The organism is Rhizobium sp. 21-4511-3d (assembly GCF_053522545.1).
Genome location: NZ_JBNWCF010000002.1, coordinates 1 through 110,222, shown reverse-complemented (window position 1 = coordinate 110,222; position 110,222 = coordinate 1). Strand labels below are relative to the sequence as shown.

Here is a 110,222-nt window from a genome sequence, read left to right as displayed (position 1 = left end):
GGCGGGATTGCATGCCGCAATGCAGCGCGACATATTCCCAAACGGCTTGCAAGTCAAGGAATACGGGCCTTGCAGCCCTTGCACAGGTAAAGCTGTGGTTACTGCGTTTGGTTATTTTATATAGGTCGCAAGCTTCAACCCTGCATTCATGAAATACATCGGATCAACGGCCCGGCCGTTCTGGCGTACTTCGTAGTGCAGATGCGTGCCCGTCGAGCGGCCCGTACTGCCGGCAAGACCGATGACATCGCCGCGATCAACGCTATCGCCAACCTTCACCAGAATTTGCGACATGTGGCCGTAGCGGGTGGAAATGCCGTTGCCGTGATCGACCTCGACCATGTTGCCGTAGCCGCCGGTCCAGCCGGCATTGATGACCTTGCCGGGCGCGGTCGGGCGAACCTTTTCGCCGGGGGCGAAGCGGAAATCGATGCCGGAATGCAGGGCAAGCCGGCCCAGGAACGGGTCACGGCGGTTGCCGAAGGGGCTGGTAATGTCCTTGCCGATGCCGGGATTGCGGAAGGGCAGGGATTCGGCGGTATTGCGCACGGCCTCGAGGCGCGTCAGCGCCGTATCGAGCTGTGCCAGCGAATTGTTGAAATCGTCGTCGCTCTCGGGCTCGACATAGGGGCCGCCGACGGCGCTGTCGTCATCGGCCTTTGCCGTCTGCTGCGGCACCTGAATGCTGAAGCGGTTCAGGACGGTGGAAATGGCATCGGCGGCGTCGCCCGCGTCTGCCGTCAGCTGATCGACCCGCGAGCGCTGGTCTTCTTCGACGCCTTTCAGCGACAGCGTCACCTTGGAAAACAGACGGTCGGCGCGATCGCCGACGGTTTCAGGGGCGGGAACGTAAGCGAGCGTGGTGTTGTCAGGCGTCGCATCGGCCGGTTCGCTATTGCCGGTCAGCAGCTTGTTGATGGCTTCCGCGCCGCCGGAGAGCGAGGCCCGCTTGTCCTTGGCATCGGGAGCGAAGGATTGCGCGGCAGGCGCCGGTTCTTCCTTGCCGGTCAGGCCGGAGCTTTCAGCGCGGTCGAGCAGCGAGCCGAGCTTGCCGTGGCGCGAGGTCAGCGCCATCTGCTGTTCCATCAGCTTGTCGACCTTGTCCTCGACGACCTGCTGATCGAGCAGCTGGCGGGAGGTGACGCGATCGACCTGGGCGCGGAGCGCGGCAATGCGATCCTCATAATCATGCTGCATGCGGGCCTGGCGGGCCATGGTGGCGCCGATCAGGTCGTCGCGGAGCACCAGATAGGAAGTGGCAAGGAGATAGCCGATGGCAAAGACGCCTACGAAGCAGAAGGCGAGGGCCGCCATCCAGGGCTTGACCGTCATGTGACGGACCTTGTCGCCACTGGCGAGAATGAGGATATGTTCCTGTGAACGCTTGCCGAATACGCGCTGGTGCTGTGCATGCGTCACGGAGAATCTCCCAATTGATGCGCCCGTGCCTCGATTGGGTTGATTACACACTGTTAAGGTTAATAAATTGCTTCTTTCGTTAATGTGAGTGCACGCAATGGTTACGCATTGCTTGTCGATGTCAATGACCGGTAGAAGGATGGCGTGAGGCCGGCTTCGGCGCGTGCGAGATCATTGAAGGGCGGTTTCAGCGGGCCGCGAAAGTTTGCGCGCACCAGTTCCCTGAAGGTCTGCGCGGGATCGCGGCGCTCGCGGGCGCAGAGAAAGCGGAACCATTTGGCGCCGATCGCCACATGGCCTTTCTCGTCATTGTAGATCACGTCGAGCACGGCAGCACTGTCGAGATCGCCGGTCTCGCGCATCTTCGCCTGCAGCGATGGCGTCACGTCAAGTCCGCGGGCCTCGAGGATGAGCGGGACGACGGCGAGCCGCGCCGTCAGATCGTTGCGGGTCGAGTGCGCCGCCTGCCAGAGACCGTCATGGGCGGGCATGTCGCCATAATCGGCGCCGAGATCGCGCAGGCGGTCGCGCACCATGCGGAAATGCTTGGCCTCCTCAAAAGCTACTTGCATCCAGCCGTCGAAGAAGGAGTTCGGTACTGGCTCTGTGGCGAAGCGGGCGACGATGTCGAGCGCGAGATCGACGGCATTGAGCTCGATATGGGCGATTGCATGCAGCAGCGCGATGCGGCCGTGGACGGTATGCAGCGAGCGCTTCTGAACTTGAGTAGGCGGCACGAGCGCCGGCTTTTCAGGGCGGCCGGGCCGCTCCGGAAGTGCGGCATCGAGCGGCGAGCGCAGCGATATCTTGCGGGCGAACCAGCGGGTGGCGGCTTCCTGGGCAAGCGCCGTCTTGCGATCGAGATCGGCTGAGCGGATGGCGTCGATCGCGCCACCTCTCAGCGATGTCATCTGCAAAGCGGTCATGCCGCGAGGTCCAGCACGGCCTTCAGAACGGCCTCGGCGTGGCCGGGAACCTTGACCTTCTGCCAGATGGTGGCGATCGTGCCGTCGGCGCGGATCAGGAAGGTCGTGCGCTCGACGCCCATATAGGTGCGGCCGTACATGCTCTTTTGCTTCCAAACGCCATAGGCTTGCAGCACGGTCTTTTCTTCATCCGATGCGAGCGCGACGGCAAGGTTATGTTTCTTGATGAAACGGTCGTGGCATTTGACCGAATCAGGCGACATGCCGACGAGCGCCGCACCTGCCTTTTCAAACTCGGCGGCGAGCTCGGTGAAGCCGATCGATTCGGCCGTGCAGCCTGCCGTGTCATCCTTGGGATAGAAGAACAGAACCAGAGGCTTGCCTTTGAATTCCGTCAGCGATACGCGGCCGCCGCCATCACGCGGGAGGTTGAAGTCCGGGGCTTCGGCGCCGATACCGATATCCGCCATGTGGAAACCTTTCTTTTGCCGGGTTTATGAGTGACACTGAACCTGGCCGATATATATTGGGCGAGTATCCGGCGAGCTAGACCGGAAAATAAGAATTCAAGGAGTTACCCAAGGCGTATGTCGGCCATCCGCGGCGAAAAGGTTACGTTTCGCAAGAAAGACATCGTCGCTTTGCATGAACTCCCCTCGGCGCAAGCCGAGGATCCTATGATCGTGCATTGCCCGCCGCCGCGCTCGCGGCTGCGGCGCACCGCCGGCTGGACCGGCGCCTGCTTCGCTCTCCTCTTCGTCATCATTGCCGCGATCGTCGGCGTGATCGAAAGCGGCATGATCGATACGGCGCTGTCGAAGCAGGCGCAGATGGCGCTGAACAACGCGATGGGGCCGCGCTACAAGGCCGAAGTCGGCTCGACGGTGGTGCGCTTCACCTCCGGCCTGCGGCTGGCGCTGGAGGGCCGCAACGTCAACCTGATCGATCAGCAGAGCGGCGAACATCTGTCGACCGTCGAAGCGATGCGCATGGCGCTCGATCCGCTGGCGCTGTTTCGCGGGCGGATCGCCATCACCGATGTCGAGGCGGAGGATATCGCGCTTGATACGGCGCTGCTGCCCGCCGGCAATCCCATCAAGCTCGACAATCTTCGCGTCGACGAAGTGCCCCAAGCGCTCGAATCGGCATTCTCGCATCTCGACCTGTTCGACAGTTTCGCCCAGCGCGGCGGCACGGACAGCGTTCGCATCTCGGGAATCAACGTCAAGCTGGCGGATACGGCGAACGGGCCGGTGTCGCTCGTCATCGACGATCTCGTCTTTGCCCGGCCGACCGATCATTCGCTGCAGCTGACCGGCGAAATCGCCATCAACGGCCAGCCGGCGACGCTCGACGTTCAGGCGGAAAGGCTGGGCGAGAAGACCCAGCGCTTCACCGCCAAGCTCAGCCATGCCGACCTGACGCCGTTTGCCATCAAGCGAAACGTGCTGGGTGAGATCCGCCAGGGAATCAACGCTTTCGCCGATATCAACATTTCGGCTGTCAGGGACGGCGAGGGCACCGATCCGTCGTTGACGACCGGCGTGACGCTGGCGCCGGGGCTGATCTATGTCGATGGTGACCAGCAGCAGTTGAGTGGCGGCCAGATCAATCTGAATTACGATTTCAAGAAGGAAACGATCGAGATCGCCCGGTCGCAGGGGCAATTCGGCGCGACAACCGTTCCCTTCAACGGCGGCCTGATCGACCTCGACCGGCTGGATCCGACAGCCGGCAAGGGCTTCGGCATCGATCTCCTCGTCAGCGGCGGCAGCGCCTCTCCCCTCGGATCCGGCGAGCAGCCGGTGCCGTTCGATATCCAGACGAGCGGCCGCTTCATGGTCGCGACCAAAGAGCTGCAGTTCCCCGGTATCACGGTATCGACACCGCTCGGACAGCTCTATGGGTCGCTGCATGCGAAATTCGGCGACGTTTCGCCGGAGATCAGCTTCGTCGGCCAGTCGCAGCAATTGCAGACGGCGGCGATCAAGCAGCTCTGGCCGTTCTGGATGGCGCCGAAGGCCCGCGACTGGGTGCTGAAGAACCTGTTCGGCGGCACGGTCGCTGACGCCTCGATTTCCGTCTTCATTCCCTTCGGACGCCTCGATGAGGCCGTCGGCAAGGGGCTGAAGCTCGACGAGAACCAGATCAAGATCGCCTTCGATATTGCCAATGCCCGGATGAATGTCGCCGGCGAAATCCCGCCGATCCGCGATACTTCGGCGCATTTCGACCTGAAGGGGCCGCGGGCGACGATCTCGATCAAGAGCGGCACGTCGTTCTTTGCCTCTGGGCGTTCGGTCAATCTTGGTGCTGGCAGCTTCGTGCTGCCGTCGACCTATGACAAGCCGCTGATGGCGGAGATGCAGCTCGGCATATCTGGCTCAGCTGACGCCGTGGGTGAGCTTCTCACCTACAAGCCGATCCAGGTGCTGCAGCGCGCCGGGTTGGCGCCACAGGACCTGAGCGGCAAGATCAATGCCACCGTGCAGGCTCGCTTCGGCCTGGTCAGCGCCCAGAATCCACCGCCGCCGGACTGGAAGGCTTCGATGCAGCTTTCCGGCGTCGATGTCGGCAAGCCGATCTCCGGGCGCAAGATCACCAATCTGGACGGGACGCTGAATGCCGATCCGAAGCAGGTGACGCTCGACGGCAAGGGGCAGATCGATGGTGTGCCGGCGGAGATTTCGCTGCTGGAACCGGTCGAGAAGAATTCGGGCATCACCCCGCAGCGCGTCATAACGGCGACGCTGACCAACGACCAGCGCGAGAAGCTGCTGCCGGGCCTGTCGGATATCATCGACGGCAGCATCAAGGTCGAGCTGACGCGGATCGACGAAGAGCGGCAGTCCGTCGATCTAGACCTGTCGCGCGCCGCCCTGCAGTTGCCGTGGGTCGGCTGGGCGAAGGGCAGCGGCATTCCAGCAGAGGCGACGTTCGAGGTCTCCGGTCCTGCAGACAACACGCAGGTCAAGAATTTCAAGCTCAAGGGCGACGGCTTTGGTGCCAGCGGATCGCTGAACGTCGCGAAGGGCGGGCTGACATCTGCCGATTTCGATAGCGTGAAACTCTCGTCGCTCGACGATTTCGCCATCTCGATCCGCCGCAGCAAGGGCGTTTTCGACGTTTCTGTCTCTGGCGATACGGCCGATGCACGGCCGATCCTGGCGCGGCTGAAAAACGGCCAGAACGGCAGCGGCGACGATGGCGGCGGCGACAGCAAGGGCGGTGATATCACCGTGCGCGCCAAGCTCGGCCAGATCGTCGGCTTCAACGACGAACGCGTGCGCGGCCTCGATGCGCTCTACATGATGCGCGACGGCGAATTGCAGGTGCTGAACCTCTCCGGTGTCACCGACAGCGGCGAGGCCGTCGTGACGCAGATGAAGGACGGGCGCGTGCTCAACATCACCACCGGTGACGCGGGATCGGTGTCGCGCTTTGCCGATTTCTACAAGCATATGCGCGGCGGTCTGCTCAACATGACCGTACGTTTCGGCCCGCGCGGTTGGGACGGCTCGGCGGATGTGCGCCGCTTCCAGATCGTCAACGAAGACAGGCTGCGGTCGATCGTGGCAACCCCCGTCGGCAAGGATCAGCGAAGCCTGAATGCTGCCGTGAAGCGCGAGATCGATACGTCGGCGCAGCGCTTCCAGCGCGGCTTTGCCCGTATCGTCTCGCAGGGCGGTACCGTCACCATCGAGAACGGCGTGGTGCGCGGCGAGCAGATCGGCGCGACCTTCCAGGGCGTGATCCGCGATGCCAAGGGCAACATGGACATGACCGGCACCTTCATGCCGGCTTACGGTCTGAACCGGCTATTCGCCGAACTGCCGGTCATTGGCATCATTCTGGGCAACGGTACCGACCGCGGCCTGATCGGCATCACCTTCAAGCTGACCGGCAAGTTCGACAAGCCGAACCTGCAGATCAACCCGCTGTCGATCATCGCCCCGGGCGTCTTCCGCAACATCTTCGAGTTCCAATAAAAAAGCCGGCGCGAGGCCGGCTTCTTGGATCAGGTCGTGCGGGCCGCTCAGGCTGCAGGGCGGATCAGGATGTGCTTCTTCTTGCCGAGCGACAGCTTGATCACGCCATCGGCGGTAATCTCGCTGCTGCCGATCACCGTGCGCTCGTCGCTGATCGCCTGATCGTTGATGCGCACGGCACCACCCTGAACGTGACGGCGTGCTTCGCCATTCGATGCGGCGAGGCCGGCGCGGACGATGAGCGACAGCAGGCCGAGACCGGCATCGAGTTCGGCGGCCGGAATTTCCACCGACGGAAGGTTGTCCGAGAGAGCGCCTTCCTCGAAGGTCTTGCGGGCGGTTTCAGCTGCCTGTTCTGCGGCGGCGCGGCCGTGCAGAATGGCGGTGACTTCGGTTGCGAGGATCTTCTTGACCTCGTTGAGTTCTGCGCCACCGATTGCCGAGAGGCGAGCGATCTCGTCCATCGGCAGAGTGGTGAAGAGCTTGAGGAAGCGCGGAACGTCGGCATCCTCGGTGTTGCGCCAATATTGCCAGAAGTCATAGACCGGCAGCAGTTCGGCGTTCAGCCAGACGGCGCCAGAGGCGGACTTGCCCATCTTGGCGCCCGACGAGGTGGTCAGCAGCGGCGAAGTCAGCGCGTAAAGCTGCTGCGTCCCCATGCGGTGACCGAGGTCGATACCGTTGACGATGTTGCCCCACTGGTCGGAGCCGCCCATCTGCAGGCGGCAGTCGTAGCGCTTCGCCAGTTCGACGAAGTCGTAGGCCTGCAGGATCATGTAGTTGAATTCGAGGAAGGAAAGCGACTGCTCGCGGTCGAGGCGCGTCTTGACGCTGTCGAAGGACAGCATGCGGTTGACCGAGAAATGACGGCCGACATCGCGCAGGAATTCGAGATAGTTCAGCGACCGCAGCCATTCGGCATTGTTGATCATCAGCGCAGCATTGGCCGGCTTGCCGTAGTCGAGGTAGTTGGAGAAGCAGCGCTTGATCGAGGCGATGTTGTCTTCGATCATGTCGATGGTCATCAGCTTGCGCGCTTCCTCCTTGAAGGAGGGGTCGCCGACCATGCCGGTGCCGCCGCCCATCAGCGAGATCGGGCGATGGCCGGTTGCCTGGAACCAGTGCAGCATCATGATCTGCGTAAGGTGACCGACATGGAGGCTCGAAGCCGTTGGGTCATAGCCGATATAGGCAGTCACGGTTTCCTTGGCGAGCAGATCGTCGAGGCCTGTTTCATCGGAGATCTGATGAATGAAGCCGCGCTCTTTCAGGGTGCGCAGGAAATCGGATTTGAACTCGGACATGACTTCGTCTCTTGAGGCTTCGGAGGGAATTGAGATCGGCACTTGTTGAAGCGCCGCGGCGCGTTTAGCACTGTTTTGCCGAAAGTGCACTATTCGGCGGCACAGTTTTTGGAGGAAGCATGCCCGGAGTGAGAACCGCGATCGGCCTGATGAGCGGCACGTCGATGGATGGGATCGATGTGGCGTTGCTGCGGACCGACGGCGAGGGCTTCGTCGAGCGCGGGCCGTTTCTCGGCGTTTCCTACGATCCGGCTTTTCGCGAACGGCTGAAAACGGCACTCGAGCAGGCGAAGACGATCAAGAATCGGCAGGAACGGCCGGGCGATCTCGCGGCCATCGAACGGGAGCTTACGCAGCGGCACGCAACTGCCGTTAGGGAGTTTTTGCAACAGAATGCAATGGAGGCCGGCGCTATCGACGTCCTCGGCTTTCACGGCCAGACCGTCCTGCACCGGCCGGACGAGGCATTGACCGTCCAGATTGGCGACGGCGCGCTTCTCGCCCGCGAGACCGGTATTGCGACGGTTTACGACATGCGGGCGAATGATATGGTGCATGGCGGCCAGGGCGCGCCGCTCGTGCCTGCCTATCACGCCGCACTGGCCGCCAATATAGGCGATGCGAAGACGCCGGTCTGTTTCGTCAATATCGGCGGTATCTCCAACCTGACCTATGTCGGTGCCGATGGTACGATGATTGCCTATGACAGCGGCCCGGGCAACACGCTGATCGATCAGTGGGTGGAGGCCCATGCCGGGATACCCTTCGATCAGGGCGGCATGATCGCTTCCGAGGGCCATGTCGTCAGCGAGCTGGCCGAACGCTATCTCGCGAGCCCGTTCTTTACCGCGGCAAAGCGGCGATCGCTCGACCGCAACGATTTCCTGCCGCCGCTGGGACGGGATGCCGAGCTTGCCGATGGCGCGCGCACGCTTGCCTATGTGGCGGCGGCATCGATCATCAAATCGGCCGGTCACCTGCCGGTGACGCCGGCGCTTTATGTGATTTGCGGTGGCGGGCGCCTGAACAAGGTGATCATGCGCGATCTTGCGCAGCTGGCTGAGGAGCATCGGGCGACGGTGATTTCGGCGGAAGAAGCCGGTTTCAACGGCGACGCGATGGAGGCGGAGGCTTGGGCTTATCTGGCCGTGCGCTCGCTCGAGGGGCTGCCGTTGACCTATCCGGGCACGACGGGTGTCCGGGAAGCGGTGAGCGGCGGTGTGCTGGAGGAGGCTATCGATGCAGACGATCCTTGAGACAGAGCGGCTGACGTTCCTTATGTGGCAGCCGGACGAAGCGCCGTTGGTTCATGCCCTGCATTCGACGCTGGCGACGAGCCGCTTCATGTCGGGTGGCTTGCCTTGGACGATGGAACGCTGCCAGTCGCGCATCGAGCAGTGGATCGACGAGCAGGACGATGACGGCACGACGAAATACAAGGTCGTGGCCAAGAGCGACGGGCGCTTTGTCGGCCGTGCCGGGATCTCCCTGCATGACGAGGAGGCGCGCGAGTTCGAGCTCGGCTACGCATTCCATGAGGACGAATGGGGAAAGGGCTATGCGACGGAGGCGGCGCGGGGACTGATCGCCTGGTTCCTCGGCAAGGGCTTCAGCGACCGCTTGATCGCCTTCACGCATCCGGAGAATTTTGCTTCCCAGCACGTGCTGCGCAAAGCCGGCATGCGGGAGATCGAGCCGAGGTTGATCGATGGCTTCGTGGCGCCGACCTTCGAGATCGGCGCCAGCGATATCAAGGCTTAGCGAATACGCTTGGCAGCCGGTTCCGGCACCAGTTCGCCGTTCAGGCGGCGGTCGAGGTAATCCTCGCACTCGGCCATCAGCGGCTCGACCTGGCCGTTGAAGAAGTGGTTGGCGCCCGGAACGGTGCGGTGGGTGATCAGGATGCCCTTCTGCGTCTTCAGCTTCTCGACGAGGCCGTTGACGTCTTTCTCCGGGGCGACCTTGTCCTGCTCGCCGTTGATGATCAGGCCGGAGGACGGGCAGGGCGCCAGGAACGAGAAGTCGTAGGTGTTCGGCTGCGGAGCGATCGACATGAAGCCTTCGATCTCCGGGCGGCGCATAAGAAGCTGCATGCCGATCCACGAACCGAAGGAGTAGCCGGCGACCCAGCAGGTCTTCGAATCGGGATGCAGGCTCTGCACCCAGTCGAGTGCCGAGGCGGCATCCGAGAGCTCGCCGGCGCCATGGTCGAATTCACCCTGGCTACGGCCGATTCCGCGGAAATTGAAGCGCAGTGTCGTGAACCCGCGCTTCTGGAACATGTAGAAGAGCTGGTAGACGATCTGGTTGTTCATCGTGCCGCCGAACTGCGGGTGCGGGTGCAGGATGAGGGCAATCGGTGCGCTTTTTTCCTTGGAGGGCTGGTAGCGGCCTTCAAGACGGCCGGCAGGGCCGTTGAAAATGACTTCGGGCATCGGTACTCCGGGTTTTATTTTCGCGTTCGGACTGCGCAGACTTGACGGACGTTGTCAGCTTTTCTAAAACGCAGTTTAGAACAATTCGAAACTTTGCATGGCACGCCACGCAGTGTGAAAGTGTCATAAGGCAAGCCCGGCGGAAATTTCAAGAAAAATGAGCCGGACCACCGAAGCAGAAACCAAGCGCAGGACTTGAGATCATGGCGTCGCCCCGCCTTTATCTTGACTGGAACGCGACATCGCCGCTGCATCCCGTAGTGCGCGAAGCAGTTTTGCGCGCCATGGATCTGTTCGGCAACCCCAATTCCGTGCATGGCGAGGGACGTGCCGTTCGCGCTGCAATCGAAGGTGCGCGTCGCGAGGTTGCCTCCCTTGTTGGGGCCGAGCCCGCGCATGTCATTCTGACGAGCGGTGCGACCGAAGCCGCCAATATGGTGCTGACGCCGGAATTCCGCATGGGGCGCACGCCGCTCGCGGTCGGTCATCTCTATTACAGTGCCGTCGAGCATCCCGCTGTTCGCGAGGGTGGGCGCTTCCCGAAGGACAAGACCACCGAGATTCCGGTGACGTCGGATGGTACCGTCGATCTTGCGGCGCTTCAGGGCCTGCTTGCCGGTCACGATGCCTCATCCGGTCTGCCGATGGTGGCGATCATGCTCGTCAATAACGAGACTGGGATCGTCCAGCCGGTTCGCGAGGCAGCCGAGATCGTCAAGGCGCATCGCGGCCTTCTCGTCGTCGATGCCGTGCAGGCCGCGGGACGGATTGAGATCGATATCAATGCGCTCGGCGCCGACTTTCTGATCCTGTCGTCGCACAAGCTCGGCGGGCCCAAGGGCGCCGGCGCTCTGGTGTCGCGCGGCGAGATCCTGATGCCGAAGCCGCTGATCCATGGCGGCGGGCAGGAAAAGGGTCACCGGTCGGGGACAGAGAATTCGCTTGCCGTCATCGGCTTCGGTGCGGCTGCCGCACAGGCGCGATCGGATTTCAGCGAACGGAACGACCGGATCGCGGCCTTGCAGGCGCGGCTGGAAAGCGGCATGCGGGCAGCGGCACCCGATGTGGTGATCTACGGCGCCGATGGTGCGCGTGTGTCGAACACGACGTTCTTCACGCTGCCGGGCCTGAAGGCCGAGACCGGCCAGATCGCCTTCGATCTCGAAGGTGTGGCGCTTTCGGCGGGCTCTGCCTGTTCGTCCGGCAAGGTCGGCGAGAGCCATGTTCTCGTTGCCATGGGCCATGACCCGAAGCTCGGCGCGCTGCGCATTTCGCTCGGCTTTGCGACCAGCGACGAGGATATCGACCGGGCGCTTGCCGCGTTCGGAAAAATTGCCGGACGGCGCAGGCCGGCCGGGGAGGCGGCCTGACCGTCTCACAAAATTGCGGAAACGGAAATTTCCGCTTGCCATCAGGGCTGAAAAGGCCCTTTTGGCCCACTACATAAGGGGCAATCAGAAAATTGCCCGCACGACAGCCTGCCGGACCTTTAGCCGGCGAGATTGGAGAACGACATGCCAGCCGTACAAGAAACGGTTGATCGCGTCCGCGAGATCGACGTCGATCAGTACAAATACGGTTTCGAGACCATCATCGAAATGGACAAGGCACCCAAGGGCCTGTCCGAAGACATCATCCGCTTCATCTCCGCCAAGAAGCAGGAGCCGGAATGGATGCTCGAATGGCGCCTGGAAGCCTACAAGCGCTGGCTGACGATGGAAGAGCCGAATTGGGCGCGCGTCGATTATCCGAAGATCGATTTCAACGACATCCACTATTACGCGGCGCCGAAGAGCACGCCGGGTCCGAAGTCGCTGGATGAAGTCGACCCTGAAATCCTCAAGGTCTACGAGAAGCTCGGCATTCCCCTGAAGGAACAGGAAATCCTGGCCGGCGTCGAGAAGCCGCGGATCGCCGTTGATGCCGTCTTCGACAGCGTCTCCGTCGTCACCACCTTCAAGGAAGAGCTGAAGAAGGCCGGCGTGATCTTCATGTCGATCTCGGAAGCGATCCGCGAGCATCCTGAACTGGTTCAGAAATATCTGGGCTCGGTCGTTCCGACCTCCGACAACTATTACGCGACGCTGAACTCGGCCGTCTTCACCGACGGCTCGTTCGTCTTCGTGCCGAAGGGCGTTCGCTGCCCGATGGAACTGTCGACCTACTTCCGCATCAACGAGAAGAATACCGGCCAGTTCGAGCGCACGCTGATCATCGCCGAGGAAGGCGCCTATGTTTCCTACCTCGAGGGCTGCACCGCGCCACAGCGCGACGAAAACCAGCTGCATGCGGCTGTCGTCGAGCTCGTTGCTCTCGATGATGCCGAGATCAAGTATTCGACCGTTCAGAACTGGTACCCGGGCGACGCCCAGGGCAAGGGCGGCATCTACAACTTCGTGACCAAGCGTGGCGATTGCCGCGGCGACCGTTCGAAGATTTCGTGGACGCAGGTCGAAACCGGCTCGGCGATCACCTGGAAGTACCCGTCCTGCATCCTGCGCGGCGACGATTCCCGCGGCGAGTTCTACTCGATCGCGGTTTCCAATGGTCATCAGCAGATCGATTCCGGCACCAAGATGATCCATCTCGGTAAGAATACGTCGAGCCGCATCGTCTCGAAGGGTATTGCCGCCGGCGTTTCGCAGAATACCTATCGCGGCCAGGTCTCGGCTCACCGCAAGGCGTCAAACGCCCGCAACTTCACGCAGTGCGACTCGCTGCTGATCGGCGACAAGTGCGGCGCCCATACGGTGCCTTACATCGAGGCGAAGAACTCGACCGCGCAGTTCGAGCACGAGGCGACCACCTCGAAGATCTCCGAAGACCAGCTCTTCTACTGCCTGCAGCGCGGCATCCCGACCGAAGCAGCGATCGCCCTGATCGTCAACGGCTTCGTCAAGGAAGTCCTGCAGGAACTGCCGATGGAATTCGCCGTCGAAGCGCAAAAGCTGATCAGCATCTCGCTTGAGGGGTCTGTCGGCTGACGCCGTCTCTGCATTGATTATTCGAGGGCGCGGTTGGGCGCGCCCGTTTCCGAACGCTTTTATGGAAAAAGAACATGCTTGAAATCAGAAACCTGCACGCCCGTATCGCCGAAGACGGCACCGAGATCATTCGTGGCCTGAACCTGACGGTGAAGGCTGGCGAGATTGCCGCGATCATGGGTCCGAACGGCTCCGGCAAGTCGACGCTCTCCTACATCCTGTCGGGCCGCGAAGACTACGAAGTCACCGAGGGTGATATCCTCTATAACGGCGAGAGCATTCTCGAGCTCGACGCTGCCGAGCGCGCTTCGAAGGGCATTTTCCTGGCCTTCCAGTATCCGGTCGAAATTCCGGGCGTTGCCACGATGCAGTTCCTCAAGGTGGCGATGAACGAGCAGCGCAAGGCGCGTGGCGAAGAAGAGCTGAAGACGCCGGACTTCATGCGCCTCGTCAAGGATGCTGCCGCCAAGCTGCAGATCAACCCCGATATGCTGAAGCGCCCGCTGAACGTCGGCTTCTCCGGCGGCGAAAAGAAACGCGCCGAAATCCTGCAGATGGCGCTGCTGCAGCCGCAGCTCTGCGTGCTCGACGAAACCGATTCCGGTCTCGACATCGACGCCCTGAAGATCGTTGCCGACGGCGTCAACGCGCTGCGTTCGCCTGATCGCGCCGTGATCGTCATCACCCACTATCAGCGCCTGCTCGACTACATCGTTCCCGACACCGTTCACGTTCTCTACAAGGGCCAGGTGATCAAGTCGGGCGACAAGACGCTGGCACATGAGCTGGAAGCCAACGGTTATGCCGACATCATCGGAGCGGCAGCCTGATTAAGGCGGAAAGGACGTGTCCATGAACATGCAGACCACGAGCCGCCTGACCGCCGCGGAAGCTGCGCTCATCGAGGCTTTCAACAACCAGTTCGGCGAACTGCCGGGCGACGGCGCGGTCACGGCGACGCGCGACCGCCTGCTCGACGACATCAAGAAGTCCGGCCTGCCGACGCGCCGCGTCGAGGCCTGGCACTATACCGACCTCAAGAACCTGCTGCGCGCCATCCCGGCGGTTGCCGGTGACGCTGCCTCGAAGACGGTGAAGCCGCTCGTCGAGGGCTCTTCCGTGCTTTCGATCGTCCAGGGCCATGTCGATGCCAAGGCTTCGGTCGGCGGTATCGAGATTTCGAGCTATGCCCAGAGCCTGCTCGACGGTTCGGCTGCAACTTCTCTCGGCGCGCTTGGCGCCGACGATGCGGTTGGCCGGATCAACGGCAGCTTCGTGCGCGACGGCTATGTGATCGACATTCCGGCCGAGACCGAACTCGAGCAGCCGCTCGAGATCGATATCGTCCATGCCGGCGGCCAGATCCATACGCGCCTTCCGGTCACCTTCGGAGCAGGCGTGAAGGGCACCGTCATCGAGCGTCACCTGTCGGTGACCCCTGATGCCGCTCTCGTGTCCCATGTCAGTGACATCACGATCGGCGACGGTTCGGAGCTGACCTGGATCATCCTGCAGCAGCAGGGTGGTGACGACACGCATCTCGGCCAGATCCGCATCGATCTCGGCGCTGACGCGAAGCTGAAGCTCTTCGTCATCAATGCCGGCGGCAAGCTGGTGCGCCAGGAGTTGCATATCAAGGCGACGGGCGAGGGTTCCGACCTGACCCTGCGCGGCATCAACCTGCTCGGCGGCGAAACCCACACCGACGTCACCATGGTTCTCGGCCATAACGTGCCGAATACCGGTTCGACGGAAATCATCCGCAACGTCGTCTTCGATCGCGCCAAGGGCGTGTTCCAGGGCATGATCCGGGTTGCCCCGGATGCCCAGAAGACCGACGCCAAGATGGCCTGCAACACGCTGCTGATGTCTGATGATGCCGAGTTCTCCGTCAAGCCGGAGCTTGAGATCTTCGCTGACGACGTGCAGTGCGGCCATGGCGCGACGGTTGCCGATATCGACAGCAACCACCTCTACTACCTGATGGCTCGCGGCATTCCGGAGAACAAGGCGCGGGCCATGCTCGTCAACGCCTTCGTCGCCGAAATCGTCGAGGAGCTGGAAGACGAGGCTCTGGTGGATGCGCTGGAAGGCATCATTTCCGCCTGGCTCGAAAAGCACGCCTGAAGGCGCCGGCGGCATTGACGCAGCCTATCCTTCGTCATGCTCGGGCTTGTTCCGAGCATCTACAACGGTCGATCGTGTTGCGACGTGATTGGATCCTCGGGACAGGCCCGAGGATGACGCAGTGCAAGTGAGACGCTTGTCGGCATAAGGCTTCTGCCGGAGCCATGTTCGACAGCGAAAACCGAAAGGGTCTGCAATGGACCAGGTTAACCCAGTCGCCTACGACGTCGAAGCCATTCGCAGGGATTTTCCGATCCTGGCGAAGGAGGTGTATGGCAAGCCGCTGGTCTATCTCGACAACGGCGCGTCGGCCCAGAAGCCGCAGGCCGTCATCGACGCGGTGACGCATGCCTATTCGAACGAATATGCCAATGTGCATCGCGGTCTGCATTTCCTGTCGAATGCAGCAACCGAGGCTTACGAAGCTGCGCGCGAAAAGGTGCGCCGCTTCCTGAATGCGCCTTCGGTCGATGACATCGTCTTCACCAAGTCGTCCACCGAAGCGATCAATACGGTCGCCTATGGCTGGGGCATGCCGAAGATCGGCGAGGGCGACGAGATCGTCGTTTCGATCATGGAGCATCACTCCAACATCGTTCCCTGGCATTTCATCCGCGAGCGGCAGGGTGCCAAGCTGGTCTGGGTTGATGTCGATGACGACGGCGCTTTCCATATCGAAGCTTTCGAGAAGAGCCTGACGGAGCGCACCAAGCTCGTTGCCATCACCCATATGTCGAATGCGCTCGGCACCATCGTTCCGGTCAAGGAAATCTGCCGTATCGCCCACGAGCGCGGTATTCCGGTACTGCTCGACGGATCGCAGAGCGCCGTCCACATGCCTGTTGATGTGCAGGATATCGACTGCGACTGGTATGTGATGACTGGCCACAAGCTCTACGGCCCTTCGGGGATCGGCGTGCTCTACGGCAAGAAGGATCGCCTTCGTGAGATGCGCCCGTTCCAGGGCGGCGGCGAGATGATCTTCGAAGTCACCGAAGACAACGTCACCTATAACGAGCCGCCGCATCGTTTCGAGGCCGGCACGCCGCCGATCGTTCAGGCGATCGGCCTCGGCTATGCGCTGGATTACATGGAGAAGATCGGCCGCGAGGCGATCGCGCGCCACGAGGCGGATTTGACGGCCTATGCGACCGAGCGGCTACGCGAAGTCAATTCGCTGCGGGTCATCGGCAATGCGCCGGGCAAGGGCGGTATTTTCTCGTTCGAGCTTGCAGGCCTGCATGCCCATGACGTCTCGACGGTTATCGATCGGCGTGGTGTTGCGGTTCGCGCCGGCACGCATTGCGCCATGCCGCTCTTGAAACGCTTCGGCGTGACCTCCACATGCCGTGCGTCATTCGCGATGTATAATACCCGCGCCGAGGTCGATGCCTTGGCCGATGCGCTGGAATATGCGCGCAAGTTCTTTGCTTGAGGATACCGTAATGAGCCTTGATGACAGCGAACAGAAGACCGACGTGCGCGAGGGTATCGTGCATTCGAGCATTCCGGCGGAAGAGCTGGCGCGTCTCAGCGACGACGTGATCGGCGCGCTGAAGACGGTCTACGACCCGGAAATTCCGGCCGATATCTTCGAACTCGGTCTGATCTACAAGATCGACATCGAAGACGACCGCATGGTCAAGATCATGATGACGCTGACCGCACCCGGTTGCCCCGTGGCCGGCGAGATGCCCGGCTGGGTCGAGAATGCCGTGGGCGCCGTCGAAGGCGTGTCGGGCGTCGAAGTCGAAATGACCTTCGATCCGCCGTGGACGCCGGACCGCATGTCGGAAGAGGCGCAGGTCGCTGTCGGCTGGTACTAATTGGCGGCTGGTATTGATCGGTTAAGCCACTGGCACTACATTTGATTCATGAAACACCGGACCTTCAATCCGCGTGCGTAAGGAGAATGAGCCGATGGGCTTTGCAGTGATGAGCATGACGCAGGAAGCGGCCGATCGCGTGAAGGCGATCGTCGGCGGTGCTGGACCGGACGCCAAGGGCATTCGCGTCGGCATCAAGAAGGGCGGCTGCGCCGGGATGGAATATACCATCGACATGGTGACCGAGCCCAACCCGAAGGACGACCTGATCGAGCGCGACGGTGCGAGCGTCTGGATCGAGCCCTCGGCCGTGCTCTATCTGCTCGGCACCCAGCTCGGCTTCGAGCAGACGACGCTGCGCTCCGGCTTCACCTTCACCAACCCGAACCAGACATCGGCCTGCGGCTGCGGCGAATCCGTCGAACTGAAGCCTGCCGATCTCGCGGCTCTTGCCGCCCAGGGAAATCCCGTGGTGACCGCTTCGCATTGATGCGCGGTGTCATGGCCACCAACACGCCGCCAGCGATGGCGGCTTTTTCTTTTTGCAGTTGTCCGATCGCGGCGGCGTAACATCTCTCAGGCATGATCATCGAAACGCTGCTTCTGCTGTTTGCCAAAGGCGCTCTGCTCGGTCTCGTTATCACGATACCGCCCGGGCCGATTGCGACGCTTTGCATTGACCGCAGCTTGAACCGCGGATTCGCGTCGGGTGCTGCAATCGGTATCGGGGCGGCGCTCGGGGATTCCGTCTATGCGCTGGTGGCTGCGGCGGGTCTGGCGATGGTCTCAGATGTCGTCGATGCCTATTCGCTGCCGATCGCAGCGATTGGCGGCCTGCTGCTGATCTTTCTCGGCATTCGCGACCTCGTGACGCCGCCGGCGGCTGCGCGCGAAATGGGGGCGGGAAACCTCTTCCGGACGATCGCCTCGACCTTCCTGCTGGCGATCTCCAATCCCGGCGCGCTGCTATCGTTTGGCGGCTTGTTTGCCGGTCTCGGACTGGTGGATGGCAATACGCCGATTGAGACTGCGGCGATCGTCGCTGGCGTCTTTGCCGGGGCGATGGTGTGGTGGACGCTGCTCAGCGCTGCCGTCAATCTGGCGCGGGACCGAATCTCCCGCGACGTGACGCTGCTGATCCGCCGTATCTCGGGATGGCTGATCATCGGTTTCGGCGGCGCCATTCTCGGCTATGCCGCGGTCAATCTGTTCGGCTGAAATCAGTCGCGCTTGATGGTGGCGAGCAGTTGCCAGAGATCGGCGCCGGTTTCGAAGACGATCGCATTCGCCTTGTAGCCCTGTGCCGACTGCATCATGTCCGTCATCTCGGTGGCGAGATCGGCCGGCTGGCCTTCATCCGTCGTCATCGTCGAGGGATCGGTTCGGCTGTAGCCCGGCGTGTTGAGGTTCGCGACATTGTTGGCGGTGGCGGCGAAACGGTTGGTCTGCGCGCGCATGCCCGACGACGCGGTATTCATGATGCTCGAGATGTTCATCAGCCGGTATTCCCCACACTTCCGTAGGCTTGCTATAGCAGCTGGCGCTTAGCGAATGCTGAACGGGTTTCGTTAACGGCATTGGCGCTCCAAAGCACGATCTGTTTCGAACTGGTGCAGCTTCGTGAAGGCGGGCGGCGTGGTCCGTGCTTGGCAAGGGCGGGGTCGGGGACTACCATGCTGGTAGCTGACGGAGGCGGCAATGTCCTCGAGTTTCAATGTCCACAAGGCATCCGGATACGAACAGCTGATGGGGCGCTGGAGCCAGAAGCTCGCGCTGCCATTCATCGATTTTGCCGGTGTTGAGGATGGTGATCGCATCGTCGATGTGGGCTGCGGCACCGGCAGTCTGACCTTCGCACTTGCCCATTCCCGGCGTATCCAGGCGATCGAGGCGATCGATTTCTCATCCGTCTTCGTCGAGGAGGCGCTGCGGCGGAACAATGATCCGCGGATCACCATCCGGCAGGCCGATGCCTGCGCATTGCCTTTTGAGGCCTCGAGCTTCGATCGCGCTCTGGCATTGCTCGTCCTGCATTTCATTCCCGAGGCAAAGAAGGCGATCGGCGAGATGCGCCGGGTCACGCGCCCCGGCGGTACCGTTGCGGCCGTCGTCTGGGATCATCTCGGCGGCATGGCGGGCATGCGGATGATGATCGATACGGTCGCGGCGCTCAGCGAGGCCGGACGCCAGCTTCGCAGCCGCTACTGCTTCCAGCCGATGATACAGCCCGGCGAGATGAAGCGGGCTTTCATCGAAGGCGGGCTCCTCGATGTTGAGGAGACGCAGCTCATGATCCGTATGAATTACGAAAATTTCGACGACTATTGGGGGCCGATTGCAGCGGGGGAAGGGCCGCTCGGCGCATTTGTGGGCAAGCTCGACGGCGCGGAGAGGGCGCAGGTCGATGCTGCGGTACGCGATGCCTACGAAGCCGGGCGGCCCGACGGTCCGCGATCCTTTGCCAATGTCGCATGGGCCTGCCGGGGCCGCGTGCCCTGAGGCGGCTTACTTCTTGATATCGATGCCGGCTTCGACAGCCGCAGCGATGAAGGCGTTACGGGCCTGTTCGTTGCTAGCCTTGCCCTTGATGACGTCGGCGCAGATCAGCAGCGCCTTGTCGAGCGCCGGACCGTCTTCGGTCGGCCAATCCTCGATCATTGCCCAGGAGGCGGCCTGCGTGGTGCCGATCGTCACATATTGGCCAGGCTCTTCGAGCGCCAGCAGCACGGGGGTTGCCCAGGGCACCTGAGTGAGATCGTTGTCGGATTTTGCCATGGGTTCAAACCTGCCTTTATCGAAAGTCCGATGTCCTTAGCGGTGTGGGTCTTCTGCGACAAGGGAAAAGGTCTCGTTCTCCAGCCATCGTCAGGTCACGATCTTCGGGAAATGAAAACGCCCGGCCAAAGCCGGGCGTTTCGTTGTTCAGCGCTTACTCGGCCGCCTCGGCATAGTCTTCCAGCGGCGGGCAGGTGCAGATCAGGTTGCGGTCACCGTAGACGTTGTCGACGCGGTTGACCGGCGACCAGTACTTGTCGACGCGGAAGGCGCCGGGCGGGAAGCAGGCCTGTTCGCGCGAATAGGGGCGATCCCATTCGCCGACCAGGTCTTCGACCGTGTGCGGAGCGTTCTTCAGAGGGTTGTTCTGCTTGTCCGAGCGGCCTTCCTCGATGTCGCGGGCCTCCTGACGGATCGCCAGCATGGCTTCGCAGAAGCGGTCGAGTTCGGCCTTGGTTTCGGATTCCGTCGGCTCGATCATCAGCGTGCCGGCAACCGGCCAGCTCATGGTCGGCGCGTGGAAGCCGCAGTCGATCAGGCGCTTGGCGACGTCATCGACCGTCACACCGCAGCTGTCGACCAGCGGACGGGTGTCGATGATGCATTCATGCGCCACGCGGCCGGCTTCGGACTTGTAGAGCACATCATAGGCACCCTTGAGGCGGGCAGCGATATAGTTGGCGTTGAGGATCGCCACCTTGGTAGCCTGCGTCAGGCCTTCGCCGCCCATCATCAGGCAGTAGCTCCAGGAGATCGGCAGGATCGATGCCGAACCGAAGGCTGCAGCCGAAACGGCGCCAGGGCGGCCGTCGGTTTCCGAGTGACCGGGCAGGTGCGGCGCCAGATGCGACTTGACGCCGATCGGGCCCATGCCGGGACCGCCGCCGCCATGCGGGATGCAGAACGTCTTGTGCAGGTTGAGGTGCGAGACGTCGGAGCCGATATCACCAGGGCGGGACAGGCCGACCATGGCGTTCATGTTGGCGCCGTCGAGATAGACCTGGCCGCCGTGCTTGTGCACGAGTTCGCAGATTTCCTTCACCGTTTCCTCGAACACGCCGTGCGTCGAGGGGTAGGTGATCATGCAGCAGGAGAGGTTCTCCGAATACTGCTCGGCCTTGGCGCGGAAATCGTCGAGGTCGATGTCGCCGTTCTCGCGAACCTTGACGACCACGACCTTCATGCCGACCATCTGGGCAGAGGCCGGGTTGGTGCCGTGTGCGGAGGTCGGGATCAGGCAGACGTCGCGGTGACCATTGCCGTTGGCGATATGGTAGTTGCGGATCGTCAGGAGGCCCGCATATTCGCCCTGTGCACCGGAGTTCGGCTGCATGGAAAAGGCATCGTAGCCGGTGACAGCGCAGAGCTTTTCCGTCAGGTCGTCGATCATCTCGCGATAACCGAGCGCCTGGTCGGCCGGAACGAACGGATGGATATCCGAGAATTCGGGCCAGGTGATCGGCAGCATTTCAGCTGTGGCGTTCAGCTTCATCGTGCAGGAGCCGAGCGGGATCATCGAGCGGTCGAGCGCCAGATCGCGGTCGGAGAGCCGGCGGATGTAGCGGGTCATTTCGCTTTCGGCGCGGTTCATGTGGAAGATCGGATGCGTCAGGTATTCGCTGGTGCGCAACAGATCCTTCGGCAGGCGATAGGACGGCTCGAAATCGCCGACGGCGAAATTACCGCCGAATGCGCGCCAGACGGCTTCCAGCGTTGCCGGGCGGGTGCGCTCGTCAAGGCTCATGCCGATCTTGGTGCCGCCGACCTTGCGCAGGTTGACGCCTTCGGCAACGGCTGCGCGCAGGATCAGGCCCTGCATGTGGCCGACATCGACAGTGATCGTGTCGAAGAAGGTTTCCGGCTCGACCTTGTAGCCGAGCTTTTCGAGGCCTTTGGCCATCAGCACGGCCTTCTGGTGGACCTGCTGGGCGATCGCCTTGATGCCCTTCGGACCATGGAAGACGGTGTACATGGAGGCCATGACGGCGAGCAGGACCTGCGCGGTGCAGATGTTCGACGTCGCCTTTTCGCGGCGGATGTGCTGTTCCCGGGTCTGCAGCGACAGGCGGTAGGCGCGATTGCCGCGGGCATCGACGGAGACGCCGACGAGGCGGCCCGGCATCGAGCGCTTATGCGCGTCCTTGACGGACATGTAGGCCGCATGCGGACCGCCGTAGCCGACCGGAACGCCGAAACGCTGCGACGAACCGATAGCAATATCGGCACCCATTTCGCCAGGCGATTTCAGGAGCGTCAGCGCCAGGATGTCGGCAGCGACGATGGCGATCGCGCCCGTCTGGTGAAGGCGGGAGATCAGGCCGGTGAAGTCGTGGATGTGGCCGTGCGTGCCCGGATACTGGAAGATCGCGCCGAAGACGTCGACCGGATCGAGATCCGTGAACGGGTTGCCGACGATGACGCTCCAGCCGAGCGGCTCGGCGCGGGTCTTGATCAGCTCGATCGTCTGCGGGTGGCAGGCGGCGTCGACGAAGAAGGCCTTGGCCTTCGACTTCGAGACGCGCTCGGCCATCGCCATGCCTTCGGCGGCAGCCGTTGCTTCGTCGAGAAGCGAGGCATTGGCGACGTCAAGACCGGTGAGGTCGCAGATCATCGTCTGGTAGTTCAGCAGCGCCTCGAGGCGGCCCTGCGAGATTTCCGGCTGGTAGGGCGTATAGGCCGTGTACCAGGCGGGGTTTTCGAGGATGTTGCGCTGGATAACCGGCGGTGTGATCGTGCCGTAATAGCCCTGACCGATCAGCGAGGTCAGCACCTTGTTCTTGTTGGCGGTCTCGCGCAGCTTGTCGAGCGCTTCACGCTCCGTCATCGGCGCGCCCCAGAGGAGCGGCGCCTTCTGGCGGATGGAGGGCGGGACGGTCGCGTCGATCAGCCCGTCGAGGCTGTTATAGCCGATGACCTTGAGCATATCGGTCATTTCGGCCGGAGACGGACCGATATGGCGGCGATTGGCAAAGTCGTAGGGCTGGTAGTCGGTGAACTGGAATTCGGTCGGCGTCGTCATTACGCGGTGAGCTCCTTGTAGGCCGCTTCATCGAGCAGGCCATCGGCATCAGCCGCATTTGCAAGCTTCAGCTTGAAGAACCAGCCGGCGCCCTGCGGATCGGAATTGACCAGCGATGGGTCGGCGACGATGGCTTCGTTGACTTCGGTGATCTCGCCATCCAGCGGACAATAGACATCGGAGGCTGCCTTGACGGATTCGACGGTCGAAGCATTGTCGTTCTTGGCGAAGGTCGCGCCGATTTCCGGCAGTTCGACGAATACGAGGTCGCCGAGCTGATCAACGGCGTAATTGGTGATTCCGACCGTTGCAACGCCGCCTTCGATCTTCAGCCATTCATGTTCTTCGGTAAACTTGAGCATTGTTTGTCCTCTCTGGGAAATGTTTCAGCGTTTGTAGGTCGGCGTAATAAAGGGCAGGGCGCTGACGGTGACGGGCAGGTACTTGCCGCGCACTTCAGCGAAAATGACCGTTCCGGCAGCCGCATGCGACAGCGGCACGTAACCCATGGCGACGGGGCCTTCGACGCTCGGGCCGAAGCCGCCGGACGTGACTTCGCCGAGCTCGGTCTTGCCTTCGGCATCGGCATAGAGCTTGGCATGGCCGCGCACCGGCGCCTTGCCATCCGGCTTCAGGCCGACGCGGCGGCGCGTGGCGCCATTGTCCAGTTCGGCGAGGATGCGCTCGGCACCCGGGAAACCGCCGGCGCGGACGCCGCCCGTCTTGCGGGCCTTCTGCATGCCCCATTCAAGGGCAGCTTCGACCGGCGTCGTCGTCGTGTCGATATCGTTGCCATAGAGGCAGAGGCCGGCTTCGAGGCGCAGCGAATCGCGGGCACCGAGGCCGATCGCCTCGACGTCCGGATGCTCAAGCAACCGCTTGGTGACATCCTCGGCCTTGTCGGCGGGAATGGAGATTTCGAAGCCGTCTTCGCCGGAATAGCCGGAGCGGGAAACCAGACAGGAAACGTCATGCAGGCGGCAGTGGCGCACATCCATGAACTTCATGGCGGCGACGTCGGCCCAGAGTTCGGCGAGCACATCGACGGCGCGCGGTCCCTGCAGGGCGATGAGCGCGCGGTCGAGCACGGTGATGTCGCAGCGGTCGCCGATATGCTTCTGCATATGCGCGACGTCTTCTTCCTTGCAGGCGGCGTTGACGACGACGAACAGGTGATCGTCGAGATGGGTGATCATCAGGTCGTCGAGGATGCCGCCGTTGTCATCGGTGAAGAAACCGTAGCGCTGGCGTCCTTCGGCGAGGCCGAGGATATCGACGGGCACGAGGCTTTCGAGCGCAAGCGCTGCATCCTCATACTTCCCGGTCTTCGCCTTCACGATGACCTGGCCCATGTGGGACACGTCGAAGACGCCGGCGGCCTGGCGGGTCTGCAGGTGCTCCTTCATGACGCCGGCCGGATATTGCACCGGCATGTCGTATCCGGCGAAGGGAACCATGCGGGCGCCGAGCGACAGATGCAGCGCATGAAGCGGGGTTTTCTTGAGGGCAGCAGTATCGTCCAATGACGCCTCCGGTCGTTGCGCGTGGAAGTCCATGCGCGGGCTCAAATGAAGGCGCGGCTGCGCCTCGTTATCGAGCCCCCTCTGTCCTTGCGCCTGAGATTGTTATCCCTTCGGCGAGCGTTTCGAGAACGCCTCTCTCCAGAGTTCCGTCTGCCCCTTGTGGTCCTTTTGCCTGAGAGTTTCCGGGGCGGTTGCTCCTTCGGCACCGGCACTTGCGAACCGGCTTCTCCCAACAAGGTCGCGGCAATTATCGGGCGGAACGGGTTGTTGGCAAGGGGGAATGTCGCCGCCGAACAAATTTTTGTCGCGGCATCACGGTGCAAATTGTGATCTGCGTCAAATCGGCTTTTGCTTTTCGTCAATAAAGTGATTAATCGCGACAGCCGCGGAAGGGGATTTGATGGCGAACACGGGCCGGAAAGCTGGGATGCTGACGCGCATGATCTGCGCGCTGGGCCTGCTTGTGCTCGGCCTTGCGCATCAGGCGCCGCAGCCTGCCACTGAACCCCTTTATAGCAGCGCCGAATATGCCCTGCCTGACGGCTCCTTCGCCTCGCTTTGCGTGACCGTCAAGGACGACGATGGCAAGCACCTGCCGATGAGGCCGAATTGCGAGGTCTGCCGTCTCGCTGCCTCGATCATTCTGCCTGCGCCGGATGCGGCCGCATGGTTGAAGCTCGACTTTTCCTCTTTCGAGAATGCGCTGACCAGCGATATCGCCGTCCTGCCGGTGCGCGCGGTGGCGCAGCCGAAATCGCGGGGGCCGCCGGTTCTGGCCTGATCTCCAGCCCGAACCGAAATGCAACATGATGCCGGAGCCCGCCAAGACGATGCGGATGCCGGCGAGGAGACACCAGATGAAAACCGTTCAGACCCTTGGCCTTGCCGCCGCTCTTTCCTTTGCCGCAACGGCGGCCTGCGCCCATGTGACCTTCCTCGACGCCGAGGCTCCGCAGGAAGCGACGATTCTCGCGACGCTGCAGGTGCCGCATGGCTGCGATGGCAAGCCGACCAATGAAGTGCAGGTAAAGCTGCCGGAAGGTTTCGTTTTCGCCAAGCCGCAGCCGAAGGCCGGCTGGGAACTTGAGGTCATCAAGGGCGACTACAAGAAGAGCTACGACAATCACGGCACGCCGGTGAAGTCGGGCGCGATCGAGATCCGCTGGAAGGGCGGCAATCTCTCCGACGATTTCTACGATACATTCGTCATCCAGGGTAAGGTCTCCGGCGTCGATGCCGGGACGTCGCTGGCTTTCCCGGTGACGCAGCTCTGCGGCGATACCGTCGAGGCCTGGGACCAGGTTGCCGCCGAAGGCCGCGATCCGCACAAGCTGAAGAGCCCGGCGCCGGTGCTGACCGTTGTCGCGGGCAGCGATCACGGCCATGGCCATGACGACATGGCGGGCATGGACATGAGCGGCATGGCCGGAATGGCGATGGCGGCACCGGCTGGCGATGAAGCCAAGCTCGGCGATCTCGAAATCTCCGGTGCCTTCGCAAAGGCGATGCTGCCGGGCCAACCGGTCGGCGGCGGCTTCCTGACGATCAAGAACGATGGCAAGACCGACGATACGCTGATTGCCGTGTCCTCGCCGAATGCCGGCGAAGTGCAGATGCACGAGATGAAGACCGAGAACAACGTGATGAAGATGCGCGAGCTCAAGGGCGGCATCAAGGTTCCGGCCGGCGAGACCGTCAAGCTGGAGCCGGGCGCGTTGCATCTGATGTTCCAGAAGGTCACCACGCCCTTCAAGCAGGGCGACAGCGTTCCGGTGACGCTGACCTTCGAGAAGGCCGGCAAGGTGGATGTGACGCTGAAGGTCCTGTCCGCGCAGGGCAAGTAAACAGCAAAAGGCCCGCGGCTTTCACCGCGGGCCCTTTCGCTTCCTGGGGGATAAAATCAGACTTCCTCGTAAGATCTGAGCGCCTGCTGCAGGCCGGCCTGCGGCTGCTTATTGCCCTTGGTCATCAGGTCGAGGGCCACTTCGGTCGATTGAATGATGTTGGGCGAATCTTCGAGCTCGTCGGCGGCTGCAACGCCGCGCAGCTGGCGCTCGGCCATCCGGCGCGTTTCCTTGGCGGCCATGTTCGGCGGCACGCGCTGAGCGATCCTCAGCGACTCGAAAGCGGCGGCCGCGGTGCTCGCGGATATGGTTACGACCTGTGTCATCCGCTTCAGGATAGACAGTCCGCGTTCTTGCCCCGCTAAGGAAATCGCTCGCATTTTAGCGATGGGCCGGAAACTGTTGGAATCGGACCGATGCTGCGCTACACAACGCCCATGTTTCAAGCTCTTCTCGTTGCCGGCGGCGGTGCTGCCGGGTCTCTGCTGCGCTATTTCGTCGGTCAGTGGTCCCTCAGATTATGGGGGCCGAACTTTCCGTGGGGTACGCTGATCGTCAATATCGTCGGCTGCTTCATCATCGGCGTGTTTGCCGAGATGATCGCGCGCCGCTTCAATGCATCGGCCGATCTCCGGCTGCTGCTGATCACCGGCTTTCTCGGCGGCTTCACGACGTTTTCGGCCTTTTCGCTCGATGCCATCTCGCTCTTCGAGCGCGGCGAGGCGGTGATGGGCGGCGTCTATATCGCTGCCAGCGTCGGTCTCTCGATGGCCGCCGTCATCGCTGGTCTCGCCCTGATGCGCGCTTTGCTCTGAAAGGCGGTTCCCGCGCGGGCAAAAATGCTCTAAAGCCAGCGGCAACCGCCGCGCCAGGCGCAGGCAATCATTTCCGGAAAGACAAGAACAATGGCCGGTATCGAACATATCACTGTTGAAGCCGACGAAGCGGGCATGCGCCTCGATCGCTGGTTCAAGATCCATTATCCGGGGCTCGGTTTCGGCCCCCTACAGAAACTGCTGCGCTCCGGCCAGGTCCGTGTCGATGGCGGCCGGGTGAAGACCGATGCGCGCATCCAGCCGGGACAGGTCGTCCGCGTGCCGCCGCTTGACGTCGATGCCAAGAAGACCGGGCCGATAGCCTCTCATGACCTGAAGCACGGTGACGATTACGATCTCCTGCAGCGCATGGTGCTGCACGAAGACGACAAGGTGATCGTGCTCAACAAGCCTGCCGGCCTTGCCGTGCAGGGCGGATCGGGCGTCACCCGCAACATCGACAAGATGCTGGAAGCCTGGACCAACAAGAAGGGCGAGAAACCGCGGCTCGTCCACCGCCTCGACCGCGACACGTCGGGGGTTTTGGTCATCGCCCGCACCCGCGGCGCGGCGCAGAAGCTGACGGCCGCCTTCCGTGAGCGCGATACGAAGAAGACCTACTGGTCGCTGGTACGCGGCGTGCCGCGCAAGCACGAAGACAAGATTTCGACTTGGCTGGTGAAGGAAGCGACCGAGGACGGCGATCGCATGCGGATCGCCAAGCATGGCGAGGACGGCGCCGATCACGCCATTTCCTACTACCGCGTCCTTGAGACTGCCGCTCAGAACCTCGCCTGGCTTGAGATGGAGCCTTATACAGGACGTACACACCAGCTGCGCGTCCACGCCCTCCACATCGGACACCCGATCATCGGCGATCCCAAATATTTCATCGAGGATCCGAACTGGGCATTCCCGGGCGGCATCCAGAAGCGGCTGCATCTGCATGCCCGCAAGATCGATATTCCGCATCCGGACGGCGGCCGCCTGAAGGTGACCGCGCCGCTGCCGCCGCACATGGTTCAGACCTGGAACCTGCTCGGCCTCGATCTCGCCGGTGCCGAAAGGGACGACGAGGAATGAAACTGGCGCTTTTCGATTGCGACGGCACGCTCGTCGACAGCGCTGCGCTGATCCACGAGGTCATGGCACGCACCTTCGTGGATTTCGGCTATCCGCGGCCGGATATCTCGGCAACCAAGTCGATCATCGGCCTGACGCTCGATATCGCCATTGCCCGGATGCAGGGCAAGCCGCATGTCGATGACGAGGCGGTGGCGATGACCGCGCATTACAAGAAAATCTACATGGACGTGCGCAGCGAGCCGGGCATGGACGTACCACTGTTCGACGGCATCAAGCCGGTGATTGCAGCGCTTGCCGCGCGTGACGACATCCTGATCGGCGCCGTCACCGGCAAGTCTCGGCGCGGCCTTGTGAACGTTCTCGAAACGCACGGGTTTGCGCCGGATTTCATCGTCTCGCGCACCGCCGACGACTGCCCGTCGAAGCCGCATCCGGCGATGGTTACCGAATGCTGTGACGAAACAGGCATGAATCCGACCGACGCCATTGTCATCGGCGATGCGATTTACGATATGCAGATGGCAAAGGCGGCCGGTGCCAAGGCGATCGGCGTATCCTGGGGTTATGCAAGTGTCGAAGACCTTGTTGCCGCCGGAGCCGACGCCATCGTCCGCCATCCGAAAGACCTGCTCGAGCATTTTTGAGGTGACGCCATGCGCGACCTGTTGAACGACCTTTCCGAAGGTCTCAGCCATCCCGATCCGATCCGCCGCGCGCAGATCCAGATGAAGAAGCCGCTGCCCAAGCGATTCTACAAGGATGTGACCGTTGCCGAACAGGAAGACGGCGGCTTCGCCATTCTGCTCGACGGCAAGGCGGTTCGCACGCCTGCCAAACAGATTCTGGCCGTTCCCGCCAAGGCGCTTGGCGATCTGCTTGCCGCCGAATGGGATGCGCAGGCCGAGATGATCGATCCATCGACCATGCCGGTGACCCGTCTGGTCAATACGGCGCTCGATGGTGTTGCCACCGATACGCAGGCGGTCATCGAGGATCTTTTGCGCTTTTCGTCCAGCGATCTTCTCTGCTACCGCGCCGACGGCCCGGAAATGCTGGTGAAGCGCCAGGCCGATCGCTGGGATCCGGTGCTCGACTGGGCGGCTGACGATCTTGGCGCGCGCTTCATCCTGATCGAGGGTGTCATGCACCACGAGCAGCCGCGCGATGCGATCGCTGCCTTCGGTGTGACGCTGCGCCGCCACGACGATGCGCTGACGCTCGCCGCCTTGCATACGATCACGACGCTGACAGGTTCGGCGATCCTGGCGCTCGCTTTTGCCGAGCGGCACCTCACTATGGACGAAGTCTGGTCGCTGGCGCATCTCGATGAAGACTGGACGATCGAGCATTGGGGCAGCGACGAGGAAGCCGAGGCGCGCCGCGCCAAGCGCTTCGAAGACTTCAAGGCCGCCGCGGATGTTTTTTTGGCGCTAAGGGCCTGAAACATATTGCTTTGACAGCGAGAATGGCGAAATCTGCGACTCCTGACGGGGGATAGGTGCAGGTTTTGCAATGAAGTGGCTGCGGTTATGTTTTTGCCAATTGGCGGTGATTTGCGTGGCCTTGAGCGCCTGCAGCATGGGCTCGAAGGAGCCGCCTGCGCCGATCTATGACGTCCGCAGCGCGGTCGTTCTCGGCGGTGTCGGCGTTCCGCCGGCGGTATTGTCGGGGATCAGCGACCGCGTCAATGCGGCTATCAACGCCACGGTCCGCACCGATGTCTATCCGCGCGTCGTTCTGACGATCCGCATCGTTTCCGTCACAAAGGGGCAGGGGTTCGACAAGAACCGCAACGTCGCGAAGATCACGGCCGACGCGGCCTCGGTCGATGACGGCTCGGTCATCGGCGTCTCGGCCTTCGACGTTTCGAGCTTCGCCAACGATCCGGCTATGGCCGACCAGATTCTTGCAGAGGATATCGCAGCGCGCATCCGCTCGGCGTTCCAGCTGACGGCCGGGCGCGGCTGACGACGAGCCGTTCGCGCGGCGGGAGGAGATTTCATGAAGGAAATTCTCGAAGAGCTCGAGCGCCGGCGCGATGCGGCGCGTCTCGGCGGCGGCGAGGCGCGCATCGAAGCGCAGCACAAGCGCGGCAAGCTGACGGCGCGCGAGCGCATCGACCTCATTCTCGATGAGGATTCCTTCGAAGAATTCGACATGTTCGTCGAGCATCGTTCGACAGATTTCGGCATGGAGAAGAGCCGTATCGCCGGCGACGGCGTTGTCACCGGCTGGGGAACGGTCAACGGCCGTACCGTCTTCGTCTTTGCCAAGGACTTTACCGTCTTCGGTGGCTCGCTTTCGGAAGCGCATGCCGAGAAGATCATGAAGGTGCAGGATATGGCGTTGAAGAACCGCGCGCCTATCATCGGCATCTATGACGCCGGCGGCGCCCGCATCCAGGAAGGTGTCGCGGCGCTCGGCGGCTATGCAGAGGTGTTCCAGCGCAACGTGCTCGCCTCGGGCGTCATTCCGCAGATCTCTGTCATCATGGGCCCGTGCGCCGGTGGCGACGTCTATTCGCCTGCGATGACCGATTTCATCTTCATGGTGCGCGACACGTCCTATATGTTCGTGACCGGCCCCGATGTCGTGAAGACCGTGACCAACGAGACCGTGACGGCGGAAGAGCTCGGCGGCGCCTCGGTGCATACGACGCGGTCGTCGATTGCCGATGGCGCTTATGACAACGATGTCGATACGCTGCTGCAGGTGCGCCGTCTCATCGATTTCCTGCCGCAGTCCAATACCTCGCCGATCCCGGAGATCGAATGTTACCAGCCGGTGACAGAGTCCGACGAATCGCTGGATACGCTGGTTCCGGCCAATGCGAACAAGCCCTACGACATCAAGGAACTGATCTTGAAGGTCGCCGACGAGGGGGATTTCTTCGAGATCCAGGCGAGCTTTGCCAAGAACATCGTCTGCGGCTTCGGGCGCATCGAGGGCTCGACGGTGGGTTTCGTTGCCAATCAGCCGATGGTGCTTGCCGGGGTGCTCGACAGTGACGCCTCGCGCAAGGCGGCGCGCTTCGTGCGCTTCTGCGACTGCTTCAACATTCCGCTCGTCACCTTCGTCGACGTGCCGGGGTTCCTTCCGGGAACGGCGCAGGAATATGGCGGGCTGATCAAGCATGGCGCCAAGCTGCTGTTTGCTTATGCGGAAGCGACGGTTCCAAAGCTGACGGTCATTACCCGCAAGGCCTTCGGCGGCGCCTACGACGTGATGGCGTCGAAGCATCTGCGCGGCGACCTGAACTATGCCTGGCCAACGGCCCAGATCGCCGTGATGGGCGCCAAGGGCGCCGTCGAGATCATCTTCCGCAAGGATATCGCCGATTCCGCGAAGATCGCGGCGCATACGAAGATGTACGAGGACCGGTTCCTGTCACCCTTCGTTGCCGCCGAGCGCGGCTATATCGACGAGGTGATCATGCCGCACTCGACGCGCCGCCGTCTGGCGCGGGGCTTGAAGATGCTGCGCAACAAGGATCTCTCCAATCCCTGGAAGAAGCATGACAACATTCCGCTCTGACCGAATAAAACTGTGCTTTCCGGTGTTTAGGCACTGTCGAAGATGTGAACGCCATCCGTGATTCCGTGATTTTTCTCGGCACCGCGGACAGGCTAACGCTCTTCCTGCCCCTAGAAGGAGAGTCTTTATGTCTGCTTTTGATCGTTTGAGCGCCTATCAGCCCTATGCACTGGCTGCGCTCAGAATTTTTGCCGCTCTGCTGTTCATCGAACACGGCACGATGAAACTTTTCGCCTTCCCGATCCCGCAGGGTGATGGTGGCTCACTGCCGCCGTTGTTCCTCGTCGCAGCACTGCTGGAAGTTATCGGCGGCCTGCTTGTTCTCGTCGGTTTCCTGACGCGTCCGGTTGCCTTCCTGCTGTCCGGTGAAATGGCGATCGCCTATTTCATGGCGCATTTCCCGCGCGGCTTCTATCCGGCGGTCAATGGCGGCGGTGAAGCAATCCTGTTCTGCTTCATCTTCCTGTTTCTGGTCTTTGCCGGCGCCGGCGCGCTTTCGGTCGATAGCCGCAAGACGGTCTAACAACGAGAAATGCCGCGGTTTGACCCGCGGCATTTCCACTTTCAAGCGGTGAGTTTCAGTCCGGCGATACCGGCAACGATCAGGCCGATGCAGGCGAGGCGCGCAGCGTTTGCAGGGTCACCGAGCAGCCAGATGCCAAGCAGCACGGTGCCGACGGTGCCGATACCGGTCCAGATCGCGTAAGCCGTGCCGATCGGCAGCGTCTTGACCGCCAGCCCCAAGAGAACCACGCTGATCACCATCGAGACGACCGTCAGAACGGTCGGCATGGGGCGTGTGAAGCCATCGGTATATTTCAGACCGATCGCCCAACCACATTCGAAAAGACCTGCGAGAAACAGCAGGAACCAGGCCATCTTACTCTCCTTGTCAAGAGCGAGGCCGTCCCCGCGACTTTTGCACCCCAGTTAGCGGGCGCCGCAGTCGTCTGCGTTGTCAGTCATATGCGATGCGGGGCGGCAAAGTTCAAGCTAGGATTTGGCATAGCTGCCATGCCACCCGTTTTCGGCGTTCAGCCGAGGCGTTCGGCGTGCCAGCGCAGATGATCGTCCATGAAGGTGGAGATGAAGTAGTAGGAGTGGTCGTAGCGCTCGTGCATGCGCAGCGTCAGCTGGATGTCCGTGCCCTTGATCGCATCCTCGAAAAGCCAGGGGCGCAGGCCGTTTTCGAGGAAGCCATCGGCCTTGCCCTGGTCGATCAAGAATTCCGGGAAACGTGCGCCGTCGCTTACCAGAGCGCAGGCATCATATTGCCGCCAGGCCTTACGGTCGGCGCCGAGATATTTTTCGAGGGCCGGGGCGGACCAGTCCGCGGTCGAGGGTTCGACGATCGGTGCGAAAGCCGAGCAGCTCTTGAAACGGCCGGGGTTCTTCAGCGCGATCGTCATGGCACCATGACCGCCCATCGAGTGGCCGAAGATGCCCTGGCGGCTCATGTCGGCACGAAACTGCTCGGCGATCAGGGCAGGGAGCTCTTCGGTGATGTAGGTGTACATCTGGAAGTGTTCGGCCCAGGGCGCCTCGGTCGCATCGAGGTAAAAGCCGGCGCCTTTGCCCATCTGCCAGTTGGTCAGCTCATCGGCGACGTCGTTGCCGCGCGGGCTGGTGTCCGGGCAGACAATGATCATGCCGAGCTCGGCGGCGAGGCTGCGATATTCGCCCTTTTCCATGACGTTGGCATGGGTGCAGGTCAGGCCGGAGAGATACCAGAGTACCGGGCAGGGCTCCTTGATGGCCTTCGGCGGCACGAAGACGGCAAAGGTCATCTCGCATTTGCAGGCCTCGGATTCGTGGCTGAATACGCCCTGCATGCCGCCAAATGCGGTCGCCTGCGAAATGATCTTCATGTCAGTCTCCAGTCTGTTCGGAAATGTTCTTGGCGCGGCGGCAGAGCCGGTCGAAGGTTTCGAGGAAACGCGAGCGATCCTTGGGGCCGAAAGCGGCGTTGTAGCCCTTGCTTTCGCCGGTCTCGCGCAGATGCGCGCCGAGATCCCGCATGGCACTCGCCATGCCGATATTGGTGTCGTCGAAGACACGGCCTGTGGGGCCGCACACCAATGCACCGGCAGCCACACAGCGCACGGCGAGTGGCACGTCTGCGGTGACGACGACATCGGCTATTGCCGCATGCTCGGCGATCCAGTTGTCGGCCGCATCGAAGGCGTTCGAGACGATGACGTTGCGCACCATCGGATCGCGCGACGGCCGCAGCCCGGAATTGGCGACGAACGTCACCTCCATCCCGAGCCTTTCGGCGACCTTCAGGATTTCCGGCTTGACCGGACAGGCGTCGGCGTCGACGTAGATTTGCGGCATGGTCTTTTGTTTCTATTCGTCGAAATAGCGGTGGTAATCACGTGCGGCGTTGAGGATGCGGATCAATTCAATGCCACTGCCGTCAGGGATCGGATCGTAGATGATGATGTAGCTGCGGTATGGGAACATCCGAAGCCTGGGATAGCGGCGGAACCGCTGAACACCAAGCAACGGGTTATTCGCCAGTATCTCGTAGCGCATCTCCAGTTCCAGAATGAAATCATCTGCTCGGGCTTCGCTGTCGCGGGCGATAAAGCGCCAGATATCGTAGAGATCCTCGACGAATTGTGGTCTGCGAAGGACAACGGCCACCTGGTCAGGTCCGCGCCCGGAAGGATGCGAGAAGCGTATTTGCGGGCTCCATGGGCGCAGGTTCGCCGCTACGCAGGCCGATCTCGACTTCATCTTCCAGAGCGCTGACAAAGGCGGCGGCCTGGTTTTCACGATCTTCGAGCAGGCGCAGCCCAGTTGCAACCACGTCGTTCGCTCCCGCGAAGCGTCCCGTCCGCACGAGCTCATCGACGAGAGCCTGTTGCTCTGACGTAAGAGATATCGAGGACGATTGCGCCACACTGGCTCCCATCGGTTTGCTATTCCATCAGTCTAACAAGGCGAGGCCCGCATTTCCAGATCGATGGAAATGCAGGCCGCTCTGCTTAGTATACCACCACGCCGCGGATGCTTTCACCCTTGTGCATCATGTCGAAGCCCTTGTTGATGTCTTCGAGGGGCATCGTGTGGGTGATCATCGGGTCGATCTGGATTTTGCCCTGCATGTACCAGTCGACGATCTTCGGGACGTCGGTGCGGCCGCGCGCGCCGCCGAAGGCCGTGCCCATCCAGTTGCGGCCGGTGACCAGCTGGAACGGACGGGTAGAGATTTCCTGGCCGGCGCCGGCAACGCCGATGATGACGGACTTGCCCCAGCCGCGGTGCGACGATTCGAGCGCCTGGCGCATCACCTTGGTGTTGCCGGTGCAGTCGAAGGTGTAGTCGGCGCCGCCGATCAGGTCGCCGTTGCGCTTGGTCAGGTTGACAAGGTACGGCACGATATCGTCGCCGACATCCTTCGGATTGACGAAATGCGTCATGCCGAATTTCTCGCCCCATTCCTTGCGGTCGTTGTTGATGTCGACACCGATGATCATGTCGGCGCCGGCAAGGCGCAGGCCCTGGAGAACGTTGAGGCCGATGCCGCCGAGACCGAAGACGATCGCCGTCGAGCCGATTTCCACCTTGGCGGTGTTGATGACGGCGCCGATGCCGGTCGTCACGCCGCAGCCGATGTAGCAGATCTTGTCGAAGGGGGCGTCCGGGTTGACCTTGGCAACGGCAATCTCGGGAAGAACCGTGAAATTGGCGAAGGTCGAGCAGCCCATGTAATGATGGATCTTGTCCTTGCCGATCGAGAAGCGCGAGGTGCCGTCGGGCATCAGGCCCTGGCCCTGCGTCGAGCGGATCGCCGTGCAGAGATTGGTCTTGCGCGACAGGCAGGAATAGCACTCGCGGCATTCAGGCGTGTAGAGCGGGATGACGTGGTCGCCCTTCTTCACCGAGGTCACGCCGGGGCCGACATCGACGACGACACCGGCGCCTTCATGGCCGAGAATCGCCGGAAACAGGCCTTCTGGATCGGCACCCGAGAGGGTGAAGTCGTCGGTGTGGCAGATACCTGTTGCCTTCACCTCGATCAGCACTTCGCCGGCCCTCGGCCCGTCGAGCTGAACTGTCATGACTTCCAAAGGCTTGCCTGCCTGAACGGCGACTGCGGCGCGAACGTCCATCGTCTGATCTCCCTATCTGATTTGCTGGGCGGACAATCGCACGGCGGCAGAGGGGCGCTCAAGCGAAAAGCTTGATCAAAAGACACTTTGTCCGGGATGCGGCAGCCAGTTTGCCGCTAACGTCAGAAAAGCTTTTCGCTCGCGAAAATAATGGCATAGCCGTGCATGGCAATCGCCGCGTAGAAGCCGAATGCAACGAGCATCCTTTCACCATCATTCATCTCATCAAGCTTCTGGCGCGGCTTGACCGAGCCGGAGCCGATCATGCTCATCAGGATGAAGACGGCCAGCCCGGCGATCAGCAGATTGTTCGACAGGCCGATCGCCCAACCGACGCCGATAATGCAGGCGGTGACGGTGAAGCTGGCGACGATCAGCGAGTGCCGGGTGCGGAAGATCTGGCGCAGCACCTGGCCGCCGTCGAAGCGGTGCATAGGCAGTAGATTGAGGAGATTGAAGGCGCCAAGGATCAGCAGCAGGACGAGCAGCGGCCCGCCGACGCTCGCCGGCACGACGCCGTGGCCGATGCCCTGGACGGCAGCGATGATGATCGGCACGACGAATGCCGACATCCCAGCGCCCATCAGAGCGCAGGCGGCGACCTCGAAAAGGTTTTTGTAGGGGCGCCCGCCAATCGCGATGCCGCCGAGCAGCGGGATGAAGATCATCCGCACCGATCTGTGCCCGAAGGCGCGGTAGGCCGCCATGTGGCCGAGCTCGTGAAGGGCGATGACCATGGTCAGAAAGGTCGAGATCATCAGGCCGCTGGCGGTGAGCCCGAAGAACGGCCAGAGCAGCAGAGTGGAAAGCACAGCCAGGAAGGTTTGAACCAGAGGCCTTTCGAAATGGCCTTGCGGCCTGGAGACGCCGGTTTCCAGCCATCCCTGCAGCGAGCGGATTTCGCGCTGGAGCACGAAATAGCGGAAGATGAGGAAGGCGAGGCCGCGATAGTGGTCGGTCTGACTGATCTCCAGCGCAGAGCCTTGTGGCGTGGACCTGATGATGCGGCTTTCGCTGTAATGCTGCCAGAAGGCCGGATCGAGCGTGCTGTCGTCGGCGATCCGCGACCGGAAGGCATGCGCGCCGCCGGCAGGAAGCGGATCGAGCGCCAGGACGCGGCGCAGCGGCTCGCCATTGCGGTCGAGATGGCTGTAGACCTGCTCGACGAAACCCGGCCGGTGGGCGATGGCCGCGCTGCTAATGACGGCGTGGTGCCAGTCGGCAGACTCGCCGGCGGGATTGATCGCCTTCCACAGTGTTTCGGGCGGACAGCGGAAAGTTCTCGTGACGCTGATCGTGCGCAGACCAAGCGGTATGCGCATCAGAAGCCAGAGCAGACCGAGATTGATGAACAGCAGGATGGCCGCTGATTGAAGCGCCGACATAGAGGACTCCGGCCCCAGCCACAGGGCGAAAACGGCTCATCATAGCGCGAGCCGCTTAACAAATGCCCCTGTCACCGATGGGTGAGTACCTCGCCGCTGTGCCGGAACGGGTCAGGCGAACTCCATGATGACGGCATCGACGGCGAGGCTTTCGCCCGGCTTTGCTTTCACTTTGCCGACGACGAGGTCGCGCTCGGCGCGCAGCACGTTTTCCATCTTCATGGCCTCGACAACGGCAAGCGTCTCGCCGGCCTTGACCTCCTGGCCCTCGGCAACCGCAATCGACACGACGAGACCGGGCATTGGGCAGAGCAGAAGTTTCGACGTATCCGGCGGGAGCTTGACCGGCATCAGGCGGTCGAGCTCGGCATGGCGCGGCGTGAAGACCTTGGCGCGAACGGAGAGACCCTGCCAGTCGATGCGCAGACCGTTCAGAACAGGCCGGATCTGGGCGATGACCTTGGCGCCATCGATCGTGCCGGACCAGACGGGCTCGCCGGGTCTCCAATTGGTGACAACGTGCAGCTCGCGGCCATAGGCCTTCATTCCCATCTCGAAGGGGATGGTCACATGGCCTTCAAGGAGGCTCGCAGCGACGTAGTCGCCGCCGACTTTCACCACCCAGTCGCTGCGCAGATCGCCCGTCGCTGCGCGGAGGCGGTCGCCATGGCGTTCGCGGCGGTTGGTCTCGATCAGCGAGGCCGAGAGGGCGATCGCGGCCAGCGCGGCCTTCTGCGACGCATCGGGCTCTACCGGTGCGAAGCCATCGGGATATTCCTCGGCGATGAAACCCGTCGAAAGCCGGCCTTCGCGCCAACGGGGATGTTTCATCAGGGCCGAGAGAAACGGAACATTGTGTTCGATCCCGTCGACCACGAAGGCATCGAGCGCCTCGGCCATCGCATCTATTGCGGTCAGCCGGTCCGGCGCCCAAGTGCAGAGCTTGGCGATCATCGGATCGTAATACATGGAGATTTCGGCGCCTTCATAAACGCCGGTGTCGTTGCGGACGATGATATCGCCGTGCCTGCCTTCGGCCGGCGGCCGGTAGCGGGTAAGGCGGCCGATCGACGGCAGGAAGTTGCGATAGGGGTCTTCGGCATAAAGGCGGCTTTCGATCGCCCAGCCGTTCAGCTTGATGTCCTTCTGCGCGAAGGGCAGCTTCTCTCCGGCCGCAACGCGGATCATCTGCTCGACGAGATCGATGCCGGTGACGAGTTCGGTCACGGGATGCTCGACCTGCAGGCGGGTGTTCATTTCCAGGAAATAGAAATTGCGGTCGCGATCGACGATGAACTCGACGGTGCCGGCGCTTTGATAGTCGACGGCCTTGGCGAGCGCGATGGACTGCTCGCCCATCGCCTTGCGGGTCTTCTCGTCGAGAAAGGGCGAGGGCGCCTCTTCGGCAACCTTCTGGTTCCGGCGCTGGATCGAGCATTCGCGCTCTCCGAGATAGACGGCATTGCCATGCCCGTCAGCAAGCACCTGGATCTCGATATGACGGGGATCGACGACATATTTCTCGATGAAGACGCGATCGTCGCCGAAGGAGCTCTTCGCCTCCGAACGGGCGCGGTCGAAGCCGTCGTGCACTTCCGCTTCGTTCCAGGCGATACGCATGCCCTTGCCGCCACCGCCGGCCGAGGCCTTGATCATGACAGGATAGCCGATCTCGCCGGCGATCTTTTCCGCCTGCGCCACGTCCTCGATGACGCCGAGATAGCCCGGCACGGTCGAGACCTTGGCGGCGTTGGCGAATTTCTTCGATTCGATCTTGTCGCCCATGGCAAGGATCGCCTTGGGCTTCGGTCCGATGAAGACGATACCTTCCTTCTCCAGCGCCTCGCAGAAGGAGGCGCGCTCGGAGAGGAAGCCGTAGCCGGGGTGGACGGCCTCGGCGCCGGTTTCCCTGCAGGCTGCAATGATTTTCTCGGCGACGAGATAGCTTTCTGCAGCAGGCGCTGCGCCGATATGAACGGCCTCATCGGCCATTTCGACATGCAGCGCGTCCCGATCCGCGTCGGAATAGACCGCGACGGTCAAAATACCCATGCGCCGCGCAGTCTTGATCACGCGGCAAGCGATTTCGCCGCGATTCGCGATCAGGATTTTCTTGAACATGAAGACTCCACCCGAGAAATGCGTCCTGAAGTTCTACGCAGAAACTTCAGGACGCACAATCGTACGAAAGCCTTGCAGCTATTCAGCTTTACGGCGCAGGGATCAGGCGACGGCCTGCTCGTCGTCGACGATCCTCAGCCAGCGGCTGGTGCGCGGCTGGTGATAATCGCGTAGCTCCAGCGCCCGCATGATTTCGGTCCATCGGGGATGGTTTCCGGCGGGAAGCGTTTCCGTCTCGATGCGGCGAAGGACGCCATGGGTGACCGGCGAAACGGGGATGACGCCGCCTTCACAGACATTCCGCAGCACGCGCATGACGTAATCGACGTCCTGGCGGGTGATTCCCTTGCGCTCGACGGCGCGCGTCAGCTTGTAGCCGCCGACATTGTCGGTGATCGCAAGGCGGAGCTGGTCGAGGGCGAAGGCGCGCAGCTCATCCGGCACATAGGACGAGATTTCCATGATGTGCAGCACCAGCTCCAGCTCGAGCGCCGAGTTCACGACGCCATCGGTCGCGAACATGCGCATGATCCAGGCGGCGTTGATCTCGTCGAGCGATCCCTGCGGATAGCTGTAATTGACGATGAAACCGGCGAGGCTTTCGACGAAGAAAGCGTTCCATTCCGGGCATTTTTCGGGGCAAGAATTGTTGAGTGCGAGCATGACGACCACGTCGTCGGCGGTCCGGACGCCGTCCGGGAAGCTATGCTTGCGCAGAAGGCCGATGTCGTCGACGGCCAACCGGTGCTTTCCGGCGATGACGCATGCCGGGAAAGCGAGTCGGAATTCGCTCATTTTTTATCTCCAGAACCTCATCATGAGGCCGGAGACGCTTCTATCGCGCGCGGATTGAGGATCCCTCAACAACGACAGTTAACGAATTGCCGTTTCATTCAGGCCGAATTGACGGACTTCGACTGCAGCCGTTCGCGCCAGATGATGAAAAGCCCGGACGCGACGATGATGGCGATTCCTATCCACTTGGAAACAGTGGGGAAATCATTGAACAGCGCGTAGCCGAGAACCGTGGCCGAGATAATCTCGAAGTACTGAAATGGGGCAAGCAGCGAGAGCGGCGCCAGGCGAAAAGCCCGAACGACGAGCAAATGCGCATAGCCGGAGAGCGAGCCGAGAATCAGCAGCAGCACCAGACCGAGGAGAGACGAGGGCAGGGAGATCTCGAAATCCGCGATACCGGCGGCATTTCCGCCGAAGAGCGCAACGGCCATGAACAGCGTTCCACCGATTCCGGCCATGGTCTGCATGGTCAGCGGCGAATCGGCCTCGCCGATCGCGCGATTGAGGAACAGGTAGAGCGAATAGAGGAAAGCGCAGAAGACCGGCAGCAGCGCCTTGAGACCGAAGATTTCGTAGCTCGGCTGGATGACGATCATGGCGCCGCCGAAGCCGACAACGATCGCCGTCCAGCGCCGCCAGCCGACCTTGTCTCCGAGGAAGAGCGCCGACATCGCCGTCAGCATGAAGGGCTCGACGAAATAGATGGCGAAGACATCGGCGAGCGGCATGTATTTGACGGCGACGAAGAACAGCAGGCTTGCCGCGCCATGGAGGACACCGCGCAACAGGTTCATCCAGGGGCGCTTGGCGTGCAGCGCCTTCCAGCGGAAGAGCACGAACAGCAGCGGCAGCGTGCAGACCAGCTGGAAGAAGAACCGGTAGAAGGTCACCTGGCCCGGCGACATCGATTCGAAGGTCGCCATATATTTGGCGATCGCATCCATGGCGGGAAGGACGATCATGGCACCGGCCATGATGGCCATGCCCTGGAGGGGATTCTGCTGGGATTGTGGCTGGGACATGCTCGGCTTCCGGAAACATGACCATCAACCACAGGACTGGCCCGCAGGCAAGGCGCGGCTCAAGCCTCGTTGACGGTCTCTCCGAAGACGGCCTCGAAGGATTCGCGCAGGCGCATGTCGACATCCGCCATCATCACCGGCAGGCCGAGATCGACGAGGCTCGTAACGCCATAGGCAGAGATGCCGCAGGGGACGATGCCGCTGAAATGGTCGAGATCCGGCTCGACGTTCAAAGAGAGCCCATGGAAGGTGACCCAGCGGCGCAGGCGGATGCCAAGAGCGGCGATCTTGTCTTCGCTGACCGAACCATCCGGCAGCAGCGGCTTTTCGGGACGGCGCACCCAGACGCCAACCCGGTCCTCGCGCCGTTCGCCGCGGACATTCATCGAATCGAGCGTGCGGATGACGACGTCTTCGAGGGCGGCAACGAAAGCGCGGACGTCCTGGCGGCGCCGCTTGAGGTCGAGCATCACATAGGCAACGCGCTGGCCGGGTCCGTGATAGGTATATTCGCCGCCGCGGCCGGTGGCGAAGACAGGGAATCGGTCCGGCTGCACCAGATCCTTGGCATCGGCGCTGGTACCGGCCGTGTAAAGCGGTGGATGTTCGACCAGCCAGACGAGCTCGTCGCCGCCATCGGCAATCGCCGCGACCTCGCGTTCCATTGTTTCCACAGCCTGTTCATAAGGCACCAGGCCATCGGCGATCCGCCAGCGGACAGGATTATTGCCCTCGCGAGGAAACATGGAGAATTGCAAATCGGTGCGCAGCATGGACTTTTCCCTTGCCGCACAGGGGAAGCGGCAGAGCGCTATATGGCCCCGTTTGATGCCCAATTCAAATGCTGTGATTTGTTTTGAAAAAAACTGTCATATCGCTCTTGTGCGCCCAAAATGCTTTTGCTACATGCTGCCTCGCCGACGCAAATCGGCCCTACCACGATGCGGTCGTGGCGGAATTGGTAGACGCGCAGCGTTGAGGTCGCTGTGGGGCAACCCGTGGAAGTTCGAGTCTTCTCGACCGCACCAAGAACCCGGCTTAGGCCGGGTTTTTTGTTTTTCTACAGTTCATTACGTTGTTTTCTTTATCTCGTATCTCAAGACCGTTCCGGCGGCCGGCTATCGATACGACCGCTTTGTGCTCTAGCTTTCAAGGCAGATAAGGAGCCGCAGCATTGAGCCTGACCTTCGCAATCGGCGACATACATGGCTGCATCGATCCGATGATGCGGATGATCGAGCGGGTGGAAGCTTACGCGCCGGCAGGCAAGATCGTGTTTCTCGGGGATTATGTCGATCGCGGTCCGGATAGCCGCTCCGTGATCGAGAGGCTAATCGCCGGACCGAGTTCACCGGACTGGCAGTGGATCACGCTGAAGGGCAATCACGAGGACATGCTGACCGGCGCCCATGACGGCCGGCATGCCGAATCGTGGTGGCTGGAGAATGGCGGGATGGAGACCTTGGCGTCTTATGGCGGCGCTCTGCCGCCCGAACATCTGCGCTGGATGGAATCGCTGCCCTTCATTCATACCGATCAGCACCGCATTTTCGTTCACGCTGGGGTGAGGGAGGGGTGCTACCTTGAGGAGCAGACGCCGCACGACCTGATGTGGATCCGCTTTCCGGATGGCGTCTCCGGGGAATATTGGGGCAAGCATCTGGTGCACGGCCACACTCCTTCGGCCTCCAATCCGCGTATTTGGGGCAACCGGACCAATGTCGACGGCGCCTGTGTGTTCGGCGGCAGGCTTGCTTGCGCGGTGTTCGATGACGAAGTGCCAGGTGGGCCGGTCGAGTTTCTGACGGTAAGGCCTTAAACAAGAGAAGGGCCGCAGATGCGGCCCCGTCTCATTTTCAGATCAGCAGGTGGTCAGTGATCGCCCATGTCGCGGCAAGCGTCGGTGTGGGTTGCGCCACCGTCACCGGCCCTCGTCTGCGGACCCTTCAGCTCATCCGGCGTCTGGCAAGGCGGAAGATGCTCAGCCTGCAGTTTGGCTTCGAGCTTGTTGTAGTTGATCTTGCTCGGTGCCGGCATCTTCGACTGGTACCAGCCATCGCTGTCATTGGTGTAGTCGTTTGAATAGGCGGGCGCTGCATGCTGCGTGTAGTGCACTGCCTTCGGCGGGCTGATCAGGACCGGCTTGACATAGCTGTCATCATACATCGGAGCGGCGAAGACGGACGACGCCATGCTGATGGCGAAGAGGGAGGCAGCTGCGGCGAGCTTGATGCTCATGGTTATATCTCCTCAATCAGTTGTTGCAATCAACAACGAAACGATAACCCTCGGCAACTACGAGTTCGCTCCCCAATTGGGGCGAAATTGTGGGAGGTTGCAGGCGGATTGGGTTACGAATTGTCCATGTAATTCACGAAACCGTGGGCTTTTCTCACCAATCCGTGACGAACGTTAGTGCGCTATCAAAAGCATTTTGCCCGGCCTTTCGCAAAGCCGGGCGCCAGTATAAATACAACCCTTGGAATTATTAATAAGCGCTACAATTTTAGCCACCTAATCTTCATTCGGGATATGGGAGTCGACGCCTGTCGTTTCCAGGCGATTGCGGATGTGGCGCACGCCATCGACCGAGAGGGCGCCGAGTTCGACCTTGCGCGCCATGCCGATCGTCTCGACCGAGCCTTCAAGCGTCACCGTGTGGCCTTCGACATGGATATCGATGCTGTCGGGGTCGAGGCCTTCGATGTTTTCGAGATTTTCGAAGACGCGCACCTCAAGGTCGTCGCTGTCGTCACGATTGATACTGTCGGCCCGCAGCGTGTCCCTGAGCCGGTTCTCGTTGCCGTCCTCGTCGGTCCCGTCGATGCGGAAGCCGCTGTTGCGGTCGCGGTCGAAATTGGCTGCTGTCTCTCCATAGGCGCCGTTTCCGGGCTTTCCATCCGATGCCCCTGAGGCATCGGAGTAGGGCCAGCCATCGTCGAGGTTACGTTCCTCGTAGTCGCGGTAATCGTCTTCGCGCGACAGCGTCTTCTTGTCGTCGGTCTTCGGCATGGTCTTCCTCCTTGAAGGCTCATGCTCGAACAACGCCTGCAGACCGGAATGGTTCGGCGCCGGATTATGAAATTACCGGCCGGCCTTCTCCCATTTGCGGATCAGCCGGTCGCGCTTCAGCTTTGACAGGCGCTGGAGCCAGAAGATGCCATCGAGCTGGTCGATCTCGTGTTGGATGCAGATTGCGAGGAAACCGTCCGCATCCTCTTCCTTCATCTCGCCAGACAAGGTCTGATAGCCGAGCCTGATGGAGGCGGGCCGCTCCACATCCTCTGTCGCGCCCGGCATCGAGACGCTCCCTTCCGTCTGGCGCGCCAGCGTAGGCGACGAGGAGATGATCTCGGGGTTGACGTAGTTTCTGACGCCATCAGCCTTACTGAGCTCAAGAACAAACAGGCGCTTGAAGACGCCGATATGAGCCGCCGTGATGCCGACGCCGGGGGCTGCCCGCATCGTTTCAAGCAGGTCGCCGGCGAGCGTTTTCAGATCGTCGTCGAAGGCGATCACGGGAGCGCAGACGGTCTTCAGGCCGGGATGCGGATAGCGGAGGATGGGGCGGATCGTCATGCGGGCTCAGGCTCCTGATCAATTGCCGGGAAACTATCCTCCGGCCCGCGCATTGTCATCTCCAGAGAGGGTTTTTGACGCTAGACGGGAGAGGGCGTTTCAGTTAGCAGGGGCTTGAGTTCCTGCCGCTGCCCGGGCGGGCGGGATTCGTTTATCCGCTTGTTGACAATACCTTTTCCGCCGCCATTCTCGAACGCGGCAGGAAAGCCGTAACTGTTATGAAATTGGATGCGAGGGCGCAGATGACGGCAAGCGAAGAAGACGAACGCATCCGCAAGCGTCCAGACGACGAAGACGCCGATATCTATGACGAGGATGGCAACGTCCGCAGCGATTTCCTGACGCTCGTCGGCGCCGCGATCGCCGATCGTGATACGATATTTCTGCGCCAGAACGTGGCGCGCCTGCACGAATCGGAAATCGGCGACCTCTTGGAGGCGATCCAGCCGGAACAACGCCTGGCGCTGGTGCGCCTGCTCGGCGACGACTTCGACATGACGGCGCTGACGGAGGTCGATGAGGCGATCCGCCGCGAAATCGTCGACCAGATGCCGAACGAGCAGATTGCCGCGGCGATCGGCGACCTCGATTCGGATGATGCCGTCTACATTCTCGAAGACCTCGACCAGGAAGACCGCGAAGAGATCCTGGCGCAACTGCCGTTTACCGAGCGGGTTCGCCTGCGACGGGCGCTCGACTATCCCGAAAGCTCGGCAGGCCGCCGCATGCAGACGGAGTTCGTCGCCGTGCCGCCGTTCTGGACCGTCGGGCAGACGATCGACTACATGCGCGAGGAGGAGGATCTGCCTTACTCCTTCACGCAGATCTTCGTCATCGATCCGACCTTCAAGCTCTTGGGCGCCGTCGATCTCGACAAGATCCTGCGCACCAAGCGGCAGACGAAGATCGAGCAGATCATGCGGGAGATGAACCATCCGATCCCCGCGGAGATGGACCAGGAAGAGGCGGCACAGCTTTTCGAGCAGTACGACCTTCTCTCGGCCGCGGTCGTCGACGAGAACGAACGTCTGGTCGGCGTGCTGACCATCGATGACGTCGTCGACGTCATTCACGAAGAAGCCGATGAGGACATCAAGCGCCTCGGCGGTGTCGGTGACGAAGAACTGTCGGACAATGTTATTTCGACAGTACGCTCGCGCTTTTTGTGGCTGCTCATCAATCTCGGCACGGCGATGCTGTCGGCGAGCGTCATCGGGCTGTTTGACGGATCGATCGAGAAGATGATTGCGCTCGCTGTGCTGATGCCAATCGTCGCCTCTATGGGCGGCAATGCCGGCACGCAGACGATGACGGTGACCGTGCGGGCGCTCGCGACCCGCGATCTCGATATCTACAATGCCGGGCGCATCATCCGCAGGGAGGCGAGCGTCGGCATCATGAACGGCGTCATCTTCGCCATGATCATGGGGGCGATTGCCGGGACCTGGTTTCACGACTACCAGCTCGGCATGGTGATCGGCGCGGCGATGATCATCAATCTGATCGCGGCAGCGCTTGCCGGCATCCTGCTGCCGCTGCTCCTGGACAAGGTCGGCGCCGATCCGGCGATCGCATCGTCGGTATTCGTGACGACCGTAACTGACTGTACGGGCTTCTTCGCATTTCTGGGCATCGCCACCTGGTGGTTCGGGATTTAACCACGCCAACCCGCTCAAATTGACTATTACGTAAAAGTCAATATTATTGCCGGGAGAGAGTGGGAATCCGATGCCTGTGAACAAATACTATAGCATAACGGAGCTGACGCGCGAATTTGGTGTTTCGACGCGGACGCTTCGCTTCTACGAAGACGAAGGTTTGATCCATCCGGAACGCCGTGGCCGCACGCGCCTGTTCCGCCCGGCAGACCGCAGGCTCATTCAGGAAATCCTGCGCGGCAGGCGTATCGGTTTCACGATCGCCGAGATCCGCGAAATCATTACCGTCTACAAGGAGCCGCCGGGCGAGCTCGGGCAGCTGAAGCTGTTGATGAAGCGTGTCGACGAGAAGCGCGAGGACCTGCGCCAGAAGCGCAAGGATATCGACGACACGCTGACGGAACTCGACAATATCGAGGAAGCCTGCCTCGGCCGCCTGGCCGAAATCGGCGTCGGCACCTGAGGGATCACTGCTGCTCTGGCGGAAGCGCCTTGATGCTGCACTGATTGGCGATCGCCTGCACGCGGTCGTCATCAGCCTTGACGACACCCGTGTGGAAGGGCTCGAGCAGCTTCTGGTCCTGCATTTCGGTCAGCGTGCATTCGCAATAAATCTGGCATGACTTGGGATCCATGCCCTGGCACCAGCCGGGATTGCACTGGCGCATGTGGATCTCGGCGAGATCGGGCTTCGCTGGCGGCATGACGAAGGTCATTCCGTAAGCGATGGCGATCAGCACCGGCTGATGGATCAGATAGAAGGCAAGGCTGTGCTTACCGGCGCGGGCAAGCAGGGAGCTGCCGGTGCCGATCGCGGCAAGCTTCTGCGGCAGGCCGGTGCGCAGTGCGATCAGAGACAGCGACAGGCCGGACATGTAGGCGGCGGCCCAGGGGAATAGCGGCACATAGTCGTTTGAGCGCGGCGGCATGTCGGTCAGGCCGATCCACCAGAGCAGCGGATGATTGAAGGTCGCGGACCTGAGGATGCCTGGCGCGACGAAAGTGTCGGCGATCCAGGCGGCGACCAGTGCGACAGTGACAACGAGTGTCACCGGAAGCGGCAGGCGGACGAAGACGACGCCGATCAGCGTCATCGCCGCCATGCAGTGGAGAATGCCGAAAAAGATCCATTCACCGGGCATGGCGATGCGTGTTGCGACCGAGATCAGCAGCGCAGCACCAGCGATCATCGCGAAGCGCTTCCAGAACGGACGCCAGCGAATGCCGCCCTGGCTCGACAGCGCCATGCTGATGCCGGCGATGAACAGGAAGGTCGTGGCAATGGCTCGGGCGTAGAGCTTCAGCCAGCCGGTCTCCGCGGTCCCGGGCGTCAGGTAGCCCATGAACTCCAGGTCCCAGCTGAAATGGTAAGTGGCCATGGCAATGAGCGCGGCGCCACGCACCGTGTCCAGCAGGCCAATACGCGGAGGACGCGCGACCACGCCGCTATCAGTCGCCAAAACAGTCATTCACAGTCCCCCGGACAAATCACCATCGCCATCAGGCTTGGGATCGCGGGGAATAGGAGAAAGGTGGAGATTTGATGGCGGGCCGCCATCGAGGATCGCCAGGCGTGCCTCGGAGAAGAACTGTCGACGGGTGAGGACGAAGACGACGGTCGCCGTCGTTGCCATGAAAACGTAAGGGTTCACGAACCAGCCGAGATAGCCGATCGACAGGAAGATTGCCCTCAGGCCTTCGTTAAAGTGGCTGCCGGCGATGATGTTCATGCGGATGACGCGTTCGGCGGCGCGCTCCGCGGCATAGATGTCGGCCTCGGTATCGCGCATCATCGGGATCGAGCCGAACAGGATGGTGCAGTAATTGAAGAGCCGGTAGGACCAGCCGAACTTAAAGAAAGAATAGGCAAAGAGCGCGGCGAGGCCACCGACCTTGATCTCGAAGCTCGCATGGCTGCCGCCGAAGACATAGGGCAGATCGGCGAAGATGGCGCTGACCTTGTCCGTCGCTCCGAGAAGCGCGAAGCAGCTGCCGATCGCGAAGATAGAGGTAGAGGCGAAGAAGGCGGTACCGTTCTGCAGGCCGGCCATGATCTGGGTATCGATCATCTTGAGGTCACGGCGCAGCGAATTGTAGATCCATTCGCGGCGGCGCTCACCCATCGCATGGGTCAGGCTGGTGCGGCCGAAGAAGGTGCGGCCGCGCAGCAGCCAGGAATAGCCGAGCCAGGAGACGGCGAAGAAGGCGAGCGAGATGTAGTCGGCGGTGGTGAGCATCGGTGATTCAGTCCCTGATCTGCGGCGCCACTCTACAGATGCTTCATGGTGCTGCAATCGCCACAACGGTTGCTTGGCGGCGATTTCCGCATGGACGGGCTTTCGCAAGCGGGCCGCAGGCATTAAATCCATGTGATCGGTGGTGTCGCGCCGGTCAAACGCGATGTCGGTCCGCCGCATGCGGCAGATCGTGACCGGGGTTAGTCTCGGCAGAATTTCATTATTGGGAAGCAGGCATGTTCCTTTCGGTATTCGATGTATTCAAGATCGGCGTCGGGCCTTCGAGCTCGCACACGATGGGGCCGATGTCGGCGGCCAACCGCTTCCTCGACCTCATCCTGTCGAACGAATGGCCGCGGCCGTCGTCGGGCGCGCAGGTTGCTTCGATCAAGGCCAGCCTGCACGGCTCGCTCGCCTATACCGGTATCGGCCACGGAACGGGCAGGGCGGTTATCCTCGGCCTGATGGGCGAGGCGCCGGATAGCGTCGATCCCGACAAGATGGACGGCATCATCGATCAGGTGGAGCGCTCCGGCCGGATCACGCCGCCCGGCCATCCCGCCTATTTCTTCCTGCCGAAGAACGACCTGATCTTCGACAAGAAGCAGACGCTGCCCGGTCATGCCAATGGCATGATCTTCTCGGCCTTCGACAAGGACGAGCGCCTGCTGCTGAAGCGGATCTACTATTCTGTCGGCGGCGGCTTCGTCGTCACCGATACCGAGCTCGAGCAGATGCGCGCGAAGAAGAAGGCTGTCGCCGGCGCCACCAAGGTTCCCTATCCCTTCGCGACGGCAGCGCAGATGCTCGAGATGGCGGATCGCTCCGGTCTCACCATCGCGCAGATGAAGCGTGCCAACGAAGAGAGCCAGCGCAGCCGCGAAGAGCTCGATGCCGGCCTCGACCGGATCTGGGATGCGATGCGCTCCTGCATCGAGCGTGGGCTGAAGGTCGACGGCATCATGCCGGGTGGCCTGAAGGTGCGCCGCCGTGCACGGCAGATCCATGACAAGCTGCAGGAGGAGTGGCGCAGCAACCGGATCAATCCGCTGCTCGCCAACGACTGGCTGAGCGTCTATGCGATGGCCGTTAACGAAGAGAATGCCGCCGGTGGCCGCGTCGTGACCGCGCCGACCAATGGCGCAGCCGGTGTCATTCCCGCGACGATCCGTTACTACGAGCATTTCCACGACGACTGGGACCAGAACGGCATTCGCGACTACCTGCTGACGGCGGCCGCCGTTGGCGGCATCATCAAGCACAATGCCTCGATCTCCGGCGCCGAAGTCGGCTGTCAGGGCGAGGTGGGTTCGGCGGCTGCGATGGCGGCTGCGGGGCTTGCTGCGGTCATGGGGGCGACGCCCGCCCAGATCGAGAACGCCGCTGAAATCGCGCTCGAGCACCATCTCGGCATGACCTGCGATCCAGTCGCCGGTCTCGTGCAGGTTCCCTGCATCGAGCGCAACGCGCTCGGCGCCGTCAAGGCGGTCACGGCGGCGTCGCTGGCGATCAAGGGCGACGGCCAGCATTTCGTGCCGCTCGATGCCTGCATCGAGACGATGCGCCAGACCGGATACGACATGAGCGAGAAGTACAAGGAAACCTCCACCGGAGGTTTGGCCGTCAACGTCGTGGAATGCTGAGTTTGTGGACTTGCGGCCGGTAGCGCTTGACGCTGCCGGTCAAAAGGATTTCAACACCAGCATGGCATTGCATCTCATCAAATTATGCGTCGGCGCAGACTCGATCGAGGATCTGCGCGAATGGGTCGCCGAGCGTTCGCTCCGGGCGATCGCCGCGGGCCTGGAACCGCATTCCGTCCACACCACCCGCATGGTCCCGAAGCGCGTCGATGAACTGCTCGACGGCGGTTCGCTCTATTGGGTGATCAAGGGTCAGGTTCAGGCGCGGCAGAAGCTGCTGGGGATCGAGACATTCACGGATGGCGAGGGAATTGGCCGCTGCCATCTCGTTCTCGGCCCGGAGGTGATCGAAACCGCCGTTCAGCCGAAGCGGGCCTTTCAGGGATGGCGCTACTACCCGGAAGAAGATATCCCGCGCGACATGATGAGCCTTGGCGCCGGTGTCGCAGAAATGCCCGCGGACTTGCGCCGCGAGCTTTCGGAGCTTGGACTGCTTTAAGCGATCAGCGCAGGCGCAGCATTACAGGCGATTTGCCACCCGGGCATGTCACATGCAGGTGGATGCGGGCTTCCGGCTGCGAATAGCGCCAGGCGCGCGCGCCATGGCAGAGCAGCAGATTGATCAGATCCTTGGTCTTGGCAGACTTGGCGCGCGGCTTCTGCAGGCCGATTTCGGCGAGGCGCAGAGCTGCCTCATGAAGCGGATGCAGCCCGATGCGGGCAGGCTTTCCTGCTGCGCGTGCTTCGGGCGGAAAGCCCGGTACATTTCCATTGATCGCCATAATATTCCCCGTACGCACTAACAATCGAGGTCACGAATTTCGGCGGGAGCCGCATACACCGGCCCTGCCGTGAACGGTGCCGTCAGAAACAGAACTGCCGGCACCGGAGAGATCATTGGGCAGCTGCCCAGCATTTGACGCCTGCGCGCTTCAGCGCCTTGCAGGCATTGACCGCATCGCGCTGGTCGTCGAAACCACCGAAGCGAGCGCGGTAAATCTGTTCGCCGTCATTGGCATAGGCGACGGCGAAGGGCTTGGCCGAACGCAGAGCCTTGCCGCCCTTGGTCTTGGCATTTTCCAGGAGGTCCATAGCGGCATCCTTGCTGGAGGAAACGCCGATCTGGACAACCCAGCCAGCCGGACCCTTCTCGGCGACGGCAGCAGGCGTTGCAGCGGCCTTGGCAGCGGGAACCGAAGCGGTCGTCAGCTGATCAACGGAATTCTCTTCAGGCTGTTCCGGCATATAGGCGGGAGCAGGCGTGGGAACCGCGACATTGCCCTTGATCGCGACGGTCTTGACCTTGGTCGGCTGCGGCATCTCTGCCGGCTGTGCTGCGACCAGCGGGTTCTCGGACTTGACGGCAGGCGTATCGGTGTAGGCGGTCTGCGCGGCGGCGACTTCGTAACGGGCGGCCGGTGCCGGAGCGGTATGCGGCAGATCGATTTCGGAAGCTGCTGCGACCGGGATCTCGGGAGCGCGGGTCGGGGCCGGCTCGGCGATCAGCTTGGAACCGCCGCGGGTGGAAGCCTTCGGCAGGTAGGCTGCGATCAGCTTGCGCATCTGGTTGTCGCGGGCAGGGGTCGAAGCACCACCCATGACAACGCCGACGATCGAGCGGCCTTCGTCCTGCACCGAGCTGACGAGATTGAAGCCTGCAGCGCGGGTATAGCCGGTCTTGATGCCGTCGACGCCGCGGACAGAGCCAACGAGGCGGTTATGGCTGCGGATGGTGCGGGTGCCGAACTTGAAGCTCTGCGTGGCGAAATAGCCGTAGTATTGCGGGAAGTGCTGGCGAAGCGCGATGCCGAGGCGGGCCTGGTCGCGGGCCGTCGTCATCTGCGCGGTATTCGGCAGGCCGTTGGCGTTGCGATAGGTGGTGCGCGTCATGCCGAGCGCATGAGCCTTTGCCGTCATCATCTGCGCGAAGCGGTCTTCGCTGCCGCCGCCGAGAAGCTCGCCAAGCGCGGTTGCCGCGTCATTGGCAGAGAGCGTCACGAGGCCGAGAATGCCCTGTTCGACGGTGATCGAACCGCCAGCGCGAACGCCGAGCTTGGTCGGCGCCTGGGCCGATGCATGCGGGGAGAAGGGAACGCGCGTATCGAGCGCGATGCGCCCCTGTTCGAGCGCCTCGAAGGTCATGTACAGCGTCATCATCTTCGTCAGCGATGCCGGATACTGAAGGCGATCGGCGTTCTCGCTGTAGAGGACATTGCCGGTCTTGGCGTCAACGACGATACCGGCATATTTCGGATTGGCAGCCTCGGCCTCGGCAGTGACCGACTCGGCCAGGAAGGCCGCAGTGGCGATTGCGAGCGCCGTAATCATCTTCACCAGAAAATGGCCGGACCGGGACGGAACAACGGAGGAGGCTGACCTTGACACTATTTCACTCTTCGCTTGCATTTCTGACAGTTTTGAACCGGATCGCGCGCCCCTCCGCGCCGACCGTTGTCTTCGGAAGTTACCGGGGCTGAGTTACCAATCCGTTTATGATTAATCGTTTCTTTCGCCACCAAGCTGCATTTTAGCGGCTTGTTGCAGAACGGGTCGCAAGGCGCGCCTCCACAAAGGTGCGAATAGCGGCATCAATATGGTCCCAATCGTTCAAATGACGGCTGGAGAATCGGTAGAGCACGCTCAGATCCTTGCCGACCTTGATATCGCGCTGGCAGTCGCCGCTGGTGGCCGCCTCGGGTGAGTCGGGCAGGACGCAGCGCACGGCGTAATCGGGGGCGTTCTCGCGCGCTGCCGTCAGCAGCACCTCGCCGCTATAGCCGGCGTCGGCGCGCAGGCGGTGCAAAGTCAGGCCATCGGCATAGGGAGCGGCTGCGCCATCCATCAGATGCGTGTAGATCGGCTCGATGCGCCCCGACATGTCGCGCGACATGGTGCTCTGGGTGATCTGCAGGAAGATCAGGCCAGAGGATTGCGCGACGTCATCGAAGCGGGCGCGCTGTTCCTTGGTGTAGCCCTGCATTTCCGGCCAGGTGAGATAGAGATCGGCGCGCTCGGCGACGCCGCCGTGACGCTGGCTCGGGAATCGCAGAGTGTTTTCGGAAAGGTTCAGGGTGTCGCGGCCGATGGTGATGCTGACAGCTGCGGTGCTGTCGCTATTGCCGGCAAGCGTGATGTGGCGGCCGAACCAGCGTCCGCCAAAGCTGATCGCCACCGTCAGCAGCGCCAGGACGGCGACGACAGCAGTTAGCTTGATCAGGAAACCATTGGAGAGAAGCGGCGTCTCTTCCGCGGCAACATTGGAAGCGGGATGGCTCATGGCGGATCTTCAGTCGTTGACCGCCGCAAGAGAAACGTGAGCCGCCGGTGTCAGTGATGAATCTACCGGCATGATCGGGCGAGGGTGGTTAATATCGCATTAACCAAAGGGCGGCTCTGCCCTACAAAAGAGGCGAGCCGCTCCCGGGACAGCGGGAGCGGCTCTGGGGCGCCGGTCGGGGACGGGGATGCGGGGGACTGACCGGAGCCTAGCCTTGGCCCGCCGGACTGGCCGGCGGGGTATTTCAGGTGTTAGCGAACGCTACCGACGGCAACCGCACGGCCATCCTGAAGCTTCATCCAGCGATTCGGATCATCCGAAGACTGACGCTTGAGGTAGGTGTATTCGGTGTCGGCCCAGAGCATGACCTTGTTGCGCATGTTATCGAGAATGAAGTCGCCATGATCGGTGCGGACGGTGAGCACGGCGTGGCCTTCGCCATTCGGCTGCAGCACGACGGTCATCAGCAGGTCGGAAGGCGATACGCCGGCATCGATCAGCAGCTTGCGCTTCAGCAGCGCATAGTCTTCACAGTCGCCGACGGTGCGCGGATAGGCCCAGCGCTCTTCGACGCCGTAGATTTCCATGTCGGTCATCGGCTGGATCGAGGAATTGACCTGGTAGTTGATCTTGAGGACCTGCTTCCAGCGATCTTCGGTCAGAAGCAGCGGACCGGCGTCGCCGGCGGGATTGCTGCAGTCTGCCGGGTTCTCCTTGCAGAACTGGTAGGCGCCGATCGGCGGGCTGGCGTTGCCTGCGAGTGTCATGCTGCCGGGCGCCGCCTGTCCTGGGCCCGTCATCGTGATCATCATTACAGTGGCGATAAAGGCGCCCTTGATTGCGTTGAACATTGTCTTTGTAGTCTCCCCGTTTGTTGGGAGGACAATGACACGCACGATTTTATCTCACGCAAAATTACGCAGTAAAATTAAGTGCTTAGTTGATTCAAAAGCGCGGAAAACTTGAAGAATATTTGACTCGAATGCGCATAAAAGACGCAGAAAATTCGAGGCGAATTTGAGTAAAATTGTTCCATTCCGGGATAGGTCTTCTGTGCCGGAATGGCGCTATTCCGGCGAAAGTCTTAACGCGACGCAGGCCGGATTTACGATTTCGTTACGAATTGGGTGATTTCGGGAGGTGCCTGCTGAGGTGTCCGAAGATGCGGAATCGCTCAGGTAGAGCGGTGAAAACGGCTGAAAACAGCGATTTCAGACGTTGCAGCGCCAAAATTATTTTTTGAGAAAATGCAGAATTTTTGCGGTGGCCGCGACGATTTCGGCGGAAATGCCAGCGTTGTCAGTCGAATGGGCGGCATTTTCGACGATGACAAGCTCGCTGCCTGGCCAGGATTGGTGCAATTCCCAAGCCGTAACCAGTGGTGCCTCGAAATCGAAGCGCCCCTGGATCAGGATTCCCGGTATACCGGCAAGCGCTGCGGCACCCTGCAGCAGATGCCGGTCGGAAAGCCATGCATCGTGGTGGAAATAATGTGTGACGATCCGCGCACGGGTCAGCAGGTAGCGGGCATCCGCCCAGCGGCGCGGCAAGCCGTTCGGGTCGGCAAGCAGGATCGAGGCCGCCTCCCAACGATGCCACGCGACGGCGGCAGCCTGCCGTTCGGCCGGATCGGTGCTATTGAGCAGGGCGTGATAATAGGCGAGAGGGTCGAGATCGTCCGGGATCGACTGCGTGAAATCGGCGTATTCGCATGGGAAGAACCGCGCCATCCCGGTGCAGAGCCAGTCGATCTCGGAGCGGCGGGTGGTCGTGATACCGGCAAGCACCATGGCGGCGACGTGGCGGGGATGCGACTCTGCATAGGCGAGCGCGAGCGTCGTGCCCCAGGAATTTCCGAACAGCACGAATCGTTTGACGCCGAGATAGGCACGCAGCCGCTCGATGTCGGCGACCAGATGCCAGGTCGTGTTGCCGGAGAGGTCGCAATCCTGATCAGCCGCATTCGGCAGGCTGCGGCCGCAGTTGCGCTGATCCAAGAGGATGATGCGGTAGACCGACGGATCGAAATAGCGGCGCGCTCCGGTCGAGCAGCCGGATCCGGGTCCGCCGTGGAGAACCAGAGCAGGAATGCCGTCCGGATTGCCGCAGCATTCCCAATAGAGCCGGTTGCCGTCGCCGGTATCCAGCATGCCGTGGTCATAGGGCTCGATGTCGGGAAATGGCTCAGCCATCAAAAAAACCGCCTTTTGCAAGGCGGCTGTATTCGTCGACGACGGTGACAGGACGATGACGTCTCAGAGAAATTCGCGCAGCGTCTCCCGCGACTGAAGCGACAGGAACTCCAGCGCCACGCCTTCGGAGAAGTGGCGGACCACACGGCCGCGCATATTGCCGAGGCGGACGGCGGAGCCGAGCGGCGGACGTGCTTCGACATCGACGGCAGCGCCGGACAGCGAAAGGTCCATGATGCGGCAGACATAACGCGTGCCGTCTTCGAGCGTCAGTTCGCTCTTCGTCTCGCGCGGCGTCAGACGGTCGTGGCGGCGGTCTTCCGGCAGGCCGAGCTCGTGCTTGTTGGCAAGCCAGGTCAGCTGCGCGGCAAGCTTTTCGCGCTTACGCTCGGTCGCATTGATCGACATCGTGAAGCCGCGGGCATCCACCGTCTGAACATGACCTTCGACGCGGCCAAGATGGTCGATATAGGCGACGACGCGTTCATTGGAGCGGGGGCGGCCGATGCAGGTGACGTACATATCGCCCGGCGACATGTCGATGACCATGCATTCGTACTCTTCGTAATTCGCAAGCATCAGGCGGCCCTGCATATTGATGGGCACGCGCTGAAAAACACCCTGTTCAGGGCGCGGCGCTCTCTGCGTCTGGGCTTGCTGGAACGAGTGCATGAAAGCGCTTCTTTATAAAATGATATGCTGGGATCATTACCCGCAACACATTAACAGAAGGTTGTCTGACTGCCCCTGATTACAGCTTCCGGAATGGGTTCCGGTTGTATCGTTCCGGGACAGTCAGCGGGCGCTTGAACCAGGACGGAACGAAGAGACGACGCGGCCGAGAATTCCGGCCAAGCCTTGCTGGCGCGGCGTGCGCGGAGCGGCGGGCCAGACGCCGTCGGGTGCCCCCTGGAAGCTGCGCAACGCCCGGCAGCGATCGAGAACCAGGAAGTCAAGCGGCACGACTTCGAGCCAGGTCGCGACAGTCATCGCGGCGATGACGCCAAGCATCCGCTCGCAGTGACCATCTTCCGAGCGCAGCGGCATGAGCGCGATCTCGAAAGCGGCGCGATGGCCGGCGGTGCTATAACCGGTGGCATTGATCAGGGCAGGCATCGTGTGGCGCATGGCGCCGGCAATGGTGGCTTCGATCGTCGCGCTATAGCCATCGCCGAAGAGATCCGAGAAGCTTTCGTCGCGCAGATCGCGGCCGAACAGGTCAGAAATCTTGGCTCCCGCGAGGCGGAAAGTGATGATGTCGTCGCCGCTCTTTTCCAGGATGAAAAGGCTCGGCAGGAAGTGACCCAAACTGGACGGCTCGATCTGCGACTTCAACGGCGCTTCGCCGGCGCCGCGCAAGCGGTTCCAGTAGTCGTAAACATCGATGACGGTCTGATGACGCACGGGACACCCAATCTGTTTCATTACAGTCCAGAAACGGGCCTTCATGGCCCATCTGAGGGTTACTCTGCGGGTTTCATGCCAGTTCGGAGCCGTTAAGGTTAAAGAAGGGTTTCGATTGTGCTGGCGCAGGCTTCATGGGACTGTCGCTCATCACTTCGGCAACGAAGTTCAGCACACAAGCTCATCGGGCACGGGGTCATTCCCGGGGGACGCTCGGCCGCCGTCCGGTTCTTCCGGACGGCTTTTTTTTTGCCCGGCGCTCCTGTAAGGCTTTGGCCTTCAAAGGCGAGGGCAAAGATGGACGATCAATCGGCGGGACGGCAGGTCAACGAGGGAGAACGGATTCCAAAGCGAGAGCCGATCTTCAATCTGCCGGGCATTCTCGTCGCGACGCTCGCGCTGCTCGCCATCATCTATGCCGTCCAGACGCTGGTTCTTTCCGATCAGGCTGTCGAATGGCTGCTCGTCACCTTCGGCTTCATCCCCGCCCGCTATGTCATGCCGCTTACGGAGCAGGGGCTGGAGTGGCTCTGGAGCCCGGTGACCTATTCGCTGCTCCACGGCAGCATCGAACATATCCTCTTCAACGGCCTGTGGCTGATGGCCTTCGGTGCGCCGGTGATCCGGCGAATCGGTGTCGCCCGCTATCTGGCTTTCTGGGTGCTCTCCTCCATCGCCTCGGCTGCACTTCATGCCGCGTTGAACTGGGGCGATCCAACCTTGCTGATCGGCGCTTCGGGGGTGATTTCCGGCCTGATGGGCGCGGCCTGCCGCTTTGCCTTCCCGGCTCAGGCGCGGGCCGGCGTGCCGGCGCATCTCAATCCGCGGCTGTCGATCGCCGAGACTTTCCGCAGCCGCACCGTCATCGTCTTCACGCTGTTCTGGCTGTTCGGCAATGCGCTGATCGCCGTCGGCGTGCCGCTGATCGGTGACGGCAGCCAGGCGATCGCCTGGGATGCGCATATCGGCGGCTTCGTCTTCGGATTCTTCCTGTTTCCGCTTTTCGACCGGGCTCTACCGCCTTCGGACGAGGAGCCCGAGGAACCGGCCGTATTGCAATCTTGAGCGTTGAAGTGCACCATTCCAACTGATCCGCGCTGGGAGGAGAGACCGCCGCGGATGCCTGTGAACAGTATAGTGTTTCCACTTACGACATAGGAGGTTGTGAATGTCCAATACCGTAAAGGCCATCCTCGATCTAAAGGGCCGCGACGTCGTCACGGCCGGTCCGAACACGACCGTCGCGGAGGCTGCCAAGGTGCTTAGCCAGAAGAAAATCGGCGCGATCGTCGTAGTCGGGGTGCAGGGAAAGATTTCCGGCATCTTCACCGAACGTGACGTCGTCAATGCGATTGCCAAGTCCGGCAAGGACTGTCTCGATCAGCCGGTGGCTTCGCTGATGACATCGAAGGTTTTCCGCTGCCATGAAGAATCGACGGTCAACGAACTGATGGAGCTGATGACCAGCAAGCGCTTTCGCCATGTTCCCGTCGAAACCAACGGCAAGCTTGCCGGGATCATTTCGATCGGTGACGTGGTGAAGACCCGCATTGCGGAAGTCGAGCGCGAGGCCGAAGAAATCAAAGCCTATATCGCAGGGTAAAAAGATTGCCGGCCGCCATCAGCCGTGGCCGGCGAACACTTCCTGCATTCTCTTGAGTTCGGGAAGCCTGATAGAGGCTTCCTCGTAGCCGCGCTCGATTGCTTCACCGGCGCGATGGAACTCGGACAGCCCGATATCGCTGAGCCGCGGATGCAGCGAAATGTCCGGCGGATCGCCGGCGAGGCGGGCGCGCGAAATCCTGTCCTGGATGATGTTGAAGGCCTGGACCATGACGCCGGTCATGCCGAGGCGCGTATAGGGCGTTTCCTCGCGCTTCTGCACTTCCTGTGCCGTCAGCCCGGCATTGTGCTTGACGACGGCCGAGCGGCCGAAGAGGTCGTAATTCAGGTTGACGGCGCAGACCAGCGGCTGCTCGTAGCTGCGGCAGACGGAGACCGGGACAGGATTGACGAGCGCGCCGTCGACCAGCGTTCGGTTGTTGCTGCGGATCGGCTCGAAGATGCCGGGCAGGGCGTAAGAAGCGCGCAGCGCCGTGATCAGCGAGCCGTTCGAAATCCAGACCTCGTGGCCGGTATTGACCTCTGCCGCGACTGCGACGAAGGGTCGGTCGAGATCCTCGATATTCAGCCCTTCCAGATGCTCGGCCATGCGCTTCGTCAGCCGCATGCCGCCGAACAGGCCGCTGCCGCCGATCGTCAGATCGAGCAGGCTGGCGATGCGGCGCATGGTCAGCGAGCGGGCGAATTCTTCGAGTTCGTCGAGCTTTCCGGCGAGGTAGCAGCCGCCGACAAGGGCGCCGATCGAGGTGCCGGCGATCATGCCGATCTCGATGCCGGCTTCATCGAGCGCGCGCAGCACGCCGATATGGGCCCAGCCGCGCGCAGCACCGCCGCCGAGCGCGAGAGCGATCTTGGCTTTCTTCTGGGGCAGGGGCGAGATAGGCGGAACGGTCATGTCGGGCAATGTGGAAGATGCACCGGAGTCGGATGTGCCAGCCTCAGAGCCTTGACGGTGCAAACTCCAGTTCAGCATGGCGTGCCTCCTCCCGGCAGAACACTGTGGTCTTCTAACTGTGTCCCTCTTCCCTTTCCAAATCGTATATAGCGGGCGAAACTGACCCAATAAGAGGCAAAATGCCCCAGTTTTGCGCTATTTCTTGTAGACGTCAGCCGGGTCGAAATGGCGCTCGTCATCGACGATGTCGAGCATCGGCTTTCCATCCTGCAGCGATACGGTGCGGTAAAAACAGGAACGGCGGCCAGTATGGCATGTCGCGTCGTGACCGGCGACCTCTACTTTCAGCCAGATGGCATCCTGATCGCAATCGGTACGGATCTCCCTGACCGTCTGGACATTGCCCGACGTTTCACCCTTCAGCCAGAGCTTGCCGCGCGAGCGGCTGAAATAGTGGGCCTTGCCGGTCTGGATGGTCAGCGCCAGCGCCTGGGCGTTCATATGCGCCACCATCAGCAGCTCGCCGTCGTTGATGTCCGTGACGATGGCGGTGATCAGGCCGCGATCGTCGAAGCGCGGGGTGAAGTCCCCCGCGTCCTCGAGCTCGGATTTGTCGTCTGAAGGCGCGTTGAAGGCGAAGGGCGTCATCGATCGGCTCTCTCTATGGAGCCGGATCAGCGGCCCCGTACCATGGACATGAATCGCGCCTGTTCGGCGGGCTCGGACTTGAAGGTCCCAGTAAAGGTTGTCGTCAATGTGGTCGAACCCTGCTTCTGCACACCGCGCATCGCCATGCACATATGTTCGGCTTCGATCATGACCGCGACACCGCGCGGACGGAGCGTTTCGTCGATCGCTTTCGATATCTGCGCCGTCATGGTTTCCTGGGTCTGCAGGCGGCGGCCGAAGATCTCGACGGTGCGGGCGATCTTCGAGAGACCGAGCACCTTGCCGTCCGGTAGGTAGGCCACATGCGCCTTGCCGATGATCGGCACCATGTGATGTTCGCAATGCGAGAAGAACGGAATGTCCTTCACCAGCACCATGTCGTCATAGCCGGCGACCTCCTCGAAGGTGCGGCCGAGAACGTCTTCGGCGTCCATGTCATAGCCGGCGAAGAGTTCACGATAGGCCTTGGCGACACGCGAGGGGGTGTCGAGCAGGCCTTCGCGTGCCGGATCGTCGCCCGCCCAGCGGAGCAGGGTGCGGACGGCCTCTTCGGCTTCCTTTTGGGTGGGGCGGTTGGAATCGCGGCTGTTGTTCGGAAAATTCTTTACGATGGCGTCCATACTGTTCAAGTCTCCTGATCCGCTGTCATGCGGACCCGTCTTCGGACTCGCCACTGGTATTCCCTTCAGGAATTTTTGCACCTTTGGCAGGCTCCGGGGCTTTCGGGGCGATGGCCCTTCCGGCACGGTTTCCCAATCAAACTTACCGGGGGCCATTGCATTTTCGTGGCCCTCGAACGACATACATATAGGAAGACAGCGTCTTCATGTAAGTATCCTAACACGACACGGTGTGTTTTTTGTTTAAGATACAATGGCCACCAAGCGAGCCGGTCCGCGGAACTCTGGAGCGGAATTGATCATGGACGAGATCTACAACAGCAAAATCCTCGAATTTGCGGGCAATATTCCGCGTATCGGCAGTCTCGATGATGCCGATGCCAGCGCCCAGGCGCATTCGAAGCTCTGTGGTTCCAAGGTGAAGATCTGGCTGAAGATGGACGGCGATACCGTCAGCGACTTCGCCCATGACGTCAAAGCCTGCGCCCTTGGCCAGGCATCCTCATCGGTGATGGCGCGCCATGTCGTCGGCGCCACTGCCGCCGAGTTGCGCAAGGCGCGCGAGGACATGCTCGCCATGTTGAAGGCTGACGGCGAGGGGCCGGAGGGCCGTTTCGAGGAGATGCGCTACCTGCGTCCGGTCAAGGATTACAAGGCCCGCCACGCCTCCACCATGCTCACCTTCGATGCCGTCGTCGATGCGATCGGCCAGATCGAGGCGAAGCGCGCCGAGATGGCGGACGCCTGAGCCGATGTGCGAATTCTGCGCCCTTCAGCATGATGAAGACGAAGGCGGTGCCGCGGCTCCCCCGCCGAAGGCCAAGCGCTTTTCGCGAAACTATTCGGGCCGCTTTTCGAAGACGCCCGGCCGGCTGTTCGGTATGGGTTTCATCCGCCTCTACCAGCTGACGCTTTCAGGCTTCATCGGCAATTCCTGCCGGCATATTCCAACCTGCTCCGAATATGGCTACGAGGCTGTCGCCCGGCATGGCCTGTGGGCCGGGGGCTGGATGACGCTGTTTCGCGTCGGGCGTTGCGGCCCGGGTGGCACGAGCGGGCTCGATCCGGTGCCCGAGGCGCTCGAAAAGCGGTTCCATTGGTGGACGCCGTGGCGCTACTTGGCGTTTGGCCGGAAGGCCGCATGACGACCTACGTCGCGCTGCTGCACAGCATCGTCATCGCGCCCGGCAAGCGGGTGGTGATGGCGGATTTGCGCGACATGGCATCCTCGCTCGGCTACCGCAATCCACGCACGCTGGTTTCGACCGGCAATATCGTCTTCGAAACGCCGGAGTCACCGCCTGGTGAAATAGAAGCCAAGCTGGAGGCTGCCTTTCGCGAAAGGTACGGCAAGCCGGTCGATATCATTGCTCGAACAGGCACGAGCTGGCAGCGGCTGGCGCGATCGAATCCGTTTACGGATGGCGAGGGCAGTCAGGTGATCATCCGGGTGATGCGCGCGGCGCTTGAGCGGCCGGCATTCGAAAAGCTGAAGCCCTATGCCGATCCGAGCCAGCGGCTGGCGCTTGTCGATGGCGATCTCTGGATCGATTTTGCCGGAAAGCCGAGTGAGTGGAAGCTGTTGTCGGCGCTGACGACCAAGCGGATGGGCGTGGGTACGCTGCGCAACTGGAACACCGTTCGGGGCATTGCCGATCTCATCTAGCAGCCCGCTCATCCTTTACTAAAAGACCAAATCCGACTATCACGCGGCAGCGCTTGCGTACGGACGCTCTCGCTTCATTTGCAACCACCCGCATTCGTTGGCGGGACTGGACAAGGAGAATATCGATATGTCCCAATCCGTTTCCCTGACTTTCCCTGATGGCAATGTACGCGAATTTGCGACCGGCACGACCGGCAAGGACGTTGCCGAATCCATTTCCAAGTCGCTGGCCAAGAAGTCCGTCGCGATCGCGATCGACGGCGTTGTGCGCGACCTGTCCGATCCCGTCGTCGACGGCAAGATCGAGATCATCACGCGCAGCGATGAGCGCGCGCTGGAGCTGATCCGCCACGATGCCGCCCACGTCATGGCCGAAGCCGTGCAGGAACTCTGGCCCGGCACGCAGGTCACCATCGGTCCGGTGATCGAGAACGGCTTCTATTACGACTTCGCCAAGAACGAGCCCTTCACGCCTGACGATCTGCCGAAGATCGAAAAGAAGATGAAGGAGATCATCGCCCGCAACGCGCCCTTCACCAAGCAGGTCTGGTCGCGTGAAAAGGCCAAGGAAGTATTTGCCGCCAAGGGCGAGCAGTACAAGGTCGAGCTCGTCGATGCGATTCCTGAAGGCCAGGATCTGAAGATCTACTATCAGGGCGACTGGTTCGACCTCTGCCGCGGCCCGCATATGGCGTCGACCGGTCAGATCGGCACGGCCTTCAAGCTGATGAAGGTTGCCGGTGCCTACTGGCGTGGCGACAGCAACAACGCCATGCTGTCGCGTATCTACGGCACGGCTTTCGCCGAGCAGTCGGAACTCGACAACTACCTGCATATCCTCGCCGAAGCCGAGAAGCGCGATCACCGCAAGCTCGGCCGCGAAATGGACCTGTTCCATTTCCAGGAAGAGGGTCCGGGCGTCGTTTTCTGGCATGGCAAGGGCTGGCGGATGTTCCAGTCGCTGACCGCCTATATGCGCCGCCGCCTGGCCGGCACCTATGAAGAGGTCAACGCGCCGCAGGTTCTCGATGCCTCGCTCTGGGAGACTTCCGGTCACTGGGGCTGGTACCAGGAGAACATGTTTGCGGTGAAGTCGGCCTATGCCTTCACGCATCCGGAAGACAAGGAAGCGGATAACCGCATCTTCGCGCTGAAGCCTATGAACTGCCCGGGTCACGTGCAGATCTTCAAGCATGGCCTGAAATCCTACCGCGAACTGCCGATCCGTCTCGCCGAGTTCGGCAACGTGCACCGTTACGAGGCCTCGGGCGCTCTGCATGGCCTGATGCGCGTGCGCGGCTTCACGCAGGACGACGCGCATGTGTTCTGCACCGACGAGCAGATGGCGGCGGAATGCCTGCGCATCAACGACCTGATCCTCTCGGTCTACGAGGACTTCGGCTTCAAGGAGATCGTCGTCAAGCTCTCCACCCGCCCGGAAAAGCGCGTCGGCACCGATGCCCTCTGGGATCGCGCCGAAAGCGTGATGATGGACGTGCTGAAGACGATCGAGGCGCAGTCCGAGGGACGCATCAAGACCGGCATCCTGCCGGGTGAGGGCGCCTTCTACGGTCCGAAGTTCGAATATACCCTGAAGGATGCCATCGGCCGTGAATGGCAGTGCGGCACGACGCAGGTCGACTTCAACCTGCCGGAACGCTTCGGTGCCTTCTACATCGACAGCAATTCGGAGAAGACCCAGCCGGTGATGATCCATCGCGCCATCTGCGGCTCGATGGAGCGCTTCCTCGGCATCCTGATCGAGAACTTCGCCGGTCATATGCCGCTCTGGATCGCGCCGCAGCAGATCGTCGTCGCAACCATCACCTCTGAAGCCGATGGCTACGGCCAGGAAGTTGCCGATGCGCTGCGTGACGCCGGTCTGAACGTATCGACCGACTTCCGTAACGAGAAGATCAACTACAAGGTCCGCGAACATTCCGTAACGAAAGTTCCTGTGATCATCGTCTGCGGCAAGAAGGAAGCGGAAGAGCGCACCGTCAACATCCGCCGTCTCGGCAGCCAGGAACAGACCTCGATGACGCTCGATGCGGCGATCGAAAGCCTGACCTGGGAAGCGACGCCGCCGGATGTGCGCCGCAAGATCGAAGCGAAGAAGGCCAAGGCTGCCTGATCGCTTCCGCTTGAAGCAAACAGATGAAAAAGGGGCGGCGCTCGCGAGAGGGCCGCCCCTTTGATTTTCATATTCCGAGAACGGTGACGCTTGGCGGCGTGAAATCCTTGATCCCCAACTTCGGCCAATCGCATTTGCGGTCAAACTTGGCCTTCGATACCGTCCGCATGCATTTCGGGTCGGTCTTGAAGGCATATCCGGGCAAACTGACGTACTTGACACTCGGCGCACAGAGCGCGAGCGCGATACACATCGTCAATGCCGCGCAGATGGTCCGCATGGGACACCTCCTTCGTTCGGCATGACTTCTCGATACGGAACCCCTCCGTACGCGCAACCATCGCATGTCCGGATACAGGCTTCCATTCGCCTAATCGGATGCGGCGACGCGGGGCGCGGGCTATGCGCTGATCATCGGGATGGGCGAGGGGAATGCTCCGTTCAGACGAGGCGAACGGCCGGTCAATCGGCGTCTGCGCCGTCCGATCCGCTGCTCGGAACGAGCTGGTCGTAGGACGGGAGCGGTGCCTGGGCGGAGTTCTGCGGTGGCTCGCCCGCAGCCGCCGGCTGCGGCTCGGGCTGGACGGTGGTCGCAGCGCTGTCCGGCTCCTGCGGCTGAACGTCCTTCATGAGAACTTCGACATCGGTATTCTTTCCGGCTGCGACCTTGAAGTCGCGCTGGTAGATCTTGTCCTTGTTACGGGCGACGGCGGAATATTCGCCTTCGGCCAGAACCATGGTCGGGAAGGCGCTGACGCTTTCGCCGACGCTGTCGCCGGCCGCCGTCAGGATCGACCAGGCCGTATCGGCGATCGCTTCGCCACCGGCTTCCGAGACGAGTTTGAAGGTGATCTGCGCGGCGCGGTGCTGGATCGTCGCCTCGGTCAGCTTGCCGGCCTCGACCTGGATGTCGGCGCGGATGACGGCGTTGACGTCGCCATATTCAGAGACGACGTGATAGGTGCCGGCATTGAGGCGCACGACGGTGTTCGGCGAAACGTCGGCCATGACCAGGCCGCGCTCACCGTCGTCGCGCACTTCGGAGGAATAGATCGAGAAGCTCAATTGCTCCGGGCGGATGCGAACGTCGGAACCGGAGACGGCATTGAGCAGCAGTCCGCCGGCATCGAGCACCATGACCTGCTTGTCGACGGCGCCGCTATCGGGAACGTTGACCTTCTTGGTGACACCGGCGCGGCCGAAGGAGACGTTGACGAAATAGTCGCCGGGGGCGAGCTGGAAGGCGGCCGAACCGCCCTTGGCGCTGGCGATCAGCGGCAACTTGCCATCGGCGCCGGCAATCGGGCTGAAGACATACCAGGAAAGACCGTCCTCGACCGGCTGGCCGTCGGCCGTCAGCTTGGCCTCCATCGGCACTTCATGCAGCAGGGCGCCCGGAGGCGTCGTGCCCGGCGCGATGAAGGCGTTGAGCTTCGGCATCTTGGACGTCGTGTCGAGCTGCTTGAAGTCCTTGAACGCTTCCTGCGCGCCCGCCGAAAACGGCGAGGCGATCACCAGTGCAAGCGCAAGGGCGAGCCGCGCGAATGGCAAAATGCCGGTCATGTGTTTCCTGGACAGATTGACTTTAGAAATCACAGGGGCCACTTCAAGACCAACCCGATGGCAAATTCAAGACCCATCCCCCTCGCTGTCCCGAAATTGAAAGTTTCTCCCGCATGAAATCCGATATCAAGCTGATCGATTACCTCAACGTGCGCCGCTCCATCCCCGCGTTCCAGATGTGCGAGCCGGGTCCCGAGAAGGCCGAGATCGAGGAAATCCTCCGCCTGTCGTCGCGCGTTCCCGATCACGGCAAGCTCGCCCCCTGGCGCTTCATCGTCTATCGCGGCGAAGAGCGGGTGCGGATCGGCGAGGAGCTTCTGAAGCTCGCGCTCGAAGCCAAGCCTGATCTCTCCGACGAAATGATCCAGGTCGAGCGGACGCGCTTCACGCGCGCTCCTGTTGTCGTCGCGATCGTCAGCAAGGCAGGCCCGCATTTCAAGATCCCGGAATGGGAACAGGTGATGTCGGCGGGCGCACTTTGCCTCAACGTGATCTTCGCCGCCAATGCGCATGGCTGGGTGGCGAACTGGCTGACGGAATGGTTTGCCTTCGACGAGCGCGCCTATCCGCTGCTCGGCGTCCAGCCGGGCGAGAAGGTCGCTGGCTTCATCCATATGGGTTCGTCCGAGTTTCCGCCGGTCGAGCGGCCGCGTCCGGAACTGACCGAGACCGTCACCTGGGTCGGCGGAGACACGTGATGTTCTACCCGACCGATACCAACAAGCATGGGCTGGCGCACGATCCCTTCAAGGCGATCGTCGCGCCGCGGCCGATCGGCTGGATCGGCACCAAGGGCACGGATGGTTCGCTGAACCTCGGCCCATATTCCTTCTTCAATGCGATTTCGGATCGCCCCAAGCTGGTGATGTTTTCTTCCAGCGGGCGCAAGCACAGCCAGCAGAATGCCCGCGAGACCGGTGTCTTCACCTGCAGTTTCGTCAGCCGTAATCTGATCGACCAGATGAACTTGTCGTCCGCGACCGTACCTTATGGCGTCAACGAGTTCGAATTCTCCGGGCTGACGGCCAAGCAGGGGGAGATCGTCGACGCGCCCTACGTCGCCGAGGCATTTGCGGTGCTGGAGTGCAAGGTCACCGAGATCATCGAGCCGAGGGGCCTGTCCGGTGAGCCCTCCGAGAATGTCATGGTGATCGGTGAAGTCGTCGGTATCCACATCGATGAGACGATCATCCGCGAGGGCCGTCTCGACATGGCGATCGCCCGGCCGGTGGCGCGCATGGGCTATATGGACTATGCCGAAGGCAGCGACGTTTTCGAACTGATGCGCCCCAAGATGCCTTGAACCTGCGCCCGCAAGGGTTAATGAATATGGTGAACCAATCATAAACCATTTGCCGGTAGCGTTCTCAGAACAAGAGGAACGTGAAGGAATCACGTTCCGCAGACTGGGGCGTAATGGTGATTGTAGAGGCATTCCTTCGCTGGGTCGAAACCGCCAAGTCCGGAGACCGGGCACGAGCGGCCAGCGCCCTTGGCCGGGCCTATCTCCAGTCCGAGATGCAGCCTGAAGAGCGTAAGGCCGCCGAGATGGCGATGACCTTCCTGCTCGACGATCCCTCGCCGAAAGTTCGCCTTGCCCTTGCCGAAGCCATCGCCTGGTCCGGCGAGGCGCCGCGGTCGCTGATCCTGGCACTTGCCGAAGACCAGCCTGAAATTGCCTGCCATGCCGTTACCTGCTCGCCGCTCCTGACCGATGCCGATCTGGTCGACCTGGCCGGCCGCGGCAGCGACGTGACGCGTATGCTGATCGCTGCACGCAGCGCGGTATCGCGGGCCGTCTGCGCCGCCCTTGCCGAAGTCGGTGGGGAGGAGGACGTTCTCTGCCTTCTGGAAAACGAGGGCGCTGCGATCGCGCCGCTTTCCCTGAAGCGTATTGCCGAACGGCTCGGCGACTGCTGCGATATCCGCAATCTGCTGCTCGATCGCGACAGCTTGCCGGCCGATGCCCGCCAGCTTCTGACGCAGCATGTCAGCAATGCGCTTGTGGCGCTGCCGCTCGCGCAGGCCGCCATCGGCATCAACCGCCTGCAGCGTATCAGCCGCGAGGCGACGCAGTCTGCCGTCGTGTCGATCGCCGGAGAGATCCAGCCGCGTGAGATTGACGACCTTGTGGAGCATCTGCGCGTCCACGGCCATCTGACACCGTCCTTCCTGATGCATGCGCTATGCTCTGGGAAGGTCGATTTCTTCGCAAGCGCCGTCGTCAACCTGACGGGCTGCAGTGAAAAGCGGGTCCGCTCGATCCTGGCGACCGGCCGTATGCATGCGGTCCGGGCTCTCTACGAGACCGCGGGGCTAACCCGCGAGATCAGCACCATTTTCGTCGAGGCGACGCTGCTCTGGCGCGAGGCGTCGCGCAAGGCTTCGGGCACGATGCTTTCTACGATCTGCGGACGGCTGCTCGAACGCTTCCGCCATCACGGCGCCCATGACGCCGTCAAGGAGCTACTCGACATGGTCGAGAAGCTGCACATCGCCGAGCAGCGTCAGTCGGCGCGCGCCTATGCCTCGCAAGCAGCGCTCGTCGCCGCCTAGTTGGTAAGCCGCTGGGCGACCCAGGAATATCCATTCGAAACGAAATGAACGGGCTTGGCGAGTGTCGCCTTGATGCCTTCTCCTGTCGGCAGGCCGGCGCGGACGCGCTCGGCAACCCTTATAGCGTAGGCGCGAAGGCCGGTTGGCTGCGGCTGTTCGGCGGCTGGGGCCGCGGCCGTTGCCTGCGCTTCAAGCTTCGCCGTCTCGGGAGCGGTTACGGGCTTGGGTTCCTCGCAGACGGCGATAACCGTCGGATACTTGGCGTTAGTGAAGCCCATCAGCTGCTTTTCCGATTCGGCATCGCACATCGCCACCGTCTGCCAGTGCTTGTCGACCGTCGCCACGTAATTGCATTGGGTGACGGAATCGTTGCACCCGAAGATGGTCATGGCGATGAGGACGGCTTGCATATCCGGGATCCCTGGCTATTGAAACTGATGATCTTAGACGTTCCAATTCCAACGGAATAAAGGCGGCTGCATTACCATTTCGTCATGCAAGCCAGCCGGGAAAGCAGGAGCCGCATGACCGTTGCCATCGCCCTCGAATCGCCGCGCCAGCCTGAGGTCGTGCGCCTGCTCGACCTGTCGGATGCCTATGCGGCCTCGCTCTATCCGGCCGAGAGCAACCATCTCGTCGATCTCTCGACGCTGGAGAAGCCTTCGGTGAGCTTCTTCGCGGCGCGCCATGACGGCGCCGTCGTCGGCTGCGTGGCGCTCGTCGAGGCGGGTGACGGCACCGCCGAGATCAAGCGGATGTTTGTCGATCCGCAAGCGCGCGGGCTGCGAGTGGCGAGCCAGCTGATGCATGAACTCGAGACACAGGCAAGGAGGCGCGGGCTCGCCGCAATCCAGCTCGAGACCGGCATCCGCCAGCCCGAAGCGATCGGGCTGTACCGCAAGTATGGCTATGTGGAGATCGGGCCGTTCGGATCCTACCAGCCGGATCCGCTCAGCCTGTTCATGGAAAAGCGGCTCGGCTGATCAGCCGTCGGCGGCGCGCTGCGAGGGCGGTGCCTGTTCGTCGATGATGATTTCGGGGCCGGTAGCGGTCTGATCCGAGGTGCGGACCTCGTGCATCCATTCGCGCCAGATGGCCACGAGCAGAGCCATCAGCACCGGGCCGATGAAGAGACCGAGGAAGCCCATGGTCTTCACGCCACCGACGAGGCCGAAGAAGGTCGGCAGGAAGGGCAGCTTGATCGGACCGCCGACCAGCTTGGGACGGAGTGTCTTGTCGACGATGAAGAGTTCGACGCTGCCCCAGATGAAGAGTCCGGCGCCGGCGAAATGCGAGCCGCTGGCGACAAGATAGACGGAGACCAGCGAGAAGGAGAGCGGCGCGCCGCCCGGGATCAGCGCCATGATGCCCGTCAGCACGCCGAGCGTGACAGGCGAGGGGACGCCGGCGATCCAGTAGGCGATGCCCAGCACGATGCCTTCGCCGATGGCGATCAGCGTCATGCCCATGACGGTCGAGCTGATGGTTGCCGGCACGACGCGGGAAATGCGCTCCCAGCGGTTCGGCAGAATGCGCTCGCCGAGCATGTCGATCTGTTTCGAGAAGGACGCGCCATCGCGATAGACGAAGAACAGCGCGATCAGCATGAAGAGCAGCGTCAGCAGCAGGTGGAACGAGGCGCCGCCGGCGGCAAGCACCGCACGGTAGATGTTGCCGATATTGGCGCCGCTGACGGCCTGGATGACTTCACCCATCGAGCCCGGGCTGCCGATATATTTCGTCCAGAGCTCGTCGATGTAGGGACCGGCGAAGGGCAGGGCGAGGATCCATTGCGGGGTCGGGGCGCCCATGCGGTTGGCGCGGATCGCCCAGGCGACCCATTCGCGCACTTCGCCCGTCGTATAGGTGACGGCAAAGACGATCGGGATGACCAGGAACGTGACGATCAGGATGATCGCCACCGTCGCCGCAACGGTGGTATTGCCGCCGACGCGCGCCAGCAGCTTGCGATAGAGCGGCCAGCTGGCAAAGCCGATGACCAGCGCGGCGAGAACCGGGACGACGAAGCCGTAAAAGAAATAGACGCCGGCCGCGACGATCAGAATCAGAAGCCAGCGGGCAGCCGAAATCGAGGGAATGAGAGGCGTGCGGGCAGGCGCGGACGGACCAAGCCACCGCGGCTCGCCTGGCAGTTTGTTTTTATTCGAGAGGCTCACGTCGTTCCCTGCTTTTCTTCTCAACCACGGATATGGGCCATCGTGCCACCGGACGCAAGCATTTCGGCCAGGAAATACCCGTTGGTCCGGTCGCGCCAAGGACCATGCCGCGGTTGGCATAGCGCTTCGTGCTGAAGGCAGTGTGACGGCAATTTCCTGCCAGAGTGTTGATCGCCGGACAAAAGATCATGCAGGCTATGCAACGAGAAATCGCAACGGCATGGAAACGCCAAACGAAAACAGCGCGACGGACAGAACCGTCGCGCTGTTTCGAGAGCCCTGAAGGCTATGTCTCAGATGTCGAGATTATCGGCGAAGGCGGCGCGATCCTGGATGAAGCGGAAGCGAGCTTCCGGCTTCGTGCCCATGAGATCGTCGACGGCCGTGCGGGTGCCTTCGAAATCGACTTCGTCGATCAGCACGCGCAGCATCGTGCGCTTGCTCGGATCCATCGTCGTTTCCTTGAGCTGTGCCGGCAGCATTTCGCCGAGACCTTTGAAGCGGCTGATCTCGACCTTCTTGCCCTTGAACTCTGTGGCGATCAGTTCGGCGCGATGGGCGTCGTCGCGAGCATAGGCCGACTTGGCGCCCTGGCTGATCTTGTAGAGTGGCGGAACGGCGAGGAACAGGTGACCGCCGCGCACGAGCTCCGGCATTTCCTGGTAGAAAAAGGTGATCAGCAGCGAAGCGATATGCGCGCCGTCGACGTCGGCGTCGGTCATGACGATGACGCGCTCGTAGCGGAGATCTTCCTCGCGGTATTTCGAGCGGGTGCCGCAGCCGAGCGCCTGGACGAGATCGGAGAGCTGCTGGTTGGCACCGAGCTTTTCGCGGCCGGCGCTGGCGACATTGAGGATCTTGCCGCGCAGCGGCAGGATCGCTTGATTGGCGCGGTTGCGCGCCTGCTTGGCGGAGCCACCTGCCGAGTCACCCTCGACGATGAAGAGCTCGGCGCCCTGGGCGGTGTTCTGCGAGCAGTCGGCAAGCTTGCCGGGCAGGCGCAGCTTGCGCACGGCGGTCTTGCGGTTGACTTCCTTTTCCTTGCGGCGGCGAAGGCGCTCTTCGGCGCGCTCGATGACCCAGTCGAGCAGCTTGGCCGCCTCGTTCGGGTTATCGGCGAGATAGTGGTCGAAGGGGTCGCGAAGCGCATTTTCGACGATGCGCTGGGCCTCGACGGTCGCCAGCTTGTCCTTTGTCTGGCCGACGAATTCCGGCTCGCGGATGAAGACCGAGAGCATGCCGACGGCCGAGATCATCACGTCATCGGTGGTGATCTGCGCGGCGCGCTTGTTCTGTGTCAGGTCGGCATAGGCCTTGAGGCCCTTGGTGAGCGCGATACGAAGACCCGCCTCATGCGTGCCGCCTTCGGGCGTCGGGATGGTGTTACAGTAGGAATGGACCTGCGGGTCGCCGCCGTACCAAGTGATCGCCCATTCGAGCGAACCATGGCCGCTTGCCTTCTCCGACTTGCCGGCGAAGATTTCGCGGGTGACGGTGAATTCCTTGCCCATCGTTGCCTGGAGATAGTCCTTCAGGCCACCGGGGAAATGGAAGACCGCCTTGTTCGGAACATCAGAACCCTCGGGCAGAACGCCGTCGTCACAGCTCCAGCGGATTTCGACGCCGCCGAAAAGATAGGCCTTCGAGCGCGCCATGCGGAAGACGCGGGCGCCATCGAACTTGGCATGATCGCCGAAGATCTGCGGATCGGGATGGAAGCGTACGCGGGTGCCGCGGCGATTGTGAACATCGCCGAGATCCTCGAGCCCGCCCTGCGGCAGGCCGCGCGAGAAGCGCTGGCGGTAGAGTTTGCGATTGCGGGCGACCTCGACTTCCAGATCATCCGACAGCGCGTTGACGACCGAAACGCCGACGCCGTGCAGACCGCCCGAGGTCTCGTAGGCCTTGCCGTCGAACTTACCGCCGGCATGGAGCTTGGTCATGATGACTTCGAGCGTCGACTTGCCGGGAACCTGCGGATGGTTCTCGACCGGGATGCCGCGGCCGTTATCGGTGACGGTCAGGTAACCCTGGAGATCGAGATGAACCTCGATGAAATTGGCGTGACCAGCAACCGCTTCGTCCATCGCGTTGTCGATGACTTCGGCGAAGAGGTGGTGCAGCGCCTTTTCGTCGGTGCCGCCGATATACATGCCGGGGCGCATGCGCACCGGTTCAAGGCCCTCGAGGACACGGATCGACGAGGCGCCGTAATCGTCGCCATTCGATGTTGCCGGGGCAGGGCGTGCCGTTGCCGCGGGGGCCGCGGCAGGGGCGGGAGCTGGCTTGGGTGCCTCTTCCTGCTTGGGCGCGAGAGGCATTCCGGAGAAGAGGTCGTTGCTGTCTTCCATGGAGTCGTTCAGATCTTCAATCCTGTTCGGGCGGCACGTCCGCCGGGGCGTGACCCAAAATCACCGCATTTGATGTCACGTTTGCGAATCAGGCAGATTTTGCCAGAAAGCGCCTCGTTACGCGACGCCGCCCGATTTGGCGGAATTCTCTAGAATTGGTTTGCGTTGCCGGGCGCGGAATGGCAAGCGGACTTATCTCTGAGGAAACCGCTCGCATGAAAATGTCCACAAGTCATTGCATGATTATCACCGCAATTGCGGCCTTTTTGCTGTCCGGCACCATAAGCAGTGCTACGGCGGACGCGCTGCCGCCCTACAAGGACGAGCTGTTTTCGGCGCAGACTGTGATGCAGACGTCCGATAACGGCGCCTTCGAAACCATCAATTACGACGAAATGCGCGATATCAACGGCCGCGACCAGATCCCGGAGCAGCGGGTCCAGCAGAAATATGTGTCGCTCGGTATCCGCAAGCTGCAGCAGGACGAAACCCTTTCACTAGACGGGCACCGGATTGATGTCACCAGGGTGGGACCGATCGACAATGCGGCCTTCACCGTGATCTTCATTCACGGCCGCGACGGCACGCGCAGGCTCGGCGCCAACGACTTCACCTTCGGCGGCAACTTCAACCGGGTAAAGAACCTCGTCGCCGGAAATGGCGGCACCTATTATTCGCCGACGGTCAGGACTTTCGACAGCGACGGCGTCGCCAACATCGTCGAGCTGATCCGCTATGCCAGCGAGAAATCGGGCGGGCGGCCGGTGATCCTGTCCTGCGCCTCGATGGGCAGCCAGATCTGCTGGGGCGTCACCCGCGATGCGGCGAGCGTCAAGCGGCTGAAGGGCATGCTGATCATGAGCGGCGTGACCGATCCCGATTTCACCAAGAGCGCCTTCTACAAGGCCAAGCTGCCGATGTATTTCGCCCATGGCAGCCGCGACCCGGTCTATGCAGCGACCGACCAGCAGGGACTGTTCGAGGCGCTCTACAAGTCCAAATATCCGACGCGCTTCACGCTGTTCGATACCGGCAACCACGGAACGCCGATCCGGATGATCGACTGGCGCAAGGTGCTGAACTGGATTCTGGCTTCTTAGGCAAATCGGCGAGCCGATTTTAAGCATTCTGCACGCGAAACCGTCTTTTTCCCTTACGTAAGGGGCGGAAAGCTTTTCATTCGCTGCTGCTTTTGCTAAGGCCGCAGCATACCGGAAAAATGTGGAAGGCTTGGCATGACACCTGACGTGCGTCCGCTCGTGGCGGGGAACTGGAAAATGAACGGTACCCGCGACTCCCTCGATCAGATCAAGGCGATCGCAGAAGGTGTCAAAGGCCCGCTCTCGTCGAAGGTCGAAGCGCTGATCTGCCCGCCGGCGACGCTGCTCTACGTGGCGACGGCGCTCTGCACCGACAGCCCGCTGGCGATCGGCGCGCAGGATTGCCACCAGAAGCCGTCAGGCGCCCATACGGGTGATATTTCCGCCGAGATGATTGCCGATTGCTTCGGCACCTATGTCATCGTCGGCCATTCCGAGCGCCGCACCGATCATGCCGAGACCGACCATCTGGTCCGCGCCAAGGCGGAAGCCGCTTTTGCGGCCGAACTGACGGCGATCATCTGCATCGGCGAGACCGCCGACGAACGCAAGGCCGGCCAGACGCTCGATATCATCAAGCGCCAGCTTTCGGCCTCGGTTCCTGAAGCGGCGAACGCCGAGAATACCGTGATTGCCTATGAACCCGTATGGGCGATCGGCACCGGCCTGACGCCGACTGTCGAGGACGTAGAGAAGGCGCATGCCTTCATGCGCGCCGAGCTGACGGCCCGTTTCGGCGCCGAAGGCAAGAAGGTCCGCATTCTCTATGGCGGCTCTGTCAAGCCTTCGAACGCGAAGGAGCTGATGGGCGTTGCCAATGTCGACGGCGCATTGATCGGCGGCGCGAGCTTGAAAGCGGCCGACTTCCTCGCCATCTACGGCGCATACAAGGAACTCACTGCCTAAATCTGAGCTAAGGGCTTGGAATAGGCGAACGCCTCATGTAAAGAGCGCCAGATTTTTATTCGATGCCCGCCGTTTGCGGGCAGGACTGGACCCATGCAGACCGTATTGATTGTCATCCACCTCATGATCGTGCTGGCGCTTGTCGGCGTGGTGCTCATCCAGCGTTCGGAAGGCGGCGGCCTCGGCATCGGCGGCGGTTCCGGCTTCATGTCGGCGCGCGGCACGGCCAATGCCCTGACCCGCACGACGGCGATCCTGGCGACCCTGTTCTTCCTGACGTCGCTCGGCCTCGGCATTCTGACGCGCTACCAGGGCAACCCGACCGACATTCTGAACCGTATTCCGGCAACGAGCGGTCAGGGCAACGGCATTCTTGATTCGCTGGGCGGCGGCGCAAAGCCTCCGGCAAATCAGCCGGCCAATAACGGCGTTCCGAACAGCGGCGCAGCTGCTCCGGCTCCTGCTGCACCTGCACCGGCCGCTCAGGCACCGGCTGCATCGGCTCCGGCCGCTCCCGCTGCCCAGGCACCGGCTGCTACGGCTCCGGCCGCAGACGCTCCGGCCGCAACGCCGGCGCCGGCAACGCCCGCTACTCCTGCCGCTCCGGCCCAGCCGGGTGGCGTACCGACCGGACAATAAACCGGTCAGCGAAATAAACCGCCGGCAGGCCCAAGGGTCTGCCGGTTTTCTTTTGTTCAGATTTCACGCTGGCGCCAAAAGTTCTGGAAAAGAATTTTTGGGCTGGTGGAATCGTTTTTGAGAAGGTATCCGGTGACTCCCATGGCGCGATACGTATTCATCACTGGCGGCGTGGTTTCCTCTCTCGGTAAAGGAATTGCGGCCGCGGCTCTCGGAGCGTTGCTGCAGGCCCGTGGTTATCGGGTGCGGCTTCGCAAGCTCGACCCCTATCTGAACGTGGACCCGGGCACTATGAGCCCGACCCAGCACGGCGAAGTCTTCGTCACCGACGACGGCGCGGAAACCGATCTCGATCTCGGCCACTACGAGCGCTTCACCGGGCGTTCGGCGACCAAGACCGACAACATCACCACCGGCCGCATCTACAAGAACATCATCGACAAGGAACGCCGCGGCGACTATCTCGGCGCCACCGTCCAGGTCATTCCGCACGTCACCAACGAGATCAAGGATTTCGTCATCGAAGGCAATGACGACTACGACTTCGTCATCTGCGAAATCGGCGGCACGGTCGGCGACATCGAGGCGATGCCGTTCATGGAAGCGATCCGCCAGCTCGGCAACGACCTGCCGCGCGGCACGGCGATCTACCTGCACCTGACGCTGATGCCGTATATTCCGGCAGCGGGCGAACTGAAGACCAAGCCGACGCAGCATTCCGTAAAGGAACTGCAGGCGCTCGGCATTCACCCCGATATCCTGCTTGTTCGCGCCGACCGGGAAATCCCGGAAGCGGAACGCCGCAAGCTCTCGCTGTTCTGCAACGTCCGCCCGTCGGCCGTTATCCAGGCGCTCGACGTCGCCAATATCTACGACGTGCCGATGGCCTACCACAAGGAAGGCCTCGACAACGAAGTGCTCGCCGCCTTCGGCATCGAACCGGCTCCGAAGCCGCGTCTCGACCAGTGGGAAGAAGTCTGCAACCGTATCCGCACGCCTGAGGGCGAGGTGACGATCGCGATCGTCGGCAAGTACACGGGTCTCAAGGACGCCTACAAGTCGCTGATCGAGGCACTGCATCACGGCGGCATCGCCAACCGCGTCAAGGTCAAGCTCGAATGGATCGAGTCCGAAGTCTTCGAAAAGGAAGATCCGGCGCCGTATCTCGAGAAGGTCCACGGCATTCTCGTTCCCGGCGGCTTCGGCGAACGCGGCTCCGAGGGCAAGATCCTGGCGGCGCGTTTCGCCCGCGAGCGCAAGGTGCCGTATTTCGGCATCTGCTTCGGCATGCAGATGGCCGTCATCGAAGCGGCCCGCAGCCTTGCCGGCGTCGAAGATGCGTCCTCGACGGAATTCGGGCCTGCCAAGGAGCCGGTCGTCGGCCTGATGACCGAATGGGTCAAGGGCAACGAACTGCAGAAGCGCAACGCTTCGGGCGATCTCGGCGGCACGATGCGTCTCGGCGCCTACAAGGCGGCCCTGAAGAAGGGCACCAAGATCGCCGACATCTATGGCTCGACCGATATTTCCGAGCGTCACCGCCACCGCTACGAAGTCAATATCGACTACAAGGACCGGCTGGAAAACTGCGGCCTCGTCTTCTCCGGCATGTCGCCTGATGGCGTGCTGCCCGAGACGATCGAATATCCTGACCATCCCTGGTTCATCGGCGTTCAGTACCACCCGGAACTGAAGTCCCGCCCGCTCGACCCGCATCCGCTCTTCGCCAGCTTCATCGAGGCGGCAACCGAGCAGAGCCGCTTGGTGTGATTTTGCAAAGGCCGCCTCGTTCATTCGAGGCGGCCTTTAAAATATGGTGGCCGCCGCTATCTTGGGCGGCATGAAATCTCTCCGCACCACGACCGTCTCCCGCGTCATCCATGCGCCTCCCGCCGCTATTTACGCGGCGTTTCTCGACGCTGATGCCGTTGCGGCCTGGTTGCCTCCCGGTGATATGCGTGGCGTCGTCCATGCCTTCGAGGGACGGGAAGGCGGGGCGTTCAGCATGTCGCTGATCTATGCCGACGATGAGGGCGAGATGACCGGCAAGACGTCGGAGAAGACGGACCGTTTCTCCGGTCGGTTCGCCAGGCTCACTCCGGATACGCTCATCGTGTGGGCGACGACCTTCGACAGCGCCGACGCCGATTTTTCTGGTGAGATGATCGTCAGCACGCACTTACTCGCCGTCAGTGATGGCACGGAAGTGACGATGGTGACGGAGAACATTCCACCGGGTATCCGTCTCGAAGACAACGAGATGGGCTGCCGGGAAACGCTGCAGCAGCTCGCCGACTATCTCGGCGGCTGACGGGAGGATTTCGGCCTGCGGGCGTGGAGGGGATCACAGACGCAGCCGGAGATGGTAGAAACTTGAGTATCCGCCGGGCTATCCCGGCGCGAAGCGACCCATGGGGAGATCGTTTGATGAAAACCAACGGCACCGGAAACAACCGCTGAACAGCGTTGCCGTTCGGGCTGCCTGTTCGGCCCATCATCAAATGACATCATCCTGCCCCATGGAGGGCCTTCATGTTTCGTCGCTTCGAAGAGCTGACCGATCCTTTCAAATCCCATGCCGATGATACGCCGCCCGGCCGCGTCTGGCCGTTCATCTTCTCCACACTGAAGCCGCTGCGCGGCACTGTCGCCGCAAGCCTGGCGCTGACCGCAATTGGCGCCGTCCTCGAAGTCTGGCTGATCGGCTATTCCGGCCGACTGGTCGATACGCTGGCGGCCATCCGCCCAGACGAACTCTGGGAGCGCCATGGCAGCGAGCTGATGTTCGCCGCCTTCCTGCTGCTCGTTGTCCGCCCGGGCACGGCAGTGCTCAACGAGGGGCTCGACGATATCGTCTTCCGGCCGAACGCGGTGGCGATGATCCGCTGGCGGGCGCTGCGGCATGTCAAACGGCAGTCCGTCGGATGGTTCCAGAACGATTTCTCCGGGCGCATCGCCTGGCGCGTTCAGGAACTTGGGAATAGCGCCACCGGTGTAGCCTATTCCGTCATTCACACGATCACCTATGTCGCGATCTATATCGCCGGCTCCTTCCTGCTGATGGCTTCGGTGGATATCAGGCTGGTCATTCCGATGCTGATCTGGGTGGGCCTCTATTTCGCGCTGATGGCCTATATCATCCCACGCGTCAGGGAGGCGTCGCAGCGCTTTCAGGAGGCCGATTCGGCACTGTCTGGCATGCTGGTCGACACATTCTCGAATATCGACACGATCAAGCTCTTTTCGCGAGATCAGGACGAGGACCGTGACAGCAGGCGTCATCTCGACACCACCAGACGAGCCTTCATCCGGTCGCAGGTGCTTGAGGTCACCGTCAACAGCAGCATGGTGTTTCTGAGCAGCCTGCTGATGGTCAGCCTCATCGGCTATTCGATCCTGCTGTGGCAGGCGGGAAGCGCGCCGCTCGGGATGGTCGCCGCCGCCATTGCTCTCGGCTTCCGCATCACCGCCATGGCCGAATGGCTGCTGGATGCGGTGGCGTCGCTGTTCAACCATATGGGTGCGGCGCGCGACCAGCTCAGCACAATCGCTCAACCTGTCGACATTCCCGATGCACCTGATGCCAAGGAGTTGCGGCTCGATGGCGGGACGCTGCGCTTCGAAAACGTCAGCCATCACTATGGCAAGGGGCAGGGCGGTCTCGACCGTGTCAGCCTGCATGTCGCCGCCGGGGAGAGGGTTGGGCTTGTCGGCCGCTCGGGTGCGGGAAAATCGACGCTCGTCAATCTGGCACTGCGCTTCTTCGAGGCGGAGAGCGGGCTGATCACCGTCGATGGCCAGGATATCCGATCGGTGACACAGGAGAGCCTGCGCGGGTGCTTCAGCATGGTGGCGCAGAATGCGGCGCTGCTGCACCGTTCGGTGCGCGACAACATCGCCTACGGACGCGAGGACCTGCCGCAGGCGATGATCGAGGCGGCGGCAGCAAAGGCGCATGCCGACGGTTTCATTCCCGGCCTGCGCGATCAGCAGAGCCGCAGCGGCTATGATGCCCATGTCGGCGAGCGTGGGGTGAAACTTTCGGGCGGCCAACGCCAGCGCATCGCGCTCGCCCGCGCCATCCTGAAGAATGCTCCCATCCTTATACTGGACGAAGCGACTTCGGCGCTCGATTCCGAAGTCGAGGCGGCAATCCAGGACACGCTCTACGATTTCATGGACGGCAAGACGGTGATCGCCATCGCGCACCGGTTGTCGACGATCGCCCGCATTGACCGGATCGTCGTCCTAGATAGGGGCCGGATTGCCGAGGAAGGCCGTCATCAGGACCTGCTGGCGCGAGGCGGCATCTATCACCGGCTCTGGTCGCGCCAGTCCGGCGGCTTTCTCGGGGTCGATTCCGGAGATTGAGAAAAGGCCCGGCGCCGGAGCGCCGGGCTTTTGCGTCAGGCGGCTTTCGGCAGCGGGCCGACATAGACCGAGCGCGGGCGGATCAGCCGGCCGCGCAGCGCCTGTTCGCGGGCATGGGCGATCCAGCCAACTGTGCGGCCGATGGCGAAGACGCCGGTGAAGGCCTCGCGCGGGAAGCCCAGCGTTTCCAACAGCAGCGCCGTGTAGAACTCGACATTCACGTCGAGCGGCCGGTCGGGCTTTCGCTCCTTCAGGATCGAGATCGCCGCAGCCTCGACAGCCTCGGCAAGCGCGACACGGTTGGCATCCACCTGACCCGTCGCCGTCAGCGGCTTCAGGGCGCCTTTGAGGGCGTCGGCGCGCGGATCGCGGACGCGATAGATGCGGTGGCCGAAGCCCATCAGCCGCTCGCCACGATCGAGCGCGTCGCCAAGCCATGTCTCAGCCTTGGCGGGCGTACCGATCGCATCCAGCATGTCGAGTACCGGGCCGGGCGCGCCGCCATGCAGCGGGCCCTTGAGGGCGCTGACTGCGGCCAGCACTGATGACGTCAGTCCGGCCTGGGTGGAGGCGATGACGCGGGCTGCGAAGGTCGAGGCATTCAGGCCGTGATCGGAAATCGTCACGAGATAGGCGTCGAGAGCCGCTGTCTGCTCGCGGCTCGCATGCTGGCCCGTCAGCATCTTCAGGATGTCGGCCGATTGCGACAGGGTGGCGTCAGGCTCGATCGGACGCTTTCCCTGCTGGAGCCGCAATACGGCAGGCAGGAAGACGGCGGGGGCGGCCATCAGGCGGACGGCGGTATCGACGCCATCGCCATCCTGCAGGCGGGCGAGGAGGGCTCTCACGGCGTCAACAGGCGGCAGGGCGAGAATCTGGCTGTCAGCGGTGGCGACATGCGCGAAAACCTCACTGCGGGCCAGACCAAGGCGCGGACGCAGCTCTTCTTCGGTGAGTGCCTCCGGCATCATGCCATCGAGCAGCAGCGTCGCCGTGCTCTCATAGGTGCTGTTCGCCACGAGGTCATCCAGCGATACGCCGCGGATGATCAGCCGGCCGGCTTCGCCATCGACATCCGACAGCTGGGTTTCGGCGGCAATGACGTCTTCAAGACCATTCTTCATCGGTGTTTCTCCTTTACCGGAGTAAAGATCGAGCCTAGATTAGTTGACGTCAATCTTGACGCAATTGATCAATGTGAGGCCTCCATGTCCTGGCTCTCAGCCGACGAGGCGCTGGCGCGTCTCGGCACCAAGCCGCAGACGCTTTACGCCAATGTCAGCCGCGGCCGCATCCGCGCCAAGCCGGATCCCGCCGATCCGCGCCGCAGCCTCTATCATACCGCCGATGTTGCCCGGCTCGCCGAGCGGCATGCCGGGCGGCGCAAGAGCGAGGCGGTCGCCGCCGAGGCGATCCAGTGGGGCGACCCGGTTCTGCCCTCGGCGGTCTCGACGATTGCCGACGGCAGGCTCTACTATCGCGGCCGCGATGCCGCGGCACTTTCAGCGTCGGCGACACTGGAAACGGCCGCGGCACTTCTTTGGGACATGCCGGGCGTGACGCTCCCGGCGACAGCTGCCATTGCCGGGACGCCCTCGATCGGCGATGCATTCGGCGCGCTTGCCGCACGGGTGACGCGCGATCTGCCGAGCCTTGGCCGGTCGCGGATGGTGCTGCGCAATGAGGCGATCTCGGTCTTCGCAACGATCAGCGCCGCGCTCGCGCCAGGCAGGGGCGATTTCACCCACGAGAAACTTGCCGACGCCTGGGGCAATCCGGAGGCCGCAGATTGCCTGCGGCGCGCCATGGTGCTGCTTGCCGATCACGAATTGAACGCGTCCACCTTTGCCGCCCGTGTCGCGGCCTCATCCGGTGCCGCGCTGTCAGCAGCTGTTCTCTCAGGCCTTTCGGCGCTGACGGGTCCGCTGCATGGCGGCGCCTGGCAGGGTGCTGCTGGGCTTGCGGCGCTCGCAGAGACCATCGGTGCCGAGGCGGCCGTGCGCCGAACCTTGTCTCAGGGGCATGCGCTTCCGGCCTTCGGGCATCCGCTGTACCCGGATGGTGACATCAGGGCTTCGGAACTCTTTGTGCATTTCGAACTGCCGCCGGTGTTCCGGGAATTGCGCCAGGCCGGTGAGGCGATGACCGGCGAGCAGGCCAATGTCGACTTCGCGCTGACAGCAATGGCGGCGAGCTTCGGTCTGCCGCAGGATGCGCCGATGGTGATCTTTGCGCTGGCGCGCACCTGCGGCTGGCTTGCGCATGCGATGGAGCAGGTCGAGGGAGGCCATCTCATCCGCCCCCGGGCGCGTTATTGCGGCCCGCCGCTTGCCGTCATCGGCTGACGCTTGCCAGGGCAGCCGCTTTTCTGCATACGGGATCAAGCTTTTGTTTTATGATGGCGAACCGGGAAACGGACTGGCCGCACGACGCCTCTGTATGGCGCAGTGGCGGCAGGTCTCAGCGATGTGGGGACGGATCATGGGCGTGGTTTCAGCAATCCTTCGCGGTTCCGCCGCGGCATGCATCCTGCTTGCTCTGCCCGGCGCAGTGATGGCGCAGACCAATGGCTGCGCGCTGCAGAACGGTGATGGCGGCCGCCGCATCCTGCGCTGCCCGGGCGGCGTCACCGTGACCGCAGAGGCCGGCGCCAGCTTCACGCTCCACGACCGCAATGGCGATGGCAGCCCCGATAGCGTATCACTCCGCCGCAGGGCCATTCTCGTCGATGTCGACAGCAGCCGGCACAGCGGCGGTTTCCAGGTGGTGACACCGCAGGCGATCGCCGCCGTGCGCGGTACGCAATGGGCGGTCGATGTCGGTGGCGGGCAGACTTCGGTTCTCGTCGTTCGCGGCGCTGTCGGCGTGCGCCGCCCGCAGGGTGATCCCGTGGTGCTGCGGCCGGGCGAGGGCGTCGATATCCGCAGCGGCTCGGCGCCGCTCGAGGTCCGCCGCTGGCCGGGTCCTCGCGCTGCCGCACTCCTTGCCCGCCTCGGTCAGTAGCAACCGATGCCGCGCCAGTCTGTTATCGTCACCGCCGCACTGCTTGCCGCGGCACTCTGGGGAGCGTTCCTCGGGTCGCTGCAGCTTTCCGGCGGCGCCTCATTCCTCGATCGCCCCGAAGCCACCCTCACCGATCTGAAGAGCACGCTGATCGGGGCACGAAAGCCGCCGCCGGTCGCAACGATCGCGGCCATCGACGACCGGACCGCCGCCGAGCACGGCTATCCGCTCGACCGGGCGACGCTGGCGCAGGCCGTGACCGAGATCGCGGCGCTGAAGCCGAAGGTCATCGCGCTCGATCTGCTGTTCGTCGATCCCGGCAGTGAGGCAGGCGACAGCGCGCTGACCACGGCGCTGCGTCTTGTGCCCTCGGTCATCGCCGGCGCCGCCGTCTTTCCGCAAAGTGCCCAGACCGTTGTCAGCGAGGCCAATGATCCGCTGGCGGCGATACCGGTGGCCCAAAGCCTGCTCCTGCCGCAGAAGCGCTTTGCCGATGTGGCGGCAACAGGGATCGTCAACGTCGCGACCGACCAGACCGGCGTGCCGCGCTTCATTCCGCTGCTGTCGCGCGGCGAGGGGCGAGTCGATGCGTCCTTCCCGCTCAGGACTGCATCGCTGGCCGTCGGGCACGACCCGGCTTTCCAGCCGGGTGCCATTTCCTTCACCGAGACCCGAATCCCGACCGATACAGGCCAGCGGCTGCCGCTGACCTTCTATGGCCCGCGCGGCACGATCCCGACGGTCAGCATCGCCGATGCGCTGGACGGCAAGCTCAGCGGGCAGGAGATCACCGACAAGGTGGTGGTGATCGGCGCGACCGTCACCGGCGGCGGCGATGTGTTCCCGACGCCGTTCGATCCGGTCCTACCGGGTGTCGAGGTGATGTCGACGGCGATCACGCATCTCGTGGCGGGCGACAGCATCATCCGCGACCACAATATCCGGCGGCTCGACGCGACCATCGCCGTGCTGCTGCCGCTGGCGGTCATCGGTTTGCTTGCCTGGCGGCGCAGCCTGATCGGCTTCGTGCTGATCGCGCTCTTGTTTGTCACCTGGGCAATGATCAATGTTGCCGCCTTCCGGCAGGGATACTGGCTGAGCGCGGCGCTGCCGATTGCTGCGGCGCTACCTCCGGCGCTGATCTTCGGTGCGGTACAGCTTTTCGCCGACCGCAGCCGTGCACGGCATTTTGCGGCGCAGAGCGAGTTGCTGCAGCGGATCGAGGCGCCTGGTCTCGGTGAATGGCTGGCGCGCGATCCCTCGTTCCTCTCTCAGCCCGTCCGGCAGAACGCGGCGGTGATCTTCATCGACCTCTCGGGTTTTACCGGTATGAGCGAGGCGGTCGGAGCGGTCGCCGTGCGCGAAATCCTGAGCGGCTTCTTCGAGCTCGTCGATGAGGAAGCACGGGCGCATGGCGGGGCGATCACCAGCTTCATGGGCGATGGCGCGATGATCCTGTTCGGATTGCCGGAGCCGCAGGCGGATGACGCGACGCGGGCGGCGGCCTGCGCGCTGGCGCTTGCCGAGCGCACCCGCAGCTGGCTTGCAGCCAATCCCGCCATTCCTGACGGCCGCAAGATCAGCTTCAAGATCGGTGTGCATTGCGGGCCAGTCGTGGCATCGCGTCTCGGCACCGGCAACCGCCAGCAGATCACGGCGACGGGCGATACCGTCAATGTCGCGAGCAGGCTGATGGAAGTGGCTGCGAGCCGCGGCTCGGAGATCGCTTTCAGTGCCGCATTGGTTCACGCAGCTTCTGCCGGTGGAACGCCACCGGCGGGCGGTGTGCTGGAGGGACCATTCGAGACGCGGATCCGTGGCCGGGCCGGGGGCATCGAGGTCTGGTTGCGGCGCCAGCAGGCGGCATGATCTCGCACTTTGACTTTTTGCGCGCGAAGAGATAGGAACGCGCAACCGTCCGGCCGGGCTGATCCCGGCCAAGGCGCAGGTGCGCCTGAAAATTCCGAAAGACAGATCACATGACAGAGATTAACGGCGTCGTTCCGGCGATCGCCAAGGCGTTGTCGAAGCGCGGCTATACGACGTTGACCCCGGTTCAGCAGGCGATGCTCGACCCGGCGCTGGCCGCTTCCGACGCACTTGTTTCCGCCCAGACCGGCTCCGGCAAGACCGTTGCCTTCGGTCTGGCGCTCGCTCCGACGCTGCTTGAAGACAATGACCGCTTCGAGCCGGCCGCCGAGCCGCTGGCGCTTGTTATCGCGCCGACCCGCGAACTTGCCCTGCAGGTGAAGCGCGAGCTGGAATGGCTTTATGAAATGACCGGTGCGCTGATCGTCAGCTGCGTCGGCGGCATGGATATCCGCAGCGAGCGCCGGGCGCTGGAGCGCGGCGCCCATATCGTCGTCGGCACGCCTGGCCGTCTCTGCGATCATATCCGCCGCAAGGCGCTAGACATGTCGGCGCTGAAGGCCGTGGTGCTCGATGAAGCCGACGAGATGCTCGATCTCGGCTTCCGCGAAGATCTCGAATTCATTCTCGAAGCAGCACCGGATGACCGCCGCACGCTGATGTTCTCGGCAACGGTACCGGCGGCGATCGCCAAGCTTGCCAAGAGCTACCAGCGCGATGCCGTGCGCATTTCGACGCAGTCGGAAGAAAAGCAGCATGTCGATATCGAATATCGCGCGCTGGCCGTGGCGCCTTCGGACCGCGAAAACGCCATCATCAACGTGCTGCGCTATTACGATGCGAAGAACGCCATTGTGTTCTGCTCGACGCGCGCGGCCGTCAATCACCTGACGGCGCGGTTCAACAACCGCAATTTCTCCGTCGTCGCGCTCTCCGGCGAGCTCACCCAGAATGAACGTACGCATGCGCTGCAGGCGATGCGCGACGGCCGGGCGCGGGTCTGCATCGCGACCGACGTCGCCGCCCGCGGCATCGACCTTCCGGGCCTCGACCTCGTCATCCATGCCGACCTGCCGACCAACCCGGAAACCCTGCTTCATCGCAGCGGCCGTACCGGCCGTGCAGGCCGCAAGGGCGTCAGCGCGCTGATCGTGCCGCTCAATGCCCGCCGCAAGGCCGAGCGTATCCTCGACGGTGCCGGCATCTCGCCGACCTGGGCGCGCCCGCCGTCTGCCGAGGAGGTCATGCGCCGCGACGACGAGCGGCTGCTGGCCGATCCGATCCTTAGCGATGCAGACGTGCAGGACGACGAAATCCTCGTCAACCAGCTGATCGCCAACTATGGCCCCGAGAAGCTCGCAGCAGCCTTCGTGCGGCTCTACCGCTCCAACCAGTCGGCACCCGAGGACATTACCGAAGTGTCGCTCGACGGCGGTGCACGCAAGCGCCGCGACAATGCCGATGGTCCGCGCGAGCCGAGCCAGAAGGGTCCGCGCGACGATTTCGGCCCGAGCGTCTGGTTCTCGCTCTCGGTCGGCCGCAAGCAGAATGCCGAGCCGCGCTGGCTGATTCCGATGATCTGCCGCAACGGCAATCTGACGAAGCGCGAAATCGGCGCGATCAAGATGCAGCCGGAAGAGACTTTCGTGGAGATCGCGGCCGACAATGCCGAAGCCTTCCTGAAGGCGCTCGGCCCGAACAAGACGATGGAACGCGGCATCCGCGTCAATCGCCTGAACGGCATGCCCGATTTCAGCAAGCCGGCCGCCGGCAAGCCGCAGGGCAAGAAGGCCTATGAGGCACGCCGCGACGACGATTTCCGCGAGGACCGGCCGAAGGCCAAGTTCAAGAAGGATTTCCAGGCCGAAGGTACGCCCGAGCGCAGCGACCAGCCCTGGAGCAAGAAGCCCGGCAAGGGCAAGTTCGAGGGCCAGGCGAAATTCGGCGACAAGCCCAAGTTCGGCGACAAGCCGAAGTTTGAAGGCAAGCCGAAATTCGAGGGCAAGGGCAAGCCTGAAGGCAAGGGTGGCTTTGCGCCGAAGGGCAAGTTCCCCAAGAAGAAGCAGGGCTGACAACAGTGGTAACCGGCACATTGCCAGTGTGAGGCGCTGATGCCGGTCACCCCTGAAGACGCCGAAGCCTTCATCATCAGAAATCTCGAGATTCGTCGGGCACCGTCGGTGCCGGAGATCAGACTTTATGCGGCGCATTCCGCAAGCCGGCTTGGCCGTCTCCCTGGTGGAGGCGGCGAGCCGCCTTACTGGGCCTATCACTGGGCCGGCGGCAGCGCGCTGGCGCGCCATCTACTTTCTCATCCCGAATGCGTGCGTGGCCGCGACGTCATCGATCTCGGCTGCGGTTCCGGCATCGTCGCAATTGCTGCGGCCATGGGTGGGGCGCGTGTTACGGCGATCGACACGGATGCCTATGCGATCGCGGCGACGCGTCTCAACGCGGCCGCCAATGGCGTGACGCTGGCGGTGCTGCAATCCGATCTGCTCGATGGTCCGCCGCCTGCGGCCGATGTCATTCTTGCCGGCGATCTCTTCTATAACCGGGCGCTTGCTAAACGCAGCCTCGCATTCCTACGCCGCTGCCGGGATGCCGGTATCGAGGTGCTGATCGGCGATCCCGGGCGCAAGCCGCTGCCGCGCGCCAAGCTGAAGCTTCTGGCGAGTTACGCCGTCGCAGATTTCGGTGAAGGGGAAACGGAAAGCGGCGTCTATACGCTCGCTTGAAGTGACGCCCGCCGCACGACGCGAACGGGCGCCAGCATTTGTCAGACGGAGCGGGTCAGGCCGCCATCGACGCGCAGGTTCTGGCCGGTGATGTAACCGGCGCCGTCGGATGCCAGGAAGGCGATGGTGGCGGCGATTTCCTCGCTGGTGCCGTAGCGCTTCATAGGCACGCTGTCGCGGCGTTCCTCGGTTGCCGGAAGGCTATCGATCCAGCCGGGCAGAACGTTGTTCATACGGATATTGTCGCCCGCATAAGTCTCGGCGAAGACCTTGGTGAAGGACGCCAGACCGGCGCGGAAGACCGCCGAGGTCGGGAACATCGCGCTCGGCTCGAATGCCCAGGCGGTGGAGATGTTGATGATCACGCCTGATTTCTGCTTTTGCATCTGCGGCGTGACGAGCCGCGTCGGGCGGATGACGTTCATCAGGTAGACGTCCATGCCGCGATGCCAGTCTTCGTCTGTGATCTCGAGGATCGGCGCACGCGGGCCATGACCGGCGCTATTGACGAGCACGTCGATGCGGCCCCATTCGGACAGCGCCCGATCGGTCAGCTTGCGCAGGTCGTCGTTCGACTGGTTGGAGCCGGTGACGCCGAAGCCGCCGAGTTCCTTGGCGAGTTCTTCGCCCTTGCCCGAAGAGGACAGGATCGCGACCTTGTAGCCGTCGGCTGCCAGGCGTTTCGCCGCCGCAGCACCCATGCCGCTGCCACCTGCCGTGACCAATGCTACCTTTTCAACCGCCATACTCGCCTCCATTGCCTATGCGCGCCGGAACCCGGCGCCGCGTCCAAATAACGGGTGCCGTGATATCATTCCGGTGCCGGGAAGGCGAGAGCGGGAAACGTGGCCGGCTACATGGCGAGGCGAAGGCGCATATCCTCCGGCTCCCGGTTCCGCTCGAAGCGGACGATGAGTTCGTCGAGCGCCACGCCGATATCGGCATCGCTCCATCCCTGGCTCTTCAGCCGCAGGAAAATCTCCTGCATGCGAAGCTTGAGGAACACGGCAAGATCGGGGTCTGAATCTTTGATCGAACGCATGGCTTTACTCTGAGATCCCTTGAGACAACGGATGACGAAAGAAAAAAATGGGCTCGCCACGCGAAACACAGGCGAGCCCTATTGCCCTCGCAGGTCCGCCGACTTGCATCAGGCCGCCCGCCGAAGTGCAACGGGCATTGAATTGGAGGTTCGGAGGCGGGTCGGACGCCTCACGATCAGGTAACCATAAGACGCCGTTGGTGTCGCGTGACGTCGCCGTGACACGACCTTTGCGCGAATCAGCGTGTTTTACTTGCCTGCGACTGATCCGAAACATTCCACCTTGCGTAGTTCGTGCCGCAAACACAGGAATGTTTCATGCGCCTACTGATTATCGGATTGGGAATACTGGCGATCCTCGCCTGGGCAGCGGTCTTCTATGTCACGTCAGGAGCCTTCTAGGGCCACAGCATTTCAGGTCGGCGGCGGCGCATTTCTCCATCGCAGGACGAGAATATTTCATGTCGGCGCATTCTTGCGCCAATTTAGATGATATGTCATCTATTGCGATATCAACGGATATGTCTCATGCCTCCCGAGCACGATAGAATTCTCGCCACCTTCGGCACGCTTGTCGGTCAGGCCGGGCGCCTCTGGCGCCGCGCCGCCGATCAGAAGCTGCAGCCGTTTGGTCTCACCGAAGCCACCTGGCTGCCCTTGCTGCGCATCTCCCGGTCGGCGACACCGATGCACCAGAAGGCGCTGGCGGCCTCGCTGTCGCTCGATAATTCCTCGGTCGTGCGGCTGATCGACAATCTGGAGGCAGCGGGTCTCGTCGAACGGCAGGAAGGGGAGGACCGGCGCGCCAAGGCGATCGTGCTCACCGAGGCAGGACGTCGCACCGTCATTGACGTCGAGCGTGTGGCGCAGAGCGTGCGCGAAGAGGCGCTCGCCGGATTGAAGCGCGAAGATGTCGAGACGGCCTTCCGCGTGCTCGAACATATCTCAGCCGTCTTTTCCCGCCCCAGCGAGGAGCAAGTATCGTGAATTCCCATCCTGGCCGGCTGGCCGATGCCGCGCCGTTGATATCGCCGAAGAGCGTTCCCGTCTGGCTGCTGGCGCTCGTGACCTTCAGCGGCACGCTTGCCATGCACATCTTCGTGCCGGCTCTGCCGTCGGCCGCAACCGATCTCGGCGCCAGCATCGGCGAGATGCAGATGACGGTCAGCCTCTATATTTTCGGCCTTGCCGTCGGGCAGCTTGTCTATGGCCCGCTCTCGGACCGCTATGGGCGCCGTCCGGTGCTGATGAGCGGGCTGGTGCTCTATACGCTTGCGGGGCTCGCAGCACTCGTTTCGCCGAGCGTCCATGCGCTGATCGCCGCCCGGCTTTTCCAGGCGCTCGGCGGCTGCGCCGGCCTTGTCATCGCCCGAGCCATTGTCCGCGACACCTCGACGGCTGACGATACAGCCAAGCGGCTGGCGGTGATGAACCTGATGGTGACGGTCGGCCCGGGTCTTGCGCCGATCGCTGGCGGGGCGCTTGCGGCAACGCTTGGCTGGCGCTCGATCTTCGTGGCGCTCTGTGCGCTCGGCATTCTCAACATGCTGATGACCTGGAAGCTGGTGCCGGAGACCGGACGGCGAAATGCCGAGACCTCGGTCAAGTCGCTGAGCCGCGACTATCTCGGCCTGCTGCGCTCACCGGCTTTCGTTGGCTACGCGATCGGCGGGGGATGCGCGACGACGTCGATGTATGCCTTTACCGCATCGGCACCCTTCATCGTCATGAACGAGCTGCACCGGCCGGCAACCGAGGTCGGCATCTGCCTTGCTTTGCTGATCTTCGGCTACTGGATCGGCAGCATGATCGCCACACGGCTGATCGGGCGCTTTGCGATGAAGCGGCTGATGGTGATCTCCAACCTCGTCAGCATCGGTGCTGCACTCGCGTTCCTGACGCTGGCAGCGAGCGGCGAACTCCAGCTGCTGCCGATGATGGCGGCGATCATGGTCTATACGATCGGTGCGGGCGTGGCTTCGCCGAATGCGCTGACGCTTGCCGTCAGTGTCAATCCGAAGGTCACCGGCTCGGCTTCCGGCCTCTATGGCGCAACGCAGATGGCTGTTGGAGCCGTCTGCACGGCGCTGGCAGGCATCGGCGGCGATCCGGGCCTGGCGGCGGCCAGCGTTCTCGTCGGCGCCAGCATTCTGGCGCAGAGCTGCTTCTGGATCGGCGTGAAGGCGAGCGACGCTACGGCAGCAGGCCGGGGCGCAGCAGCATGACAGGGCAGGCCGCACCGGCGGAAAGTGCGGGCGCATGCGGCGGACGGACGATCAGGCAATCGGCGGCCGCGAAGATCTTCATCATCGACGAATCCTGCTTGCCGAACGGCTTTGCCTGCCATGCGCCGGATGGCGATTTTGCGAGTGTGGCGCGGACATAATCCTGGCGCTGGTCGTTGGCTGCGAGCTCGACGGCCGCTTCCGCGACGATCTCACGCTTGACCGGCGGCAGCGAGGCGAGCTTGCGGACCAGTGGCTCGAGGAAGAGCAGCGCGCAGACCAGCGTCGAGACAGGGTTTCCCGGCAGGCCGAGAACGTGGATCTTGCCGAGGCTGCCGACCATCAGCGGCTTTCCGGGCCGCATGGCGATCCGCCAGAAATCGAGCGTCATGCCTGCAGCAACCATGGTCGACTGAACGAGATCGTGGTCGCCGACGGAGGCGCCGCCGAGCGTGACGATGACATCGGCGCCTGCCACTTCGGCCTTGCGGATCGCGGCGGTGATGGCCGCCTTGTCATCAGGGACGATACCGAGATCGAGCACCTTCCCGCCGGCATTGCGCACGAGAGCGGAAACGCCAAAGGTGCTCGACGCGATGATCTGCGAGGGGCCGGGCTTGCTTCCGGGCGTGACCAGTTCGTCGCCGGTGGCGAGGATCGCGACGCGCGGCTTTCGCAGCACCTGCATCTCCGGCTGGTTCATCCCGGCAGCGACCGTCAGTCTGCTGAAATCCATCACCGTGCCTGCGAGCAACACCGGTTCGCCTTCCAGAAAATCCTGGCCGCGCGGGCGGATATGCTGGCCCTGGCGCACCGGGAATTTTGTACGCACGCCGCCATCGATCTTTTCGGCATCTTCCTGCAGAAGCACGCTGTCGGCGCCCTCAGGCACCGGTGCGCCGGTGAAGATGCGGACGGCTTCGCCCTTGCCGACCGTGCCCTCGAAGGCGTGACCGGCGGAAGAGGTGCCGGTGACGCGAAGCTCTGCGCCGGGCTCCGGCGCATCCTCGCGGCGCAGGGCGTAACCATCCATGGCGGAAGCATTGAAGGGCGGCTGGGTCAGCCGGGCAACGAGATCGGCTGCCAGCACGCGGCCATCGGCCTCAGCCAGTGCCACGGGCTCATGCTCTGAAACGGGCGATGCACTGCCGAGTAGGCGGGCCTGGGCTTCGGCTACCGGCAACAGGCTGCTCATCGGCCGGCCTCCGGATGACGGAAGTCGCCGGACTTGCCGCCGGACTTTTCCAGCAGGCGGATGCCGCCGATTTCCATCGCCTTGTCTGCCGCCTTTGCCATGTCGTAGATCGTCAGGCAGGCGACGGAGACCGCGGTCAACGCTTCCATCTCGACGCCGGTCTTACCGGTGAGCTTTGCCGTCGCGGTGACGCGCAGGCCGGGCAGGGCGGCATCTTCCTCGATCTCGACGCTGACCTTGGTCAGCATCAGCGGATGGCAGAGCGGAATGAGACTGGAGGTCTGCTTTGCGGCCATGATGCCGGCCAGGCGGGCAGTGCCGATGACATCGCCCTTCTTGGCATTACCGTCACGGATCAGCGCCACGGTTTCGGGCGCCATCCGCACGTGACCTTCGGCCGTGGCGATGCGCGTCGTTTCGGCCTTGTCGCCGACATCGACCATGTTCGCCTCGCCGGAGGCGCCTATATGAGTCAGGCGGGGCTCGTCGCCGCTCATGTCATTCAGCCGCGATTGCGGCTTCGCCGAACAGCAGCGCGCGGGTGGCGGCTGCGACATCATCCTTGCGCATCAGGCTCTCGCCGACGAGGAAGGTATTGATGCCGAAGGCCTGCAGGCGCTTGCAATCGGCATTGGTGAAGATGCCGCTTTCGCCGACCAGTAGACGATCGTCGGGCACCATGGCCGATAGCTGTTCGCTGACAGTCAGGCTGACTTCGAAGGTGCGCAGATTGCGGTTGTTGATGCCCACGAGCGGGGAAGAGAGCTTCAGCGCCCGCTCCATTTCCTCGGCATCGTGGACTTCGACCAGAACATCCATGCCGAGCCCGAAGGCTTCGTCCTGCAGGCGTTCGGCATCGCTATCGCTCAGCGATGCCATGATCAGTAGGATGCAGTCTGCACCCCATGCACGAGCTTCGTGGACCTGGTAGGTCTCGAACATGAAATCCTTGCGCAGCGCCGGCAATGAGCAGGCGGCACGGGCAGCGGTCAGGAATTCCGGCGCGCCCTGGAAGCTCGGCGTATCGGTCAGAACCGAAAGACAGGCGGCGCTGCCGTTCTCATAGGCCTTGGCAAGCGCCGGCGGATCGAAATCCGGGCGGATCAGGCCCTTGGACGGGCTCGCCTTCTTGATTTCGGCAATCAGGCCGAACTCGCCGGCATCCCGCTTGGCAGCGAGCGCCTTGTGAAAGCCGCGCGGTGCCGATTGGCCGGCCTGCATCGCTTTCAGGTCGGCAAGCGACACCTTGGCCTTGGCGGCGGCGATCTCTTCGCGCTTATAGGTTTCGATCTTCTTCAGGATATCGGTCATCGGGCAATCCTAGTCGATATCGTTGGAAACGGCGATGAGTTTGTCGAGGGCTGCCGCCGTCGCGCCGCTGTCCAGCGATTGCGTGGCGAGCATCATGCCCTTGGCGATCGTCTCGGCCTTGCCAGCAACGACGAGCGCAGCAGCGGCATTCGCAAGCGCGACATCGCGATAGGCGTTCTTGGTGCCGCCGAGTACTTCGCGCAGTGCCGCCGCGTTGACGACGCCATCTCCGCCCTTGAGGGCCGAGAGCGTGCAGGGTGCCACGCCGAAATCGGCAGGCGACAGCTCGAAAGTGCGGATCTTGCCGTTCTCGAGTGCTGCAACGCTGGTCTTGCCGGTCGTGGTGATTTCGTCCAGGCCATCGCCGTGGACGACCCAGACGCTTTCGGAGCCCAGATCGCGCATGACTTCGGCGAGCGGCACCACCCATTGCGGCGCAAAGACGCCGAGCAGCTGGCGGCGGACGCCGGCGGGATTGGTGAGCGGTCCCAGCAAATTGAAGATCGTGCGCGTACCGAGCTCGACGCGCGACGGGCCGACATGGCGCATCGCCGAGTGATGCTGCTGCGCGAACATGAAGCCGACACCGGCTTCCGCGATGCAGCGGCTGATCACTTCGGGGCTGATCTCCAGCTTGACGCCGAGTGCCGACAGGCTGTCCGACGCTCCGGATTTCGAGCTCAGGGCGCGGTTGCCGTGCTTGGCGACCGGGACACCGGCACCGGCGACGATCAGCGCCGCCAGCGTCGAGATATTGTAGGTGCCACTGCCGTCACCGCCGGTGCCGACGATGTCGATCGCATCGTCAGGGGCGACGACGCGCAGCATCTTGGAGCGCATCGTGGTGGCGGCGCCGACGATCTCGTCGACGGTTTCGCCACGTACCCTGAGGGCCATCAGGAAGCCGCCGATCTGCGAAGGCGTCGCCTGGCCCGACATCAGGATGTCGAAGGCCGCCTGGGCCTCCTCACGCGTCAGAGGCTCGCGGCTCGCGGCCTTGGCCAGAAGCGGCTTCAGATCGGTCATCAGCTCAAGCTCCTGCTAGCGAACGGCTGCCTGATCGGCGAGCGTCTGGTTGATCGAGGCGCCGTACTGCGTTTGCAGCAGGGTCACCATCTGGTCGAGGATATCGTCACCGGCAGCATTGGCGACGGCGGCGATCTGCGCATCCTGGTTGGTCAGCGCATCGGTCGTCGGGTCGTCATTGACATTGGTGACCTTGAGCAGGATCTGCGTGCTCGGATCGGCGCCAACGGCACTGGCAACCGTATCGGCCGGGCCGCTGAAGGCAGCGTTGACGGCGCGGCCGAGGACAGCGTCATCGGTGCTGCGGGTGATACCGGCCTTGCTTTCTACGGCGATGCCAAGCGGGGCAGCGATATCGGCCAGCGACTTGCCCTTCTGTGCTTCCTGCTTCAGCTCGTCGGCCTTCTTCGCAAGCTCGAGCTTCTGCTGCTCTGCGGTCCAGTCGGCAACGGCCTTGTCGCGCACTTCGGCGAGCGGGCGGTCGCGCTCAGGCGTCACTTCGCGAACATCGAACCAGACATAGCCGTCATTGCCGAGTGAAACGGCAACCGGCTGGGTGCCGACTTCGGTCTTGAAGGCTTCGCCGAGCAGCTGCTGCTTGGCCGGGATATCCTTGACCTCGTTGCCATCCTTGTCAGCGCCCGTGGCGTCGATCGCGTCGATGAGGACGGCCTTGAGCTTCAGCTCCTTGGCAATGTCTTCGAGCGACTGGCCGGCGCTGCGCATATCCTCGATATGATCGTGGACATTGATGACTTCCTGCGAAGCGTTGACCAGCGCAAGCTGCTTGCGGATGTCTTCCTTGACCTCGTCGAGCGTCTTCGTCGTTTCCGGCTTGATATTGGTGATGCGCAGGATGACCGGACCGAAGGCGCCGTCGACGACAGGCGTCGTGCCGCCGCTCTTGGCAACGGCAAAGGCTGCATCGGCGACGGACTGATCCGGAACCTTGTCCTTGGTGAAATCGCCGAGCAGCACGTCGGTTGCCGTCTTGCCCTGGTCGGTAACCAGCTGATCGAACGTCGTGCCGGTCTTCAGCGCGGCGAGGGCGGCGGCAGCCAGATCCTTGTTGGCGAACGTCAGCTGTTCGATCGTGCGGGTCTCGGGCGTGCGGAAGGTTTCCTTGCGCTTGTCGAAATCTTCGCGGATCTGCTCGTCGGTGACCGTCGAGACATCGGCAATGTCGGCAGACTCGAGCTTGAGATAGGCGACCTTGCGGTATTCCGGCGCGCGGTAGCGGGTCTTTACGCCATCGAACCACTTCGACAGAACGTCATCGGCGGGTGCCTTGATCGGCTCGATATTGGCGTTGGTGAGCAGCAGGTAATCGATGTCGCGGCTTTCCTGGCGATAGACCTTGAGCGCATCGACCAGCGTCTTCGGGGCGGTGAAGCCATTCGAGACGGCATCGACGATCTGGCTGCGGACCGCGACCTTGCTGCGCTCGTTGATATAATCGGCTTCGCGGATACCGGCATTGCGCAGGCGCGAGGTGAAGAGCGTGCGGTCGAACTTGCCGCTGACATCCTTGAACGCCGGATCGTCACCGATCAGCTGGGCGAGGCGATCTTCAGAGAGGCCGAGATTCATGTCTTCGGCGAGCTGATCGAGCGAAGCGCCGGCAACGAGCTGGGCGATTGTCTGCTGCTCGACACCGAAGGCCTTGGCCTGATCCGGCGTCAGGCGCATGCCGAACTGCTGGCTGAGGCTTGCCACCTGGCGCTGGTAGGCGAGGCGGAACTCGTTGACGTCCACCTTCTGATCACCAACGGTGACTACCGTCGTGCTGGAACCGCCGCTGATCAGCTCGCGGGATATGCCCCAGATGCCGAAGGAGGCGACCAGAAGAAGCATGAGGAGCTTGGCGACCCACGTCTGGGCAGCTCTTCTCAGGATATGGAACATCGAAACGCAAACCTCGCATTATATTCCGCCCATTCACGGGCAAAGCTTTCGACGTTCCTTAGAGCAAAGCACGGCGGAATTGAAGCGTTATCGGACGAAAACATGACAGTGTCCGGAATGGATTTTGCTGGGCCGCCCCAGGCAACAAAAGCGCGCATTGCCGGGAACCTTTCGCCGCCTCCATTCGTTGTTGCGGCATCCGGAAAAATAGGAGCAGACAATGGCCGAACTGAAAACCGCCTCCGCCCAATCCACAGCTGCGCGCGTCAAGGCGGAAGTCGCCGCCGATGACCTGTCCGCACAGGTAGCCGCGTTGCGCGAGGATCTGGCCCGCCTTTCCGAAAGCGTCGTGGCGCTGGGGCAGGGAGCAAAGACCGCCGTTGCCGACGAAGCTTCTGTGATGACGGAAAAGGTACGCGACAAGGTGCGCGAGGAGCCGATCTTCGCTCTCGCCGTCACGGCCGGCATCGCTTATGTCTTCGGGCTGATGAGCCGCCGCTGATTGCCGCCATCCTACAAAAAAGCCGGGAGTGAAATCCCGGCTTTTTTCATGCGCATTTTTCTTGGGATCAGCGCCGGACCATCCGGCCGATGGCGATCAGCAGGCAGGCGCCGACGAAACCGGTGATGAGATAGCCGAGCCAGCCCGACAGCGGCTGCACATGCAGAAGCCCCAGAATGAAGTTGGCGACGATAGCGCCGACAATGCCGAGAATGATGTTCATGAACACGCCCATGTTGCTGCTCATGAACTTTTCGGCCAGCCAGCCGGCAAAGCCGCCGATGATGATTGCCGCAATCCAGCCTACGCCCTGATCTTCCATAGTGATTTCCCTCCGAGAAAAACAACGAAATGAACGCGGAAACTGCAGAAAGGTTCCCCGATTCTCAGGGCTGAAGCAATGTCACCGGCATATGCATCGCATGGCTGACCAGCTGAAACAGCAGTCCCGACAGGGCAAGCGCCGCAAAACCCAGCGGCATGATCAAACTCTTACCGGACATTTTTACTCTCTCCCATTTGACGTTCGAGAATAAATCATCAGGTAAGCGCGGCAAGCCAAATATTAACGGATGGTTAAGCATAAAATTTGAATGAAACGACTGAGAAGAAACCAGTTTTTACTTCGCCACGTAAATTATTCCAGGTTGCAAAATTAACGTGCCATTAAAGCATATTAGTGATCATCGATACACAGCAACCGACGGGAGACTCAGATGCGTCATTCACACCTTATGGAACACCTGGAAGCAGCCCGCAAAATCGCCGAGGCCGACAACGAACTGTTCGTCGCCTACCTGATCAAGATGGCGAAAGAGGCTGTGCGCAAGCAGGATAAGGGCGTAAAGCCCAAGGAAGCCGTCGCCGCCTAAGACCCGGACGGCACTTCAGCCTCAACGCGCGACATTCTGACGGCCAATCAGCAAATTGGCCGCCATAGTCCACCGTTAGAGTGGTTTTCGCTCCGTTTCGGACTATCACCGCGCCTCGGCTTTGTATTGTACGACAACCATAGCGGGCTGCAGCCGAGAGCGACTTGGATGCCAACTGCAGTCACGCGACAGGCACCCAGACGCGCGTAGCGGCTTTATTGTGCGCACGCGGCCGAATTGTCCGGGCTCACGACATTACCGGATGGACCGGTATTGCCGCTTGCATTTGCCTGCGGCTCACGGCGGCAGTCGTTTGAATCACCGTTCGAGCCGGAATTTCCGCTATTGATCGTGCTGTTCGTCGTGTTCGGATCGACGATCGCGGGATTGCTGTTGGTCGTCCCGTTCGTGCCGCCGCTTCCATTGCCGCCCATGCTGCCGGACCCCGACATCGTCCCGGTCCCCGATCCGCTTCCCGCTGCACTACCACCCGAAGAACCGCCGCTGGACGACTGGGCGAGGGCGGATGTTGCCAGCCCGAGAGACAGCAGGGACACGGCAGCTATTTTCACAAACATGATTTCCTCCTTCATCGGTGTTGAAGAAAGCCGAACCGCCTGAGGCGTCCTATGTTCCCATTTTCCGGTAAGGGCGATCGCGCCGCAGAGATTTTTGGGTCCAGCCCTTGCATTGACGCGCGCCTTTGCGTCATAAGGCGCGGAACGGAAGAGTGTCCGAGTGGTTTAAGGAACCGGTCTTGAAAACCGGCGTGCGGGAAACCGTACCGTGGGTTCGAATCCCACCTCTTCCGCCAATTCCAATTAGAGCGGCGATCAAACAGAGCCAATCGTGTACCACGGCTCATGGCTTGCCGCAGCACTCACCACTTCATCGTTGCGTCTTCCAGGCCGAATTCATGGCTGTAGGGCGTTTCGCCACGGATCGTGGCTTCGATCAACCTTTTCAGGCCGACGCGCTTCAGATCCAGCATTCTTGTGACGACAGTGTCTTGAGCCCCGAAGTAGCCGAGCAATGCGCTCTCCTGCTCCGTCAGATGCACCTCTTTAGAACCACACCTGAAGCCAACGCAAAGCCTGCCGCTAATTAGCGGCCGGATGGGATTTTCGGCGGCTAGTTCAGAACTCAGGACCTTGCCGCCATTGAGTTCGAGCTCCAATGTCCCGGTGCGATAGTTGCGGGGGCCGATTATTGTTGCGGTTGCGGTATCGGCAAAAGCGATCGTCATGTTGTCGCGTTTTCCGGATGTCGCCTTTATCTTCGCCAACTCGCCTCGACCGACCAGCGCCCTTGCGAGCGCGGCGGCATGATAGCGGTAACCTGAACGTTGCATCCTAACTGCCCGAACCGGCTCACTCGGCAGTGCATCGATCCACGGAAGCAAAACAGAATCCTCGCCAAGTACGGCCTGCCTGAATTTGGCAAGCTCCGATTTTATCCGGGGGGTGTCGACAGCTGGTGTATCGATGATCAGCGCGATGTGTCGGACAGACGATTTTGTGACTTGGGCGAGAACCCGCTCCAACTGCGCCGGCGGGACGGCGATGTAGATGAGCGTGGCCTGCTGCAGTTGATCGGCGGTGAGAGATTCGAGCGAGGCGGTCTCATAGCACTCAAGCTCACCGAAAACCGCATTGAGACCGGTCGAATAGACCTTGTCGATCTCGATGCTTTCGATAGCCTCAAGAGCAGGTATGACATCTTCCCGGACACGGCGGCCGGCACCGATGACGATCGCGTGATCGGTTCTATCTCTTGCGGCAACAACCTTCCCCCGAGGCATATCGGGAACGAGATGTCGCGCCAGCCGGATCGATAGCGCAATCACCGTCATTGTCGGATTTGCGCTTCCCCCTGTCGGGAAGACCATACCGCCGGCAAGAAAGAGATTATCGACACTATGGACGCGCAGATTCGTGTCGACGACCGAAGTCTGTGGATCATGCCCCATGGCTGCCCCGCCGAGATGATGGCTCGCGTCATTGCGCAAGAGGCCCGCGAGGTCTGGCTCGACAGTCAACTCTCCGATACCAGCAGCCTGCAGCGCAACGCGCGCCTGCTCAGCCAGGCGCGCCACCGCTCGGACGTCCTCATCCGTGATGTCGTGCTTGACGAAAGCGATCGGCGTACCGAGTTGATCCGCCACCTCGGGCAAAACAGTGACGTACGAAGCATCGCTCGGGCGCATCTCCATGAAGCAACGCACGCGTGCCCATTTGAAGGTCTTTTGGCGCTTGCTCAGAAGTCTCGCTGCTATCCGCTGGACGGTTTGCAGAATCCCGGGGAGATTTGCGAGGCCTGCAACATGTTTGCCGGCGGCTGCAAATTGGCGTTTGCGTAGCGACGCCGTGAAGGCCCGCAGCGTTTGGCTCAGCTGTTTTGCCTCCGGGTAGGTGCCGATAGAACTGGGTTCGAAGCGCAGATAGGGATTGAGAAGCCCTTCGTTTTCCTGAACCTCATCGCTCAGACGAAGCCCGACATAGCCTGTATAGCCGCGGTCGCTTACCTTAAAGAAATCATGTGACTTCGGCAGCGGCTCATTGAACGTCACACGTCCAATATAGCCCTTCGGGTGATTCATGAAGCCGCGGCCGAGGCGGCCAAAATTGTCTGGGATGCCAGAGTTTTTCAGTATCCTGATGGCCTCGATCGCCGATGTCGCCAGAACGAATCTCTTGGCCTGGATGCGGATCTTCGTGCCGCTGTCGGTCGCACAGTTTGCGCCCACGACATGTGCCAACTCTGACTGGCCCGGACCGAGCTCCAACGAGGTAACGGTCGCGCCATAAACCAGGTCAAAGCCTTCTGACAAAAAGGCATGCGTGTAACGCCTGCCGAAGCGGGTTACCGGCTCCTGCGTCTTGAAGATCTTGCCATGAACGCCCGGAAGCGCGGGCAGGTGATGCTCGACATTGTTGCTCCAAGGCTCACCGAACCTGTTGCGTGATGGAATCTTGTAACGATATCCAACCTCGTCGGAGCCCGAATAAAGCTCATCGTGAGAAATAGGCCAACCGGGGTGCAATCCTGGCCGGTCTTTCAGATCAATCTCGTCCAGCGGGGCAATGAAACCGGACCAGGTCTGCGAGGAGCCGCCAATCGATCGGACGCGGGAATCGGATCTGACCTCTATACCCTCGGATCGGATGGCACCAAGGTCGTCTCGCTCGCCTGCGGCTTCACTGCCACTTTCGAGCACGCAGATCCGCAAGCCCGAATACTTGAGCTCAAGGGCGATGGTCATGCCCGCCGGCCCGCTTCCTATGATGCACAGATCATATGCTTCTGATGAACCCGGCTGTATGTCAGTCGCAGGAATAATCACGATCAAATCTTATGTTCGTTGAGATTGCTCTGGGATTTATCTGACTGTTGATTAAATGAAAACCGGAGAAGCGAGGCCGTTATTCGGCCGCATTAAGCGAGCTTGAAACATCTTTAATTTAACCATCTATAAACCATAACCATTAAAATTGCGGCTATCGCTGCGATATTGTTCGCAAATTCGGCACATTGGCCACACAATTAAAGTCTCGTTAGGTGCAGGGGCGTAGGCAGGGTTGGTCCGTTTCAGGGCACTTGCTTAACCATAACGATCTTTGGCGGCGTGGGACAAATGAAGTTGGAATACGGGGCGGCGTCTTTCGCAACGGGTGTGCGGTGGCTGGCATTGGCGGCGATGTGCGCTGCGGTCACGGCGTGCGGTACAACATCTCAGGCGCCGAAGAAGCGCGCTCACGGCAAAGAATACTTTTCCGAAAAAGAATATGGCGTCAAAGCCAGCCCCCGTGTCGTCGAGGGCGGACCGATCCCGAAGGGCGGCGGCCGCTATATCGTCGGCAATCCCTATCAGGTGAAGGGCAAGTGGTATTATCCGCAGGAAGATTTCTCCTATAGCAAGGTCGGCATCGCATCTTGGTACGGCTCGGCCTTCCACGGCCGCCTGACGGCGAATGGCGAGGTCTATGATCAGCTGTCGATCTCGGCGGCCCATCCGACATTCCCGCTGCCGAGCTATGCGCGCGTCACCAATGTCGAGAACGGCTCGTCGATCATCGTGCGCGTCAACGATCGCGGCCCTTATCACGAGGGTCGAATCATCGACCTGTCCAACAAGACCGCCGACCTGCTCGACATGAAGCACAGCGGCACCGGCCGCGTTCGCGTTCAGTATGTCGGCAAGGCGCGTATGGATGGGCATGACATGCCCTATCTGATGGCCTCCTACACGCCGAAGGGCAGCCGCATCCCGGCCGTCGATCCGGGCGGTCAGATTGCAAGCGGCGTGATGGTCGCTTCCAACGATCGCCGCATCACCAGCGACCAGCTGCGCAGCCTGGGCACGCTGACCGTGCCTCAGGCCTCCAAGGTTCCGGTTCCGATGTCGGCGACGGCTTACGGCGGTTCGACGCCGAGCGCCCGCTATAATGCCGCTCCGGTCCCGACGCCCGCACCGGCGCAGCCTTTCGGCACGATGGGTGCGCCGCAGGGTTTCGGCGAAATGGTGGTTCTGCCGGAGATCGGACCGATCCCTTATGAGCGTCCCTATGGCTGGGGCAGCTCGCTGGCCATGGGCTATCAGGAAACCGAAACGGTCACCGTTCCGATCGCTTTCGACGCCGTCATGGTCCGCAACGATGGCCTGACGCAGGAATCGATCCTCGCCTCCTACAAGCGCCAGCACGCAAAGCAGCCGGTGCGCTAAGACGCCGATTGCAGGCGCGCACCGGGTTCTCTAACCTCCAGAATCGAATTTCGCGCTTGGGGACTTGCGATGCTGAAGCGTCTCATCGGTTATTGCGTTTGCCTGCTTTCTGCTGCTTCGGCATCGGCTGCAGCCGATCCGGCACCTGCCGGCTTCGTCACCAAGGCGGCGCAGGCCTATATGATCGAGGCTTCGACCGGCACCGTGCTTCTGGCGAAGAACGAGGACCAGGCTTTCTCGCCGGCGTCGCTCGCAAAGCTGATGACGATGGATATCGTCTTTGCCTCGCTGAAGGGCGGCGAGATCACCCTCGATACCGATTATCCGGTCTCCGAATTCGCCTGGCGCACCGGCGGCGCACCGTCACGGACGGCAACGATGTTTGCTTCGCTGAAGAGCCGGGTGCGCGTCGAAGATCTGGTCAAGGGCGTTGCCATCCAGGGCGCCAATGACAGCTGCATCATTCTCGCCGAAGGCATGAGCGGCACCGAGGAGAATTTCGCTGCCGCCATGACGCGCCGTGCCCAGACGCTCGGGATGACCAAGAGCATTTTCGGCAATTCGACCGGCCTGCCCGACGGCGGCAAGAGCAAGACGACGGCGCGGGATATGGTGACGCTCGCCGCCGATCTGCAGCAGACCTATCCGGCCTATTATCCCTATTTTGCGCAGGCCGATTTCGAATGGAACAAGATCTTCCAGCGCAATCGCAATCCGCTGCTCGGTCTGGGTCTCGGCGCCGATGGCCTTGCGACCGGCTTTGCCGAAGGCGAGGGCTATTCGATCGTCGCCTCGGTGCAGCGTGACGGCAAGCGGCTGTTCCTGGCGCTCGGCGGCATCGCCTCCGACAAGGAGCGCACAGACGAGGCCAAGCGCATTCTCGAATGGGGGCTGACCTCCTTCGAAACGCGGCAGATCTTTGCCGAGAAGGAAGTTGTCGGGTCGGCGAGCGTTTATGGCGGGCAGTCGGGCAGCGTCAACTTGGTCGCCAAGACGCCGGTCAGCGTCTATATCCCGGTCAGCAATCCCGATCGGCTGGCGGCGCGAATCATCTATCGCTGGCCGCTAACAGCGCCGGTAGCGGCCGATGCGGAGGCGGGGACGCTGGTGATTTCCTCCGGCGGGCGCGTGTTGCGCGAAGTGCCGCTCTTTACCGCGCAGAGCGTGGCCGAGGGCTCGCTGACCAGCCGGGCGGTCGATGCGCTGCTCGAACTCGGCGAATCCGTGTTCTTCTCCTGGCTTTGGGACAAGGCCGAAGGCGCCTGACGACCGGGCCGGCACTTGAAATTGGCGGGGAAGGGCGCTTGCCCGGCTCAGTGCAAGGTTTCACTTGGCGGCGTCTTCGGCTAGATAGGTCAGGAGCCCTGCGTCAATTCTTTCGCAGGATGGCGAGAAGACGGGAAAGTGCGCGTGTCGTCCGGTACGGGATTGTTCGTTACATTCGAAGGTGGTGAGGGGGCTGGCAAATCGACCCAGATCCGCCGCCTTGCCGAAGCTTTGCGCGAGCGCGGACATCAGGTGCTGCTGACGCGCGAGCCCGGCGGTTCGCCGGGTGCGGAAGCCGTTCGCCATGTGCTGCTGTCAGGCGCGGCCGAAGCTTTCGGCACGCGGATGGAAGCGATCCTGTTTGCCGCGGCGCGCAACGATCACGTCGAGGAAATCATCCGGCCGGCGCTGCTGCAGGGCAAGATCGTGCTCTGTGACCGCTTCATGGATTCCTCGCGCGTCTATCAGGGCGTAACCGGCAATCTGGAGCCCGATTTCATCGAGACGCTGCAGCGCATCGCCGTCAATGGCGTGGTGCCGGATTGCACCGTCATCCTTGATATTCCCGCAAGCGCCGGTCTTGCCCGGGTGCAGAAGCGCAATGCGGATGGTCCCGATCGCTTCGAGAAAGAAGAGCTGGAAACGCACGAGAAGCGCCGCGAGGCCTATCTCGATATCGCCGCCCGCGAACCGGAACGCTGCCACGTCGTCAATGCCATGCAGGACGAGGCCGCTATCGCCGCCGAAATCCTCGAGATCATCACGCAGCTGACGAGCACTGACGCGGCCGAAAAGACGCCGGAAGCCGTTCATGAGTGAGGACCGGCCCGGCCTGCTGGATGGGGCGATCTGGCCGGCGGAAAATCCCAAGCTCTTTGGTCACGAGGATGCGGAGGCTTTCCTCTCGCAGTCCTATCGCTCCGGCAAGGGACATCATGCGGTCCTGATCGAGGGACCGGAAGGTATCGGCAAGGCGACGCTGGCCTTCCGCTTTGCCAATTACGTGCTTTCGCACCCCGATCCCGGGGCCGCGCCTGAAATCATTCCCGATCCGGATCCGAATTCTCCCGTCAGCCGCCAGATCTCATCGGGTGCCTCGCACAATCTCCTGCATCTGGCGCGGCCGGTCGACGAGAAGACCGGCAAGGTCAAGTCGGCGATCACCGTCGACGAGGTGCGCCGCGCCGGGAAATTCTTCTCGCAGACATCGGGCACCGGCAACTGGCGCATCGTCATCATCGATCCGGCCGACGACATGAACCGGAATGCCGCCAATGCGATCCTGAAGATCCTCGAGGAGCCACCTAAGCGGGCGCTGTTCCTGGTTCTCTCGCATGCGCCGGGAAAACTGCTGCCGACCATCCGGTCGCGCTGCCTGCCGCTGAAGCTCTCGCCGCTTGGCGAAGGCGATCTCGCGGCGGCGCTGGGCAATCTCGGTGCTGCGACCGACGATCCGTCGCTGCTTGCGGCCGCTAAGGGCAGCGTCGGCGAGGCTTTGAAGCTGATGAACTATGGTGGCGGCGAGATCATCAATGCCTATCAGGACGTGCTTTCGGCACAGGGACCGGCGGCGCGGCGCGCCATGCACCGGCTGGCCGATGCTCTCTCCGGAAAAGAAAGCGATACGATCTTCGAGTTCTTCGTGAGCCATGTCGGCGAAGACCTGATGGACCGGGCGCGTCAGGCGGCGCGGGCAGGGGATATTGCCGGTGCCGAGCGGATGGCGCGGCTACAGTCGGATGTGAACGAGCGGCTGACGGTGTCGGGAGCCTATAATCTCGACCGCAAGCAGACGATCCTCGGCATTCTCGCCGATATCAAGCAACCCGGGCCGTAATCAAGCCGTCAGCAGCTTCCAGGCGACGACGGCAAGCGTCAGCGCCAGCACGATGCGGATGGTGCGCTCGTGCAGCTTCGGCGCCAGCAGGCTGCCTGCGATGATCCCCGGGATCGAGCCGATGAGCAGAGCAACCAGCATCAGCCAGTCGATCTCGCCGATGAACCAGTAGCCCATACCGCCGATCAGCGTCAGCGGCACGGCATGGACGATATCGGAGCCGACGATCTCGCGCACATCGAGGTTCGGATACAGAACCAGGAGAATGGTGACGCCAAGCGCACCGGCGCCGACCGAGGTCAGCGTGACGAGAACGCCGAGCGCCAGGCCGAGGATGACCGTAAAGATGGCGATCGTCGCGGGCTTCGGCGGCGAGCGCTCGCCGATGGCGCTCTTAGCGAAGGCGAGCACCTGGGAGCGGAAAATCAGCATGAAGGCGGTCATGACCAGCAGCCAGCCAAGGGCGATGGTGATCGTATGCGCCACCTCGACGCTCTTGCGGTCGACGCCGGACATCAGCCAGAGCATGAGCAGGGCGGCCGGGACGCTTCCGGCGGCGAGCGAGCCGACGATGCGCCAGTTGATGCGGCCATGTATGCCGTGGACCGCGGTACCCGCTGATTTGGTGATCGCGGCATAGAGAAGGTCGGTGCCGACGGCAGTTGCCGGATGGACGCCGAAGAGCAGCACCAGCAGCGGCGTCATCAGCGAGCCGCCGCCGACGCCTGTAATGCCGACAAGCATGCCGACAAAGAAGCCGGAGAGCGAATAGAGAGGCTGGAAGGTTTCGGGAAGGCTCAAGCGGCATTCCCCGATGCGCGTGCGGCGATCAGCTCAATTTTCACGGTCTACTCTGCCTCGCCCCTGATGATGGCAAAGGGGTAGGATGCGGGCAAAAACGAGTCAAGCTCAGCTTGCCGCGCAGGCGGCCAAAAGGCTGCCGCTTTCGAAACTTAGTGTTTCTCTTCGCCATGACATGCGCTAAGAGCGGCTGACAATTTTGATAGAGTAAGCCGGACAAAGATGGCCGCCATGACAGACAAGAAGCCCTTCTACATCACCACCGCGATTTCCTATCCGAATGGCAAGCCGCATATCGGCCATGCCTACGAACTGATCGCCACCGACGCCATGGCGCGCTTCCAGCGCCTCGACGGCCGTGATGTTTTCTTCCTGACGGGTACCGACGAGCACGGCCAGAAGATGCAGCAGACGGCACGCAACGAGGGCATTACGGCCCAGGAACTTGCCGACCGCAATTCCGGTGAATTCCAGGCGATGGCGAAGCTGTTGAATGCGTCGAACGACGACTTCATCCGCACGACGCAGGAACGCCACCACGAGACGTCGCGCAACATCTGGAACCTGATGGCCGACAACGGCGACATCTACAAGGATTCCTATGCCGGCTGGTACTCGGTGCGTGACGAAGCCTATTACCAGGAAGACGAGACCGAAGTGCGCGCCGACGGCGTCCGCTACGGCCCGCAGGGCACGCCGGTCGAATGGGTCGAGGAAGCCAGCTACTTCTTCAAGCTGTCCGAATACCAGGACAAGCTGCTCAAGCACTACGAAGAGAACCCCGATTTCATCGGTCCGTCCGAGCGCCGCAACGAGGTCATTTCCTTCGTCAAGTCCGGCCTGAAGGACCTCTCGGTCTCGCGCACGACCTTCGACTGGGGCATCAAGGTTCCAAACGATCCCGAGCATGTCATGTATGTCTGGGTCGACGCGCTGACCAACTACATCACCGCGACCGGCTATATCGAAGACCGCAATGGACCGCGGGCGAAATACTGGCCGGCCGATGTGCATATTATCGGCAAGGACATCATCCGCTTCCACGCCGTCTACTGGCCGGCCTTCCTGATGTCGGCGGGTCTGCCGCTGCCAAAGCGCGTCTTTGCTCACGGCTTCCTGCTCAACAAGGGCGAGAAGATGTCGAAGTCGCTCGGCAACGTCGTCGACCCCGTCAATCTCGTCAATCACTTCGGTCTCGACCAGGTGCGCTACTTCTTCCTGCGCGAAGTCTCCTTCGGCCAGGATGGCAGCTATAGCGAAGAGGCGATCGGCCAGCGCATCAACGCTGACCTCGCCAATGGTATCGGCAACCTTGCCAGCCGCTCGCTGTCGATGATCGTCAAGAACTGCGACGGCAAGATCCCGGAACCCGGTCCGCTGACGGATGAAGACAAGGTGATGCTGGCTGCTGCCGATGCGCTGCTGGATTCCAACCGCGAAGACATGGGCAAGCAGATGATCCACAAGGCTGTCGCCTCGATCATCGGCGTGGTCTCCGAGACCGACCGCTATTTCGCCGGTCAGGCGCCGTGGGCGCTGAAGAAGACCGATCCGGACCGTATGGCGACCGTGCTTTACGTTACGGCCGAAGTCGTGCGCCAGATCGCCATCCTGCTGCAGCCGATCGTTCCTGAATCGGCCGGAAAGCTGCTCGATCTCGTTGCCGCTCCTGCGGACAAGCGCGATTTCGCAGCGCTCGGCGAGGCCGGCCGTCTGGTGCCAGGCACGCAGCTTGAGGCACCGGCACCGGTCTTCCCGCGTTACGTCGCGCCCGAGGCGTAAGGACTGCCGATGCTGATCGATACGCATTGCCATCTGGACTTTGCCGATTTCGACGCTGAGCGCGACGAGATCGTTGCTCGGGCGCACCAGTCCGGCGTCAAGCAGATGGTGACGATCTCGACGCGCGTCAGGAAGCTCGACGGGCTGCTGGCGATCACCGAGCGCTATCCGTCGGTCTTCTGCTCGGTCGGCACGCATCCGAACAGCGCCAACGAGGAACTTGATATCCAGACGGAAGATCTCGTCCGTCTGGCGAACGCCCATGAGAAGATTGTTGCGATCGGCGAAGCCGGTCTCGACTATTTCTATGACACGCAGGCGCCTGCGGACCAGCAGACCGGCTTTCGCCGTCACATCGCGGCTGCGCGCGAAACGCAGTTGCCGCTGGTCATTCACAGCCGCAGCGCCGACGAGGACATGGCGGCGATCCTGACCGAGGAAACAGGGAAGGGGGCCTTCCCTTTCATCCTGCATTGCTTCTCGGCCGGCCCTGAGCTTGCAAAGACCGGCGTCGAGCTTGGCGGTTATATCTCGTTCTCGGGCATCCTGACCTTCCCCAAGTCGGAAGAACTGCGGGCGATCGCCAAGACGATCCCGCATGACCGGCTGCTCGTCGAAACCGACGCGCCGTATCTGGCGCCCAAGCGCTGGCGCGGCAAGCGAAACGAGCCGTCCTACGTCGTGAACACCGCCGAGGTACTCGCCGAGACGCTTGATCTCAGCTACGCCGACATGGCGCGCATCACCACAGACAACGCCTTCCGGCTGTTCACCAAGATGCCGAGGATCTAGCGGCGTGGGCTACCGGCGGCGTTTCACCATTCTCGGCTGTTCGTCGTCGCCAGGCGTGCCGCGCATCACCGGTGACTGGGGCGCCTGCAACCCGGACAATCCGAAGAACCGGCGCACGCGCGCATCCTTCATGGTGCAGCAGTTCGACGGCAATGGCGGCGTCACAACCGTCGTCGTCGATACCGGATCCGATTTCCGCGAGCAGATGATCGCCGCCAAGGTCGGTCACATCGATGCGGTGCTCTACACGCATCCGCATGCCGACCATATCCACGGCATCGACGATCTGCGTGGCTACTATCACAATGCCCAGCAGCGCGTGCCGATCTACGCCAATGCGTTCACGATGGAGCGTATCCGCCAAGGTTTCGGCTATTGCATCGAAACGCCGCCAGGCAGCAATTATCCGCCAATCGTCGAGCCCAGGCTGATCGAGACACTCGACGCGCCGATCCGCATATCCGGCGCCGGCGGCGCCATTCCATTTCTGCCGCACGAGCAGCAGCACGGCGATATCATCTCGCTCGGCTTCCGCATCGGTGATGTCGCTTATTGCAGCGATATCAGCGACTTTCCGCCGGAAACTGCAGTGAGGCTTGAAAAGCTGGACGTGCTGATCATCGACGCGCTGCAATACCGCTATCATCCGAGCCATCTGTCGCTGGAACAGTCGCTCGACTGGATCGCAAGACTGCAGCCGAAGCGCGCGATCCTGACGCATATGCATACACCGCTGGACTACGACACGGTGATTGGCGAGACGCCGGATCACGTCGAACCGGCTTACGACCAGATGCAGTTCGAGATCGAACTCAGCGAGCTGGAAGAGCGCTGAGGGCGTCAGAGTGCCGGTTTTCCGGGGTTCTCAGGTAATCTGGGCATATCAATTAGTTCCATAATCTATCTTATGCGATCTTTGGATGTAGCCACAAAGTTAGAATGTCCTGTTTCTGCAAAGTTGGAATGTCACACTCCCCGGATCTGAAGGATGCGTGGGAGATTGCAGATGGGATTGATAGC

111 protein-coding genes, 2 tRNA genes, 1 pseudogene and 1 riboswitch are annotated in these 110,222 nt (G+C 62.1%); of the genes and pseudogenes, 61 read left to right on the top strand and 53 right to left on the bottom strand.

Features of this window, described 5'->3' with window-relative positions:
- Positions 1-111 precede the first annotated feature (111 nt).
- The 3 genes from ACQZ5H_RS06420 to ACQZ5H_RS06410 all read right to left on the bottom strand — a co-directional run bounded on the left by ACQZ5H_RS06420 (position 112) and on the right by ACQZ5H_RS06410 (position 2,815).
- Positions 112-1,419: a M23 family metallopeptidase gene (locus tag ACQZ5H_RS06420; RefSeq protein WP_449097079.1), complete on the bottom strand. Its 1,308-nt coding sequence runs from the start codon at positions 1,417-1,419 to the stop codon at positions 112-114.
- A gap of 101 nt (positions 1,420-1,520) precedes the next feature.
- Positions 1,521-2,345, bottom strand: coding sequence for a ferritin-like domain-containing protein (locus ACQZ5H_RS06415; RefSeq protein ID WP_112716415.1), 825 nt, complete (start codon positions 2,343-2,345; stop codon positions 1,521-1,523).
- Positions 2,342-2,815, bottom strand: coding sequence for a peroxiredoxin (locus ACQZ5H_RS06410; RefSeq protein ID WP_199629576.1), 474 nt, complete (start codon positions 2,813-2,815; stop codon positions 2,342-2,344). Before ACQZ5H_RS06410 ends, ACQZ5H_RS06415 begins: the two co-directional genes overlap by 4 nt.
- A gap of 117 nt (positions 2,816-2,932) precedes the next feature.
- Between ACQZ5H_RS06410 and ACQZ5H_RS06405 the strand changes: the two genes are divergently transcribed.
- Positions 2,933-6,334 carry a YhdP family protein gene (locus ACQZ5H_RS06405; RefSeq protein WP_449097078.1) on the top strand — a complete coding sequence of 1,134 codons (3,402 nt, stop codon included), beginning with the start codon at positions 2,933-2,935 and terminating at the stop codon, positions 6,332-6,334.
- A 47-nt stretch (positions 6,335-6,381) separates the two neighbouring features.
- Here ACQZ5H_RS06405 and tyrS read toward each other — a convergent pair whose 3' ends face one another.
- The gene (gene tyrS, locus ACQZ5H_RS06400) at positions 6,382-7,638 is read right to left on the bottom strand and encodes a tyrosine--tRNA ligase (RefSeq protein WP_449097077.1); all 1,257 of its coding nucleotides are present in this window, start codon (positions 7,636-7,638) and stop codon (positions 6,382-6,384) included.
- 119 nt (positions 7,639-7,757) lie between these two features.
- Here tyrS and ACQZ5H_RS06395 point away from each other — a divergent pair, with 119 nt between their 5' ends.
- Together ACQZ5H_RS06395 and ACQZ5H_RS06390 are read left to right on the top strand one after the other, a co-directional pair.
- Complete coding sequence (locus ACQZ5H_RS06395) at positions 7,758-8,894, top strand: anhydro-N-acetylmuramic acid kinase (protein WP_449097076.1); 1,137 nt, start codon at positions 7,758-7,760, stop codon at positions 8,892-8,894.
- Positions 8,878-9,399 (top strand): GNAT family N-acetyltransferase, encoded by a 522-nt coding sequence (locus ACQZ5H_RS06390; RefSeq protein ID WP_449097075.1) that lies wholly within the window; start codon positions 8,878-8,880, stop codon positions 9,397-9,399. Before ACQZ5H_RS06395 ends, ACQZ5H_RS06390 begins: the two co-directional genes overlap by 17 nt.
- Here ACQZ5H_RS06390 and ACQZ5H_RS06385 read toward each other — a convergent pair.
- Entirely contained in the window at positions 9,396-10,073 is a 678-nt protein-coding gene (locus ACQZ5H_RS06385) for an alpha/beta hydrolase (RefSeq protein ID WP_112716403.1), read from the bottom strand. The genes ACQZ5H_RS06390 and ACQZ5H_RS06385 overlap by 4 nt on opposite strands.
- A 203-nt stretch (positions 10,074-10,276) precedes the next feature.
- Here ACQZ5H_RS06385 and ACQZ5H_RS06380 point away from each other — a divergent pair, with 203 nt between their 5' ends.
- From ACQZ5H_RS06380 to ACQZ5H_RS06345, 8 genes are all read left to right on the top strand, one after another.
- Positions 10,277-11,443, top strand: coding sequence for a cysteine desulfurase family protein (locus ACQZ5H_RS06380; RefSeq protein WP_449097074.1), 1,167 nt, complete (start codon positions 10,277-10,279; stop codon positions 11,441-11,443).
- 144 nt (positions 11,444-11,587) lie between these two features.
- On the top strand, positions 11,588-13,057 hold the full coding sequence (sufB, locus tag ACQZ5H_RS06375) for a Fe-S cluster assembly protein SufB (protein WP_130278250.1): 1,470 nt from the start codon (positions 11,588-11,590) through the stop codon (positions 13,055-13,057).
- A gap of 74 nt (positions 13,058-13,131) precedes the next feature.
- The gene (gene sufC, locus ACQZ5H_RS06370) at positions 13,132-13,887 is read left to right on the top strand and encodes a Fe-S cluster assembly ATPase SufC (protein WP_112716397.1); all 756 of its coding nucleotides are present in this window, start codon (positions 13,132-13,134) and stop codon (positions 13,885-13,887) included.
- Between the two features lie 22 nt (positions 13,888-13,909).
- Complete coding sequence (gene sufD, locus ACQZ5H_RS06365; RefSeq protein ID WP_449097073.1) at positions 13,910-15,184, top strand: Fe-S cluster assembly protein SufD; 1,275 nt, start codon at positions 13,910-13,912, stop codon at positions 15,182-15,184.
- A 196-nt stretch (positions 15,185-15,380) separates the two neighbouring features.
- Positions 15,381-16,619 carry a cysteine desulfurase gene (locus ACQZ5H_RS06360; protein WP_449097072.1) on the top strand — a complete coding sequence of 413 codons (1,239 nt, stop codon included), beginning with the start codon at positions 15,381-15,383 and terminating at the stop codon, positions 16,617-16,619.
- A 10-nt stretch (positions 16,620-16,629) separates the two neighbouring features.
- Positions 16,630-17,010 (top strand): SUF system Fe-S cluster assembly protein, encoded by a 381-nt coding sequence (locus ACQZ5H_RS06355; RefSeq protein ID WP_112716391.1) that lies wholly within the window; start codon positions 16,630-16,632, stop codon positions 17,008-17,010.
- Between the two features lie 94 nt (positions 17,011-17,104).
- Entirely contained in the window at positions 17,105-17,500 is a 396-nt protein-coding gene (gene sufA / locus ACQZ5H_RS06350; RefSeq protein ID WP_112716389.1) for a Fe-S cluster assembly scaffold SufA, read from the top strand.
- Between the two features lie 92 nt (positions 17,501-17,592).
- Positions 17,593-18,228, top strand: coding sequence for a LysE family translocator (locus tag ACQZ5H_RS06345; RefSeq protein WP_449097071.1), 636 nt, complete (start codon positions 17,593-17,595; stop codon positions 18,226-18,228).
- Positions 18,229-18,230: 2 nt separating this feature from the next.
- Here the strand turns inward: ACQZ5H_RS06345 and ACQZ5H_RS06340 are convergent, their stop codons facing one another.
- Complete coding sequence (locus ACQZ5H_RS06340) at positions 18,231-18,506, bottom strand: flagellar basal body protein (protein ID WP_449097070.1); 276 nt, start codon at positions 18,504-18,506, stop codon at positions 18,231-18,233.
- 202 nt (positions 18,507-18,708) lie between these two features.
- Between ACQZ5H_RS06340 and ACQZ5H_RS06335 the strand changes: the two genes are divergently transcribed.
- A complete protein-coding gene (locus ACQZ5H_RS06335; protein WP_449097069.1) occupies positions 18,709-19,509 on the top strand; it encodes a class I SAM-dependent methyltransferase in 801 nt (266 codons plus the stop codon).
- Between the two features lie 6 nt (positions 19,510-19,515).
- On the opposite strand, the gene ACQZ5H_RS06330 is transcribed toward ACQZ5H_RS06335, so the two are convergent.
- The 4 genes from ACQZ5H_RS06330 to gcvT form a co-directional block, all read right to left on the bottom strand.
- Positions 19,516-19,785, bottom strand: coding sequence for a DUF982 domain-containing protein (locus ACQZ5H_RS06330; RefSeq protein WP_199629587.1), 270 nt, complete (start codon positions 19,783-19,785; stop codon positions 19,516-19,518).
- Between the two features lie 154 nt (positions 19,786-19,939).
- Positions 19,940-22,804, bottom strand: coding sequence for an aminomethyl-transferring glycine dehydrogenase (gcvP, locus tag ACQZ5H_RS06325; protein ID WP_199629588.1), 2,865 nt, complete (start codon positions 22,802-22,804; stop codon positions 19,940-19,942).
- On the bottom strand, positions 22,804-23,166 hold the full coding sequence (gene gcvH / locus ACQZ5H_RS06320) for a glycine cleavage system protein GcvH (protein ID WP_112716379.1): 363 nt from the start codon (positions 23,164-23,166) through the stop codon (positions 22,804-22,806). Before gcvH ends, gcvP begins: the two co-directional genes overlap by 1 nt.
- Before the next feature lie 24 nt (positions 23,167-23,190).
- The gene (gene gcvT, locus ACQZ5H_RS06315) at positions 23,191-24,327 is read right to left on the bottom strand and encodes a glycine cleavage system aminomethyltransferase GcvT (protein ID WP_449097068.1); all 1,137 of its coding nucleotides are present in this window, start codon (positions 24,325-24,327) and stop codon (positions 23,191-23,193) included.
- Positions 24,328-24,477: 150 nt separating this feature from the next.
- Positions 24,478-24,569, bottom strand: a riboswitch (glycine riboswitch).
- Positions 24,570-24,727: 158 nt separating this feature from the next.
- Here gcvT and ACQZ5H_RS06310 point away from each other — a divergent pair.
- Positions 24,728-25,108, top strand: coding sequence for a hypothetical protein (locus ACQZ5H_RS06310; protein ID WP_449097067.1), 381 nt, complete (start codon positions 24,728-24,730; stop codon positions 25,106-25,108).
- A 76-nt stretch (positions 25,109-25,184) separates the two neighbouring features.
- Complete coding sequence (locus tag ACQZ5H_RS06305) at positions 25,185-26,171, top strand: DUF1775 domain-containing protein (protein WP_449097066.1); 987 nt, start codon at positions 25,185-25,187, stop codon at positions 26,169-26,171.
- 56 nt (positions 26,172-26,227) lie between these two features.
- On the opposite strand, the gene ACQZ5H_RS06300 is transcribed toward ACQZ5H_RS06305, so the two are convergent.
- A complete protein-coding gene (locus ACQZ5H_RS06300; RefSeq protein WP_112716371.1) occupies positions 26,228-26,497 on the bottom strand; it encodes a hypothetical protein in 270 nt (89 codons plus the stop codon).
- A gap of 111 nt (positions 26,498-26,608) precedes the next feature.
- Here ACQZ5H_RS06300 and crcB point away from each other — a divergent pair, with 111 nt between their 5' ends.
- The 7 genes from crcB to ACQZ5H_RS06265 all read left to right on the top strand — a co-directional run bounded on the left by crcB (position 26,609) and on the right by ACQZ5H_RS06265 (position 32,129).
- Entirely contained in the window at positions 26,609-26,986 is a 378-nt protein-coding gene (gene crcB, locus ACQZ5H_RS06295; protein WP_130278260.1) for a fluoride efflux transporter CrcB, read from the top strand.
- Between the two features lie 90 nt (positions 26,987-27,076).
- Positions 27,077-28,069 (top strand): RluA family pseudouridine synthase, encoded by a 993-nt coding sequence (locus ACQZ5H_RS06290; protein WP_112716367.1) that lies wholly within the window; start codon positions 27,077-27,079, stop codon positions 28,067-28,069.
- Complete coding sequence (locus ACQZ5H_RS06285; RefSeq protein ID WP_449097065.1) at positions 28,066-28,716, top strand: HAD-IA family hydrolase; 651 nt, start codon at positions 28,066-28,068, stop codon at positions 28,714-28,716. Before ACQZ5H_RS06290 ends, ACQZ5H_RS06285 begins: the two co-directional genes overlap by 4 nt.
- A gap of 9 nt (positions 28,717-28,725) precedes the next feature.
- Positions 28,726-29,514: an ATP12 family chaperone protein gene (locus ACQZ5H_RS06280; protein WP_112716363.1), complete on the top strand. Its 789-nt coding sequence runs from the start codon at positions 28,726-28,728 to the stop codon at positions 29,512-29,514.
- Between the two features lie 70 nt (positions 29,515-29,584).
- Complete coding sequence (locus ACQZ5H_RS06275; RefSeq protein WP_112716361.1) at positions 29,585-30,040, top strand: hypothetical protein; 456 nt, start codon at positions 29,585-29,587, stop codon at positions 30,038-30,040.
- Between the two features lie 33 nt (positions 30,041-30,073).
- Positions 30,074-31,606: an acyl-CoA carboxylase subunit beta gene (locus tag ACQZ5H_RS06270; RefSeq protein ID WP_449097064.1), complete on the top strand. Its 1,533-nt coding sequence runs from the start codon at positions 30,074-30,076 to the stop codon at positions 31,604-31,606.
- A gap of 127 nt (positions 31,607-31,733) precedes the next feature.
- Positions 31,734-32,129 (top strand): DoxX family protein, encoded by a 396-nt coding sequence (locus ACQZ5H_RS06265; RefSeq protein ID WP_112716357.1) that lies wholly within the window; start codon positions 31,734-31,736, stop codon positions 32,127-32,129.
- Positions 32,130-32,170: 41 nt separating this feature from the next.
- Here the strand turns inward: ACQZ5H_RS06265 and sugE are convergent, their stop codons facing one another.
- The 11 genes from sugE to lipB all read right to left on the bottom strand — a co-directional run bounded on the left by sugE (position 32,171) and on the right by lipB (position 41,826).
- Positions 32,171-32,485: a quaternary ammonium compound efflux SMR transporter SugE gene (sugE, locus tag ACQZ5H_RS06260; protein WP_112716355.1), complete on the bottom strand. Its 315-nt coding sequence runs from the start codon at positions 32,483-32,485 to the stop codon at positions 32,171-32,173.
- A 155-nt stretch (positions 32,486-32,640) separates the two neighbouring features.
- Entirely contained in the window at positions 32,641-33,474 is an 834-nt protein-coding gene (gene fghA / locus ACQZ5H_RS06255; RefSeq protein WP_449097063.1) for an S-formylglutathione hydrolase, read from the bottom strand.
- Position 33,475: 1 nt separating this feature from the next.
- The gene (locus ACQZ5H_RS06250; RefSeq protein ID WP_112716351.1) at positions 33,476-33,943 is read right to left on the bottom strand and encodes a YaiI/YqxD family protein; all 468 of its coding nucleotides are present in this window, start codon (positions 33,941-33,943) and stop codon (positions 33,476-33,478) included.
- A gap of 12 nt (positions 33,944-33,955) precedes the next feature.
- On the bottom strand, positions 33,956-34,255 hold the full coding sequence (locus ACQZ5H_RS06245; protein WP_449097062.1) for a type II toxin-antitoxin system RelE/ParE family toxin: 300 nt from the start codon (positions 34,253-34,255) through the stop codon (positions 33,956-33,958).
- Between the two features lie 4 nt (positions 34,256-34,259).
- Positions 34,260-34,514, bottom strand: coding sequence for a type II toxin-antitoxin system ParD family antitoxin (locus tag ACQZ5H_RS06240; protein WP_449097061.1), 255 nt, complete (start codon positions 34,512-34,514; stop codon positions 34,260-34,262).
- 85 nt (positions 34,515-34,599) lie between these two features.
- Positions 34,600-35,727, bottom strand: a complete 1,128-nt coding sequence (locus ACQZ5H_RS06235; protein ID WP_449097060.1) for an S-(hydroxymethyl)glutathione dehydrogenase/class III alcohol dehydrogenase — start codon at positions 35,725-35,727, stop codon at positions 34,600-34,602.
- Between the two features lie 122 nt (positions 35,728-35,849).
- Positions 35,850-37,112: a hypothetical protein gene (locus ACQZ5H_RS06230; protein WP_449097059.1), complete on the bottom strand. Its 1,263-nt coding sequence runs from the start codon at positions 37,110-37,112 to the stop codon at positions 35,850-35,852.
- Positions 37,113-37,223: 111 nt separating this feature from the next.
- Complete coding sequence (locus ACQZ5H_RS06225; protein ID WP_449097058.1) at positions 37,224-39,233, bottom strand: acetyl-CoA carboxylase biotin carboxylase subunit; 2,010 nt, start codon at positions 39,231-39,233, stop codon at positions 37,224-37,226.
- A gap of 102 nt (positions 39,234-39,335) precedes the next feature.
- On the bottom strand, positions 39,336-40,028 hold the full coding sequence (locus tag ACQZ5H_RS06220) for a hypothetical protein (protein ID WP_449097057.1): 693 nt from the start codon (positions 40,026-40,028) through the stop codon (positions 39,336-39,338).
- 98 nt (positions 40,029-40,126) lie between these two features.
- Positions 40,127-41,053, bottom strand: coding sequence for a DMT family transporter (locus ACQZ5H_RS06215; protein ID WP_112716341.1), 927 nt, complete (start codon positions 41,051-41,053; stop codon positions 40,127-40,129).
- Positions 41,054-41,112: 59 nt separating this feature from the next.
- Positions 41,113-41,826: a lipoyl(octanoyl) transferase LipB gene (gene lipB, locus ACQZ5H_RS06210; RefSeq protein WP_112716339.1), complete on the bottom strand. Its 714-nt coding sequence runs from the start codon at positions 41,824-41,826 to the stop codon at positions 41,113-41,115.
- A 170-nt stretch (positions 41,827-41,996) separates the two neighbouring features.
- Between lipB and ACQZ5H_RS06205 the strand changes: the two genes are divergently transcribed.
- Positions 41,997-42,081: transfer RNA gene (locus tag ACQZ5H_RS06205), tRNA-Leu, on the top strand.
- 146 nt (positions 42,082-42,227) lie between these two features.
- On the top strand, positions 42,228-42,872 hold the full coding sequence (locus ACQZ5H_RS06200) for a metallophosphoesterase family protein (protein WP_449097056.1): 645 nt from the start codon (positions 42,228-42,230) through the stop codon (positions 42,870-42,872).
- A 53-nt stretch (positions 42,873-42,925) separates the two neighbouring features.
- Here the strand turns inward: ACQZ5H_RS06200 and ACQZ5H_RS06195 are convergent, their stop codons facing one another.
- From ACQZ5H_RS06195 to ACQZ5H_RS06185, 3 genes are all read right to left on the bottom strand, one after another.
- Positions 42,926-43,291, bottom strand: a complete 366-nt coding sequence (locus tag ACQZ5H_RS06195; protein ID WP_449097055.1) for a hypothetical protein — start codon at positions 43,289-43,291, stop codon at positions 42,926-42,928.
- Positions 43,292-43,567: 276 nt separating this feature from the next.
- Positions 43,568-44,065, bottom strand: coding sequence for a BON domain-containing protein (locus ACQZ5H_RS06190; RefSeq protein WP_112716333.1), 498 nt, complete (start codon positions 44,063-44,065; stop codon positions 43,568-43,570).
- Positions 44,066-44,137: 72 nt separating this feature from the next.
- Positions 44,138-44,632, bottom strand: a complete 495-nt coding sequence (locus tag ACQZ5H_RS06185; protein ID WP_449097054.1) for a peptide deformylase — start codon at positions 44,630-44,632, stop codon at positions 44,138-44,140.
- Positions 44,633-44,874: 242 nt separating this feature from the next.
- Between ACQZ5H_RS06185 and mgtE the strand changes: the two genes are divergently transcribed.
- Entirely contained in the window at positions 44,875-46,290 is a 1,416-nt protein-coding gene (mgtE, locus tag ACQZ5H_RS06180; RefSeq protein ID WP_199629604.1) for a magnesium transporter, read from the top strand.
- 70 nt (positions 46,291-46,360) lie between these two features.
- Positions 46,361-46,753 (top strand): MerR family transcriptional regulator, encoded by a 393-nt coding sequence (locus ACQZ5H_RS06175; protein ID WP_162708679.1) that lies wholly within the window; start codon positions 46,361-46,363, stop codon positions 46,751-46,753.
- 4 nt (positions 46,754-46,757) lie between these two features.
- Here ACQZ5H_RS06175 and ACQZ5H_RS06170 read toward each other — a convergent pair whose 3' ends face one another.
- Together ACQZ5H_RS06170 and ACQZ5H_RS06165 are read right to left on the bottom strand one after the other, a co-directional pair.
- Complete coding sequence (locus ACQZ5H_RS06170) at positions 46,758-47,759, bottom strand: heparan-alpha-glucosaminide N-acetyltransferase (protein WP_112716329.1); 1,002 nt, start codon at positions 47,757-47,759, stop codon at positions 46,758-46,760.
- On the bottom strand, positions 47,760-48,527 hold the full coding sequence (locus ACQZ5H_RS06165) for a DUF599 domain-containing protein (RefSeq protein WP_112716327.1): 768 nt from the start codon (positions 48,525-48,527) through the stop codon (positions 47,760-47,762).
- 236 nt (positions 48,528-48,763) lie between these two features.
- Here ACQZ5H_RS06165 and ACQZ5H_RS06160 point away from each other — a divergent pair, with 236 nt between their 5' ends.
- Both ACQZ5H_RS06160 and ACQZ5H_RS06155 read left to right on the top strand, forming a co-directional pair.
- The gene (locus tag ACQZ5H_RS06160; RefSeq protein ID WP_130278277.1) at positions 48,764-50,170 is read left to right on the top strand and encodes an L-serine ammonia-lyase; all 1,407 of its coding nucleotides are present in this window, start codon (positions 48,764-48,766) and stop codon (positions 50,168-50,170) included.
- A gap of 61 nt (positions 50,171-50,231) precedes the next feature.
- Positions 50,232-50,669 carry a DUF1489 family protein gene (locus tag ACQZ5H_RS06155; protein WP_112716862.1) on the top strand — a complete coding sequence of 146 codons (438 nt, stop codon included), beginning with the start codon at positions 50,232-50,234 and terminating at the stop codon, positions 50,667-50,669.
- 4 nt (positions 50,670-50,673) lie between these two features.
- On the opposite strand, the gene ACQZ5H_RS06150 is transcribed toward ACQZ5H_RS06155, so the two are convergent.
- The 7 genes and pseudogenes from ACQZ5H_RS06150 to ACQZ5H_RS06120 all read right to left on the bottom strand — a co-directional run bounded on the left by ACQZ5H_RS06150 (position 50,674) and on the right by ACQZ5H_RS06120 (position 57,043).
- Positions 50,674-50,952, bottom strand: coding sequence for a hypothetical protein (locus ACQZ5H_RS06150; RefSeq protein ID WP_112716323.1), 279 nt, complete (start codon positions 50,950-50,952; stop codon positions 50,674-50,676).
- Positions 50,953-51,064: 112 nt separating this feature from the next.
- Positions 51,065-52,576 (bottom strand): D-alanyl-D-alanine carboxypeptidase, encoded by a 1,512-nt coding sequence (locus tag ACQZ5H_RS06145; RefSeq protein ID WP_449097053.1) that lies wholly within the window; start codon positions 52,574-52,576, stop codon positions 51,065-51,067.
- Positions 52,577-52,697: 121 nt separating this feature from the next.
- Positions 52,698-53,476 (bottom strand): annotated as a pseudogene (locus tag ACQZ5H_RS06140) (hypothetical protein).
- A 222-nt stretch (positions 53,477-53,698) separates the two neighbouring features.
- Positions 53,699-54,298, bottom strand: coding sequence for a transglutaminase-like cysteine peptidase (locus ACQZ5H_RS06135; RefSeq protein ID WP_112716317.1), 600 nt, complete (start codon positions 54,296-54,298; stop codon positions 53,699-53,701).
- A 381-nt stretch (positions 54,299-54,679) separates the two neighbouring features.
- Positions 54,680-55,639 carry a prolyl aminopeptidase gene (pip, locus tag ACQZ5H_RS06130; protein WP_449097052.1) on the bottom strand — a complete coding sequence of 320 codons (960 nt, stop codon included), beginning with the start codon at positions 55,637-55,639 and terminating at the stop codon, positions 54,680-54,682.
- A 63-nt stretch (positions 55,640-55,702) separates the two neighbouring features.
- Positions 55,703-56,311 carry a PilZ domain-containing protein gene (locus ACQZ5H_RS06125; RefSeq protein WP_112716313.1) on the bottom strand — a complete coding sequence of 203 codons (609 nt, stop codon included), beginning with the start codon at positions 56,309-56,311 and terminating at the stop codon, positions 55,703-55,705.
- 123 nt (positions 56,312-56,434) lie between these two features.
- Positions 56,435-57,043: a PAS domain-containing protein gene (locus tag ACQZ5H_RS06120; protein ID WP_413709530.1), complete on the bottom strand. Its 609-nt coding sequence runs from the start codon at positions 57,041-57,043 to the stop codon at positions 56,435-56,437.
- A gap of 297 nt (positions 57,044-57,340) precedes the next feature.
- On the opposite strand from ACQZ5H_RS06120, the gene ACQZ5H_RS06115 reads away from it, so the two are divergent.
- Complete coding sequence (locus ACQZ5H_RS06115) at positions 57,341-58,108, top strand: rhomboid family intramembrane serine protease (protein WP_449097051.1); 768 nt, start codon at positions 57,341-57,343, stop codon at positions 58,106-58,108.
- A gap of 103 nt (positions 58,109-58,211) precedes the next feature.
- Positions 58,212-58,646: a CBS domain-containing protein gene (locus ACQZ5H_RS06110; RefSeq protein WP_112716307.1), complete on the top strand. Its 435-nt coding sequence runs from the start codon at positions 58,212-58,214 to the stop codon at positions 58,644-58,646.
- Positions 58,647-58,664: 18 nt separating this feature from the next.
- On the opposite strand, the gene ACQZ5H_RS06105 is transcribed toward ACQZ5H_RS06110, so the two are convergent.
- The 3 genes from ACQZ5H_RS06105 to folE form a co-directional block, all read right to left on the bottom strand.
- Complete coding sequence (locus ACQZ5H_RS06105; protein WP_112716305.1) at positions 58,665-59,639, bottom strand: patatin-like phospholipase family protein; 975 nt, start codon at positions 59,637-59,639, stop codon at positions 58,665-58,667.
- 117 nt (positions 59,640-59,756) lie between these two features.
- Positions 59,757-60,209, bottom strand: coding sequence for a phosphoribosyl-AMP cyclohydrolase (gene hisI / locus ACQZ5H_RS06100; protein ID WP_130278283.1), 453 nt, complete (start codon positions 60,207-60,209; stop codon positions 59,757-59,759).
- Between the two features lie 26 nt (positions 60,210-60,235).
- Positions 60,236-60,850 carry a GTP cyclohydrolase I FolE gene (gene folE, locus ACQZ5H_RS06095; protein ID WP_112716301.1) on the bottom strand — a complete coding sequence of 205 codons (615 nt, stop codon included), beginning with the start codon at positions 60,848-60,850 and terminating at the stop codon, positions 60,236-60,238.
- A 301-nt stretch (positions 60,851-61,151) separates the two neighbouring features.
- Between folE and ACQZ5H_RS06090 the strand changes: the two genes are divergently transcribed.
- From ACQZ5H_RS06090 to thrS, 4 genes are all read left to right on the top strand, one after another.
- A complete protein-coding gene (locus ACQZ5H_RS06090) occupies positions 61,152-61,598 on the top strand; it encodes an iron-sulfur cluster assembly scaffold protein (RefSeq protein WP_112716299.1) in 447 nt (148 codons plus the stop codon).
- Between the two features lie 4 nt (positions 61,599-61,602).
- Positions 61,603-61,995 (top strand): membrane protein insertion efficiency factor YidD, encoded by a 393-nt coding sequence (gene yidD / locus ACQZ5H_RS06085; protein WP_449097050.1) that lies wholly within the window; start codon positions 61,603-61,605, stop codon positions 61,993-61,995.
- Complete coding sequence (locus ACQZ5H_RS06080; RefSeq protein WP_449097049.1) at positions 61,992-62,516, top strand: DUF1697 domain-containing protein; 525 nt, start codon at positions 61,992-61,994, stop codon at positions 62,514-62,516. The genes yidD and ACQZ5H_RS06080 overlap by 4 nt, the downstream gene beginning before the upstream one ends.
- A 127-nt stretch (positions 62,517-62,643) precedes the next feature.
- Complete coding sequence (thrS, locus tag ACQZ5H_RS06075; RefSeq protein WP_449097048.1) at positions 62,644-64,650, top strand: threonine--tRNA ligase; 2,007 nt, start codon at positions 62,644-62,646, stop codon at positions 64,648-64,650.
- 67 nt (positions 64,651-64,717) lie between these two features.
- Here the strand turns inward: thrS and ACQZ5H_RS06070 are convergent, their stop codons facing one another.
- Both ACQZ5H_RS06070 and ACQZ5H_RS06065 read right to left on the bottom strand, forming a co-directional pair.
- On the bottom strand, positions 64,718-64,930 hold the full coding sequence (locus tag ACQZ5H_RS06070; RefSeq protein WP_130278289.1) for a hypothetical protein: 213 nt from the start codon (positions 64,928-64,930) through the stop codon (positions 64,718-64,720).
- 182 nt (positions 64,931-65,112) lie between these two features.
- The gene (locus ACQZ5H_RS06065) at positions 65,113-66,213 is read right to left on the bottom strand and encodes a hypothetical protein (RefSeq protein ID WP_112716289.1); all 1,101 of its coding nucleotides are present in this window, start codon (positions 66,211-66,213) and stop codon (positions 65,113-65,115) included.
- A 113-nt stretch (positions 66,214-66,326) separates the two neighbouring features.
- On the opposite strand from ACQZ5H_RS06065, the gene ACQZ5H_RS06060 reads away from it, so the two are divergent.
- The 3 genes from ACQZ5H_RS06060 (at position 66,327) to ACQZ5H_RS06050 (ending at position 68,769) form a co-directional block, all read left to right on the top strand.
- Entirely contained in the window at positions 66,327-66,911 is a 585-nt protein-coding gene (locus ACQZ5H_RS06060) for a nitroreductase family protein (protein ID WP_413709524.1), read from the top strand.
- Entirely contained in the window at positions 66,911-67,516 is a 606-nt protein-coding gene (locus ACQZ5H_RS06055) for a flavin reductase family protein (RefSeq protein WP_449097047.1), read from the top strand. Before ACQZ5H_RS06060 ends, ACQZ5H_RS06055 begins: the two co-directional genes overlap by 1 nt.
- 113 nt (positions 67,517-67,629) lie before the next feature.
- Entirely contained in the window at positions 67,630-68,769 is a 1,140-nt protein-coding gene (locus ACQZ5H_RS06050) for a DUF2336 domain-containing protein (RefSeq protein WP_413709523.1), read from the top strand.
- Here ACQZ5H_RS06050 and ACQZ5H_RS06045 read toward each other — a convergent pair.
- A complete protein-coding gene (locus ACQZ5H_RS06045) occupies positions 68,766-69,179 on the bottom strand; it encodes a hypothetical protein (protein WP_449097046.1) in 414 nt (137 codons plus the stop codon). The genes ACQZ5H_RS06050 and ACQZ5H_RS06045 overlap by 4 nt on opposite strands.
- A gap of 114 nt (positions 69,180-69,293) precedes the next feature.
- Between ACQZ5H_RS06045 and ACQZ5H_RS06040 the strand changes: the two genes are divergently transcribed.
- The gene (locus ACQZ5H_RS06040) at positions 69,294-69,752 is read left to right on the top strand and encodes a GNAT family N-acetyltransferase (RefSeq protein ID WP_449097045.1); all 459 of its coding nucleotides are present in this window, start codon (positions 69,294-69,296) and stop codon (positions 69,750-69,752) included.
- Here the strand turns inward: ACQZ5H_RS06040 and ACQZ5H_RS06035 are convergent, their stop codons facing one another.
- Together ACQZ5H_RS06035 and parE are read right to left on the bottom strand one after the other, a co-directional pair.
- Positions 69,753-70,946, bottom strand: a complete 1,194-nt coding sequence (locus ACQZ5H_RS06035; protein ID WP_449097044.1) for an AI-2E family transporter — start codon at positions 70,944-70,946, stop codon at positions 69,753-69,755. It lies immediately after the preceding gene.
- Between the two features lie 293 nt (positions 70,947-71,239).
- Entirely contained in the window at positions 71,240-73,297 is a 2,058-nt protein-coding gene (parE, locus tag ACQZ5H_RS06030) for a DNA topoisomerase IV subunit B (protein ID WP_130278295.1), read from the bottom strand.
- Between the two features lie 215 nt (positions 73,298-73,512).
- On the opposite strand from parE, the gene ACQZ5H_RS06025 reads away from it, so the two are divergent.
- From ACQZ5H_RS06025 to ACQZ5H_RS06000, 6 genes are all read left to right on the top strand, one after another.
- Positions 73,513-74,397, top strand: a complete 885-nt coding sequence (locus tag ACQZ5H_RS06025) for an alpha/beta hydrolase (protein WP_449097043.1) — start codon at positions 73,513-73,515, stop codon at positions 74,395-74,397.
- Between the two features lie 135 nt (positions 74,398-74,532).
- Entirely contained in the window at positions 74,533-75,303 is a 771-nt protein-coding gene (tpiA, locus tag ACQZ5H_RS06020) for a triose-phosphate isomerase (protein ID WP_112716271.1), read from the top strand.
- A 93-nt stretch (positions 75,304-75,396) separates the two neighbouring features.
- Complete coding sequence (gene secG, locus ACQZ5H_RS06015; RefSeq protein ID WP_112716269.1) at positions 75,397-75,942, top strand: preprotein translocase subunit SecG; 546 nt, start codon at positions 75,397-75,399, stop codon at positions 75,940-75,942.
- 141 nt (positions 75,943-76,083) lie between these two features.
- Positions 76,084-77,712 carry a CTP synthase gene (locus tag ACQZ5H_RS06010; protein WP_112716267.1) on the top strand — a complete coding sequence of 543 codons (1,629 nt, stop codon included), beginning with the start codon at positions 76,084-76,086 and terminating at the stop codon, positions 77,710-77,712.
- Between the two features lie 70 nt (positions 77,713-77,782).
- On the top strand, positions 77,783-78,253 hold the full coding sequence (locus ACQZ5H_RS06005; RefSeq protein ID WP_449097315.1) for an SRPBCC family protein: 471 nt from the start codon (positions 77,783-77,785) through the stop codon (positions 78,251-78,253).
- A gap of 221 nt (positions 78,254-78,474) precedes the next feature.
- On the top strand, positions 78,475-80,313 hold the full coding sequence (locus tag ACQZ5H_RS06000; protein WP_449097042.1) for an ABC transporter ATP-binding protein: 1,839 nt from the start codon (positions 78,475-78,477) through the stop codon (positions 80,311-80,313).
- Between the two features lie 35 nt (positions 80,314-80,348).
- Here ACQZ5H_RS06000 and ACQZ5H_RS05995 read toward each other — a convergent pair whose 3' ends face one another.
- A complete protein-coding gene (locus ACQZ5H_RS05995) occupies positions 80,349-81,437 on the bottom strand; it encodes a citrate synthase/methylcitrate synthase (protein ID WP_449097041.1) in 1,089 nt (362 codons plus the stop codon).
- An 84-nt stretch (positions 81,438-81,521) separates the two neighbouring features.
- Between ACQZ5H_RS05995 and ACQZ5H_RS05990 the strand changes: the two genes are divergently transcribed.
- The 5 genes from ACQZ5H_RS05990 (at position 81,522) to ACQZ5H_RS05970 (ending at position 87,923) form a co-directional block, all read left to right on the top strand.
- Positions 81,522-82,658 carry a citrate synthase gene (locus tag ACQZ5H_RS05990; protein ID WP_449097040.1) on the top strand — a complete coding sequence of 379 codons (1,137 nt, stop codon included), beginning with the start codon at positions 81,522-81,524 and terminating at the stop codon, positions 82,656-82,658.
- A 136-nt stretch (positions 82,659-82,794) separates the two neighbouring features.
- Positions 82,795-83,316 carry a FecR domain-containing protein gene (locus ACQZ5H_RS05985; protein ID WP_449097039.1) on the top strand — a complete coding sequence of 174 codons (522 nt, stop codon included), beginning with the start codon at positions 82,795-82,797 and terminating at the stop codon, positions 83,314-83,316.
- Between the two features lie 6 nt (positions 83,317-83,322).
- A complete protein-coding gene (locus tag ACQZ5H_RS05980; RefSeq protein WP_449097038.1) occupies positions 83,323-85,185 on the top strand; it encodes a CHASE2 domain-containing protein in 1,863 nt (620 codons plus the stop codon).
- A gap of 110 nt (positions 85,186-85,295) precedes the next feature.
- Positions 85,296-87,257, top strand: a complete 1,962-nt coding sequence (locus ACQZ5H_RS05975; RefSeq protein WP_449097037.1) for a DEAD/DEAH box helicase — start codon at positions 85,296-85,298, stop codon at positions 87,255-87,257.
- Between the two features lie 39 nt (positions 87,258-87,296).
- Positions 87,297-87,923: a class I SAM-dependent methyltransferase gene (locus tag ACQZ5H_RS05970; protein ID WP_449097036.1), complete on the top strand. Its 627-nt coding sequence runs from the start codon at positions 87,297-87,299 to the stop codon at positions 87,921-87,923.
- A gap of 41 nt (positions 87,924-87,964) precedes the next feature.
- On the opposite strand, the gene ACQZ5H_RS05965 is transcribed toward ACQZ5H_RS05970, so the two are convergent.
- Positions 87,965-88,669 carry an SDR family oxidoreductase gene (locus tag ACQZ5H_RS05965; RefSeq protein WP_130278308.1) on the bottom strand — a complete coding sequence of 235 codons (705 nt, stop codon included), beginning with the start codon at positions 88,667-88,669 and terminating at the stop codon, positions 87,965-87,967.
- A gap of 107 nt (positions 88,670-88,776) precedes the next feature.
- Entirely contained in the window at positions 88,777-88,965 is a 189-nt protein-coding gene (locus ACQZ5H_RS05960; protein ID WP_112716245.1) for a hypothetical protein, read from the bottom strand.
- A 528-nt stretch (positions 88,966-89,493) separates the two neighbouring features.
- On the opposite strand from ACQZ5H_RS05960, the gene ACQZ5H_RS05955 reads away from it, so the two are divergent.
- Both ACQZ5H_RS05955 and ACQZ5H_RS05950 read left to right on the top strand, forming a co-directional pair.
- Positions 89,494-89,952, top strand: coding sequence for a MarR family winged helix-turn-helix transcriptional regulator (locus tag ACQZ5H_RS05955; protein ID WP_449097035.1), 459 nt, complete (start codon positions 89,494-89,496; stop codon positions 89,950-89,952).
- Complete coding sequence (locus tag ACQZ5H_RS05950) at positions 89,949-91,190, top strand: multidrug effflux MFS transporter (protein ID WP_449097034.1); 1,242 nt, start codon at positions 89,949-89,951, stop codon at positions 91,188-91,190. The genes ACQZ5H_RS05955 and ACQZ5H_RS05950 overlap by 4 nt, the downstream gene beginning before the upstream one ends.
- Here ACQZ5H_RS05950 and ACQZ5H_RS05945 read toward each other — a convergent pair.
- Genes ACQZ5H_RS05945 through ACQZ5H_RS05925 form a run of 5 tightly spaced genes read right to left on the bottom strand, consistent with a single transcriptional unit; the run spans position 91,159 to position 96,627 of the window.
- A complete protein-coding gene (locus tag ACQZ5H_RS05945) occupies positions 91,159-92,385 on the bottom strand; it encodes a molybdopterin molybdotransferase MoeA (RefSeq protein ID WP_449097033.1) in 1,227 nt (408 codons plus the stop codon). The genes ACQZ5H_RS05950 and ACQZ5H_RS05945 overlap by 32 nt on opposite strands.
- A complete protein-coding gene (moaC, locus tag ACQZ5H_RS05940) occupies positions 92,382-92,882 on the bottom strand; it encodes a cyclic pyranopterin monophosphate synthase MoaC (protein WP_449097032.1) in 501 nt (166 codons plus the stop codon). Before moaC ends, ACQZ5H_RS05945 begins: the two co-directional genes overlap by 4 nt.
- 1 nt (position 92,883) lies before the next feature.
- A complete protein-coding gene (gene trpC / locus ACQZ5H_RS05935; RefSeq protein WP_449097031.1) occupies positions 92,884-93,696 on the bottom strand; it encodes an indole-3-glycerol phosphate synthase TrpC in 813 nt (270 codons plus the stop codon).
- Positions 93,697-93,705: 9 nt separating this feature from the next.
- Positions 93,706-94,722, bottom strand: a complete 1,017-nt coding sequence (gene trpD, locus ACQZ5H_RS05930) for an anthranilate phosphoribosyltransferase (protein WP_449097030.1) — start codon at positions 94,720-94,722, stop codon at positions 93,706-93,708.
- Positions 94,723-94,737: 15 nt separating this feature from the next.
- A complete protein-coding gene (locus ACQZ5H_RS05925) occupies positions 94,738-96,627 on the bottom strand; it encodes a SurA N-terminal domain-containing protein (protein WP_449097029.1) in 1,890 nt (629 codons plus the stop codon).
- Positions 96,628-96,847: 220 nt separating this feature from the next.
- Between ACQZ5H_RS05925 and ACQZ5H_RS05920 the strand changes: the two genes are divergently transcribed.
- Positions 96,848-97,129 carry a hypothetical protein gene (locus ACQZ5H_RS05920; RefSeq protein WP_112716231.1) on the top strand — a complete coding sequence of 94 codons (282 nt, stop codon included), beginning with the start codon at positions 96,848-96,850 and terminating at the stop codon, positions 97,127-97,129.
- A gap of 67 nt (positions 97,130-97,196) precedes the next feature.
- On the opposite strand, the gene ACQZ5H_RS05915 is transcribed toward ACQZ5H_RS05920, so the two are convergent.
- Complete coding sequence (locus tag ACQZ5H_RS05915; protein WP_112716229.1) at positions 97,197-97,451, bottom strand: GlsB/YeaQ/YmgE family stress response membrane protein; 255 nt, start codon at positions 97,449-97,451, stop codon at positions 97,197-97,199.
- 394 nt (positions 97,452-97,845) lie between these two features.
- Between ACQZ5H_RS05915 and ACQZ5H_RS05910 the strand changes: the two genes are divergently transcribed.
- The 3 genes from ACQZ5H_RS05910 (at position 97,846) to ACQZ5H_RS05900 (ending at position 98,815) form a co-directional block, all read left to right on the top strand.
- The gene (locus tag ACQZ5H_RS05910) at positions 97,846-98,001 is read left to right on the top strand and encodes a hypothetical protein (RefSeq protein WP_162708678.1); all 156 of its coding nucleotides are present in this window, start codon (positions 97,846-97,848) and stop codon (positions 97,999-98,001) included.
- Positions 98,002-98,274: 273 nt separating this feature from the next.
- Positions 98,275-98,622 carry a hypothetical protein gene (locus ACQZ5H_RS05905; RefSeq protein ID WP_449097028.1) on the top strand — a complete coding sequence of 116 codons (348 nt, stop codon included), beginning with the start codon at positions 98,275-98,277 and terminating at the stop codon, positions 98,620-98,622.
- 103 nt (positions 98,623-98,725) lie between these two features.
- Positions 98,726-98,815: transfer RNA gene (locus ACQZ5H_RS05900), tRNA-Ser, on the top strand.
- A gap of 66 nt (positions 98,816-98,881) precedes the next feature.
- Here the strand turns inward: ACQZ5H_RS05900 and ACQZ5H_RS05895 are convergent.
- Positions 98,882-101,344, bottom strand: coding sequence for an FAD-dependent oxidoreductase (locus tag ACQZ5H_RS05895; protein ID WP_449097314.1), 2,463 nt, complete (start codon positions 101,342-101,344; stop codon positions 98,882-98,884).
- 291 nt (positions 101,345-101,635) lie between these two features.
- Between ACQZ5H_RS05895 and ACQZ5H_RS05890 the strand changes: the two genes are divergently transcribed.
- The 4 genes from ACQZ5H_RS05890 to ACQZ5H_RS05875 all read left to right on the top strand — a co-directional run bounded on the left by ACQZ5H_RS05890 (position 101,636) and on the right by ACQZ5H_RS05875 (position 105,827).
- Positions 101,636-102,724, top strand: coding sequence for a septal ring lytic transglycosylase RlpA family protein (locus tag ACQZ5H_RS05890; protein ID WP_449097027.1), 1,089 nt, complete (start codon positions 101,636-101,638; stop codon positions 102,722-102,724).
- Positions 102,725-102,793: 69 nt separating this feature from the next.
- Positions 102,794-103,990, top strand: a complete 1,197-nt coding sequence (locus tag ACQZ5H_RS05885) for a D-alanyl-D-alanine carboxypeptidase family protein (RefSeq protein WP_449097026.1) — start codon at positions 102,794-102,796, stop codon at positions 103,988-103,990.
- A gap of 144 nt (positions 103,991-104,134) precedes the next feature.
- Positions 104,135-104,809, top strand: coding sequence for a dTMP kinase (gene tmk / locus ACQZ5H_RS05880; protein ID WP_199629644.1), 675 nt, complete (start codon positions 104,135-104,137; stop codon positions 104,807-104,809).
- Entirely contained in the window at positions 104,802-105,827 is a 1,026-nt protein-coding gene (locus tag ACQZ5H_RS05875) for a DNA polymerase III subunit delta' (RefSeq protein WP_449097025.1), read from the top strand. The genes tmk and ACQZ5H_RS05875 overlap by 8 nt, the downstream gene beginning before the upstream one ends.
- Here ACQZ5H_RS05875 and ACQZ5H_RS05870 read toward each other — a convergent pair whose 3' ends face one another.
- Complete coding sequence (locus tag ACQZ5H_RS05870) at positions 105,828-106,628, bottom strand: sulfite exporter TauE/SafE family protein (RefSeq protein WP_199629646.1); 801 nt, start codon at positions 106,626-106,628, stop codon at positions 105,828-105,830.
- 231 nt (positions 106,629-106,859) lie between these two features.
- Between ACQZ5H_RS05870 and metG the strand changes: the two genes are divergently transcribed.
- The 3 genes from metG to ACQZ5H_RS05855 are packed head-to-tail and all read left to right on the top strand — an operon-like array spanning position 106,860 to position 110,037.
- Positions 106,860-108,410, top strand: coding sequence for a methionine--tRNA ligase (metG, locus tag ACQZ5H_RS05865; protein ID WP_203428882.1), 1,551 nt, complete (start codon positions 106,860-106,862; stop codon positions 108,408-108,410).
- 9 nt (positions 108,411-108,419) lie between these two features.
- Positions 108,420-109,202 carry a TatD family hydrolase gene (locus tag ACQZ5H_RS05860; protein WP_449097024.1) on the top strand — a complete coding sequence of 261 codons (783 nt, stop codon included), beginning with the start codon at positions 108,420-108,422 and terminating at the stop codon, positions 109,200-109,202.
- Between the two features lie 4 nt (positions 109,203-109,206).
- A complete protein-coding gene (locus ACQZ5H_RS05855; protein ID WP_449097023.1) occupies positions 109,207-110,037 on the top strand; it encodes an MBL fold metallo-hydrolase in 831 nt (276 codons plus the stop codon).
- Positions 110,038-110,222: the final 185 nt, after the last annotated feature.

Excerpts from the sequence above, each read along its gene's own strand:
- ACQZ5H_RS06415 (WP_112716415.1), bottom strand. The coding sequence starts at position 2,345 with ATGACCGCTTTGCAGATGACATCGCTGAGAGGTGGCGCGATCGACGCC.
- ACQZ5H_RS06410 (WP_199629576.1), bottom strand. The coding sequence starts at position 2,815 with ATGGCGGATATCGGTATCGGCGCCGAAGCCCCGGACTTCAACCTCCCG.
- ACQZ5H_RS06405 (WP_449097078.1), top strand. The coding sequence starts at position 2,933 with ATGTCGGCCATCCGCGGCGAAAAGGTTACGTTTCGCAAGAAAGACATC.
- tyrS (WP_449097077.1), bottom strand. The coding sequence starts at position 7,638 with ATGTCCGAGTTCAAATCCGATTTCCTGCGCACCCTGAAAGAGCGCGGC.
- ACQZ5H_RS06395 (WP_449097076.1), top strand. The coding sequence starts at position 7,758 with ATGCCCGGAGTGAGAACCGCGATCGGCCTGATGAGCGGCACGTCGATG.
- ACQZ5H_RS06390 (WP_449097075.1), top strand. The coding sequence starts at position 8,878 with ATGCAGACGATCCTTGAGACAGAGCGGCTGACGTTCCTTATGTGGCAG.
- ACQZ5H_RS06385 (WP_112716403.1), bottom strand. The coding sequence starts at position 10,073 with ATGCCCGAAGTCATTTTCAACGGCCCTGCCGGCCGTCTTGAAGGCCGC.
- ACQZ5H_RS06380 (WP_449097074.1), top strand. The coding sequence starts at position 10,277 with ATGGCGTCGCCCCGCCTTTATCTTGACTGGAACGCGACATCGCCGCTG.
- sufB (WP_130278250.1), top strand. The coding sequence starts at position 11,588 with ATGCCAGCCGTACAAGAAACGGTTGATCGCGTCCGCGAGATCGACGTC.
- sufC (WP_112716397.1), top strand. The coding sequence starts at position 13,132 with ATGCTTGAAATCAGAAACCTGCACGCCCGTATCGCCGAAGACGGCACC.
- sufD (WP_449097073.1), top strand. The coding sequence starts at position 13,910 with ATGAACATGCAGACCACGAGCCGCCTGACCGCCGCGGAAGCTGCGCTC.
- ACQZ5H_RS06360 (WP_449097072.1), top strand. The coding sequence starts at position 15,381 with ATGGACCAGGTTAACCCAGTCGCCTACGACGTCGAAGCCATTCGCAGG.
- ACQZ5H_RS06355 (WP_112716391.1), top strand. The coding sequence starts at position 16,630 with ATGAGCCTTGATGACAGCGAACAGAAGACCGACGTGCGCGAGGGTATC.
- sufA (WP_112716389.1), top strand. The coding sequence starts at position 17,105 with ATGGGCTTTGCAGTGATGAGCATGACGCAGGAAGCGGCCGATCGCGTG.
- ACQZ5H_RS06345 (WP_449097071.1), top strand. The coding sequence starts at position 17,593 with ATGATCATCGAAACGCTGCTTCTGCTGTTTGCCAAAGGCGCTCTGCTC.
- ACQZ5H_RS06340 (WP_449097070.1), bottom strand. The coding sequence starts at position 18,506 with ATGAACATCTCGAGCATCATGAATACCGCGTCGTCGGGCATGCGCGCG.
- ACQZ5H_RS06335 (WP_449097069.1), top strand. The coding sequence starts at position 18,709 with ATGTCCTCGAGTTTCAATGTCCACAAGGCATCCGGATACGAACAGCTG.
- ACQZ5H_RS06330 (WP_199629587.1), bottom strand. The coding sequence starts at position 19,785 with ATGGCAAAATCCGACAACGATCTCACTCAGGTGCCCTGGGCAACCCCC.
- gcvP (WP_199629588.1), bottom strand. The coding sequence starts at position 22,804 with ATGACGACGCCGACCGAATTCCAGTTCACCGACTACCAGCCCTACGAC.
- gcvH (WP_112716379.1), bottom strand. The coding sequence starts at position 23,166 with ATGCTCAAGTTTACCGAAGAACATGAATGGCTGAAGATCGAAGGCGGC.
- ACQZ5H_RS06310 (WP_449097067.1), top strand. The coding sequence starts at position 24,728 with ATGGCGAACACGGGCCGGAAAGCTGGGATGCTGACGCGCATGATCTGC.
- ACQZ5H_RS06305 (WP_449097066.1), top strand. The coding sequence starts at position 25,185 with ATGAAAACCGTTCAGACCCTTGGCCTTGCCGCCGCTCTTTCCTTTGCC.
- ACQZ5H_RS06300 (WP_112716371.1), bottom strand. The coding sequence starts at position 26,497 with ATGACACAGGTCGTAACCATATCCGCGAGCACCGCGGCCGCCGCTTTC.
- crcB (WP_130278260.1), top strand. The coding sequence starts at position 26,609 with ATGTTTCAAGCTCTTCTCGTTGCCGGCGGCGGTGCTGCCGGGTCTCTG.
- ACQZ5H_RS06290 (WP_112716367.1), top strand. The coding sequence starts at position 27,077 with ATGGCCGGTATCGAACATATCACTGTTGAAGCCGACGAAGCGGGCATG.
- ACQZ5H_RS06285 (WP_449097065.1), top strand. The coding sequence starts at position 28,066 with ATGAAACTGGCGCTTTTCGATTGCGACGGCACGCTCGTCGACAGCGCT.
- ACQZ5H_RS06280 (WP_112716363.1), top strand. The coding sequence starts at position 28,726 with ATGCGCGACCTGTTGAACGACCTTTCCGAAGGTCTCAGCCATCCCGAT.
- ACQZ5H_RS06275 (WP_112716361.1), top strand. The coding sequence starts at position 29,585 with ATGAAGTGGCTGCGGTTATGTTTTTGCCAATTGGCGGTGATTTGCGTG.
- ACQZ5H_RS06270 (WP_449097064.1), top strand. The coding sequence starts at position 30,074 with ATGAAGGAAATTCTCGAAGAGCTCGAGCGCCGGCGCGATGCGGCGCGT.
- ACQZ5H_RS06265 (WP_112716357.1), top strand. The coding sequence starts at position 31,734 with ATGTCTGCTTTTGATCGTTTGAGCGCCTATCAGCCCTATGCACTGGCT.
- sugE (WP_112716355.1), bottom strand. The coding sequence starts at position 32,485 with ATGGCCTGGTTCCTGCTGTTTCTCGCAGGTCTTTTCGAATGTGGTTGG.
- fghA (WP_449097063.1), bottom strand. The coding sequence starts at position 33,474 with ATGAAGATCATTTCGCAGGCGACCGCATTTGGCGGCATGCAGGGCGTA.
- ACQZ5H_RS06250 (WP_112716351.1), bottom strand. The coding sequence starts at position 33,943 with ATGCCGCAAATCTACGTCGACGCCGACGCCTGTCCGGTCAAGCCGGAA.
- ACQZ5H_RS06235 (WP_449097060.1), bottom strand. The coding sequence starts at position 35,727 with ATGGACGTTCGCGCCGCAGTCGCCGTTCAGGCAGGCAAGCCTTTGGAA.
- ACQZ5H_RS06230 (WP_449097059.1), bottom strand. The coding sequence starts at position 37,112 with ATGTCGGCGCTTCAATCAGCGGCCATCCTGCTGTTCATCAATCTCGGT.
- ACQZ5H_RS06225 (WP_449097058.1), bottom strand. The coding sequence starts at position 39,233 with ATGTTCAAGAAAATCCTGATCGCGAATCGCGGCGAAATCGCTTGCCGC.
- ACQZ5H_RS06220 (WP_449097057.1), bottom strand. The coding sequence starts at position 40,028 with ATGAGCGAATTCCGACTCGCTTTCCCGGCATGCGTCATCGCCGGAAAG.
- ACQZ5H_RS06215 (WP_112716341.1), bottom strand. The coding sequence starts at position 41,053 with ATGTCCCAGCCACAATCCCAGCAGAATCCCCTCCAGGGCATGGCCATC.
- lipB (WP_112716339.1), bottom strand. The coding sequence starts at position 41,826 with ATGCTGCGCACCGATTTGCAATTCTCCATGTTTCCTCGCGAGGGCAAT.
- ACQZ5H_RS06195 (WP_449097055.1), bottom strand. The coding sequence starts at position 43,291 with ATGAGCATCAAGCTCGCCGCAGCTGCCTCCCTCTTCGCCATCAGCATG.
- ACQZ5H_RS06190 (WP_112716333.1), bottom strand. The coding sequence starts at position 44,065 with ATGCCGAAGACCGACGACAAGAAGACGCTGTCGCGCGAAGACGATTAC.
- ACQZ5H_RS06185 (WP_449097054.1), bottom strand. The coding sequence starts at position 44,632 with ATGACGATCCGCCCCATCCTCCGCTATCCGCATCCCGGCCTGAAGACC.
- mgtE (WP_199629604.1), top strand. The coding sequence starts at position 44,875 with ATGACGGCAAGCGAAGAAGACGAACGCATCCGCAAGCGTCCAGACGAC.
- ACQZ5H_RS06175 (WP_162708679.1), top strand. The coding sequence starts at position 46,361 with ATGCCTGTGAACAAATACTATAGCATAACGGAGCTGACGCGCGAATTT.
- ACQZ5H_RS06170 (WP_112716329.1), bottom strand. The coding sequence starts at position 47,759 with ATGACTGTTTTGGCGACTGATAGCGGCGTGGTCGCGCGTCCTCCGCGT.
- ACQZ5H_RS06165 (WP_112716327.1), bottom strand. The coding sequence starts at position 48,527 with ATGCTCACCACCGCCGACTACATCTCGCTCGCCTTCTTCGCCGTCTCC.
- ACQZ5H_RS06160 (WP_130278277.1), top strand. The coding sequence starts at position 48,764 with ATGTTCCTTTCGGTATTCGATGTATTCAAGATCGGCGTCGGGCCTTCG.
- ACQZ5H_RS06155 (WP_112716862.1), top strand. The coding sequence starts at position 50,232 with ATGGCATTGCATCTCATCAAATTATGCGTCGGCGCAGACTCGATCGAG.
- ACQZ5H_RS06150 (WP_112716323.1), bottom strand. The coding sequence starts at position 50,952 with ATGGCGATCAATGGAAATGTACCGGGCTTTCCGCCCGAAGCACGCGCA.
- ACQZ5H_RS06145 (WP_449097053.1), bottom strand. The coding sequence starts at position 52,576 with ATGCAAGCGAAGAGTGAAATAGTGTCAAGGTCAGCCTCCTCCGTTGTT.
- ACQZ5H_RS06135 (WP_112716317.1), bottom strand. The coding sequence starts at position 54,298 with ATGTTCAACGCAATCAAGGGCGCCTTTATCGCCACTGTAATGATGATC.
- pip (WP_449097052.1), bottom strand. The coding sequence starts at position 55,639 with ATGGCTGAGCCATTTCCCGACATCGAGCCCTATGACCACGGCATGCTG.
- ACQZ5H_RS06125 (WP_112716313.1), bottom strand. The coding sequence starts at position 56,311 with ATGCACTCGTTCCAGCAAGCCCAGACGCAGAGAGCGCCGCGCCCTGAA.
- ACQZ5H_RS06115 (WP_449097051.1), top strand. The coding sequence starts at position 57,341 with ATGGACGATCAATCGGCGGGACGGCAGGTCAACGAGGGAGAACGGATT.
- ACQZ5H_RS06110 (WP_112716307.1), top strand. The coding sequence starts at position 58,212 with ATGTCCAATACCGTAAAGGCCATCCTCGATCTAAAGGGCCGCGACGTC.
- ACQZ5H_RS06105 (WP_112716305.1), bottom strand. The coding sequence starts at position 59,639 with ATGCTGAACTGGAGTTTGCACCGTCAAGGCTCTGAGGCTGGCACATCC.
- hisI (WP_130278283.1), bottom strand. The coding sequence starts at position 60,209 with ATGACGCCCTTCGCCTTCAACGCGCCTTCAGACGACAAATCCGAGCTC.
- folE (WP_112716301.1), bottom strand. The coding sequence starts at position 60,850 with ATGGACGCCATCGTAAAGAATTTTCCGAACAACAGCCGCGATTCCAAC.
- ACQZ5H_RS06090 (WP_112716299.1), top strand. The coding sequence starts at position 61,152 with ATGGACGAGATCTACAACAGCAAAATCCTCGAATTTGCGGGCAATATT.
- yidD (WP_449097050.1), top strand. The coding sequence starts at position 61,603 with ATGTGCGAATTCTGCGCCCTTCAGCATGATGAAGACGAAGGCGGTGCC.
- ACQZ5H_RS06080 (WP_449097049.1), top strand. The coding sequence starts at position 61,992 with ATGACGACCTACGTCGCGCTGCTGCACAGCATCGTCATCGCGCCCGGC.
- thrS (WP_449097048.1), top strand. The coding sequence starts at position 62,644 with ATGTCCCAATCCGTTTCCCTGACTTTCCCTGATGGCAATGTACGCGAA.
- ACQZ5H_RS06070 (WP_130278289.1), bottom strand. The coding sequence starts at position 64,930 with ATGCGGACCATCTGCGCGGCATTGACGATGTGTATCGCGCTCGCGCTC.
- ACQZ5H_RS06065 (WP_112716289.1), bottom strand. The coding sequence starts at position 66,213 with ATGACCGGCATTTTGCCATTCGCGCGGCTCGCCCTTGCGCTTGCACTG.
- ACQZ5H_RS06060 (WP_413709524.1), top strand. The coding sequence starts at position 66,327 with ATGAAATCCGATATCAAGCTGATCGATTACCTCAACGTGCGCCGCTCC.
- ACQZ5H_RS06055 (WP_449097047.1), top strand. The coding sequence starts at position 66,911 with ATGTTCTACCCGACCGATACCAACAAGCATGGGCTGGCGCACGATCCC.
- ACQZ5H_RS06050 (WP_413709523.1), top strand. The coding sequence starts at position 67,630 with ATGGTGATTGTAGAGGCATTCCTTCGCTGGGTCGAAACCGCCAAGTCC.
- ACQZ5H_RS06045 (WP_449097046.1), bottom strand. The coding sequence starts at position 69,179 with ATGCAAGCCGTCCTCATCGCCATGACCATCTTCGGGTGCAACGATTCC.
- ACQZ5H_RS06040 (WP_449097045.1), top strand. The coding sequence starts at position 69,294 with ATGACCGTTGCCATCGCCCTCGAATCGCCGCGCCAGCCTGAGGTCGTG.
- parE (WP_130278295.1), bottom strand. The coding sequence starts at position 73,297 with ATGGAAGACAGCAACGACCTCTTCTCCGGAATGCCTCTCGCGCCCAAG.
- ACQZ5H_RS06025 (WP_449097043.1), top strand. The coding sequence starts at position 73,513 with ATGAAAATGTCCACAAGTCATTGCATGATTATCACCGCAATTGCGGCC.
- tpiA (WP_112716271.1), top strand. The coding sequence starts at position 74,533 with ATGACACCTGACGTGCGTCCGCTCGTGGCGGGGAACTGGAAAATGAAC.
- secG (WP_112716269.1), top strand. The coding sequence starts at position 75,397 with ATGCAGACCGTATTGATTGTCATCCACCTCATGATCGTGCTGGCGCTT.
- ACQZ5H_RS06010 (WP_112716267.1), top strand. The coding sequence starts at position 76,084 with ATGGCGCGATACGTATTCATCACTGGCGGCGTGGTTTCCTCTCTCGGT.
- ACQZ5H_RS06005 (WP_449097315.1), top strand. The coding sequence starts at position 77,783 with ATGAAATCTCTCCGCACCACGACCGTCTCCCGCGTCATCCATGCGCCT.
- ACQZ5H_RS06000 (WP_449097042.1), top strand. The coding sequence starts at position 78,475 with ATGTTTCGTCGCTTCGAAGAGCTGACCGATCCTTTCAAATCCCATGCC.
- ACQZ5H_RS05995 (WP_449097041.1), bottom strand. The coding sequence starts at position 81,437 with ATGAAGAATGGTCTTGAAGACGTCATTGCCGCCGAAACCCAGCTGTCG.
- ACQZ5H_RS05990 (WP_449097040.1), top strand. The coding sequence starts at position 81,522 with ATGTCCTGGCTCTCAGCCGACGAGGCGCTGGCGCGTCTCGGCACCAAG.
- ACQZ5H_RS05985 (WP_449097039.1), top strand. The coding sequence starts at position 82,795 with ATGGGCGTGGTTTCAGCAATCCTTCGCGGTTCCGCCGCGGCATGCATC.
- ACQZ5H_RS05980 (WP_449097038.1), top strand. The coding sequence starts at position 83,323 with ATGCCGCGCCAGTCTGTTATCGTCACCGCCGCACTGCTTGCCGCGGCA.
- ACQZ5H_RS05975 (WP_449097037.1), top strand. The coding sequence starts at position 85,296 with ATGACAGAGATTAACGGCGTCGTTCCGGCGATCGCCAAGGCGTTGTCG.
- ACQZ5H_RS05970 (WP_449097036.1), top strand. The coding sequence starts at position 87,297 with ATGCCGGTCACCCCTGAAGACGCCGAAGCCTTCATCATCAGAAATCTC.
- ACQZ5H_RS05965 (WP_130278308.1), bottom strand. The coding sequence starts at position 88,669 with ATGGCGGTTGAAAAGGTAGCATTGGTCACGGCAGGTGGCAGCGGCATG.
- ACQZ5H_RS05960 (WP_112716245.1), bottom strand. The coding sequence starts at position 88,965 with ATGCGTTCGATCAAAGATTCAGACCCCGATCTTGCCGTGTTCCTCAAG.
- ACQZ5H_RS05955 (WP_449097035.1), top strand. The coding sequence starts at position 89,494 with ATGCCTCCCGAGCACGATAGAATTCTCGCCACCTTCGGCACGCTTGTC.
- ACQZ5H_RS05945 (WP_449097033.1), bottom strand. The coding sequence starts at position 92,385 with ATGAGCAGCCTGTTGCCGGTAGCCGAAGCCCAGGCCCGCCTACTCGGC.
- moaC (WP_449097032.1), bottom strand. The coding sequence starts at position 92,882 with ATGAGCGGCGACGAGCCCCGCCTGACTCATATAGGCGCCTCCGGCGAG.
- trpC (WP_449097031.1), bottom strand. The coding sequence starts at position 93,696 with ATGACCGATATCCTGAAGAAGATCGAAACCTATAAGCGCGAAGAGATC.
- trpD (WP_449097030.1), bottom strand. The coding sequence starts at position 94,722 with ATGACCGATCTGAAGCCGCTTCTGGCCAAGGCCGCGAGCCGCGAGCCT.
- ACQZ5H_RS05925 (WP_449097029.1), bottom strand. The coding sequence starts at position 96,627 with ATGTTCCATATCCTGAGAAGAGCTGCCCAGACGTGGGTCGCCAAGCTC.
- ACQZ5H_RS05920 (WP_112716231.1), top strand. The coding sequence starts at position 96,848 with ATGGCCGAACTGAAAACCGCCTCCGCCCAATCCACAGCTGCGCGCGTC.
- ACQZ5H_RS05915 (WP_112716229.1), bottom strand. The coding sequence starts at position 97,451 with ATGGAAGATCAGGGCGTAGGCTGGATTGCGGCAATCATCATCGGCGGC.
- ACQZ5H_RS05910 (WP_162708678.1), top strand. The coding sequence starts at position 97,846 with ATGCGTCATTCACACCTTATGGAACACCTGGAAGCAGCCCGCAAAATC.
- ACQZ5H_RS05890 (WP_449097027.1), top strand. The coding sequence starts at position 101,636 with ATGAAGTTGGAATACGGGGCGGCGTCTTTCGCAACGGGTGTGCGGTGG.
- ACQZ5H_RS05885 (WP_449097026.1), top strand. The coding sequence starts at position 102,794 with ATGCTGAAGCGTCTCATCGGTTATTGCGTTTGCCTGCTTTCTGCTGCT.
- ACQZ5H_RS05875 (WP_449097025.1), top strand. The coding sequence starts at position 104,802 with ATGAGTGAGGACCGGCCCGGCCTGCTGGATGGGGCGATCTGGCCGGCG.
- metG (WP_203428882.1), top strand. The coding sequence starts at position 106,860 with ATGACAGACAAGAAGCCCTTCTACATCACCACCGCGATTTCCTATCCG.
- ACQZ5H_RS05860 (WP_449097024.1), top strand. The coding sequence starts at position 108,420 with ATGCTGATCGATACGCATTGCCATCTGGACTTTGCCGATTTCGACGCT.